Genomic DNA, 115,343 nt, shown 5'->3' on the forward strand with positions numbered 1-115,343 from the left:
GAATATTAAGCTTGCGTTCAGCTTGCGAAATTATTTAATCATCCATATATATTTATACAAAGTAATCGTAAGCGCTTGCGAAGCTCCCTGTTATTTATGTATGGATGGATAAGTAATTTCAGGAACAAAAAACAATTATTGACAACCGGAATGTCTGATTGTTTTTAAGTTGGTGTTTATTATTAGAATATTTGCCAACTTTTTTTATTCGAGAATTAAGCTTCTCAAAACATGTTTGTGATCACGTTAGTGATAAAATAACGAAACCTCCTAATATGAAAGGAAGATTTCCAGGCGGGGAATCATCTAATCATTTAGGAGGTTTTTGTTTATACCGCCTGATAAACAAGGAAGTAAATATTATGCCAAAATCATCTATCACTATTGGTGATGTATTCATTACTAACAATTGTGGGTTTTGTACTGTCATTGATTATACAAACAAAGATAGCGTAACTATCAAATTTGATAATACAGGTTTCATTACAAAGGTTAGAGCAAGAAATTTAAAATCAGGACAAGTAAAAGATCCCTATGCAATCTCGGTTTGTGAGGTTGGTTTTATAGGAGTGGGTGTACCAACTACGATTAATGGAAAACTTACAAGAATCTATAGTTTATGGGTACATATGCTTACACGTTGTTATAGTGAAAAGTATCACTTAGATTTCCCTAGCTATAAAGGTTGTAGTGTTGCCCCTCGTTGGTGTTGTTTTGCTAATTTTGCTAACGACATCAAAACACTTGAAGGGTATGAAGATTGGTTAGATCCGCATAATAAAATTTGCCTCGATAAAGATGCAAAAGATCCAGGTAATAAACTCTATAGTATTGATACGTGTCGTTTCATTACCTCTTATGAAAACATTGCTGATGCTTCCTATCGTCGCTCTCATTGATTCCTTTCTGCCTTTCCTTATCGGTGCTCTTAGTCTTTTGTGTTCGCTCCTGCCTTGCGTGAAGAAGCGATGACCGGGAAGGCTTTAGCTTTCGACGGTCGCAAATGCTTTAGCTTTGCGGCCTACTTTCCTACGCTCAACATCATTAAGCGGTATACAAGCGGGTTAACACATTTCAGGTGCTTCATTATGTGATTTAGCTATTCCAGGTGTGATAACTGCTGTGATAAATACTGTGATAATTCGAAAAATCTTGCACCCTGCCTACGGCCCCGGTTACACTAAACACCTACAAATTGTTTGTGTGTAAATGATTGTTTTCTAAGTAATTTGACTCGGGGTAGTGTTCGCTTGAACATTTGAGAAATACCCGTACCACCTGATCTGGATAATGCCAGCGTAGGGAAGTCAGATGCCTACCCGGTCATCGCTTCTTTCCGCACGGCAGGAGCGAAACCATGCAGCCTGACCTGCTCGACTCACACGTTTTACATCAATTCCGAACCCGTTCCCCGCTCACGCACTGTATGACCAACGATGTCGTGCAGACCTTCACCGCCAACGTTCTGCTCGCGCTCGGTGCTTCCCCGGCAATGGTGATCGAAGCCGAGGAAGCGGAACAGTTTGCCGCGCTTGCCGATGCCCTGCTCGTCAACGTTGGCACGCTCACCGCGCCGCGCGCCCAGTCGATGCGTCGGGCTATTGAGAGCGCGGTAGCCGCGGGCACACCCTGGGTTCTGGACCCCGTCGCGGTTGGCGCGCTGGCGTTCCGCACCCGTTTTTGCCAGCAAATATTATCCCTTAAACCTGCGGCCATTCGTGGCAACGCCTCCGAAATCCTCGCCCTTGCCGGAATGAGTGCGGGCGGGCGCGGGGTTGATTCCACCGATACGGCAGCGAGCGCGTTGACCGCTGCGCAGACGCTCGCCCGTCAGACCCATGCCGTTGTGGTCGTCACAGGAGAAGTGGATCACATCACCGATGGCCAGCGAACCCGTACGGTCGCGGGCGGCGACCTGCTGATGACCCGCGTGGTAGGAACTGGCTGTGCGCTCTCGGCGGTCGTCGCCGCCTGCTGCTCGCTGCCTGGCGACAGGCTTGATAACGCGACGGCTGCCTGCGGCTTTATGAAGCGCGCAGGGTCAGTTGCCCTGACTCAAAGCCGGGGGCCCGGCAGCTTTGTCTCCGCGTTTCTGGACGCGCTTTACGCGCTGGAGGAACAGGTATGACGCGCATTAATGCCCTGACTATTGCGGGAACCGATCCAAGCGGCGGAGCGGGGATCCAGGCAGACCTGAAAACCTTCTCTGCGCTCGGCGCATACGGGTGCTCGGTTATCACCGCGCTGGTTGCGCAAAACACGCGCGGCGTACAGTCGGTGTATCGCATTGACCCGGATTTTGTCGCCGCGCAGCTGGATTCGGTATTCAGCGACGTACGTATCGACACCACCAAGATCGGCATGCTGGCAGAGGCGGACATTGTTGAAGCGGTCGCTGAACGTCTCAAACACTACCAGATAAAAAACGTGGTGCTTGATACCGTGATGCTGGCCAAAAGCGGCGATCCGCTGCTCTCCGCCTCGGCTGTCGATACCCTGCGTAAAAAGCTGCTGCCGCAGGTTGCGCTGATCACGCCAAACCTGCCTGAAGCCGCCGCGCTGCTGGATGCGCCACACGCGCAAAACGAACGTGAGATGAAAGAGCAGGGGAATGCGCTGCTGGCGATGGGGTGTCGCGCGGTGCTGATGAAAGGCGGCCATCTTGATGATGCAGAAAGCCCGGACTGGCTTTTCACCCACGATGGCACGCAACGTTTCACCGCGCCACGTGTCCAGACCAAAAACACCCACGGCACGGGCTGTACGCTCTCGGCGGCGCTGGCGGCGCTGCGTCCTCGTCACGCCACATGGGCGGATACGGTGCAGGAGGCGAAGGTCTGGCTCTCGGGCGCGCTGGCAAAAGCCGATTCTCTGGAAGTGGGTCACGGTATTGGTCCGGTTCACCATTTTCATGCATGGTGGTAAGCCGTATACTGGCATGAAACTCATGCCAGAGAAAAACAGAGATGGAACAAGCGCATACCCGGTTAATTGCTCAACTCAAGGAACGAATTGCCGCACCGGACAACACGCCGCTGTATCTGAAATTTGCCGAAACGGTCAAGAACGCGGTGCGCAGCGGTGTGCTCGCGCACGGTAATATTTTGCCCGGCGAGCGCGATCTGAGCCAGCTGGCCGGAGTGTCGCGTATTACGGTGCGTAAAGCCATGCAGGCGCTGGAAGAGGCTGGCGTCGTTACCCGCGCGCGTGGATACGGGACGCAAATCAACAATATCTTTGAATATTCGCTGAAAGAGGCGCGCGGCTTTTCTCAGCAGGTGGTGCTGCGTGGCAAAACGCCCAACACCCTGTGGGTCAATAAACGCATCGTGAAGTGCCCGGAAGAGATCGCCCGCCATCTTTCCCTTGCGCCGGAAAGCGATGTGTTTTTGCTTAAGCGCATCCGTTACGTGGATGACGATGCGGTATCGATAGAGGAGTCCTGGGTACCGGTAGGATTAATTCCCAACCCGGACGACATTGGCGTCTCGCTTTATGATTACTTCCGCAGCCAGAATATCTTTCCGCAGCGCACCCGTTCCCGCGTCAGCGCCCGGATGCCGGACAGCGAGTTTCAGGCGCATATCAAGATGGACGATAAGATACCGGTGCTGGTGATCAAGCAAGTCGCGCTCGATCAACAGCAGCGGCCAATTGAGTACAGCATCAGCTACTGCCGCAGCGACCTATACGTCTTTGTGTGCGAGGAGTAGGGCCTCGCGCGTGGGGGCGCAGTCTCCACCGCGATGGCTGACTACCCAGGCGGCCACGGCATTGCCAAGCTGCACCGACTCTGGCAGTGACCATCCCGCAGCCAGCCCGGCAAGGGTACCTCCCGCATGGCTGTCACCGGCGCCGATGGTATCGACCACGGTAGCAGGAAACGCCGGAACGTGTCCGGAAGCGTCACCGTCGTACCAGACCGCCCCGTCTTTATCATGGCGTACGATTAGCGCAGCGCCAAACCGTTGCTGCCACTGAGTGCCGAGCTGTTCCACGTTCACGCCAAGCCATTCGGCGGCAAGTTCCGCCTCCTGCCGATTGAGCGAGACAACCGGTTTACGGACCATAATCCGCGCCATCAGCGGGTCGGGAATATCCGCGATGCGCGGACCGAAATCGATAAAGAGCGTCACATCCTGAAGACGTTCCACCCAGGCCGTCAGCAGCTCGCCGCTGGGCGACGCCAACTGGTAGCCGGACAAATAGATCAGGCTTTTCTCTGGCACGCTTAACCCGTCCAGCCAGCGTTGCTGCCACTGATTCTCCACACCGCTAAACGACATGAAGGTCCGTTCACCGTCAGGCTCCACCAGCGCCAGGCACCAGCCGTTATCGCCCGTTTCCGCTTCCACGGCGCTGTGCAGATCCTGCTTCGCCATGGCATTACGGATAATATCGGCCCACACGCCGTGGCCAACGGGAAGCGCGTTTTGCGCTGCAATGCCGAGCCGCTTGAGGGCGATGGCGATATTCAGCGCACAGCCGCCAATATTCACTCCCTGTTGCTTCAGCTCGATATCACACCCGCGCCAGGGCAGGGCGTAGGCGTCGGCAATCACGTCGATGACCGCCGCGCCGAGCACCGTTACGGGGCGCGTAGCGTGAAGGGTTTCGAGACGGCGGGCAAAAGCACTCATACGCCCTCCCTTTGCTCCCGGAAGTGCAGTAGTTTTTCGCAGTAGCGTCCGAAATCAAGCTGGTTTACGGCATCAAGTTCGCTTTTAAGCGCCGGATCAATGGCCTGTACACCGTGCAGCGCGCCACAGATGGCCGTTGCCATCGCGCCGATAGTGTCCGTATCACCGCCCAGGTTAGCGCATAACACCGCGCAGCGGTTCGGATCGGTGCCCGCAAGTTCGACCATCGCAATCGCCGCCGGAACGGACTCCAGGGTGCTCGTGCCCGCGCCAATAAGCTGATAGATCTGCTCGCTGGCGGACTCCGTACCGTTGGCTTCGCGCACGGTTTTCAGGGCCAGCTCAATACGAGCGGAAAGCGATGCGCTGAAGGTGGTGGTGTTCGCCTCCTGCGCCGCACGGGCAATACCCGGCAGGGCATCGGCGATGTTCTGCCAGCGCTCGCCGTCGATAGCGCGTGAAACCGCCCACGCGATCACCACCGCACCGGCGATGGCGAGATCCGATTTATGGGTCGGGCTGGAGGCTAACGCAACCTGTTCAACAAAATGTGCCAGACGCGTGGCCGGTAGCAGGCATCCCAGCGGGGAGGCGCGCATCGCCGCCCCGTTGGTGACGCCGTTATTTTCCAGCTCGCTCACCGGCTTGCCGTCACGGATGGCGTTCAGGGCAATTTTGGAGGTCGGGCCGAGCACATTCTTATTGAACGCGTCAAAATCCAGCGCCCAGTCCAGAATATGCTTACCGATAACGTCAGGATTAATTTCCCCGTCGCATTCGATAATCGCGTCGGCCAGGCACAGCGCCATCGACGTATCATCCGTAAATTCGGCCTGATTAAAGTAGCAGGCGGCATTATTCTCAGCCGGGCCGGGTAAGAAACGGTCGATCCAGCCGAAGTGCGCTTTCACCCGCTTGCGCGGCCACAGTTCAGACGGCATCCCCATCGCATCCCCTAACGCCTGCCCGTAAAGAGCACCGAGAATACGGTCTTGTTTCATTTAACTTCCCCTCGTGTCAGCGCGGTATCGCCATCAACCACCTCAATTGCGGTGATCTCTTTATCCGATTCGCGGAAAAACAGCATAAACAGCACGGCAATCACTACAATCATGATTGCACCAAACGTCCACATTCCGGCCCAGTTGAAGGTCAGCCCATTCACCGGCTCTTTATAGGCGAACATTTTTTCCATCATCACGCCGCCGAGACGGTAACCCAGCAGGCTACCAAAGCCCTGACAGCACAGCGTGATCAAGCCCTGCGCCGCGTTGCGCATATGCACGGGCGCTTTTTTATCCACGTAGATGTACGCGGTGACGTAATAGAAGTCATAGCTTACGCCGTGCAGCAGAATGCCGAGGAACAGCAGGGCGTAGGTGAAGTATTGTTCGGCACCGCCGTAAACAAAGAAGCCGTAGCGAATGGCGGCGGTGATCAGGCCCAGCAGCAAGACCTTCTTAATACCAAAGCGTTTGGTAAAGAACGGCAGAGCGAGCATGAAGAAGATTTCAGAGAACTGGCCGAGGGTCATCCAGCCGGTGGCGTTTTTCATCCCCACTTCGGTGAGATAGCCGTTGGCAAAGATGTAGTAGAAAGCCAGCGGCATGGCGAACAGGAATGAGCAGAAGAAGAACACCAGGAAGTTTTTATCGCGCAGCAGGATCAGCGCATCCAGCCCCAGCATCACTTTGATATCCAGCTTGCCGGTGCTCTTCGGCGGGGTATTCGGCAGGAAAAGTGCGAAGACGCCGAGCAGAAGGGAGCTGGCAGCGGTCATCAGCAGCGGGATATTGGTGTCAGAGATGTCGCTATAGCCCATCATCTGCGGCAGGAAGCCGCACGCCAGGCCGGATGCAATCCAGCCGATGGTGCCCATCACGCGGATGCGCGGGAAATCAGCCTCCACGTCATCGACGTTCGCAAAAGCGATGCTGTTCGTCAGCGCGATGGTCGGCATATAGGTCAGGGAGTAGGCCAGCAGCAGCGGGAAGAAGGTGCTGAACTGGGTTTGCTGTGCTGCGAAATACATCAGAATCGCGCCAGCGAACATCAGCACGGCCAGCACTTTCTGGGCGGCGAAGAAACGGTCCGTCAGCGAGCCGACCAGGATGGGAGAGAGGATCGCGGCAATAGCGGTACAGGCATAGGACCAGCCAATTTCCCCGGCGGTAAACCCGCTCTTGCTTAGCCACAGCCACAGCGGCACAAACCACGCGCCCCAGATAAACCATTCAACAAACATCATGAATGACAGTTGGACTTTCGTTTTCATTTTTTAATCCTGCATGTCAGAGGTACGCATGTAACATACCATGTGATAATACCTTTTAAATACCTTTAAGGCGATTGTTTGATCAGTGTAACAAAAATGTTGTACATGAAACGAGCCAGCAGATTGTGCTTAAAAAAGTTGCAAATGGTGGAAAATAGGTTAAGTCGGTACCAGGCTTAGTCTGCCTGCAAAAACGTGGGCTTGGATCACACGCTCCGACATCATGTCGGACATACGGGAGCATCACTATGACTGATATTGCGCAGCTGCTTGGCAAAGACGCCGACAGCCTTTTACAGCATCGTTGTATGACCATTCCAGCCGACCAGCTTTATCTGCCTGGCCATGATTACGTAGACCGCGTCATGGTCGACAACAACCGTCCTCCTGCCGTACTGCGAAACATGCAGACGCTTTATAATACCGGCCGCCTGGGCGGAACCGGGTACCTCTCTATTCTGCCCGTTGACCAGGGCGTTGAACACTCTGCGGGGGCATCGTTTGCCGCGAACCCGCTCTATTTTGATCCGAAAAATATCGTCGAGCTGGCGATTGAGGCGGGCTGTAACTGCGTGGCCTCCACCTACGGCGTGCTGGCCTCCGTGTCGCGTCGCTATGCCCACCGCATTCCGTTCCTCGTTAAGCTGAACCACAACGAAACCCTGAGCTACCCAACCGAATACGACCAGACGCTCTACGCCAGCGTCGAGCAGGCGTTCAATATGGGTGCTGTGGCGGTCGGGGCAACCATCTATTTCGGTTCTGAACAGTCGCGTCGTCAGATAGAAGAGATCTCCGCGGCGTTCGAGCGCGCCCACGAGCTGGGCATGGTAACCGTGCTGTGGGCCTATCTGCGTAACGGCTCGTTCAAAAAAGACGGTGTGGATTACCACGTGTCTGCGGATCTGACCGGTCAGGCAAACCACCTTGCGGCGACCATCGGCGCGGACATCGTGAAGCAGAAAATGGCCGAGAATAACGGCGGCTATAAAGCGGTGAACTTTGGCTATACCGACGACCGCGTCTACAGCAAGCTGACCAGCGACAACCCGATCGATCTGGTGCGCTACCAGCTTGCAAACTGCTATATGGGCCGCGCCGGGCTGATTAACTCCGGCGGTGCGGCAGGCGGTGAAACCGATCTGACCGACGCGGTGCGCACGGCGGTGATTAACAAACGCGCTGGCGGCATGGGGCTGATCCTCGGCCGTAAGGCGTTCAAAAAATCTATGGCCGACGGCGTGAAGCTGATCAACGCGGTTCAGGACGTCTATCTGGACAGTAAGGTCACGATCGCTTAAGTCTTTTCCCCTCACCCTAGCCCTCTCCCCAACGGGGAGAGGGGACTGTTCAGTGCATACGGGAAGAGGGCCGCCACCCGGCAACACATCAGCGCAAAAGCTGACAGTCCGGCGGCAATCGGCACTGCAACGCCCCGGGCAACACCTCAATGCGGAATCGCTCGCCGCTGAGCGGCTCTCCGTCGAGATTAAAGGTCATGCCGTGTGGGGCGATCACCTCAAACCACGCGGATGTGCCGTCGATGATATTGGGGCTCTCCTCTGGCTGCGTCAGTGTCGTAAACAGCGCAGGCAGCAGCCCGTCGCCGGTAAAAATACGCAGCTGTAATTGACCGTCGTTGATCAGCGCTTCCGGGCAAAGCTGCTGTCCGCCGCCTGCCTGACGCCCGTTGCCGATACCAATCACCAGCGCGTCGCCCTGCCAGTGGAAGTTTTCACCTTGGATCTCACAGCTGTCGGGCCTGAGCGTGTCCATGCGCATCAGACCATGGATGAGATACGAAACGCCGCCCAGCGCGGCCTTCAGTTTTTCCGGCGTTTCGCTGGTAATGCGGGTGCCGAACCCGCCGGTCGCCATATTGATAAAGCAGGTTCTTTCATTCACCTGCGCAATATCGACGGCGGTCGCTTTCCCGAGGATAGCCAGTTGCAGTGCTTTGCCTAAATCCTCAGGTATACCGGCGCTGGTGGCAAAATCGTTGGCGGTACCGAGCGGTAAAATCCCCATCGCCGGGCGAGCTGCGTCGTTGAGGTCAATGAGCGCACCGGCGATCTCGTTGATCGTTCCGTCGCCGCCGCCGGAAATGATGGTCTGAACACCTAACCTGATGCCCTCGTCGATGTAGCGCGCCGCATCGCCTTTTTCAAACGTTACTCGCACGTGTATGCATGCTCCGTCTTCACGCAATTCGGTAATCGCCTGGCGCAGCAGATCGTTGCCTGCACTCTTGCCGTTAAGAATTAATAAACTGTCTGGATAGGTTGCCATCCGGGTTGCTCCCTTTTTTAGCTATAGAAAGAGTGTATCCCAGAGAGGGAAAAAGCGGGTAAGAACAGGATGAAAGGCAAAAAATAAGCCCGCGTAAGGGCTTTGAAATCGACTAAAGAACCCCGTAGCGCTTACAATGCATACTACTGCCGCTCAATTGACTATTGTGGTCAACGTTTGAGGTGTGACATTGGCCTTGCCTCGATTTTGAGCTGCTTACGCCAGACCCGATTATGTAGCGTTAGCGCAATGGAGCGGTAAAAAATCGATGAATTCATCCACATAATGTTCAGAAAGAAACATCCCAGCCCCAGCAAAGAGGTTATTTGCGGTGTGTAGTTCTCAACAGGGCCGTATAAAAGCGAAATCCCCGTCCAGATGAAATAAATGATGCTCATTATGCCTGTCAGCGTAATGACGAAAATATGCAGTTTATATCCAGGTAAAGAACCTCGTGTAGTCAGAAACATCGTGCTCATCACTACCAGACAATACACAATCGCTGCAATGAATACTCCCATCATAACCTTAAATTCGGGTAAGCCGAGCCAGCGAAACAGCAACAACCAGAGGGATACTTGCAGCATGGCGTAGCAAAAAATAGCCAGTAACGTGCTCACTGCCAAAGGAATTCCTGTCATATGGACGCCCACAGGAACGCCGAACCGATCTTTTAACTGTTCTTTTAATGTTTCAAGCTGGTTGGGATCATCGGTCGCCATTTTACTTTTAACCAAAGCACTTAATGCAAGGCTATCTTTAATGTATTTCATCATGGACGGGTCAATAACTTCCTGTAAATGAAAAAGACTGAATTAAACCAAAAATGTATTTACCCGTTTGTGCAACATTCTGTGGATTTCTGATATTTCCTGAGATGGCACTTCCAACGAAGGCAGAAGAATTTGAAATGGTATTCAGCAACTCACGCTGTAAGAGCAACTGCAACGCTTCTGACGGATAACGTTTGGGATACACGCCTGCCTTCATTGCTGCTTTTACACCTGAATTCGAGATGCCGGGATTGCGGATACGAATAATCTCCTCTGTTAATCGCGTACGGTCGGCCCGGCTCATTTTTTGTAATAAGGAGAGCAAACTCTCAGACGATGAACGGTTAAGAAGGCGATATGTTAATGCAGCGCTTTTTAAACCCGCAGCAGCCCCGGCAAGAGAAATCGCATCCAGGGCTGTGTTGGTTGCTGTATACCACTCCTGGGAGTCCATCCACGCAACGTAGTCATCGTGATTCATAGCAATCAACGATAGTCGGCCAAGCCCATTTGCACATTGAATTCCAGTTGCTACACCACCGGCTAAAATCACAGCGGCTATAGCACCGGAAGACCCTGCAGTGAGAGGTATAGCCATACCGGCCCCTGCCGCAAGTACAACAGTAAGAATTGCGGCTCCGCAGGAAATTGCCGTTGAACCAATTTCAGTCGCCAGGGAAGGGGACTGAATCGTAGCCGTTGTTGCGTGAACGGGGTTAACTTGTGAGGCATTTACTTTGGTTATGACTACATGACTAACCGAGCTTTCGTTTGGTGTCGCAATCCTTCTTGATGGCCGTACTAGCCACTGACGTGTACCGTCTGAGTAGATAATCCCGGCCTGGCTAAAATTTCTGCTGCAGTCCAGTTGACCTGCAAGTGCTGTGAAATTTATATCGCCGCCAGAGGCAAGACCAAGACTGCGTGCGAGTTCGTAATCTGGAAGATCCTTTGAAAGTTGTCCTGTGAATGTCACTTCATCTCTCCGTCCGTGTGAAACGTTGATTGTTAATAAATCAAGAGTAAAGGTCCTGTTAACACTTAAAATTAGGAATGTTCCGAATAGTGTTCATCCCTCTCAAATCCATTAAAAATGTGATTAGGATCCTTTGTTCGTTCGACTTGCTTAGATGATACGCCTAATGCTGACACAAACCTTTCCGGGGTCAATGCAACGCCATATTTATCAGGGGGAAAAATTTCAGGAGTTAACAAAAAAATAAGCCCGCGTAAGGGAGATTACGCAGGCTAAGGAGGTGGTTCCTGGTACAGCTAGCATTTATGGGTTATGTTTTTCAGCGGGGGGATAATACCCGTATTGAACGAAGCGGTATGTGATCCGATTCTAAGAATTATCCCAGCGTGAAAAAATCCCGTTGATTGACTATTTGCCGTGCGGATTTCGGGTATTTTCACCTTCAAAATTGCGCATCAGCAGCGCAAACTCCAGCTCTACTTCTTCAGGAACCGGCAGCCAGACCACATGGCCATCGCCAGGTGCGACCTCAATCGCCTCACCTTTTTTGTTTTCCAGATGCTCCAGGCGGAAGTTCATGTTGCCCTGCGGTGTCATCAGCTCCAGGCTGTCGCCTTTAGTGAATTTGTTTTTTACGGCGACGGCGGCCAGCGGGCCTTTACGCTCGCCGGTGAAGTCGCCTACAAACTGCTGGCGTTCGGAAATCGAATAGCCATGCTCGTAGTTCTGGTAGTCGTCGTGGGTATGTCGACGCAGGAAACCTTCGGTATAGCCGCGATGCGCCAGACCTTCCAGCTTTTCCAGCAGGCTGGTGTCGAACGGTTTACCGGCGGCGGCATCGTCGATGGCTTTGCGATACACCTGCGCGGTACGAGCGCAGTAGTAGTAGGACTTGGTGCGGCCTTCGATTTTCAGGGAGTGTACGCCCATCTGGGTTAAACGCTCCACGTGCGCGATGGCGCGCAGATCCTTCGAGTTCATGATGTAGGTGCCGTGCTCGTCTTCGAAGGCGGTCATGTACTCACCCGGACGTTTGGCTTCTTCGATCATAAACACGCTGTCGGTAGGCGCGCCGATACCCAGCGTTGGCTCAACGTTGGTGACCGGGATCGGCTCGTGTTTATGCACGATGTTACCGATGTCATCCTCTTTGCCTTCCTGAACGTTATATTCCCAGCGGCAGGCGTTGGTGCAGGTGCCCTGGTTCGGGTCACGCTTGTTGATGTAGCCAGAGAGCAGGCAGCGGCCGGAGTAGGCCATGCACAGCGCGCCGTGGACGAAGATTTCGATTTCCATATCCGGCACCTGGGTGCGGATCTCTTCGATCTCTTCGAGAGACAGCTCGCGAGACAGAATGACGCGGGTCAGCCCCATCTGCTTCCAGAATTTCACCGTTGCCCAGTTGACGGCGTTAGCCTGCACCGAGAGGTGAATGTCCATATCAGGGAAGTTCTCCCGAACCAGCATGATTAAACCCGGGTCCGACATGATCAGCGCGTCCGGCCCCATCTCCACGACCGGCTTCAGGTCACGAATGAATGTTTTCAGCTTGGCGTTGTGCGGCGCGATGTTCACCACCACGTAGAATTTTTTGCCCAGGGCATGCGCTTCATTGATGCCGAGCTGAAGATTCTCGTGGTTGAATTCGTTGTTACGCACGCGCAGCGAATAGCGCGGCTGGCCCGCGTAGACGGCGTCGGCACCATAGGCGAAAGCGTAACGCATATTTTGCAGCGTTCCCGCCGGGGAAAGGAGTTCCGGTTTAAACATGTTTGTTCTCGTTCTGATGACAGGTCAGATCCGCGTGCACCAGGTGCAGCGGTAAGGGGAGATCCCCCACTTTAAGGGCGGGCATTGTAGCGCTGCGGGGCGGGGAGGTAAAGCCCGGACCCCTCACCCTAACCCTCTCCCCAGGGGGGAGAGGGGACTAAAACACCCTCTCCCCCCTGGGGAGAGGGCAGGGTGAGGGGAGAATGTTGTCAGGCAATCCTGCACGCATCCGCTTCCCAGCGATACCCCACGCCGTACACCGCGCGAATAAACGACTGGTCGGCGTCGAGCGCCTCCAGCTTGCGGCGCAGGTTTTTGATGTGGCTGTCGATGGTGCGGTCGGTCACTACGCGGTAATCATCATACAGATGGTTGAGCAGCTGCTCGCGGGAAAACACTTTGCCCGGCTCGTGGGAGAGCGTTTTCAACAGGCGAAACTCTGCGGGGGTGAGATCCAAAAGTTTGCTGCGCCAGCTTGCCTGGAAGCGGCTTTCGTCGACGATCAGCGGGCTTTGCGCATCGAGCACCTGCAATTCACGCTGCGGCTTGCAGCGGCGGAGGATGGTTTTCACGCGAGCGACCACCTCCCGCGGGCTGTAAGGCTTGCAGATGTAATCGTCGGCGCCGATTTCGAGCCCCAGCAGACGGTCGATCTCTTCGATTTTGGCCGTCACCATCACGATGGGCACATCGGAGAAACGACGAATTTCCCGGCACAGGGTCAGGCCGTCAGTACCCGGCAGCATCAGATCCAGCAGGATCAGATCCGGCGGCGTCTGGCGCACGTAGGGCAGCACCTGGTCGCCGTGGCTGATAAGCGTTGGCGCATAGCTCGCAGCGCGCAAATAGTCGATCAGCAGTTGCCCAAGTTTAGGCTCGTCTTCCACGATCAAAATACGCGGTGTGTTGTCGTCAATCGGTAACTCGGTCATGCTTCCCTCGATAAATCCCGTTCCAGAGGTAACTCTACTGTAATGCTAACCCCGCCAAAAGGCGAATGGGCGGCGCGGATGGTGCCACCATGCGCCTCCACAATGTTTACGCAAATCGCCAGCCCAAGGCCGGAGCCCCCGCTGGCGCGGTTACGCGAACCTTCGGTGCGATAGAAGCGCTCGAACAGTTTTTCCAGCTGCGCATCCTTCACGCCAGGGGCGGAGTCCGCAAAGGTCAGGGCAAAGCGCCCGTTTTCCTGCTTGCCGGAGATATGCAACCCGCCGCCGCCGTCGGTGTAGCGGAGGCTGTTCTCCAGCAGATTATTGAACAGCTGCATCAGGCGATCTCTGTCACCGAATACCACCGCGCTGTCAGGCAGCGAGAGGTTGATTTTCAGGTCACGGCTGGCGAAGCGTTCGCGGAACGCGCCGGTCACGACTTCAAGGATATTGATCACGTCGATTGGGGCTTTCTGGTAGGCCAGGGCGCCTTCATCGGACATGGAAAGCTGATGCAGATCGTCCACCAGTTTGGTCAGCGTACCGACTTCCGCCTGTAGCGAGGCCACGGATTCGGGGGTGAACTGCCGCAAGCCGTCCTGAATCGCCTCCAGCTCACCGCGCAGCACCGCCAGTGGGGTGCGCAGCTCGTGCGAAATGTCGGCCATAAAGTCGCGGCGCATCTGCTGGTTTTTCTCCAGCGTGCTGGCGAGCTGGTTGAAGTCCTGCGCCAGCTTGCCCAGTTCATCCTGACTGCGGGTGTCCACGCGGGTCGAGAAATCACCCGCCGCCAGCTTATGCGTGCCTTCCACCAGGCGTTTTACCGGCGCCAGCAGGCCACGCGCCAGCGGGAAGGTGGCGAGCGCCGCAAGCAGGGTAGAAAGCGCGACAATCAGCCAGCTGGTCTGGCGCTGCTGGCGATCAAAGTTGATGTCGGTGTTGCGCGTCAGCCGCTCGACCGGCGAGGCAATAACCCAGCCCACCGTGGCGCCGTTCGAGGTAATGGCGCGCTTTGTACCGTCCGGCGGTACCGGCGAGCGCGGGCCAACGAGCACGTGCATCTCCTGATCGATCACCCAGAACTGGGTGCGCCAGCCGTGCGGCGGCATGCCCGGCCCCGGGCGGTCGTCGTCATTATCGTGCTCCAGCGAGCGCAGAATTTGAAATATAAAACGATCGTTATTGCGCAGAAAACGCCAGTTACCGTGCAGGCTATACTGTTCCCCCAGCGCATCGCTTAAGCCCTGTAAACGCTGTTCGTTACCGTGCTTGATGTAGTCAATAAAGCCGCGCTCAAAGCTGACTCGCACCGCCCAGTGCATGGTAATCAGCAGGACGATACAGGTAGCGAAAATCGCCACAAAAAGCTTACCGGTGATCCCCGGACGCCAGAATTTCATGGTGCACTCCTTTTGCCGCGTCGGATCACGACGTTTTTGGTCGTGTCATTCGGTACTCTGGCAAAGATAAAAGCGGGCAGGGCGATAATTACCGCCATGCTGAGGTAAGTGTATAAAAAGACCTGATGCGCGACGGGGGTGTCGGCGCTGAGATGGTGCTGACCGTACATGCCGAGCAGCAATCCGGCGACCGTGACCCCCACGCTCATAGAGAGCTGCATGATCATCGACAGCAGGCTGTTACCACTGCTCGCCAGTTCGTCCGGCAGATCTTTCAGCGTCAGGGTGTTCATCGACGAGAAGCGCATAGAGTTGATGATCCCCTGGCAGAACAGCACCAGTGGCAGGATGTAGTACCAGCCCAGCAGCGCCACGGCCATAAACAGCAGACTAACCAGCGCCAGCCCGAGCGTGGCGGCCACCAGCACGCGGCGATAGCCAAAGCGGTTTACCACCTGCACCACAATACGCTTCATCCCCATGCTGCCGAGCACCATCGGGATCATCATCAGCCCGGCATGGAACGGCGAGAAGCCCATCCCAATCTGTAAAAATACCGGCGTCATAAACGGCAACATGCCGCTGCCGATGCGTCCGGCAAAGCTGCCGAACAGACCAAGACGGTAGGTGGGATTCTTGAACAGGTTCAGGCTAAACAGCGCGTTAGCGTTGCCTCTGGCATGCCACAGATACCAGAGAATGGCGGTGACACCCAGCGCTACCAGCAGGGCGAGCGACAGGGAGGAGATCCCCAGCCCTTTTTGCCCGTCGAGCGCCAGGGTGAGCGTCGCCATGCCAGCTGCCAGCAGGATGAAGCCAAAGAAATCAAAGCGCCGGGTCTGCATTTTATAGTTCGGCATCAGCGTCAGGGTGGCAATCGCGCCGATAATACCGACCGGCAGGTTGATCAGGAAGATCCAGTGCCAGGAGGCATACTCCACCAGAATACCGCCCAGCGCCGGGCCCAGCAGCGGGCCGACCTGACCGGGCAGGGTGACGAAGGTCATCGCCGCCATATACTGCGCGCGCGGAACAATTTTCATCACCGTTAACCGCCCGACGGGCACCATCATCGCGCCGCCGACGCCCTGTAGCACGCGCGCCATCACCAGCTGGTCGAGGGTATTGGCCTGGGCGCAAAACAGCGACCCGGTGGTAAACAGCACAATGGCGGTGAAAAAGATGTTCCGCACGCCGACTTTATCCGCCAGCCAGCCGCTGGCGGGCAGCATCACGGCGACCGTCAGCACGTAGGCGACAATCACCATATGCATGTGCAGCGGGCTCTCCCCCAGACTTTTCGCCATTGAGGGGAGGGCTGTGTTCACGATGGTCGTGTCCAGCGACTGCATAAAGAAGCCGAACGCGACGATCCACAATTGCCAGCGAACGTTACTGGGTAGGTCGGTCATTTACTCGGTCACCGTGGTTCTCTTTTTACGCGAAAAACGCAGCCGCAGGCGGTCAAAGAACAGATAGACTACCGGCGTGGTGTAGAGCGTCAGCAGCTGGCTCATCACCAGGCCGCCAACGATCGTGATCCCCAGCGGCTGGCGCAGTTCAGAGCCGTCACCGCCGGATATGACCAGCGGCAGTGCGCCGAACAGCGCGGCCAGCGTAGTCATCATGATCGGGCGAAAACGCAGCAGACAGGCCTGGAATATCGCCTCGTCCGGCGTCAGGTTGCCGTTGCGCTGGGCGTCCAGGGCAAAGTCGACCATCATTATCGCGTTTTTCTTCACAATACCTATTAATAGCATGATCCCAATGAGCGCGATGAGGCTGAATGGAGCACCGAACAGCTCCAGCGCCAGCAGCGCCCCCACGCCCGCAGAGGGAAGCGTGGAGAGAATGGTCAACGGGTGCACGTAGCTTTCGTACAGCACGCCCAGCACGATGTACACCGTGGCAATGGCCGCCAGGATCAAAATGACCTGCGAGTTCATGGTGTCCTGGAACACCTGCGCCGTACCGGCAAAGCTGCCGCGCACGGAGGAGGGCACCCCAAGCTGGGTCATGGCGCGGTTAATGGCATCGCTGGCCTCAGACAGCGACGAGCCGGTTGGCAGGTTAAACGACACGGTCGAGGCGGCGGAAAGCCCCTGGTGGTTCACCGACAGCGGCGCGTTCGACGGCTGCCAGCTGGCGAAGTACGACAGCGGGATCGCCTTGCCGTCATTATTGATCACAAACATCTTGTCCAGCGCGCTGATGTCCTGGGTGTAGCGCGGATCGACTTCCATTACCACCTTGTACTGGTTCATCGGCTGATAGATGGTGGAGACTTCACGCTGCCCGAAGGCGTTGTTAAGCAGGCTGTTGGCCGCCTCCACGTTAATGCCCAGGCGGGCCATAGTTTCACGATCGTAAGTGAGCGCCATCTCCGCGCCGTTGTTCTGGCTGTCGGAGTTCACGTCCGCCAGCTGCGGCAGCGCGGCCAGCGCTTTACGGATCTTCGGCTCCCACTCGCGCAGGGCGGCTAAGTCATCCGAGAGCAGGGTGTACTGATAGCTGGCGTTAGCCTGTCGTCCGCCGACGCGGATATCCTGAACGGCCATCAAAAACAGGTTCGCCCCCGGCTCTTTGGCGAGCTTCACCCGCAAGCGGTCAATGATCTGCTGCGCCGTTTCGTGACGTTCACCGCGCGGCTTAAGGGTAATAAACATCATCCCGCTGTTAACGCGCGAGCCGCCGGTAAAGCCGGTAACGTTGTCTACGGCCGGATCTTCCCGGATGATTTTCATAAAGTCCTGAAGCTTGCCGCGCATCGCCTGGAACGAAATGCTCTGGTCTGCCTGAATACCGCCCATCAGCACGCCGGTATCCTGCTCCGGGAAGAAGGTTTTCGGGATGGTGATATACATCCAGACGTTGAGCCCGATGGTGGCGATAAGCACCAGCCCGACAATACGCGTGTGGTTCAGCACCCATTTCAGCGATTTGCCGTAGCCGGACTGCATCGCCATCAGGACGTGGCCAAAGCCTTTCCTGCGCGGCTGTGAGTGTGGTTGGCTGCGCTTTAGCATCCAGCCGCACATCATCGGCGTTAGCGTCAGCGAAATCACCAGTGAGATACCAATGGCGACGGAGAGCGTGACGGCAAATTCGCGCAGCAGTCGCCCCGGCAGGCCGCCCATCAGCAGCAGCGGCAGGAACACCGCCACCAGCGACAGGCTCATGGACAGGACCGTGAAGCCCACTTCGCGCGTCCCCTGAAGCGCCGCCTGGAGCGGCTTCATGCCCGCTTCCAGATGACGCGAGATATTCTCCAGCACCACGATGGCATCATCCACCACAAACCCGGTGGCAATCGTCAGCGCCATCAGCGACAGGTTGTTAAGGCTAAACCCGCACAGGTACATGGCGGCAAAGGTGCCTATCAGCGATACCGGGACCGCTACCGCCGGGATCAGCGTGGCGCGCCCCGAGCGCAGGAACAGGAACACCACCAGAATTACCAGCGCGACGGAGATGATCAGCGTTTGCTCTACCTCTTCAAGCGAGGCGCGGATGGTGGGGGAACGGTCCTGCGCAATCTGTAGATCGATGGCCGCCGGAATGGTTTCCTGAAGCTCCGGCAGCCGCGCGCGGATGCTGTTCACCGTCTGAATGATGTTGGCTTCCGGCAGCTTGCGGATCATCAGCAAAATCGCCGGTTTGGCATTGGTCATCCCGGCGTTACGCACGTCCTGCACCGAATCGGTGACGCTGGCGACGTCGCTCAGGCGCACCGCCGCGCCGTTGTTGTAGTGAATAATCAACGGCTGATACTCGGCGGCGGTTTTCAGCTCGTCGTTGGTCTGGATCTGCCAGCGGTGGCTGCTGTCCTCAATCGCACCCTGCGGCTTACGCACGTTGGCGTTGCTGATAGCGGATCGTACGTCGTCCAGCGACACGCCCTGATTAAACAGCGCCTGCGGATTCAGCCCCACGCGCACGGCGGGCAAGGAGCTGCCGCCGACATCCACGTCACCCACGCCGTCAATCTGGGCGATGGTTTGCGCCAGCTGGGTGGAGGCAAAATCGTACAGCTCGCCCTGGGAGTAGGTCTCTGACGTAAGCGTCAGGATCATGATCGGCGCATCGGACGGGTTGGCCTTGCGGTAGGTTGGACGGCTCGGCATGCCGCTCGGCAGCAGGCTTTGGGCGGCGTTAATCGCGGCCTGCACGTCGCGCGCCGCACCGTTGATATCCCGGTCGAAGTTAAATTCCAGAATGATGCGCGTGCTGCCCAGCGAACTGCTGGAGGTCATCTCGTTAACCCCGGCAATTCGCCCAAGCGATCGCTCAAGCGGCGTCGCCACCGATGAGGCCATGGTTTCCGGCGAAGCACCCGGCAGCGAGGCGCTGACCATGATCACCGGGAAATCGACCTGCGGCAGCGGGGCCACCGGCAGCAGCCGGAAGCCGAGCACGCCGCACAGGGTGATAGCGACGGAGAGTAAAATCGTCGCCACAGGACGGTAAATGAAGAGGGCGAAAAACTTCACTTACGCCTCCTCTTCACGTTTCGGGAAGCGGCTTTTCGTCCACAGGGCCAGACGGTCAAACAGCAGGTAGATAACCGGCGTGGTAAACAGTGTCAGCACCTGGCTCACCAGCAGACCGCCGACCATGCCGATGCCCAGCGGACGGCGCAGTTCGGCCCCCACGCCGGTGCTCAGCATCAGCGGCAGCGCGCCCAGCAGGGCGGCGAGGGTGGTCATCAGGATCGGGCGAAAACGCAGCAGACAGGCCTGGTAAATGGCCTCGCGCGGCGCCATACCCTGCTCGCGCTCGGCGGCCAACGCAAAGTCGATCATCATGATGGCGTTTTTCTTCACGATGCCGATAAGCAGGATGATGCCAATTATCGCAATCACGTCCAGTTCGCTCCCCGCCAGCATCAGCGCCAGCAGCGCCCCCACGCCCGCCGTCGGCAGGGTGGAGAGGATGGTGATCGGGTGGATGAAACTCTCATACAGCACGCCAAGCACGATATACATCGCCACCACCGCCGCGACAATCAGCCAGACGGTGCTGCCCAGCGCGGCCTGGAACGCCAGCGTACTGCCCTGGAACTGGGTCTGAATATCGGACGGGAAGCTGAGTTCTTTCTCCGCGCCCAGAATGGCCTCCACCGCTTCGCCCAGCGAATACCCATCCGGCACGTTGAACGAAATGGTGGTGGACGGGAACTGATCGAGATGGTTAATCGACAGCGGGGTGTGGCGCTCTTCCACGCTGGCAATGGCGCTGAGCGGCACAATCCCGCCGTCTTTGCTGGTCAGGCGTATCGAGTCCAGCGCGGCAAGCCCGGGCGTGTTCTCGGTGTTATGTTCCAGCACCACGCGATACTGGTTGGCCTGGGTGTAAATGGTGGAGATCAGTCGCTGACCAAAGGCGTTATACAGGGCGTTATCCACGTCGGACATGGTAATGCCCAGACGGCTGGCAGTGTCGCGGTTGACGTTCACGTACGCCGCCAGCCCTTTATCCTGCCAGTCGCTGCTGACGTCAGAAACCTGCGGCAGTGCTTTCAGCTTATCCACCAGCTGCGGCACCCAGGTGCTGAGTGCATCAAGCGAGGTGGCCTGGAGCGTAAACTGGTACTGCGTGCGGCTCACCTGCGTATCAATGGTTAAATCCTGGATCGGTTGCAGATACAGCTCAATGCCCGGCACGCGCGCCACCGCGCTTTGCAGTCGCTCAATTACCGCGTTGACGCGATCGTCGCGGTCATCGAGCGGTTTAAGGTTAATTTGCAGGCGCGCGCTGTTGAGCGACGGGTTGGTGCCGTCCACGCCCACGTAGGCAGTCAGGCTTTCCACCGCCGGATCTTTCATGATGATCTCAGACACCTGCTGCTGGCGCTGCGCCATGTTGGCGAAGGAGACCGTCTGCGGCGCCTGAAGCGTGCCCTGAATAATGCCGTTGTCCTGAATCGGGAAGAAGCCTTTCGGAATGAAAATCCACAGCATCACGCTGAGCGCCAGGGTGCCGAGCGCCACGCCGAGCGTCGCCCAGGGATGGTTCAGGACTTTCGCCAGCACGCGGCCGTAGGCGGCGATAATGCGCTCGAACATCCGCTCGGAGGCGCGCGAGAAGCGGTTTTGCTTGCGCAAAGATTCGTGGCTCAGCATGCGGGCGCACATCATCGGCGTTAGCGTCAGCGACACCACGGCAGAGATCAGAATGGCGACCGCCAGCGTCACGGCAAACTCGCGGAACAGCCGCCCGACGATATCGCCCATAAACAGCAGCGGGATCAGCACCGCAATCAGCGAGAAGGTGAGCGAGATGATGGTAAAGCCAATTTCTCCTGCGCCCTTCAGCGCGGCGGCTAAGGGCTTTTCACCTTTTTCGATATAGCGCGAGATGTTCTCGATGACCACGATGGCATCGTCCACCACGAACCCGGTGGCGATGGTGAGCGCCATCAGCGTCAGGTTATTAATCGAAAAGTCGAGGAACACCATCACCGCAAACGTCCCGACCAGCGAGAGCGGCACGGCGACGGCGGGAATGATGGTTGCCGGAACGTTGCGCAGGAACAGGTAGATGATCATCACAACCAGCGCAATCGCCAGCATCAGCTCGAACTGGGTGTCTGACACCGAGGCGCGAATATTTGTGGTGCGGTCAGAAAGCACTTTCACGCTCACCGATTTTGGCAGGCTTTCCACCAGCTGCGGCAGCATGGTGCGAATGCTGTCGGCGGTATCAATAATGTTCGCGCCCGGCTGGCGCTGAACGTTCATGACAATCGCCTGCTGCTTATTGGCCCACGCCCCGAGCCAGCTGTTTTCCGCGCCTTGTTCGACGGTTGCCACGTCGCCGAGGCGGATCGGCGCGCCGTTTTGATAGGCCACAATCAGCTGACGGTACTCATCGGCGGACTGCATCTGGTCGTTGGCGGAGAGCGTAACCGCACGGGTTGGGCCGTCGAGCGAGCCCTTCGCTGAGTTAACGTTGGCGCTGCTGATGGCGGTGCGAATGGTTTCGCTGGTTAACCCCAGCGCGGCAATGGCCTGGGCATTGAGCTTAACGCGCACAGCGGGGCGTTGACCGCCCGCCAGCGTCACCAGTCCCACGCCGGTCACCTGCGAAATCTTCTGCGCCACGCGGGTTTCAACCATGTCTTCCACCTGCGTCATCGGCATGGCCGAGGAGGTGACGGCAAGGGTCATGATCGGCGGGTCTGCCGGGTTGACCTTGCTGTAAACCGGTGGATTCGGCAGGTCAGACGGCAGCAGGTTAGTGGCAGCGTTAATCGCGGCCTGCACCTCCTGCTCGGCGACGTCCAGCGACAGCGTGAGCTGGAACTGAAGCGTGACGACCGAGGCGCCGCCGGAGCTCTGGGAGGACATCTGCTTCAGGCCAGACATCTGGCCGAACTGGCGCTCCAGCGGGGCGGTGATGGCGGACGTCACCACATCCGGACTGGCGCCCGGATAGAGGGTGACAACCTGAATGGTCGGGTAGTCCACTTCCGGCAGCGCCGACACGGGCAGAAAACGGTAGCCAATGATCCCGGCCAGCAGGATCGCCACCATCAACAGGGTCGTCGCAACCGGACGTAAGATAAACAGGCGTGATGGCCCACCTGTAGAGCTCGGCGGCATCACCTGCATCAGGCTTTTGCTCCTGTATTCTGCGCTTCCACCACCTCGACCTGCGCCCCTTCGGTCAGACGGTCAATACCGTCGGTTACGACGCGGTCGCCAGCGGACAGCCCGGCACTGATCACCACCGTCTGACTGTCCTGGATCCCGGTTTTCACCAGATGTTTGCTGACCTTGTTTTCGCTGTTCAGCACCCAGACAAAGTTGCCTTCACTGCCCATTTGCAGGGCCGCCGTCGGGATCACCACGGCGTTTTCTTCTGTCGCGACCAGCATTCGCGCATTGACGAACTGATTCGGGAACAGGGCATCGTCCTGATTGTTGAAGCGTGCTTTAAGCTTGATGGTGCCGGTGGTGGTATCGATCTGGTTATCCAGGCTCAACAGCGAACCTTCGCTCAGCTTCTGCTTGTTGGTGCGATCCCAGGCTTCAACCACCAGCGCTTTTCCGGCCTTCTGCGCCTGTATCACCGTCGCAATGTCGCTTTCCGGCAGGGTAAAGACGAGATCGATAGGGTGCGTCTGGGTGATCACCACGATGCCCGTGGTGTCGCCGCTGGAGATTTGGTTGCCGATATCAACCTGTTTCAGGCCCACGCGGCCGTCAATCGGCGCGGTGATCCGGCTCCAGTCGAGCTGGAGCTGGGCGCTGGCGACCGCGGCTTCGTCGGCCTTGATGGTGCCCTGAGATTCACTGACCAGAGACTGCTGGGTATCCAGCTCCTGGCGCGACACGAGGTTGGTTTTTACCAGCTGCTGATAGCGGGCTAAATCGCGGCGGGCATTGGCGAGGGTGGCTTTGTCTTTCGCGAGCTGCCCCTGCGCCTGCGCCAGGGCCACCTTAAACTGGCTTGGGTCGATTTCCGCCAGCAGATCGCCGGCTTTCACCTGCTGGCCTTCCTGGAAGTGGATGGCCATCAGCTGACCATCCACGCGGCTACGTACCGTCACGGTGTTGGCGGCGGTGATGGTTCCCAGCCCGGAGAGATAACGAGGCACCGCTTTATTCACCGCCGTTGCCGCCTGCACCGGTGCCAGCGCCGCGCCGCGCATACCGTGGCGCCCGCCGCCCGTTGGACGTTGTGAGGGGCTATTGGCGCCAGCAGGTGCCGTGGAGTTCGCGGACTGGCTGTGCCAGTACCAGGCGGCGGCCAGGACCACCACAATCAGACCAACGGCGATTGCCCAGCGGGATTTGTTACTGCCTTTCATCGTTATACGTTCTCGTCCTGAAACACTTTCGGGGAATGATACTAGTTTAGTCAGGTAACACAGCGGAAAAATGGAGGAAATATGGAAGACTGTCAGGAATGGTCTGAGTGTGGTGCGTTGTTTCGCCGGGTGGCGGCTTCGCCTTACCCGGCCTACAAGATCCTCGAACCGTAGGCCGGGTAAGCGCAGCGCCACCCGGCACAACCCCATTAGCTAAACACCACCTGCGCCCAGCGGGCCAGTCCTGCCGTAACGGAGCCAAAGTCATCGCCGCCGGCAATCGGGATCCCCGGCAGCTGTTCCGCCAGCGCTTTCTTGATCAGCGGTGAACGGGCGCTACCGCCGGTCAGGTAAATCACGTCCGGTTTCTCTTTGCCATTCTCAAGCGCCAGCTGCACCTGCTCCAGAATACGCTGTAGCGGCTGAGCCAGCGCCATTTCCAGCCCTTCCTGGGTGATAGCCGTAGCCAGATCGTCCATGATAAACGGTAGCGTAACCGCATGCTCAGGACGATCGGAAAGGGCGATTTTGCTCTCTTCGGCGGTGCGCACCACCCGGTAGCTCAGACGCTGACGCCACACCTTATACAGCAGCGCGACCTTCTCTGCATCCTGCGCATCACGCACCAGATCGTTAAGGAAACGCCCATTCGCGGTGCTGTAAAAATCACTCTGGGCAGGGACGTCGTTGATGGCAATCGCATTCCACCATGGCAGGATCGGCAGGGCGATGCCTTTCTCGGTTTGACCGCCCATGCCGAGCAGCGGCATCAGGCTCTTGAATGCCAGGGCGATATCCAGATCGTTACCGCCCACGCGGCAGCCGCTGTGCCCCAGCAGGCTGTTTTCACGATCGCGACGATGATGCCACTGCGGACCCATCAGCAGTAATGAACAGTCCGTCGTACCACCGCCGATGTCCACCACCAGCACCCGTTTCTCTTCCGTCAGCGTGGCTTCAAAATCCAGTCCCGCCGCAACCGGCTCATACTGGAACACCACGTCACGGAAGCCAGCCCGGTGCGCTGCACGCTCAAGGATCCCCTGCGCCTGCTGGTTGGCTTCGTCGCCGCCCAGCCCCTGGAAGTTGATCGGACGGCCAATCACCGCCTGGGTGATGGCATCCGGCACCTGGGATTGCGCCTGATTGCGGATGTGCAGCATCATCGCGCAGACCAGATCTTCAAACATCGCCACCTGCTGTGGCTTCAGGCCGCTGGCGCCGAGGAAGGATTTCGGCGATTTAACGAAGTAGACCTCTTCCGGGTCTTCAATGTACTGCCCGAGGGAAGAGAGGCCGAACTGCACGCTGGAAGGGGTAACGTCGATATCTTCCTCGCGGTTAAAGCTGACCGCACGGCGCAGCAGCGCCTGGGTCTCCGCCGCCGTGGCCGGAACCTGATGATGGCGGAACAGCCACTCGCTCACCGCTTCACGCGTGGGCGCACAGAGCATTGACGGCAACAGCGTACTGCCGTTTTCCATTTTCAGGAGCTGTGGTTGTCCGTTTTGCATTATCGCAACCGAGCAGTTTGCGGTGCCGTAGTCGAATCCAATAAACACAATAAATCCCCATGCCGATGAGAAGGGGCGAGACTTTAGCGAAATGTCTGCCAGGCGACAACAGGAATATGAAAGCAAGGCGCAACGCGATCTTTCGGTTTATGCTGAGGTAAATACAAAAGGAGAGACGATGTACACCCTGAACTGGCAACCGCCCTACGACTGGCAGTGGATGTTTGGCTTTCTTGCCGCGCGTGCGGTCACAGGGGTTGAGACCGTTACGGAGGATTACTACGAACGCAGTTTTGGCTATGTGGGGCATCAGGGCATATTTCGGGTTGTGCCAGACAGCGCAACCCATACGCTGGCGGTGTCGCTCAGCCCTGGCCTGATCCCGGTGGCGGATATTTGCCTGGATCGCATTGCCCGCCTGTTCGATCTTGATTGCGACCCGCTAAGAATTGCGCAGACCCTGGGCGACCTCGGCGCGGCGCGGCCGGGGTTACGTTTGCCGGGCGCGATGGATGCCTATGAGCAGGGCGTGCGCGCCATTCTCGGGCAACTGGTGAGCGTGGCGATGGCGGCAAAACTGGCGTCAAGAGTGGTGGCGCTGTGCGGTGAACCCATTCAGGACGCGCCGGGCTACCTCTGTTTTCCTCCGCCAGAGGTACTGGCCGCGGTGGATCCGCTGGGGTTGAAAGCCCTTGGGATGCCGCTCAAGCGTGCGGAGTCGTTGATTCATCTGGCGCAGTCGGTGGTGGACGGTGAATTCCCGCTGTTCCCGCCTGCGAACGTCGAGGCCGGGATGAAGGCGCTACAGCAGCGCCCCGGCATCGGGCGCTGGACCGCAAATTATCTGGCCTTGCGCGGCTGGCAGGCGAAGGATGTTTTCCTGCCGGATGATTATCTCATTAAACAGCGCTTTGCCGGTATGACGCCCGCGCAGATCCGTCGCTATGCTGAGCGCTGGCAGCCGTGGCGCTCGTATGCGCTGTTACATATCTGGTACACCGACGGCTGGTCGCCGTCAGTTGATGGCGAAATAGCTGGTATTCAGCAGTAGATCGAGCGGCTGCGCTTCCCCGATGGTGTCGCCGTAAATAAAGTCAATGCCGATGCCCGACAGCGTATTCATCATGATCGACTGATGGCATGGCCCGGCAATGGTTTTTATGCCCAGACGCTGGGCGTGGCCCTGAATGATGGTCACCATCATCTCATCCATCAGATTGCCGTGGACGTTGGTCACCACGTCTGCATCCAGCAGCAGATAATCAGCGGTGTTGGCGCTGAGCTGGCTGAAGACGTTCATATCGCGTCCAACCCGGGTCAGCACCACGCGACAGCCAGCCTGACGAAGCTTTTGCAGACCCTGCTGCACGTTTTCATCCGTATTGCTCAGCACATCAACGGCGATCGCCAGATGCAGCAGCCGCGCCGGCAGCGGTCCTCTGGTGATCAGGTCGAGCAGCTCATCCACCAGCGTGACGCTGGCTAAACCCGCTTCTGAGAGCGGCAGCGCGACGCCCATCCCTTTGGCCGCCACCTGTGCGGCATAGGTACGGAAAAATTCGCTGAATATACGTCGGTCAAGGGCGTGCAGCAGCTCCGGCTCCGCCAGCCCGGCGCGGAAGGCATGCTCTTCCAGCACTTCCCCCTGGCTGGTCCACAACCGCAGGGAAATCAGCCAGAAGCTACTGCTCTCGGGAATGCGCGGTGAGGCGACGCTGCGGGCGATCATCAGCAGATGATTATCTTTGATCATGTGCCACTGCTCATCCAGCGACATCATGCTGCGCGTGCTGTGGATCCGCTCCTGCTGGGGTTCATAGATGGTGACCACACCGCGCCCGCTGTTTTTCGAGGCGTAACAGGCGATATCGGCCTGAGACATCACTTCCGCTGTCTGATAATTAGCGTCGTCAATCAACGTGATCCCCGCGCTGGCGCCGATGCGGTGCAGGCGTCCTTCCCAGGAAAAATGATAGTTGTTAATGGCGTCGATCAACCGGCCCGCAATATAGCGTGCGCTTTCGACGTTGCAGTCCGGCAGCAGCAGGCCAAACTCGTCGCCGCCCAGACGCGCCAGCACGTCGCTGGAGCGCAGCATGGTCAGCATCAGCGAAGAGAGTTCGCGCAGGAGCGCGTCGCCCGCCGCGTGGCCTGCGGTATCGTTCACCGCTTTAAAACGGTCAAGATCGATAAAGACCAGCGCGTGACGCTGATGGGTCTCCTGTACCGTCTGCAACAGGCGCTTAAGATGGTTTTCAAAACTGACGCGGTTCGCCAGGTGGGTAAGGGCGTCATGGGAAGCGCTGTAGCTCAGCTGGCGCAGCATTTTGCGCGACTCGGTGACATCCTGAATCACCAGCACCGAGCCGATAGCGTGCCCCTCCAGGGTGCTGAGCGGGGTAATGCTGTAATGAATGTCGAAACTGCCGCCATTCCGGCAGTTAAGCACCACATCCTGTTCGATATCGGTACGGGACATATCGCCGCTGTGGATGTTTTCCATTAACGGGCCGTTCTCGCCGAAGGTAATGTGCAGCACCTTCAGAACGGGCTGACCCAGCGCTTCGCTTTGCGACCAGCCGCTCATCTTCTCTGCGACCGGGTTCATAAAGGTGATGTTCATGTCGATATCGGTGCACAGCACCGCTTCGCCGATGGAGTCGAGGGTGATATGCAGGCGCTCTTTTTCCTGGAACAGCGCCTCGTTCAACTGCTTCACCTCGGTCATATCCATGTTGATCCCTAACAGCCGCTCCACTTCGCCCTGTTTGTTCAGCACCCGGTTCGCCAGCGAACGAATGTGGCGAATGCCATCCTTGACGCGAATGCGAAATTCCAGCTTGAAAGGCACCCTGGCCTGGAGTGACTCACGCAGTACCTGTTCGGCGTGCGCACGATCTTCAGGCACCATGGCCGCATGCCAGAGCTGCCAGGTAGGTTTAATGTGCGGGGGGATCTCGTACAGCTCAAACATCCGTTTATCCCAGCTGATCACGTCCGGCTCGAGATCCCACTCCCAGATCCCGATGCCGCCGGCTTCGTTCGCGAGGGTGATACGCTCCATCAGACGCTTATTCACCCACTCGGTCTGTTTCAGGTCGTTGATGTCTTCAATCTGGGCAATAAAGTAGAGCGGCGTACCGTCGGCATGGCGCACAACGGAAACGGCCAGCAGCGCCCACACCACCTCGCCGCTGCGGGTGTAGTAGCGTTTTTCGAGGCTGTAGCTGTTGATCTCCCCGTTAATCAGCTGTTGCAACTGCTCCAGGTCGGTATTTAAATCTTCCGGCCAGGTTAACTGCTGGAACGTGAGCGACTGAAGCTCAGACTGACTGTAACCGAGGAAATTGCACAGCGCCTTGTTGGCCTGAAGCCACTGGCCCTCAATGCCCACCAGCGCCATACCAATGGCGGAATATTCCATCGCATTACGAAAACGTTCTTCGCTTTCCGTAATATGTTTACGCTCGGCCCGGAAGGCATACATCACCATCGTCATAATGTTGGCGGGGAGCAGCATCATCAGGAAGGGAAGCCATGGCGCGTTGAAGGTCACCATCATGTTTGAAGGTGTCATGGAGGGCGGGTTTCGCGCCATCATCAAGGACACCATCATGATGGTGAATAAAAAAATCAGGAATGCTTCCATTCGCGGCAGGCGTACCGCGCTCCACATCAGCAAAACGATGATGCAGGTGAACGGCCACGGCAGCCAGGTGATTGCCGTCCAGCTAAGAACCAGCGTAACGACCAGGGTCACCAGCGTTTCCAGCAGCAGTCTCGGGTTGCGGTGGCGCAGCAGGTAATGCGGTTTAAACAGCAGACCTAACGGTACAAGCGCCAGCGCGCCAATGGCTTCTGAAAGTACCCAAAACAGAAAATTACGCAGCGGCTCCGCGCCTGGCACCAGAAAATGAACCAGAATGCCGCCCACCAGCGGCGGCACCAGGGCGCTGCCGAGGGCAAGGCGTATCCAGTCGTTGAGGTTTTGCAGCGGGTTATACCAGGGGAGCAGCTTACGCAGCAACACCGCACCAACACAGGCCTCAATAATATTGATTGCCGTGTAGGTTAAGTTGATTGATTCCCATGAAAAGAGCATCCACGAGGCAAAAATATTGCCAAAGGAGCAGGCGAGGGCGATGCCGGGCCACATTTTTCCCGCATGGCGGTAAAACGCCACCATCATAATGGAGGTCGGGAACCACAATGGCGCCAGCAGCGAACCGAAGCGAGTCAGCTCAAGGGAAAATAAGGTGAAGATGAACGTGACCAGACCCAGACAGACAAGCCGCAGTAAAGGATGTGGGGTAGTAACCAAAACCCGCTGGTATTGTTTATTCATTACCGCTCTATCCAGGGACGCCGTGTTGTCAGGAGCCAGCTCCGGACGCGTGAAATCATTAATTTGGTTTATGCTAGTACAAACATTTTACAATTCATATGCTGAGTGCTCAGATTTTGACTTCATAGACTTATAAAATAGTTACTCTGCGAAGAAGGGGGATGAAATGGTGAAAATCCGTGCGTAAAAATTTCGCTAAAGGCGTGAAACGGCGCTTTTCAGCCCGCCTCGCATAACCTGCGCATTCGACTGGTATCACGCCCCCGAAATCCCTATAATTGCCGCGTTTGACGCTCCGGCGTCGTCCTTCCTTACATCCAGGTTAATCAGGTCGCTAAATTTATGACTGATAAGTCTCATCAGTGCGTCATCATAGGCATCGCCGGCGCATCGGCTTCAGGTAAAAGTCTTATTGCCAGTACGCTTTATCGCGAACTGCGTGAACAAGTGGGTGATGAGCATATCGGTGTTATTCCCGAAGATAGCTATTACAAAGATCAATCCCATCTTTCGATGGAAGAGCGCGTAAAAACCAACTACGACCACCCCAGTGCGATGGATCACAGTCTGCTGTTCCAGCATCTGGAAGCGCTGAAGCGCGGCGAGGCGATTGAGCTGCCCGTCTACAGTTACGTGGAACATACCCGCACCCAGGAAACGATCCGCATTGAGCCCAAGAAGGTGATTATCCTTGAAGGGATTTTGCTGCTCACCGACGCCCGTCTGCGCGAATCAATGAACTTCTCGATTTTCGTCGATACCCCGCTGGATATCTGCCTGATGCGGCGTATTAAACGCGACGTTAACGAACGCGGTCGCTCCATGGACTCCGTGATGGCGCAGTATCAGAAAACCGTTCGCCCGATGTTCCTGCAATTTATTGAGCCTTCTAAACAATACGCCGATATTATTGTGCCTCGCGGCGGTAAAAACCGTATTGCCATTGATATCTTAAAAGCGAAAATCAGTCAGTTTTTTGAATAAGCCGTGTGAATTGTGTACCGTTCAGAGATAACCTGGTTTTGCCCTGACGCCGTAAGGATTCAGGGCGCGATGCACGAAAGGAGAAAGTGCCATGCGTCTTTGTGACCGCGATATAGAAGCCTGGCTGGATGAAGGCCGCCTGTCTATCACCCCGCGTCCGCCGGTTGAGCGTATTAACGGCGTGACCGTCGATGTACGTCTGGGGAATAAGTTCCGCACCTTCAGCGGCCACACGGCACCGTTTATCGACCTCAGCGGGCCGAAAGACGAAGTCAGTGCAGCGCTGGATCGCGTCATGAGTGACGAAATCGTCATCGAAGAAGGAGAGGCGTTTTATCTCCATCCTGGCGAACTGGCGCTGGCGGTGACCTTTGAATCGGTCACGCTGCCTGCGGATCTGGTCGGCTGGCTTGACGGACGCTCTTCTCTGGCGCGTCTGGGCCTGATGGTGCACGTCACCGCGCACCGTATCGATCCGGGCTGGTCTGGCCGTATCGTGCTGGAGTTCTTTAACGCCGGTAAACTGCCGCTGGCGCTTCGCCCGGGAATGATGATCGGTGCGTTGAGCTTCGAACCGCTGACCGGCCCGGCAGACCGTCCTTATAACCGCCGTCAGGACGCAAAATATCGCGACCAGCAGGGTGCGGTTGCCAGCCGTATCGATAAAGACTGATCTGTGAGTTCACTGAGGAAGCCATGAGAAGAGTTCTGACAACGCTGATGATTTTGCTGGTGGTGCTGGTGGCTGGCCTTTCAGCGTTGGTGCTGCTGGTTAACCCGAATGACTTCCGGGCCTACATGGTGCGGCAGGTTGAAGCGCGCAGCGGGTATGAACTCAAGCTGGACGGGCCGCTGCGCTGGCACGTCTGGCCGCAGCTCAGCATTCTCTCCGGACGTATGTCGCTCACCGCGCCGGGCGCCGCGCAGCCGCTTGTTACGGCGGATAACATGCGTCTTGATGTCGCGCTCATCCCGCTCTTATCCCATCAGCTCCAGGTTGAACAGGTGATGCTGAAAGGGGCGGTGATTCAGCTTACGCCACAAACCGAAGCCGTTCGTCAGGCGAATGCTCCGGTCGCACCGCGTGAAAATACTTTGCCTGACGTTCCGTCTGACACCGGCTGGTCTTTCGATATTGGTAATCTGAAAGTTGCTGACAGCGTGCTGGTTTTCCAGCATGAGGATGACGAACAGATCACCGTCCGCAATATCAACCTCAGAATGGAGCAGGACGCCAACCATCACGCGACCATGGAGTTCTCCGGGCGGATCAACCGTAACCAGCGCGATCTCAACCTGTCGATGAATGCGAACGTGAACGCCTCTGACTACCCGCACCAGCTGACGGCGGACGTTCAGCAGGTCAACTGGCAGCTGACCGGCGCGGATTTACCCGCGAAGGGGATCGCCGGCCAGGGCACGATGCAGGCGGTGTGGCACGAAGAGCGCAAACAGCTCGAACTGAACGCGCTCAACCTCCAGGCCAACGACAGTTCCCTGAAGGGGCAGGCGAGCGTCACGCTTGATGAGAAACCCAAGTGGGTGTTGGATCTGCAATTCGACAAGCTGAACCTTGAGAACCTGCTCGCGGCCCAAACGGTGAATGCGACCGATGAGGGTGTCGCGCAGGTAGGGCAAAGCCAGGTCACGCAGTCGCGTCCGGTGATCTCCTCCAATCTCGATCTGCCTGACTACAATGGTCTGCGCGGATTTACCGCCGACATTCTGCTGAAAGCGAACAGCGTGCGCTGGCGTGGGATTGATTTTACTGACGTCAACAGCCAGATGTTCAACCACAACGGCCTGCTGGTCATCTCTGAGCTCAGCGGAAAAATGGGGGCAGGAAATCTCTCCCTGCCGGGCACGCTGGACGTACGTAAAGACGTTGCCAGCGCCGCGTTCCAGCCGCGTCTGGAAAACGTTGAGATTGGCACCATCCTGAAAGCCTTTAATTACCCGATTTCCCTCACGGGGCAGCTGTCGCTGGCCGGGGATTTCTCCGGCACGAAGATTGATGCGGACGCCTTCCGTCGTAGCTGGAAGGGGCAGGCGCACGTTGAGCTAAAAGATTCGCGCATGGAAGGGCTGAACTTCCAGCAACTGGTGCAGCAGGCGGTAGAGCGCAGCAGCAGCGTGAAGGCGAATGAAAACTACGACAGCGCAACCCGTCTCGACAGCTTTACCAGCGAGCTTGCCCTCGACAACGGTCAGCTCTCGCTCGACGAGATGCAGGGAATCTCGTCCCTGCTGGCGCTGACCGGAAACGGCGCGCTGGATCTGGTGAAAGAGACGGTTGACACCCGCTTCAACGTCCGCGTGAAGGCTGGCTGGGAAGGGGAAGGCCAGCTTGTCGAGTTCTTGAAAGAGACGCCGATACCGCTGCGCGTGTACGGAAAATGGCAGGAACTGAATTACAGTTTGCAGGTCGATCAGATCCTGCGTAAGCACCTTCAGGATGAAGCGAAACGTCGGCTGAATGATTGGGCGGACCGCAATAAAGAGTCTCAGTCTGGTAAGGACGTGAAAAAGTTGCTCGATAAGCTCTGATGCCTGTTGTGCCGGGTGGCGGCTTCGCCTTACCCGGCCTACAAAAGCCAGACACCGTAGGCCGGGTAAGCGAAGCGCCACCCGGCTTTTTTACACCTCAAAATCCATCTCATCTTCACCGCGCAGCGGTATCAGCTGCACCTTCTGCACGCGATGGCTCTCTACCTGCAAGGTTTTGATCATGTAATTCCCCACCTGGACCTCTTCGCCCGGCTGCGGAATACGTTGCAGATATTCCATCAGCAAACCGGCGATGGTGTGGTATTCGCGCTTCTCGTCCAGCGGAAGCGGAACGAACTGCACCAGATCTTCGAGCGGCATATGGCCGTTGGCGGTCCAGCTGCCGTCTGCGTTTTTCTGAATATCGTGGCGTGCATCGATCTCATCCACCTCATTAGGCAGATTACCGGCGATGGTTTCCATCACGTCGCTGAGCGTCACCAGCCCTTCCACAGAACCAAACTCATCAACGACAAACGCGAAGTGGGTACGCGCGTTGCGGAACTGCTCCAGCGCGGAGAGCAGCGGCAGCGCTTCCGGGAAGACCAGCGGCTGGCGCACCAGCGCGCGCAGGTTGAGCGGCTCACCGTGAAGCTGCTGTTGCAGCAGGTCAATCACGTGTACCACGCCCAGCAGCTCTTCTTCCTCTTCTCCGCCGGTCACCACCACGCGGGTGTGCTGGTTTTTATCCAGCAGGGCACGGATCTGCTCTTCCGGTGCCGTCAGGTCAATATGCTCAATGTCGTGGCGGGAGGTCATGATACTGCTGACCGAGCGCTGGTTGAGGTTAAGCACGCGCTCTATCATCCGGCGTTCCTGCGGGTTGAAGATCTGCCCGTCGCTGTGGTCGGCTAGCATCGCAGCGGATTCAGCATCCAGCTCGGCATCCTCTTTTTTGCCGCTCAGCAGACGCATCACCGTATCTGCGGTGCGCTGTCGTAATGTCTGGTTCGCGGAAAGAAAACGGCGGCGGTTGAAAATGGCCAGCTGGTTAAGAAACTCAATAAGCACCGAGAAACCAATGGCTGCGTACAGATATCCTTTCGGGATATGGAAGCCAAAACCATCCGCCACCAGGCTAAAGCCAATCATCAGCAGGAAGCTCAGACAGAGAATGACGATAGTCGGGTGACTGTTCACGAAGCGCGTCAGGGCTTTACTGGCGAGCACCATCAGGGTGATGGCAATGATCACGGCGGCCATCATCACCGCCAGATGGTCAACCATCCCGACGGCAGTAATCACGGAGTCGAGAGAAAAGACGGCATCCAGCACCACTATCTGCGCGACCACCGGCCAGAATTTAGCGCCGCGCCGCTGGGTGGGGTTTTCACTGTCTTTTCCTTCCAGCCGCTCATTAAGCTCAACCGTGGCTTTGAACAGCAGGAACAATCCGCCGAAAAGCATGATCAGGTCGCGGGCGCTAAAGCTCAGACCCTGCACGCTGAATAAGGGTTTGGTGAGCGTGACCAGCCATGATATTGAGGCCAGTAATAGCAGACGCATCACCATGGCGAGCAGAAGACCCGTCACGCGGGCGCGGTCGCGTTGTGAAGGGGGTAATTTATCGGCAAGGATGGCGATAAACACCAGGTTATCAATGCCGAGCACTAATTCGATGACGACCAGCGTCACCAGCCCGGCCCAGATTGATGGATCGGCAATCCATTCCATAGTAAATGCAATACCTTCTGTTATATGACTAATGTCACACTTCGATCATGGATAAAGCAGACGGAAATTGCAATGCCGGGGTGAGATTTCTCTTAATGCTACACTCAGGTAAAACCCATATGCGGGGCGGTGTAAATAAGTTAAATGCGAAGATTTAATTACAAAAGACGATATTTAGGATATATCGCAATAAATGGTCTGGCGCTCTATTTTGTCAATATAAAGAAAATCCGAAAACCTCAAAACTTTGCTCTTAATATTAATCTTAAAAACGAATATTAGGACGGTTGTCTCCTTGCCTGCTATTAGGTTAGCTGCAACAATTCTTCCAGCATCAAATGTTAAATCTCCTTGTTGCTATTTTTGTTTCAGTCTTTGGTGAAGGTTATACATTATCAATCACCCGTTTAAGGTGGCGGATATATTTCTCAAAAGGCCTGATCCAAGAGGGTGTCTAACCATAACGCATTGTTTAGTCAGTGGATTGGTAACTGAAAGCCAAGGGCGGTAGCGTGCCTGAAAGCGTGTGAATCAGCCTCAATTATTCTGTCAATAGCCAATGGATGAATAAGCTTTTTTTAGGACTGATGCCAGTTATATTGCTAAATGATTAACTGCATTCTGATTGTCACCACGACCCGCGCTTATTTTAATTGCACAGGATAATTACTCTGCCAAAGTGATAAATAATCAATGATGAAATCCAAAATGAAATTGATGCCATTATTGGTGTCTGTGACCTTGATGAGTGGTTGCACGGTCTTTCCCGGCAGCAATATGTCAACAATGGGCAAGGATGTGATTAAACAGCAGGATGCTGATTTTGATCTCGACAAAATGGTGAATGTTTACCCATTAACCCCACGTCTGGTAGAACAATTACGCCCACGTCCGAATGTTGCTCAGCCAAATATGTCTCTGGACCAGGAAATTGCCTCTTACCAGTATCGCGTTGGTCCAGGTGACGTCATTAACGTGACCGTCTGGGATCACCCTGAACTGACCACGCCTGCGGGCCAGTACCGTAGCTCAAGCGACACCGGTAACTGGGTACAGTCCGATGGCACCATGTTCTATCCCTACATTGGCAAAGTGCACGTCGCGGGCAAAACGCTTGCTGAGATCCGTAGTGATATTACCGGCCGCCTGGCGCAGTACATTGCTGACCCGCAGGTGGACGTTAATATCGCCGCGTTCCGATCCCAGAAAGCCTATATCTCAGGCCAGGTCAACAAATCCGGCCAGCAGGCTATCACCAACGTCCCGCTCACCGTTCTTGATGCGATCAATGCCGCAGGCGGCTTAACCGACGGTGCTGACTGGCGCAACGTGGTGCTGACCCACAACGGCAAAGAGCAGCGCATTTCGCTTCAGGCGCTGATGCAAAACGGTGACCTGACCCAGAACCGTCTCCTCTATCCGGGCGATATTCTTTACGTGCCGCGCAACGACGATCTGAAAGTGTTCGTGATGGGTGAAGTGAAGAAACAGAGCACCCTTAAGATGGACTTCAGCGGTATGACCCTGACCGAAGCGCTGGGCAACGCGGAAGGTATCGATCTGACCGCCTCCAACGCCAGCGGCATCTTTGTGATCCGTCCGATCAAAGGCGAAAACGCGAAAGGCAAGATTGCCAACATCTACCAGCTGGACATGTCCGACGCGACGTCGCTGGTCATGGCAACGTCGTTCCGTCTCCAGCCATACGATGTGGTCTATGTCACCACCGCGCCGGTTGCCCGCTGGAACCGTCTGATCAACCAGTTGCTGCCTACCATCAGTGGCGTTCGCTACATGACGGATACGGCGAGCGACATTCATACCTGGTAAGCCGCGATGTTTAACAAAATTCTGGTGGTGTGTGTGGGGAACATTTGCCGTTCCCCCACGGCTGAAAGGCTGTTGAAAAATTACCAGCCTGCGTTAACGGTCGACTCCGCAGGGCTGGGCGCGCTGGTCGGAAAAGGTGCCGACGAACGTGCCGCAAGCGTCGCCCTTGAGCATAACCTCTCACTCGACGGGCACGTTGCCCGTCAGGTCTCTGGCCGAATGTGCCGGGAATATGACCTGATCCTCGCGATGGAAAAACGCCACATTCACGCGCTGTGCGATATTGCACCGGAGATGCGCGGCAAGGTGATGCTGTTTGGTCACTGGGATGGTGAGCGCGAAATTCCCGATCCGTATCGCAAGAGCCGCGAGGCCTTTGAGGCGGTATACACCTTACTAGACCAGTCTGCCCGCCAGTGGGCGCAGGCATTGAAAGCTCAGCAGGGATAACAATGACAGAAAAAACAAGACCTTCTGCCGCCCCGACGTCGGGCAGTGATGAAATCGATATCGGTCGCCTGGTCGGGACCGTTATTGAAGCGAAATGGTGGGTGCTGGGTATAACCGCCATCTTTGCCGTGGCGGCGATCGTTTATACGCTGTTCGCGACGCCTATTTACAGCGCCGACGCGCTGGTGCAGATCGAACAAAATACCGGAAACTCGCTGGTTCAGGATATCGGCTCTGCGCTGGCCAACAAGCCGCCGGCATCGGAGGCTGAAATTCAGCTGATCCAGTCGCGCCTGGTATTGGGCAAAACGGTTCACGATCTGGGGCTGGATATCGCGGTCACCAAAAACACCTTCCCGGTGTTTGGCGCAGGCTGGGATCGCCTGATGGGGCGCAGTAACGATACGGTAAAAGTGACCGACTTCGTGATTCCAAAAGGGGCTGGGGACCAAACCTTTACCCTGACCGTGCTGGGACCAAAACAGTATCAGCTGACCAGCGACGCAGGCTTCAGCGCGCGCGGCGAAGTGGGGCAGATGCTGACCAAAGATGGCGTGAGCATCAGGGTTGGTGCCATCCAGGCGCACGAGGGCGGTGAGTTTACGGTCACCAAATTCTCGACGCTCGGAATGATCAACAATCTGCAAAACAACCTGACCGTCACCGAAAACGGTAAGGATACCGGCGTCCTGAGCATGACCTTCACCGGTGAAGACAAGGATCAAATCCGCGACATCCTGAACAGCATCACCCGTAACTACCTTGAGCAGAACGTTGAGCGCAAGTCAGCGGAAGCCGCTAAAAGCCTCGCGTTCCTCAGTAAACAGCTGCCGGAGGTGCGCGCCCGTCTGGATGACGCCGAGAACAAGCTGAACGCATACCGTCAGGATAAAGACTCCGTCGACCTGCCGCTGGAGGCGAAATCGGTTCTCGACTCCATGGTCAATATTGATGCGCAGCTGAACGAGCTGACCTTTAAAGAGGCGGAAATTTCCAAGCTCTATACCAAACGTCACCCGGCGTACCGCACGCTGCTCGAGAAACGTCGTACCCTGGAAGAAGAGAAGGCGAAGCTGAATGACCGCGTGACCGCGATGCCGAAGACGCAGCAGGAAATCGTACGCCTGACGCGTGATGTGGAATCCGGCCAGCAGGTTTACATGCAACTGCTGAACAAGCAGCAGGAGCTGAAAATCACCGAAGCCAGCACCGTGGGCGACGTGCGTATCGTTGACCCGGCGATTACCCAGCCGGGCGTGCTGAAGCCGAAGAAAGCGCTGATTATCCTCGGCAGCATTATTCTCGGCCTGATGCTCTCTATCGTCGGCGTGCTGCTGCGCTCGCTGTTCAACCGCGGTATCGAAAGCCCGCAGGTGCTGGAAGAGAACGGGATCAGCGTGTACGCCAGCATCCCGCTTTCGGAGTGGCAGAAGTCCCGTGACAGCGTCAAAACTGTTAAGGGCGTCAAGCGTTACAAACAGAGCCAGCTGCTGGCCGTGGGTAACCCGACCGACCTGGCGATTGAAGCGGTGCGTAGCCTGCGTACCAGCCTCCACTTCGCCATGATGCAGGCCAAAAACAACGTCCTGATGATGACCGGTGTCAGCCCGTCAATTGGTAAGACCTTCGTCTGTGCCAACCTGGCGGCGGTGGTGAGCCAGACCAACAAGCGCGTGCTGCTGATCGACTGCGACATGCGTAAGGGCTACACCCATGAGCTGCTGGGTACCAACAACGTTAACGGCCTGTCGGAAATCCTGCTGGGTAAAGGGGAGATCAGCGAGAGCGCCAAGCCGACCTCGATTCCGAAATTTGACCTGATCCCGCGTGGCCAGGTACCGCCGAACCCGTCTGAACTGCTGATGAGCGAGCGCTTCACGCAGCTGATCGAGTGGGCAAGCAAAAACTATGACCTGGTGCTGATCGATACCCCACCAATTCTGGCGGTCACCGACGCCGCCGTGGTAGGGCGTCATGCGGGCACCACGCTGATGGTTGCACGCTATGCGGTGAACACCCTGAAGGAAGTGGAAACCAGCCTGAGCCGCTTTGAGCAGAACGGTATTGAGGTGAAAGGGGTCATTCTGAACTCCATCTTCCGCCGTGCGACGGGTTATCAGGATTACGGCTACTACGAGTACGAATACAAGTCTGACTCTAAATAACAAAACACACCCCACACCCCTCACCCTAACCCTCTCCCCTGAGGGGAGAGGGGACTGCCTGGTGCGGTCTTTCACCCTCTCCCTTTCGGGGAGAGGGCCGGGGTGAGGGGCAGGAGGAATACATGAGCACACAACGCCCTTTGATTTCTATCTATATGCCGACATGGAATCGTCAGCAGCTGGCGATCCGCGCGATTAAATCGGTCCTGCGTCAGGATTACGATAACTGGGAACTGATTATCGTGGATGACTGTTCCTCCTCTTACGAACAGCTACAAAAGTTTGTCGAAGACCTGAACGACCCGCGCGTGGTGTACACGCATAACGCCATCAACTCCGGGGCGTGCGCGGTGCGCAATCAGGCGATTATGCAGGCGAAAGGGCAGTATCTGACCGGTATCGACGATGATGACGAATGGACGCCAAACCGTCTGTCGATCTTCCTGTCGCACAAAGCGCAGCTGGTGACCCACGCGTTTCTGTATGCCAACGACTATGTCTGTCAGGGCGAGGTCTATTCGCAGCCGGCCAGCCTGCCGCTGTATCCGAAATCACCGTATTCCCGCCGCCTGTTCTACAAGCGCAACATTATCGGCAACCAGGTGTTTACCTGGGCCTGGCGCTTTAAGGAGTGTCTGTTCGATACCGAGCTGAAGGCCGCACAGGACTACGACATTTTCCTGCGGATGGTGGTGGAGTACGGCGAGCCGTGGAAGGTGGAAGAGGCCACGCAGATCCTGCACATCAACCACGGGGAGATGCAGATCACCTCGTCACCGAAAAAATTCTCGGGCTACTTCCATTTTTACCGCAAGCACAAGGACAAGTTTGACCGTGCCAGTCGGAAGTATCAGCTCTTTACCCTCTATCAGATCCGCAATAAGCGCATGAACTGGCGCACGCTGCTGACGCTGCTGTCGGTGCGTAACGGCAAGCGTCTGGCTGACGGGCTTCGGGGGAAATAATGTTTCTGGAAGATTGCCGCGCTAACAGCTGGAGCCTGCGCCCGTGCTGCATGGTTCTGGCCTACCGTATTGCGCACTTTTGCTCGGTGTGGCGCAAAAAAAATGTGCTGAACAATATCTGGGCCGCGCCGGTGCTGGTGCTGTACCGCATCATCACCGAATGCTTTTTTGGCTATGAAATTCAGGCCGCTGCCACCATTGGCCGCCGCTTTACCATTCATCACGGCTATGCGGTCGTCATCAACAAGTTCGTCGTCGCGGGTGATGATTTCACCATTCGCCACGGGGTGACAATCGGCAACCGTGGGCCAGACAGCCTGGCCTGCCCGGTGATTGGCAATAACGTCGAGTTGGGCGCCAACGTGGTGATGATCGGGGAGATTACCGTGGGCAATAACGTGACGGTTGGCGCAGGCAGCGTGGTGCTGGACAGCATTCCGGACAATGCGCTGGTGGTGGGCGAGAAAGCCCGCGTGAAGGTGATTAAATGAACATTCTGCAATTTAACGTACGCCTCGCAGAGGGCGGGGCGGCAGGCGTAGCGCTGGATCTGCATCAGCGCGCGCTGCAAAAAGGATTACAGTCGCGCTTTGTTTACGGTTACGGCAAGGGCGGCAAGAAAAGCGTCAGCCATGATAACTATCCGCAGGTGCTGAAGCAGACGCCACGTCTGACCTCCATCGCCAATATTGCGCTGTTCCGTCTGTTTAACCGCGACCTGTTCGGCAACCTGAATAACCTCTACCGCACCGTCACCCGCACCCGCGGGCCGGTTGTACTGCACTTCCACGTGCTGCACAGCTACTGGCTGAATCTGGAAGAGGTGGTAGCGTTTTGTGGCAAAGTGAAGGCGCACAAGCCGGACACCCGTTTCGTCTGGACGCTACACGACCACTGGAGCGTGACCGGACGCTGCGCCTTTACCGACGGCTGCGAAGGCTGGAAAGATAACTGCCAGAAATGCCCTACGCTCAGCAACTATCCGCCGGTGAAGGTCGATCGCGCGCATCAGCTGGTTGAGGGCAAGCGTCAGCTGTTCCGCGACATGCTCTCGCTCGGCTGCACCTTTATCTCTCCAAGCCAGCACGTGGCAGATGCTTTTAATAGCCTGTACGGAGCAGGGCGCTGCCAGATTATCAACAACGGTATTGATGTGGCGACGGAAGAGATCCTGGCCGAACTGACGCCCGTAGCCATTACCACGGGCAAGCCGAAAATCGCTGTCGTCGCCCATGACCTGCGCTACGACGGCAAAACCAACCAACAGCTGGTGCGCGACATGATGGCGCTCGGCGACAAAATTGAACTGCATACCTTCGGCAAATTCTCGCCGTTCGAAGGCGCTAACGTGGTGAATCACGGGTTTGAAACCGACAAGCGCAAACTGATGAGCGCGCTCAACGGTATGGACGCGCTGGTGTTCAGCTCCCGCGTGGACAACTACCCGCTGATCCTGTGCGAAGCGCTCTCCATTGGCGTGCCGGTCATTGCCACCCACAGCGACGCGGCGCGCGAAGTGCTGGAGAAATCGGGCGGTAAAACCTTCAGTGAGAACGAGGTGCTGCCGCTGGTGCAGCTGTCGAAGGCCGATATCGCGCAGGCTGTTTTTGGCACGGACCTGGAATCGTTCCGCAACCGCAGCCGCAAAGCGTACAGTGGACAACAGATGCTGGAGGAGTATGTCTCGTTCTATCAGAATCTGTAGTTATCTGCTGCTGCCGCTGATCTACCTGCTGGTCAACGTCAAGATTGCCCAGCTCGGTGAAAGCTTCCCAATCACCATCGTCACCTTCCTGCCGGTTCTGCTGTTGCTATACGTTGATAAGCTTAACCTCAAAAAGCTGATGATTGCGCTGGGGATCGGGTTTGGTCTGACGGCGTTTAACTACATCTTTGGTCAGTCGCTGGACGCCAGTAAATATGTCACCTCCACCATGCTGTTTGTTTATATCGTTATCATTATTGGCATGGTGTGGAGTATTCGTTTTAAAACTATCTCTCCGCACAATTATAGGAAAATCCTCAGGTTCTTTTATATTGTCGTCGGGCTGATTGTTATGCTTGCGGCATTGGAGATGGCGCAAATTATTCTCACAGGCGGCAGTAGCCTGATGGAAATAATTTCGAAATATCTTATATACAGTAACAGCTATGTACTGAACTTCATTAAGTTTGGTGGCAAGCGTACCACTGCGCTCTATTTTGAACCGGCGTTTTTTGCTCTGGCATTAATCTCAATTTGGCTCAGCATCAAACAGTTCGGTATCAAAACCCCCAAGACCGATGCTATGATTCTTGCAGGAATCGTTCTGTCAGGGTCGTTCTCAGGGGTAATGACGTTTATTCTGTTTTACCTGCTGGAGTGGGCGTTCCAGTACCTGAACAAAGAGGCGATTAAGAAAAAACTGCCGCTGGCGATCATTTCTCTGACGGTATTTTTAGTGGGCGTAATATTCGCCTTCCCGTACATTTCTGAACGTCTGGGTGATTTGGGAACGGAAGGTTCGTCGTCCTATTATCGCATCATTGGTCCACTGGTGATGGTGGGTTATTCCTTAACCCATATTGATGGCGTAGTAAGATTCGGCTCACTTTACGAATATGTTGCATCATTCGGAATCTTTAACGGTGCGGATGTCGGTAAAACCATAGACAATGGTCTGTATCTGTTAATTATCTATTTTTCCTGGTTCGCCGTACTGTTGACACTGTGGTATCTGTTTAAAGTTTTCAAAATGATGATTAACGCGTTTGGTGATAACCAGAACTTTCGTGTGCAACTTTATCTGTTCACACCTGTGTCGTTGTTTTTTACCGGGTCAATATTTAGCCCGGAATATGCATTCTTAATTGTATGTCCGTTTATTTTGCGCAAAGCGTTGAATATTACGAGCGTATGACGAAATGAGGTGATTTATGTTTCTTAGCGTCATTACTGTCGCCTTTCGTAACCACGAAGGGGTGGTAAAAACCTGGCGCTCGCTGCGCAACCTGGCGCGCGATCCGAGCCTCACCTTTGAGTGGATTGTGGTCGATGGCGGCTCGAACGACGGCACGGCGGAGTTCCTGGAAAAACTTAACGGTGAGTTCAACTTACGTTACATCAGCGAGAAAGATAAAGGCATTTACGATGCCATGAATAAAGGCATCAACATGGCGCAGGGGCGCTACGCCATCTTCCTCAATTCCGGCGACGTGTTCCATGAAGATGTGGCGCTGTTTGCACGCCAGCTGGCGCGCCAGAAAGAAGATGCCATGTTTATCGGTGATGCGCTGCTTGATTTCGGCGAGGGGAAAAAAGTGCTGCGCGGCGCGAAACCAGGCTGGTATATCTACCACAGCCTGCCGGCAAGCCATCAGGCTATTTTCTTCCCGATGAGTGGCCTGAAAAAGCAGCCTTACGATTTGCAATATAAAGTGTCATCAGATTATGCCCTGGCCGCCAGCCTGTACAAATCTGGCTACCCGTTCCGTCGAATTAAAGGACTGGTATCCGAATTTTCAATGGGCGGCGTGTCAACCTCGAATAATCTGGAATTGTGCCAGGATGCCAAAAACGTGCAGCGTAAAATATTACGCGTACCGGGGTTCTGGGCGGAATTATCTTATTTCTTACGTCTGAAAACGACGGGTAAAGCGAAAGCCTTATATAACAAAGCCTGAGATATAAGGAAACGTAATGCAGGAATTAAATGGATTCTCCGTGCCGAAAGGTTTTCGGGGCGGGAGTGGTATTAAAGTTCAACTGTGGTGGGCTGTACAGGCAACGTTATTTGCCTGGTCGCCGCAAATACTGTACCGCTGGCGCGCATTTTTACTGCGTCTGTTTGGCGCAAAAATAGGAAAAAACGTAGTCATTCGTCCTTCGGTGAAAATTACTTATCCCTGGAAATTAACGCTTGGGGATTACGCCTGGGTTGGGGATGACGCGGTGTTATATACCCTTGGCGAGATTACGATTGGCGCAAATTCGGTGGTTTCACAGAAGTGTTATTTGTGCACCGGCAGCCACGATTTTATGAGCCCGCATTTTGATATTACCGCTTCGCCTGTTGTGATCGGTGAAAAATGCTGGCTGGCAACAGACGTCTTTGTTGCACCAGGTGTTTCTGTTGGCGATGGCACGGTAGTCGGTGCCCGCAGCAGCGTTTTTAAATCGCTACCGGCAAATAAAATTTGCCGTGGCAACCCCGCAGTGGTGATACGCGAACGCGTTGAAACTGATTAAATTCATAAGTAGAGGAATATAAACATGTCTAAAGTCGCTCTCATCACCGGCGTTACCGGGCAGGATGGTTCTTACCTGGCAGAGTTACTGCTGGAAAAAGGGTATGAAGTACACGGTATTAAACGTCGTGCGTCTTCATTTAACACCGAACGTGTCGATCATATTTATCAGGATCCTCACGCGGCGAACCCGAAATTCCACCTGCACTACGGCGACCTGACCGATACCTCCAACCTGACCCGCATCCTGCAGGAAGTACAGCCGGATGAAGTCTACAACCTGGGCGCGATGAGCCACGTTGCGGTTTCCTTCGAATCCCCGGAATACACCGCTGACGTGGACGCCATGGGTACCCTGCGTCTGCTGGAAGCGATTCGCTTCCTGGGTCTTGAGAAGAAAACCCGTTTCTATCAGGCATCTACCTCTGAGCTGTACGGCCTGGTGCAGGAAATTCCACAGAAAGAGACCACGCCGTTCTACCCACGTTCTCCGTACGCGGTAGCGAAACTGTACGCTTACTGGATCACTGTGAACTACCGTGAATCCTACGGCATGTACGCCTGTAACGGCATTCTGTTCAACCACGAATCCCCACGTCGTGGCGAAACCTTCGTGACCCGTAAAATCACCCGCGCTATCGCCAACATCGCTCAGGGTCTGGAATCCTGCCTGCACCTCGGCAACATGGACTCCCTGCGTGACTGGGGCCATGCGAAAGACTACGTGAAAATGCAGTGGATGATGCTGCAGCAGGAACAGCCAGAAGACTTCGTGATCGCGACCGGCGTGCAGTACTCCGTACGTCAGTTCGTTGAGATGGCTGCGGCACAGCTGGGCATCAAGCTGCGCTTCGAAGGCACTGGCGTGGAAGAGAAGGGTATCGTTGTTTCCGTGACCGGCCACGACGCACCGGGCGTGAAGCCAGGCGACGTGATTGTTCAGGTGGATCCGCGTTACTTCCGTCCTGCTGAAGTGGAAACCCTGCTGGGCGACCCAACCAAAGCGCACGAGAAGCTGGGCTGGAAACCAGAAACCACCCTGCAAGAAATGGTATCCGAGATGGTGGCCAAAGATCTTGAAGCAGCGAAAAAACACTCCCTGCTCAAGTCCCATGGCTACGAGGTTGCCATCGCGCTGGAGTCCTGAGAATGACAAAACAACGTATTTTTGTCGCCGGTCATCGCGGAATGGTGGGTTCCGCGATTGTCCGCCAGCTTGAACAGCGCGGCGACGTTGAGGTGATTGTTCGCACCCGCGACGAGCTGAACTTGCTTGACAGCAAAGCGGTGCAAGACTTCTTCGCCAGCGAACGTATCGACCAGGTGTATCTGGCGGCGGCGAAGGTGGGCGGCATTGTCGCTAACAACACCTACCCGGCGGATTTCATCTACGAGAACATGATGATTGAGAGCAACATCATTCACGCGGCGCATCTGCACAACGTGAACAAGCTGCTGTTCCTCGGTTCATCCTGTATCTACCCAAAAATGGCGAAACAGCCGATCGCCGAGAGCGAACTGTTGCAGGGCACGCTGGAAGCCACCAACGAGCCGTACGCGATTGCCAAAATTGCCGGGATCAAGCTGTGTGAATCCTACAACCGTCAGTATAACCGCGACTATCGCTCGGTGATGCCGACCAACCTCTACGGACCGCACGACAACTTCCACCCGAGCAATTCGCACGTGATCCCGGCGCTGCTGCGTCGTTTCCACGAGGCGACTGCCGAAAACGCCCCGGACGTGGTGGTGTGGGGCAGCGGTACGCCAATGCGCGAGTTCCTGCACGTGGACGATATGGCGGCAGCCAGCATTCACGTCATGGAGCTGGATCGCGAGGTGTGGCAGGAAAACACCGAGCCGATGCTGTCGCACATTAACGTCGGGACCGGTGTGGACTGCACCATTCGCGAGCTGGCGCAGACCATCGCGCAGGTGGTGGGCTACAAAGGACGCGTGGTGTTTGATGCCACCAAACCGGACGGCACGCCGCGCAAGCTGCTGGACGTGACCCGTCTGCATCAGCTTGGCTGGTATCACGAGGTCTCACTGGAGCAGGGGCTGGCCAGCACCTACCAGTGGTTCCTGGAAAACCAGCACCGCTTCCGGGGGTAATGATGTTTTTAAGTCAGGAAGATTTTGCCACGGTGGTGCGTTCCACTCCGCTCATCTCAATTGATTTGATCGTGGAGAACGAACGCGGCGAGTTCTTGCTGGGGAAACGAACCAATCGTCCTGCACAGGGCTTCTGGTTCGTGCCCGGCGGGCGCGTGCAGAAGGATGAGACGCTAAGCGATGCGTTTGAGCGTCTCACTCTGGCGGAACTGGGCCTGCAACTGCCGATGGCAGCGGGCCAGTTTTACGGGGTCTGGCAGCACTTCTATGACGATAACTTTTCGGGCACCGGGTTCACCACGCACTATGTCGTGCTGGGGTTCCGCCTGAAGGTGAGTGAGGCAGACCTGCGTCTGCCTGATTCTCAGCATGACGATTACCGCTGGTTAACGCCAGAGGCGCTGCTGGCAAGCGACAACGTCCATGACAACAGTCGGGCGTACTTCCTTGCGGAACGTCAGGCCGAGGTGCCAGGCCTATGAAAATCCTCGTCTACGGAATTAACTACTCGCCGGAGCTTACCGGTATCGGGAAATACACCGGCGAGATGGTCGAGTGGATGGCGAGCCAGGGACATGACGTGCGGGTGATTACCGCCCCGCCGTATTACCCGGAGTGGAAGGTAGGCGAACGCTATTCCAGCTGGCGCTACCGCCGCGAAGAGGGGGCTGCGACCGTCTGGCGCTGCCCGCTCTACGTGCCGAAACAGCCCTCGACGCTGAAACGTTTAATTCATCTGGGCAGCTTTGCCCTGAGCAGTTTTTTCCCGCTGATGGCGCAACGTCGCTGGAAGCCGGATCGCATCATCGGCGTGGTGCCGACGCTGTTCTGCACGCCAGGCATGCGCCTGCTGGGCAGACTCTCCGGCGCGCGCACCCTGCTGCACATTCAGGATTATGAAGTGGACGCCATGCTCGGACTGGGGATGGCCGGGAAAGGCAAGGGCGGCAAGGTGGCGAAGCTCGCCAGCGCCTTTGAGCGCAGCGGCCTGCACAACGTGGATTACGTCTCGACCATCTCGCGCTCGATGATGAACAAGGCGCAGGAGAAGGGTGTCCCGGCGGAGAAGGTGATCTTCTTTCCGAACTGGTCCGAAGTGGCGCGTTTCCGCGATGTGACAGACCAGGATGCGCAGGCGTTACGCGCGCAGCTCGGTTTGCCTGAAGATCAAAAAATCATTCTTTACTCAGGCAACATCGGCGAAAAACAGGGGCTGGAGAGCGTGATTGACGCCGCGCTTCAGCTGAGCGAACACCCGTGGATGTTCGTGATAGTCGGGCAGGGCGGCGGTAAAGCGCGGCTGGAAAAAATGGCCAGCGAGCGCGGACTGACCAATATCCGCTTCTTCCCGCTTCAGTCTTATGACGCGCTGCCCGCGCTGCTGAAAATGGCGGATTGCCATCTGGTGGTGCAAAAACGCGGCGCGGCGGATGCGGTGCTGCCGTCCAAGCTGACCAACATTCTGGCAGTGGGCGGAAATGCGGTGATTACGGCAGAAGCCGCAACAGAATTAGGCCAGCTGTGCAACAGCTACCCGGGCATTGCCGTTTGCGTAGAGCCAGAATCGGTTCCTGCGCTGGTGACCGGAATTGAGCAGGCACTCGCCATGCCAAAAGAGAACACGGTGGCACGTGAATATGCCGAACGCACGCTCGAGAAAGAGAACGTGCTGAGCCAATTTATTGCAGATATACGGGGATAAATCATGAGTCAAACCACTTTGTATCCGGTCGTAATGGCGGGTGGATCCGGGAGCCGGTTGTGGCCACTGTCCCGCGTGCTTTATCCAAAACAATTTCTGTGCCTGAAGGGCGACCTCACCATGCTGCAAACGACGGTTAACCGTCTGCACGGCGTGGAGTGTGAAAGCCCGGTGGTGATCTGTAACGAGCAGCACCGCTTTATCGTTGCCGAGCAACTGCGCCAGCTGAATAAACTGACCGAAAATATCATTCTGGAGCCTGCCGGACGCAACACCGCGCCTGCTATTGCTCTTGCGGCGCTGGCTGCAAAACGCAGCAGCCCGGACTGCGACCCGCTGATGCTGGTGCTGGCGGCTGACCACGTTATTCAGCAGGAAGACGCCTTCCGCGACGCGGTTCGGGCGGCGATTCCTTACGCTGAGAACGGCAAGCTGGTGACCTTCGGCATCGTCCCGGATCTTCCGGAAACCGGCTATGGCTATATTCGCCGCGGCAGCGTTACGCCTGGTGAAGGCGACAGCGTGGCCTTTGACGTGGCGCAGTTTGTCGAAAAACCGAATCTGGAAACCGCCCAGGCCTACGTGGCCAGCGGTGAATACTACTGGAACAGCGGTATGTTTCTGTTCCGCGCCGGTCGCTACCTGGAAGAGCTGGAAAAATATCGCCCGGATATCTTAAATGCCTGCGAAAAAGCGATGGCGGTGGTGGATCCGGATCTTGATTTTATCCGCGTGGACGAAGAAGCCTTCCTCGCCTGTCCGGAAGAGTCCATTGACTATGCGGTGATGGAACGTACGGCAGATGCGGTAGTGGTGCCGATGGATGCGGGCTGGAGCGACGTTGGCTCCTGGTCGTCACTGTGGGAGATTAGCGCGCATACCCCGGAGGGTAACGTCCATCACGGTGATGTGATCAGCCACAAAACGGAAAACAGCTACGTCTACGCCGAATCTGGCCTTGTCACCACGGTAGGGGTGAAAGATCTGGTGGTCGTGCAGACCAAAGACGCGGTGCTGATTGCCGACCGTAATGCCGTGCAGGACGTTAAAAAAGTGGTGGAGAAGATCAAGGCTGATGGCCGCCACGAACACCATATTCACCGTGAAGTCTACCGTCCGTGGGGCAAATATGACTCCATTGACGCCGGCGAGCGTTACCAGGTGAAACGCATCACCGTGAAGCCGGGTGAAGGGCTGTCGGTGCAGATGCACCATCACCGCGCCGAACACTGGGTAGTGGTGGCGGGGACAGCCAAAGTGACCATCAACGGTGAAGTGAAGCTGCTCGGTGAAAACGAGTCCATTTATATTCCGCTGGGTGCCACGCACTGCCTGGAAAACCCGGGGAAAATTCCACTCGACTTAATTGAGGTGCGTTCCGGCTCTTATCTGGAAGAGGACGATATCGTGCGCTTCCAGGACCGCTACGGGCGGGTGTAGCGCCGTCTTAACGCCGGATGGCGCTTCGCTTATCCGGCCTACGAATGAATAAAAAACAATTAAGCCTGTTAACGGGCGGGCCAACTGTTGCCTGAAAAAGGGGTCATCATGGAAAAATTAACCTGTTTTAAAGCCTACGATATTCGCGGCAAGCTGGGCGAAGAGCTGAACGAAGACATTGCGTGGCGCATCGGCCGCGCGTACGGCGAATACCTGAAACCACAAACTATCGTGCTGGGTGGCGACGTGCGTCTCACCAGCGAATCCCTGAAGCTGGCGCTGGCGAAAGGGCTACAGGACGCGGGCGTCGACGTGCTGGACATTGGACTTTCCGGTACCGAAGAGATCTATTTTGCCACCTTCCACCTGGGCGTGGACGGCGGTATCGAAGTGACGGCCAGCCATAACCCGATGGACTACAACGGCATGAAGCTGGTGCGCAAGGGCGCGCGTCCTATCAGCGGCGACACCGGTCTGCGCGACGTGCAGCGTCTGGCCGAGGCCAACGACTTCCCGCCGGTGAACGAAGCGAAGCGCGGCAGCTATAAGCAGATCAACCTGCAAAAAGAGTACATCGACCACCTGCTGGGCTACATCAACGTGGCGAACCTCAAACCGCTGAAGCTGGTGATTAACTCCGGCAACGGCGCGGCAGGCCCGGTTGTCGATGCACTTGAAGCCCGCTTTGAGGCGCTGAACGTGCCGGTGACCTTCGTCAAAGTGCACAACACGCCTGACGGCAACTTCCCGAACGGTATTCCTAACCCGCTGCTGCCGGAGTGCCGCGACGACACCCGCAACGCGGTGATTGAGCACGGCGCCGATATGGGTATCGCCTTTGACGGCGATTTCGACCGCTGCTTCCTGTTCGACGAGAAAGGGCAGTTTATCGAAGGCTACTACATCGTTGGCCTGCTGGCGGAAGCGTTCCTTGAGAAAAATCCGGGGGCGAAGATCATTCATGATCCGCGTCTTTCCTGGAACACCGTTGACGTGGTGAAGGCCGCGGGCGGCGAGCCGGTGATGTCTAAAACCGGCCACGCGTTTATCAAAGAGCGTATGCGCGAGGAAGACGCCATCTACGGCGGCGAGATGAGCGCCCACCACTATTTCCGTGATTTTGCCTACTGCGACAGCGGGATGATCCCGTGGCTGCTGGTAACCGAGCTGCTGTGCCTGAAAGGGCAGAGCCTGGGCGAACTGGTACGCGACCGCATGGCGGCGTTCCCGGCGAGCGGCGAGATCAACAGCAAACTGGCACAGCCAGCCGAGGCCATCGCCCGCGTCGAACAGCACTTTGCCATTCATGCGCTGGAGATTGACCGTACCGACGGTATCAGCATGGCGTTCCCGCAGTGGCGCTTCAACCTGCGTTCTTCCAACACCGAGCCGGTGGTGCGCCTGAACGTTGAGTCCCGCGCCGATACCGCGCTGATGGAAGCCCGAACGAAGGACATTCTGGCGCTGTTGAATCAGTAAAAAGAAAACCTTACCCCTCACCCTAACCCTCTCCCCAAAGGGGAGAGGGAACTTGAACACCCTCTCCCCTTTGGGGAGAGGGCCGGGGTGAGGGGCGAGGGGAAAGGTTTAGAACTAAAGGAACAACGATGACAAATCTAAAAAAGCGCGAGCGAGCGAGAACGAATGCATCGTTAATCTCTATGGTGCAGCGCTTTTCTGATATCACCATCATGGTCGGCGGACTGTGGGCGGTGTGTTGGGTCAGCGGGCAGTCGTTCTTATACATGCACTTGCTGATGGCGTTGATTGCGCTGGTGGTGTTTCAGATGATCGGCGGCATGACCGATTTCTATCGTTCATGGCGTGGCGTCAAAATGACCACCGAACTGATGCTGCTGCTCCAGAACTGGACCTTAAGCCTGATTTTCAGCGCAGGCCTGGTGGCGTTCAGCCATGATTTTGATAATCGGCTTGTGACCTATCTCTGCTGGTATCTGTTAACCAGCGTTGGCATGGTGGTCTGCCGCTCGCTGATCCGCTTTGGCGCGGGCTGGCTGCGCAACCGTGGGGATAACCGTCGCTTTGTTGCCGTGGCGGGCGACCTGCCGGTGGGACAGGTGTTGCTCGACAGCTTCCGCAAAGAGCCGTGGTTAGGTTTTGAAGTGGTGGGGGTTTATCACGACGCGAAGCCCGGCGGCGTACCATCTGACTGGGCGGGCAGCTACGAACAGCTGATAGAAGACGCGAAAGCCGGCAAAATTCACAACGTCTACATCGCCATGCAGATGAAAGATGAATCCCGCATCAAGACACTGATGCGCGAGCTGGCCGATACCACCTGCTCGGTGATCCTCATCCCTGACGTGTTTACCTTCAATATTCTCCACTCCCGTATTGAAGAGGTGAACGGGGTACCGGTTGTTCCGTTGTACGACACGCCGCTGTCGGGGATTAACCGCGTGCTGAAGCGCGTGGAGGATATCGTACTTTCGTCCCTGATCCTGCTGCTCATCTCCCCGGTGCTGTGCTGCATTGCGCTGGCGGTGAAGCTCAGCTCTCCGGGGCCGATCATCTTCCGTCAGACCCGCTACGGCATGGACGGTAAGCCGATCATGGTATGGAAATTCCGCTCCATGAAGGTGATGGAGAACGACAAGGTGGTGACCCAGGCGACGCAGAACGATCCGCGCGTCACCCGCGTGGGTAACTTCCTGCGCCGTACCTCGCTCGATGAGCTGCCGCAGTTCATCAACGTGTTCACCGGCGGGATGTCCATCGTCGGGCCTCGTCCTCACGCCGTGGCCCATAACGAGCAGTACCGTACCCTGATTGAAGGCTACATGCTGCGCCATAAGGTGAAGCCAGGCATCACCGGCTGGGCGCAGATCAACGGGTGGCGCGGCGAGACCGACACGCTGGAAAAAATGGAAAAACGCATCGAGTTCGATCTGGAGTACATCCGCGAGTGGAGCCTCTGGTTCGATATCAAGATTGTTTTTCTGACCATTTTCAAAGGCTTCGTGAACAAAGCGGCGTACTAAGATGAGCTTACGAGAAAAAACCATCAGCGGCGCAAAATGGTCAGCCATGGCCACCATCGTCATCATTGGCCTCGGCCTGGTGCAGATGACGGTGCTGGCGCGCATTATTGATAACCACCAGTTTGGTCTGCTGACCGTCTCGCTGGTGATTATCGCCCTGGCCGATACGCTGTCGGACTTTGGTATCGCCAACTCCATTATCCAGCGCAAAGAGATCAGCCATCTGGAGCTGACCACCCTCTACTGGCTGAACGTTGGGCTGGGTATCTTCGTCTTTGTGCTGGTGTTCCTGCTGAGCGATGTGATTGCCGGCGTGCTGCATAACCCGGACCTGGCGCCGCTGATGCGCACCCTGTCGTTTGCTTTCGTGGTGATCCCGCACGGGCAGCAGTTCCGCGCGCTGATGCAGAAAGAGCTGGAGTTCAACAAGATCGGCATGATTGAAACCAGCGCCGTGCTGGCGGGCTTTACCTTCACCGTTGTCAGCGCCCATTTCTGGCCGCTGGCGATGACCGCCATTCTCGGCTACCTCGTTAACTCTGCCGTGCGCACGCTGCTGTTTGGCTTCTTTGGCCGCAAGATTTATCGCCCGGGACTGCATTTTTCGCTGGCGTCTGTTTCATCCAACCTGCGCTTCGGCGCGTGGCTGACGGCAGACAGCATTATCAACTATGTGAATACTAACCTCTCTACGCTGGTGCTGGCGCGCATTCTGGGCGCGAGCGTCGCGGGCGGCTACAACCTGGCGTATAACGTCGCGGTTGTCCCACCGATGAAGCTCAACCCCATCATTACCCGCGTGCTGTTCCCGGCGTTCGCCAAAATTCAGGACGATACCGAGAAGCTGCGTGTGAACTTTTACAAGCTGCTCTCCGTGGTGGGGATCATCAACTTCCCGGTACTGCTGGGGCTGATGGTGGTCGCCAGCAATTTCGTACCGCTGGTGTTTGGCGAGAAGTGGAACAGCATCATCCCGATCCTGCAACTGCTGTGCGTTGTGGGGCTGCTGCGCTCGGTGGGGAACCCGATTGGTTCTCTGCTGATGGCGAAGGCGCGCGTGGATATCAGCTTCAAGTTCAACGTGTTTAAAACCTTCCTGTTTATTCCGGCAATTATTGTGGGCGGGCACATGGCGGGTGCCATTGGCGTGACGCTCGGCTTCCTGCTGGTGCAGATCGTCAATACCGTGCTGAGTTACTTCGTGATGATCAAACCGGTGCTGGGCTCCAGCTACCGTCAGTACATTCTCAGCCTGTGGCTGCCGTTTTATCTCTCCTTACCGACTCTGGCGGTGAGCTACGGCCTGGGCGTGGTGCTCAACGGGCATCTGCCGCTGGCGGCGCTGCTTGCGGTGCAGGTCGCGGCAGGCGCGCTGGCATTCGGCGTGATGATTGTACTGTCACGCAATGCGCTGGTGGTTGAGATAAAGCGCCAGTTTTGCCGTAACGAAAAAATGAAAACGCTGCTTCGCGCAGGCTAATTTTACGAGGCCATTATGAAATTACTTATTCTTGGCAACCATACCTGCGGCAACCGTGGCGACAGCGCCATCCTGCGCGGTTTATTGGATGCAATTAACACCCTTAAGCCTGAGACAGAAGTGGATGTGATGAGCCGTTATCCGGTCAGCTCATCCTGGTTACTGAACCGCCCGGTGATGGGCGACCCGCTCTACAGCCAGATGAAACAGCACAACAACGCTGCGGGCGTGATGGGGCGCGTGAAGAAAGTACTGCGTCGCCGCTACCAGCATCAGGTGCTGCTTTCTCGCGTAACCGACACCGGCAAGCTGCGCAACATCGCCATCGCGCAGGGCTTTACCGATTTCGTGCGTCTGTTGTCCGGCTATGACGCCATTATTCAGGTCGGCGGCTCGTTCTTTGTCGATCTCTACGGCGTGCCGCAGTTTGAGCATGCGCTCTGCACCTTTATGGCGAAAAAGCCGCTGTTTATGATCGGCCACAGCGTCGGGCCGTTCCAGGATCCGCAGTTTAACCAGCTGGCAAACTATGTCTTCGGCCACTGCGACGCGCTGATCCTGCGCGAATCGGTCAGCCTCGACATGATGAAGCGCAGCGAGATCGACACGTCAAAAGTGGAGCACGGCGTGGATACCGCCTGGCTGGTGGATCATCAGGTCGACAGCTTCCAGCCGAGCTACGCGGTCCGGCACTGGCTGGACGTGGCGGCGAAACAGAAAACCGTCGCGATTACCCTGCGCGAACTCGCCCCGTTCGATAAACGTCTCGGCACCACCCAGGCGGCGTACGAGAAAGCCTTTGCCGACGTGGTAAACCGCGTGCTCGACAGCGGCTACCAGGTGCTGGCGCTCTCCACCTGCACCGGTATCGACAGCTATAACAAGGATGACCGCATGGTGGCGCTGAACCTGCGCAACCTGGTGAACGATCCGTCCCGCTACCACGTGGTGATGGACGAGCTGAACGATCTGGAGATGGGCAAGCTGCTCTCCGCCTGCGACCTGACCGTGGGCACGCGTCTGCACTCGGCTATTATCTCGATGAACTTCGGCACGCCAGCCATCGCTATCAACTACGAACACAAGTCCGCGGGCATTATGCAGCAGCTCGGTATGCCGGAAATGGCCGTCGATATACGTCATCTGCTGGACGGTTCGCTGGGTGCGATGGTGGGCGACACGCTCGGCCAGCTGCCTGCGATCAACGAACGTCTGGCGGTGGCGGTGAAAGCCGAACGCGAAAAAGGTATTGGCATGGTGAAATCCGTCCTCGACCGCGTCCGGGAGGGGAAATGAAGGTTGGTTTCTTCTTACTGAAATTTCCGCTGTCGTCTGAAACTTTTGTGCTGAACCAAATCACCGCGTTTATCGATATGGGGTATGACGTGGAGATTATCGCCCTGCAAAAGGGCGATACGCAAAACACCCATGCGGCGTATACCCAGTATGGGCTGGAGGCGAAAACCCGCTGGTTGCAGGACGAACCCGCCGGACGGATGAACAAACTGCGCCATCGCGCCGGACAGACGCTGCGCGGCCTGCATCGCGCCTCGACGTGGCGGGCGCTGAATATGTCGCGCTATGGGGCGGAGGCCCGCAACCTGATCTTATCCGCCATTTGCGGGCAAACGGCCCAGCCGTACCGGGCCGATGTCTTTATCGCTCACTTTGGCCCGGCTGGCGTCACGGCGGCAAAACTGCGTGAGCTGGGGGTGATTGACGGCAAAATCGCCACGATTTTCCACGGTATCGATATCTCCAGCCGTGAAGTGCTGAACCACTACACGCCGGAATATCAGCAGCTGTTTCGCCGTGGCGACATGATGCTGCCGATAAGCGACCTGTGGGCCGGGCGCCTGAAAACCATGGGGTGCCCGAGCGAGAAAATCACCGTTTCACGCATGGGCGTGGACATGGAACGCTTCACCCAGAGACCGGTCAAGGTGCCGGGCAAGCCGCTGCAAATTATCTCTGTTGCCCGCCTGACCGAAAAGAAAGGGCTGCATGTAGCCATCGAAGCCTGTCGCCAGCTGAAGGCGCGTGGTGTGGACTTCCACTATCGCATCCTGGGTATCGGGCCGTGGGAGCGTCGCCTGCGCACGCTGATTGAACAGTATCAGCTGGAAGACGTGGTGGAGATGCCGGGCTTCAAGCCGAGCCACGAAGTGAAAGCCATGCTCGACGAGGCGGATGTGTTCCTGCTGCCTTCCGTAACCGGCGCTGACGGCGATATGGAAGGCATTCCCGTGGCGCTGATGGAGGCGATGGCGGTCGGCATTCCGGTGGTCTCGACGTTACACAGCGGCATCCCGGAGCTGATCACCTCTGAGCATTCCGGCTGGCTGGTCCCTGAAAACAATGCGCTGGCGCTGGCGGACCGTCTGGCCGCGTTCAGTGATATCGATCAGCAGACGCTGATCCCTGTGCTGCAAAATGCGCGGCAAAAAGTTGAAGCAGAATTCAATCAGCAGGTGATTAATCGCCAGTTAGCGAGCCTGCTGCAAACGCTGTAACGCTGAGGTTGTATGCTGAAAAAGATTACCCGACGCCGATTTGTCTCTTCTTTATCCGTCCTGGCTGCTATGCCGCTGCTGTCGCCCCGCGCTGCGCGGGCGGCAACCGGGAAGACGGTTTCTGTCGATCGCTACAACAATAACGACTGGATCGCCGCCTTCAGGCAGGCATTTGCCGAGGGCGATACCGTTGTTGTTCCCGCCGGGTTAACCTGTGAAAACATCAATACCGGCATTTTCATTCCTGATGGCAAAACCCTGCTGATCCGCGGTGCGCTGAAGGGCAACGGGCGCGGGCGGTTTGTACTTCAGGAGGGCTGCAAGGTCATTGGGGAAGGAGAAGGGCGTACGCATAACATCACGCTGGACGTGCGTGGCTCCGACTGTGTCATTAAAGGGCTGGCGATGAGCGGCTTCGGCCCCGTCACCCAGATCTACATCGGCGGTAAAAAGCGGCGAGTGATGCGCAACCTGCTCATCGATAACATCACCGTGACGCAGGCCAACTACGCGATCCTGCGTCAGGGGTTCCACAATCAGGTGGACGGTGCGCGCATTACCAACAGTAAATTCAGCCACTTGCAGGGTGACGCGATTGAGTGGAACGTGGCGATTAACGACCGCAACATCCTGATCTCTGACCACGTGATCGATAACATCAACTGCACCAACGGCAAGATCAATTGGGGCATAGGCATTGGGCTGGCCGGCAGTACGTACGACAATGATTATCCGGAACAGCAGACCGTTAAAAACTTCGTGGTGGCGAATATCACCGGCAGCAACTGTCGGCAGCTGGTGCATGTTGAAAACGGTAAACACTTTGTGATCCGTAATATCAAGGCCAGCAATATTACTCCTGACTTCAGTAAAAAGGCCGGAATTGATAACGCGACGGTAGCTATTTATGGCTGTGATAATTTCGTTATTGATAATGTCGATATGGTCAACAGCGCCGGAATGCTAATTGGCTATGGCGTGATCAAGGGCGATTATCTGTCGATACCGCAGAACTTCAAACTTAACGATATACGCCTGGATAACCAACAGCTTGCCTATAAGCTGCGCGGGATACAGATTTCCTCCGGCAATGCCACGTCGTTTGTTGCCATCACCAATGTCAACATGCAGCGAGCAACGCTTGAGCTGCATAACAAACCTCAGCACCTTTTCTTACGTAATATCAACGTGATGCAGGAGTCAACGACGGGACCGGCTCTGAAGATGAACTTCGATTTGCGCAAAGACGTGCGCGGGAAGTTTATGGCTAAAAACGAGACGTTGCTGTCGCTTGCGAACATAAAAGCGGTTAATGAAAAGGGGCAGAGCTCGGTGGATATTGATCGCGTTGATCAACACGTGGTGAATACGGAACGGTTGAATTTTGCGCTGCCGCACAGGTAATCATCCAGACTATTTTGCGACAATTCCTGGAACGAAATCGCGATCTATTCAGATTACAACTACTGTAATTTGTGGTGGGGTGACCTAGGATTACTTCATATTTACGGCAAAACATGCTGGCGAAAACAGGTTTAAAAGCTATAATTCGTCAACCATTTTAAGGTGGAAGATATAATGATTAATTTGAAAGCAGTCATACCGGTAGCGGGTCTGGGCATGCATATGTTGCCAGCCACGAAGGCAATTCCTAAAGAGATGCTGCCGATCGTTGACAAGCCGATGATTCAGTACATCGTCGACGAGATTGTTGCTGCAGGGATCAAAGAAATCGTTCTGGTGACGCACTCTTCGAAGAATGCGGTAGAGAACCACTTCGACACCTCTTATGAACTCGAAGCGTTGCTTGAGCAGCGCGTTAAGCGTCAGCTTCTGGCGGAAGTTCAGTCTATCTGCCCTCCTGGCGTGACCATCATGAACGTGCGTCAGGCGCAGCCGCTGGGTCTGGGCCACTCGATCCTGTGTGCGCGTCCGGTCGTAGGCGATAACCCGTTTATCGTGGTACTGCCCGATATCATCATTGATACCGCTTCTGCCGATCCGCTGCGTTACAACCTGGCGGCAATGGTGGCACGCTTTAACGAAACGGGTCGCAGCCAGGTGCTGGCGAAACGTATGAAGGGTGATCTCTCTGAGTACTCTGTTATTCAGACTAAAGAGCCGCTGGAGTCGGAAGGGCAGGTGAGCCGTATTGTTGAGTTTATTGAAAAACCCGATCAGCCGCAGACCCTGGACTCCGACCTGATGGCAGTCGGCCGTTATGTGCTGAATGCCGATATCTGGGCTGAGCTGGAAAAAACCGAGCCGGGCGCCTGGGACCGTATCCAGCTGACCGATGCGATTGCCGAGCTGGGGAAAAAGCAATCCGTTGATGCCATGCTGATGACCGGTGACAGCTATGACTGCGGTAAGAAAATGGGGTATATGCAGGCGTTTGTGAACTATGGCCTGCGTAACCTGAAGGAAGGGGCGAAGTTCAGAAGCCGGATTGAGAAGTTGCTGGCTAACGACTGATAGTCCTTCCGCAGTCTGAAAGACTTTATGCGCGGCAGCCATCATTTTGTTATGTTGTTACATAAACAAAATGATGGCTGCCGCTTTTTGTTATTAATTCCTGTGATAACAGAGAGTTACCTGCTTCAAATCTGGACTGATTTGTAACGATTTGTGCTTGTTTCCGAGTCCATTTAGGACGACAATTAACGCCAGTTTTTTGTCTGTAATCAGACCTCAAAATCCTTTATTCAACATTCGCTCAGTGCACTGGTAGCTGTTAAGCCAGGGGCGGTAGCGTGCCTTTTTTACACACAATCTAGTATTGAGCAAAGCAGGAGAAGCAGGATGTTACTTCCAGTGGTGATCGCAGGAGGAACAGGGAGTCGACTATGGCCGATGTCTCGCGAGTTGCAGCCTAAGCAATTCCTTTCATTCCATCAGGGCGGATCGATGCTGCAAAATACGATTTCACGCCTCGACGGTCTGGATGTGACCGATCCGATTGTTATCTGCAATGAAGATCACCGTTTTCTGGTGGCCGAGCAGTTGAGACAAATGCATAAGCTCGCCGGGAATATCATTCTTGAACCTGTTGGGCGCAATACGGCACCGGCTATTACTCTGGCTGCCCTCCATGCACTGGAAACTGGTGAAGATCCTGTCATGCTCATTCTGGCTGCCGATCACTTGATTGCCGACACAGCCACATTCCATTCCGTCATTACCAACGCCATTCCTTTTGCAGAACAAGGCAAATTGGTTACCTTCGGTATCGTGCCTACGCAGCCAGAAACTGGCTACGGCTACATTCAGCGTGGTGAAGAACAACATGCCGATCAGTCTACCGCCTGGAAAATCAAGCGCTTTGTTGAAAAACCGGATCAGGCGACCGCTATCTCTTACCTCGAAAGTAAAGAGTATCTCTGGAACAGCGGTATGTTTATGTTCCGGGCCTCTTCCTATCTGAACGAAGTTGCGAAATTTTGTCCGTCGATCCTTGATGCATGCAAAAATGCCATGCAGCAGCCCGTCAGCGATCTCGATTTTATCAAACTCGATAAAGAGACATTCACCTGTTGTCCGTCTGATTCCATCGACTATGCGGTGATGGAACATACAGACCTGGGCATTGTGACGGCGATGGATGCAGGGTGGAACGACGTGGGCTCGTGGTCAGCGCTATGGGAAACCTCGTCGCATGATGCTAATGGCAACGCGCTGATTGGCGATGTTTTCACCCATCAGACCCGCGATTGTTATATCCGCAGCGAAGGGAAATTAACCGCAGCGTTAGGGTTGGACGACCTTATTATTGTTAATACCAAAGATGCGCTGCTGGTTTCCCATAAGGATAATGTCCAGGATGTGAAAGTTGTTGTTGAGCATCTAAAAGCCCATTCACGTGCTGAATGTCGCGAACATACCACGCGTTATATGCCCTGGGGCCATGTCGAAACGCTTGTTCGGGATACGCGTTACCGGGTTAACCGTGTAACCATTATTCCTGGTGGTGAGCTCTCGCTTCAGCTGCATCATCATCGTATTGAGCACTGGGTTGTGCTGACCGGAACGGCGCTAATTGGTGTCGAAGGGAACGAAATTTATCTCACTGAAAATGAATCAACGACAATCCCTGTGGGAAAAAAACATAAGCTCTCGAATCCAGGAAAAATAAATCTGGAAATTCTGGAAATTCAGTTTGGTAGTTATTTGGGTGAAGATGACGTACTAAGGATTTCATAATGGAAAATAACAATAAAAAATTAAGTTGTTTTAAGGCCTATGATATTCGGGGGAAATTAGGTGAAGAGCTTAATGAGGATATTGCCTGGCGTATTGGTCGCGCTTATGCGCAATGTCTGGAACCAAAACAGGTTGTTGTCGGCGGCGACGTTCGTCTGACAAGTGAGTCTCTGAAGCTGGCTCTCGCGGAAGGCTTGATGGCGGGCGGCTGTGATGTGCTTGATATTGGACTTTCTGGCACAGAAGAGATTTACTTCGCCACCTTCCATCTGGGCGTTGATGGCGGTATAGAAGTAACGGCCAGCCATAATCCGATTGACTATAACGGGATGAAGCTGGTTCGCAGCGGTGCCCGGCCGATCAGCGGTGACACGGGTTTGAAAGAGATCCAGCTCCTCGCGGAAATAAATGATTTCGCCCCATCTCAGCGTATGGGAAGCTATAAAAAGATTAACGTTCTTAATGAGTATGTTGATCATTTACTGGGCTATATCAATCTCGACAATTTCCGCATTAAACCGATTAAGTTAGTCATCAACTCCGGTAATGGTACCGCGGGGCACGTTATTGATGAAATTGAAAAGCGTTTCAAAACGGCCGGCATTCCTGTCGATTTTATAAAAGTTCATAACGATCCGGATGGTACTTTCCCGCACGGTATTCCAAATCCACTTCTGCCAGAAGCACGCCAGGATACCGCCAGTGCGGTTGTTACAGCTGAAGCGGATATGGGTATCGCGTTTGACGGAGATTTTGATCGCTGCTTCCTGTTTGACGAGAAAGCCAATTTTATCGAAGGTTACTATATCGTTGGACTCTTAGCAGAAGCCTTCCTGAATAAAGAGCGTGGCGCGAAAATCATCCACGACCCGCGACTGACCTGGAATACGGTTGATATTGTCGAGCGCGCGGGCGGGATCCCTGTGATGTCTAAAACCGGTCATGCTTTTATTAAAGAGCGTATGCGCAAAGAGAATGCGGTATACGGCGGTGAAATGAGCGCTCACCATTATTTCCGTGAGTTTGCTTATTGTGACAGCGGCATGATTCCATGGTTGCTGGTTGCTGAACTGGTAATAACATCCGGACGCTCTCTTGGCTCGCTGGTGGAATCACGTATCGCACGCTTCCCTGTATCTGGTGAAATTAATCGCAAAGTGGTCCATGCATCTGCGTTAATTGATGAGATTGAAAACCGCTACTCCTCCCTGGCTGTGGATATTGACTACACGGATGGACTGAGCATGTCTTTCCCGGGCTGGCGCTTTAACATTCGCACCTCCAATACCGAACCGCTGCTGCGTCTAAATGTGGAAGCAGATGCCGATCTGGGTTTAATGGAAGCGAAACGAGATGAGCTGTTAGGGCTGATAAAAAGCTAATTTCTAAGTTGCCTAATCGCGTGGGAAAATATTAATGTTAGAAGTCTTATTAGCGGCAATCGTAGGTTTAATTTTCTTTTTTGTTTTCCTCGCTCTGCACCTACGCATCAGGTTGTTAATGGTGCTGGTATGTAGCATTCCGCAGCTCTATCTGGTGCAATTAGGTGGAGCCGATGTTCCAATGGCATTTCTGCTTCCGGCATTGCTCCTGCCTGAATTTATTATTAATGCAAACCGGTTCTTAGCAAAAGCAACGAATATTATGCTTCTTGGCCTGATACTCATCAGCACCCTGAGCCTTGCGTGGTCGGTTGAGAAATCGATGGGTATTCGTGATATTGCCTATTTGTGTGAATTTATCGTCATCTCAAACGCCGTCTACGTTTTAGCGGTGAAAGATCGAGTTGCATTGTATAAAACTATCAACGTTATGTTGTTTTTTGTTTGCTTGCAGGCGATTACGGTCATCACCTTTAGATTTAATGAGTCACTCGAATTGGCGGTAGTGTTGTCCCCTATAAGTAAATATACGATGGGAATGAATACGCTTCAGAGCTTATTAGATGGAGCCAGGAATAACTTCTACGATCCGGTTAAAGCGGGTGGGGTTTTGTTCGTTAATGCCAATGCTGCTGCCTGTTATGCAGGAATCTCATCCTTTATGGCTTGGGGCATTTACAAGGCGTTGAAATCAAAAATCACGCTTATGATGGCTATTCTGCTCTGGGCAACCGTATTTTTTACCGGCTCCAAAGCGGGCGTCCTTTTCGCGATACTTATCCCGGCATTTATTTTCTATCTGAAACTTCAGCGTTCGACACGCGTCATTTTGAGTTCAGTAGGCGCCTCGTTTGCCATAGTATTAATCGTTATAAGCGTTGTTTTCAGCATTACCGAACAAAGCGTTTTTTTAAAAGAATCCACGGATACGGCTGAAACACGTTACGAGATATGGAACTATGCATTTGACGCATTTTTAAATAATCCACTGATGGGGCAGGGCTACGGTGGTTGGGAAGCCGATTACAGTAAGCACACTGATTATTTCCTTCCGCCACACAACACGCTTATTTATCTTTGGTCTAAGTCAGGAATTATTGCTTCAATGCTGGGGCTAGGTTTTATCCTTTGCAGCATTGGGGTTGCTTTGAGAGCAATACGAAGTACAAATAATGAACAAAAAAACATCGGCTTTTCCTTCCTGATGGTGCTTTCCTGGCTTTTTGCTCACGGATTTGGCGAAAACTTTGGCTTAATAGGTGAGCAACACCAGATGATCGTGTTAGCCGTAATGCTTGGGCTTTGCCTGGCAGCAAATTTACCAATTAATCGGCATAATAGGGTACAGGAATGAAGACGGTCGGTATTTTCAGAAACCAGCTTTTTAAGGGTTCGGAAGTTTTTATTCAGCAGCAGGCTGAAGCATTACAGTGTTTTGATAAATGCTATATCGGCAGACGCCTCATCGGGACGAAACCAGAAGGCTCAGTCGCATGTGTATTGAATGAACATGGAAATGTTTACGGTAAACTCGCAGAAATAGTGAATGCGATCACCACGTCGCAGCTGCCTTATCAGTCTGTTTTAAAATCACAGCCCTTAGACCTCATTCATGCACACTTTGCGATCGATGGACTTTATGCTCTAAAGCTGGCGCAGAAGAAAGGTATTCCTTTGGTGACAACACTTCATGGATTTGATGTGACGGTCAGTAATAAGGATTTACTGGCGTCACGGTCACCCGCCTGGATTAATTATCTTCTTCATCAACATAAAGTAAAAAGTCAGGGTGATAAGTTTATTTGTGTTTCAGATTTCATTGCCCGCCAGGCTCTGCAACACGGTTTCCCGGAAAGCAAAATCATTCAGCACTATATTGGTATTGATGTGAATAAATATCAGCCGCGTGCAAAAGAGGACGATCAAGGCATTATCCTTCATGTTGCAAGGCTGGTAGAGAAAAAAGGGACAGCCGTTTTAATCAATGCAGTCAAGCAGGTAAAGTTATTAAATCCTGATGTTAAGCTTGTGATTATAGGAGAAGGGCCGTTATTGGATGGGCTGAAGGCTCAGGTCACATCCCTTGGTCTGGATCAAACCGTTACTTTTACAGGCGCGTTGCCCCACGTCGATGTTATGGCATGGATGCGTAAAGCTAGCATGTTGGTTTTACCGAGCATTACAGCGAAAACCGGTGATGCTGAAGGGTTGGGTATGGTTCTTCTTGAAGCGGCAGTGACCGGTGTTCCCGTTATCGGTACTCAGCATGGTGGGATACCAGAGGCGATTATCGATGAGCAAACTGGATTTTTAGTTAAAGAGCGAGATGATAAACAATTAGCGGAAAGAATCTCCTTTCTAATGAAGGATGAACATAAGCGGTTTGAAATGGGTAAAAATGCCCGTATTTTCATTAGCGAAAAATTTAATTTGTCCAAACAAACCATAAAATTAGAAAAAATATATCAGGAACTGATTCATGGCTGAGGAAGTAATCATATTTGCTCGTTCTCTTCCATTCCATCATCTTGGCGGAATGGAAGTTGTAGCATGGGATTTAGCGGTTCAGCTACAGGTTAAAGGTTTTAAGGTTACTGTAGTTACCACGGATTTTGATGAAAATATTCCTGTTTTAGAAAATAACCCACAAATAATAAAGCTAAAAAATATCCCTAAGGCTGCATATTCGGCCGGTTGGTGGACTGAGACTGAAAAAATCATTGAAACATGGGGAACTAAAGATAATGTCAGTGCGGTAATTAGCATTAGTGCAGGTGCATTCAGTACACTTAAACACAAAAAATCTTTCCCAAATGCAAAGTTTATTATGCAGGCCCATGGCACATCAATTGGAGAATTAGTTTCTAAGATAAAAACACGAAAAATTAAAAAGATTTTATCCAGTGTTAAAAACATATTTGGTTTTTATTTAGATGCCAAACATTACTCTTACTTCGACTGGGTTGTTGCTGTTGGAGACGCTGTAAAAAAAGATCTAACGTCCTTTCCAACAACGCTTATTTGCAGTTACGATAAAATAGTTAAAATCGAAAATGGAATTGATGAGTATTTGTTCTCTGATGATATATCCCAGCGAAATACTGTGCGCGAGCAGTTAGGCATAAGCTCTGAAGCAAAAGTATTCATGTCAGCATCACGCCTACATGAGCAAAAGGGGGTTGATAAAAATATCGATCTTTTTGCTGAAATAAAAAAAGTTAACGTAGATGCGAAACTTCTGATTTGTGGTAATGGACCTTATGAAAAACAGTTGCGAAAGAAAGTTGATGAACTTAAGTTAAATCATGATGTGATTTTCTTGGGGGCTAAGACGCGAACTGAATTGGCAAGAATAATGCAAGGTGCCGATATTTTTCTATTCCTTACCAAAAGAGTTGAAGGATTGCCATTGAATGTACTGGAGGCCATGAGCTCAGGATTACCTCTTATAATATCGGAACATCTTACATTCAATTCGGGTGATAAGATATTCAAGTGCAATCCGAGTCATATTCCTTTTAAAGATGTGCAGACTTATATTAATACTCTCAGCAGCAAGGAAAGAAGATCGTTTATCCCCGACAAAAATACATTAAGTCACTCTGTAAGCGAATATACCTCATTATTCTTAAGAAATTCTAAATGAAAAAAGCTATTAGCCAGCTGCTTGGCGGCAACATGCTTTCGAAGGTTCTTGGATTGGTCAGGGAAGTTTTGATGGCAAAATTTTTTGGTACAGGAGATATCAACGGGGCTTACCGTATTGCGCAAACGGGAACCCTAGTGCCAATAAACTTCATGACCAGTGACAGCCTTAATTCAGCATTCATCCCATTATATAAGAAATATCTCACCGAGAATGAATTTCGTGCTTCGACCTTCAAGCTCTGTATGTTTATTTTTTTTGCACTGATATCTGTACTTATATTTATTGTGCTGTTTTTTTTATCAGACTATTGGGTCGGTATCATGGCTCCCGGAATTGGCGGGAATGCGCGTGAGATGTCGACTGAGTTACTTAAGATAATGGCAATTTGTTGTCCTTTCTATCTTTTTTCAGCGCTGATAAATTATTTATCCATGGCACATGGAGATTATAAACCCATATCTATGCGGGCCTCCATTCAGAATGTCGGCATGCTGTTGGGAGTGGTTGCTGCATATTATTATAATAATTATCTATTACTTGCATGGGGTTTTACAGGTAGCTATATAATTTTTAGTATCTGGGCGCTTATCCGTGCAAGAAAGGGCACTATTCTAGCCCTCCCTGGTCGTTTTGATGCGGCCGAAGTCAAATTGGTAATGAAGAGTTTTTGGATAACGCTTCGGCCCTTGCTTATACTACCTCTAATATTGCAAGGTAATATTACTCTGGAAAGGGCACTAGCATCATTAATCAGTATTGATGTAGTGTCCGGACTCGATTATGCCCGGTTTATTACTGACACTGTTGTTTTTATTTTGTCTGTGCCAATAGCATTTGCTGGATTATCTGAATGGTCATCGCAGAAGCCAGAAGTTGTTCGAGATAAGATAAGGTTTATTTATAATTGGCTGGCACTGCTTGTTATAAACATGTCTTTTTTCATTTTTTTCTATGCAAAAGACATCGTTATTCTACTGTTTATGCGTGGTGCATTTGATCAGCACTCCGTAACGGTAACAACTGATATTATTCAAGGAATGTGCATAGGCCTTTGGGCTCAGGTGATAGGTTATATATTCATTAAGGCATTGAGCGCACATCTCAATAATAAGAAAGTATTGGTTGTGATGATGGTTGCATTGCTGAGTAATGCGGTTGTCAACCTGGCGACGTATAAAATGTGGGGTGCATTTGGGTTAGGGCTAGGGAATTCGATATACAGTTTAATGATGTTTATCCTTAGCGCGTGTTACTTAAGAATTGCAAAAGATCTTTTTCCTGTGTTAATTAAAATTTCTTTGGGGTTAATTCTTTATACATCTATTATCTTGACTCTTGGGCATTACATTATTCAACCTGATAATGTTATTTTCCGACTCTTGATTAATGGCGCAATATTTGTGATGTTTAGTCTGTTATGGGCAATGTTATTCCCATTGTACCGAAATGGTATTAAAGGGATTTTCCAAAAAAAGGGACTGAGATAGCGTATTTTTATGAACAAAAATAAAGATATAAAAGACATCGTCGTCTTATCCACGGCAGACTGGGACAACCCATTCTGGACAAATAAACAGCATGTTGCCTTAGAGCTGGCAAACCGTGGACACCGTGTTCTTTACATAGAGTCTCTGGGACTGCGCCGACCTAGTGTAAATAAGAAAGACCTTTCGCGTATCTTCCGCCGGGTTCTTAAAGCGATTAAAGCACCTCGAAAAGTGCGCGACAATGTCTGGGTATGGTCACCAATTTCCATCCCATTTAATAACTACGCTATTGTGCGTAAGCTTAATAAACTGATTTTGAGCAGCGCGCTCAAATTCTGGTGCTGGCGTTTAAAATTCAAAGACGAAACGCTATGGACCTATAACCCGTTGACCACGCGTTTTCTGGAGCCGGGTGATTTCGGTTATGTTGTTTATCATTGTGTCGACGAAATTAAAGCTCAGCCTGGAATGCCGGTAGAGATCCTTCAGGATGCAGAGGAAGAGCTTGTACGTCGCGCAGACATTACCTTTGTCACTTCTCTGACGCTTCTGAAGTCAAGAAAGCATTGGAGCGATGAGGTCTATTACTTCTCTAACGTAGCTGACTATAATCACTTTTCAAAAGCGTTGGATGATCAAATGCCCGTTCCTGCCGACCTGAACGCGATCCCGGAGCCAAGAATTGGCTTTATTGGCGCTATAAGCGGCTATAAGGTGAATTTCTCTCTCCTGGAAGCGATTGCAGAAGCTCATCCTGAGTGGTCGCTAGTGATGATTGGCGATGTTGGCGAGGGAGATCCGAACACTGATGCGACTCAACTTACCCGTCACAAAAATATTCATTTAATTGGGCCAAGGGCGTACCAGCAGTTGCCTGGTTACCTGAAGGGCTTTGCCGCAACTTTGCTGCCTAATAATTTGAATGAATATACTGCTTCAATGTTCCCTATGAAGTTCTTTGAGTATCTGGCGGCAGGGAAGGCAGTGGTGAGTGTCGATTTAGCGTCCTTGTGTGACTTTAAAGACTATTTTCGCGTTGCCCACACCCCCGTTGAGTTTATTTCAGCTCTGGAAGATATTACCTCTGGCGATCGGATTTCTGTGGAGAAATGTCAGGAGCTTGCCCGAGAATATACTTACCAGTCACGCACTGAAAAAATGTTTAAGCTAATTGATGAGAAGCGCAATGAAAGTAGCAATCGTTCATGAGTGGTTCAGTTCCTATGCGGGTTCTGAAAAAGTGGTTGAGCAAATTTTACGTTGTTATCCCGATGCGGATATTTTCGCTGTATGTGATTTCTTAAAGCCAAAAGAAAAACATTTTCTTAATAATAAAAAAGTCACTACAACATTTATTCAGCGTTTGCCATTTGCAGCAAAAAAATTCCAGTCTTATCTGCCGTTGATGCCGTTGGCTATCGAACAGCTTGATATGTCTGCTTATGACGTAGTTATTTCAAGCAGTCATGCTGTTTCCAAAGGGGTGATCACTGGCCCTGACCAAATTCATGTGTCGTATGTCCATTCTCCTATCCGTTACGCGTGGGATTTCCAGCACCAGTATCTGCGGGAATCCGGCCTGAACAAAGGTTTGAAAGGGTGGCTTGCTAAGTATCTCCTGCATAAGATTCGTATTTGGGATTACCGTACCGCTGCGGGCGTTAGTCATTTTATTGGTAACTCACGGTTTATTGCGCGCCGCATTAACAAGGTTTATGGCAGACAAGCAGACGTCATCTATCCGCCGGTGAATACGGATAAGTTCGAATTCAGTGACAAAAAAGAGGATTTCTATCTGGCTGCTTGTCGCATGGTGCCTTATAAGCGTGTTGATCTTATTGTTAGTGCGTTTGCCAAAATGCCTGATAAAAAGTTAGTGGTTATCGGTGATGGTTCTGAGATGGATAAGATCAAACAGCTGGCGATGGATAATATCACGCTACTTGGCTATCAGGATGACGCTGCAATGGTCGACTATATGAAGCGTGCTAAAGCTTACGTATTTGCTGCAGAAGAGGATTTTGGTATCTCGCCTGTAGAAGCACAAGCAAGCGGTACGCCGGTCATTACTTTCGGTAAAGGCGGGTGCCTCGAAACGGTTAAACCCCTTGGTAGCGATAAACCGACTGGGCTGTTCTTCTTTGAACAAACCGCAGACGCCATATGCGAAGCAGTGAATACCTTTGAAAAATACGCCGATGAAATTAAGCCAGAAGACTGTCGCGAACATGCTTTAACATTTTCAGAGCAGCGTTTCCGTGACGAGATTAGTCAGTATGTCGATAGTGCCTGGGCTCAATACTCTGAGTCGCTGATCAATACTCAGGCTGCGCGAGTACAGAACAGTTATACTCATCCGGAAAAATAATGACCACGGCATAAATCAGCCGATTTATGTCAGGATTTAAACAATGAAAATCAGCGTATTTAAAGATCAAAAGAAAGAATTTATTTGCCGTGGGGCCTTAATTGCATCGGATTTATTTTGGCTTAATGTTTCTTTGGGGCTTTCCTTTTTAACCGTTATGTTTTTTATTGGCGACCTGAATACCTTTATGCCAATTCTACAAATTGATGTGAGGGTGTTGTCACACTTTATTCTGACAGTAATGTGTGTTTTTTGGTTTGGCGTCCGCTTACGTCATTATGCACAAAAGAAACCCTTCTGGTCTGAACTTAAAGAAACACTGCGTACTATTGTCATCTTTTCGATCTTCGATCTTGCATTAGTGGCATTTTCTAAATGGCACTTTTCTCGCTATATTTGGGCCTACTGTTGGCTATATGCCATCATTATGGTTCCGTTATCGCGTGAATTTACAAAAATCATTCTTAACAAATTTGGCTACTGGAAAAAGCGCACCGTTATTTTAGGTACCGGACGAAATGCGCGTGAAGCCTATTATGCTTTACAAAGCCATGAGGTGTCTGGTTTCAAAATTGATGCGTTTTGTGATTTTGATGCGACAGCCGATATTATGGAAGAGTGTCCGATCGTTAAAGATGAAGAGACATTGCTTACTCATTATAATTCGTTTTCAACTCAGTTCGTAGTCGCGTGCGATTTTGACGAAAAGGATAAATTTGAAAACTGGTTACGATTCCTTGCGAAACATAAGTGCCGTAACGTTATAATTATTCCTTCTCTGAGAGGATTTCCTTTATACGGCACTAGTATGTCATTTATATTTAGCCACGAAGTATTACTTCTTCAGGTTCACAATAATCTGTCTAAACTGACCTCGCGCTTTATTAAGCGTACCTTCGATATCGTCTGCACCTTAGGCATTCTTCTTGTTTCATCGCCACTGCTGGTTTACCTGTGGTATAAAGTTTCCCGTGATGGTGGGCCGGCTATCTATGCTCATACGAGAATTGGGCGCCGTGGTGAGAAATTTGACTGTTATAAGTTTCGCTCTATGAATATCAATTCAAAAGAGATCCTTGCAGAATTACTTGAGAAAGATCCTGAAGCTCGTGCTGAATGGGAAAAAGATTTTAAGTTGAAAAACGATCCGCGTATTACTGCCATTGGTCACTTCATTCGTAAAACGAGTCTTGATGAGTTACCTCAGTTATTTAACGTACTTAAAGGTGAGATGAGCCTGGTCGGCCCGCGTCCGGTCATCCACGAAGAGCTGGAACGCTATGCCGATGACGTTGAATATTATCTGATGGTAAAGCCAGGCATGACTGGCCTGTGGCAGGTGAGTGGACGTAACGATGTTGACTACACCACGCGTGTTTATTTTGACTCCTGGTATGTCAAAAACTGGTCTTTGTGGAATGATATCGTCATTCTCTTCAAAACCGTCAATGTGGTTCTGTTGAGAAAAGGCGCTTACTGAATTAAGCACATTGGATCTGGCCTCTAATACGGAGTTTTAATGAAAGCCTTTGTTTTTGTTAATGATAACGGCGCTGCTTTTAGCCGTTATAAAAAAAATGAGATCCCTGCGCAGTTCGTGTACGGCGTATCCAAATTAGAAAAGATGGGCTTTGAGGTAATGGTCGGTCGGGGGAATTTACTTAATGATCTTATTTCATATTGGAAGTTCAAACCAGATTTGTTCTTTATGCCTTTTATTAAAAGAAAAACGATGCTTTTTTATATTCTGGCACGTATTTTTTTATTTAAAACAAAGTTTGCGGGTTGGATGCATCTCGATGTTTTCGCCCCTCCAGTGTCTCGATTAAAGAAAGTAATACATTCATTGCTTCTGCCATTTTTAAAGTGTTATGTAAGAAAAATTGATGCGATTTTCTTTCTTTCGGAAAAGTCACGCGATGAAATCAAGGCCTCAAGGGGACTTCATTCTCATCAATGTCACTTTATACCATGGGGAGGGGATGCAACTTTCTATGCACCTTTTATTAATGGATTACATAACGAGAATATAATTTCGACAGGGCGTGAAAATAGGGATCTGCCGTCTGTAATGTCATCGGTAAAAAATAGCGACGTTACAATTGATATCTATACCAGCGATTTAAATTTGCCTGATAGCTATGCAAATGTAAATGGCGACATTAGGATAAATAAAGGTCGCTGGGCATATACAGACTTGCTTGAGAAAGTAAGTGCATCAAAGAGTATGATTATCCCTATTAAAACAGATAAGATCAATTATTGTGTCGGATTGTCTTCATTGATTGAGGCTATCGCTTTAGGCGTGCCAGTTATTGCTACATACAACCCTTACTGGTATGTCGATATTGAGAAAGAGAAGTGCGGTATTTATATTAAAGATAATTCTTTAATTGAATGGACGCGCGCTCTAGAAAAGTTAAATAGGGATCCCGAATTGGTTGCTCAAATGTCTAAAAATGCATTGAAAACATTCGTAGAAAAATGTGACTTTGTCCGTACGGAAGAGATGCTTGCAATGCATATAGATAATATACTCAAAAAAAAGTGATCCTTTAAAAGCTTATAAAGAATTGTATGAGTCAGTTGAGTATAGAGCTCCTCTGAATAACTAACAGAAAGTGAAAACTATGAAAATTCTTGTCACTGGTGGTGCTGGTTTTATTGGTTCAGCCGTGGTTCGGCATATTATAAATAATACTCAGGATTCAGTATGCGTGGTTGATTGTTTAACCTATGCAGGTAATGTTGAGTCTCTGGCACCAGTTGAAAAAAATTCACGATACTCATTCTCTCTAACTGATATTACTAATGCGAAAGCTGTTGCGGATATTTTCAATTCCTTCCAGCCTGATATCGTGATGCATTTGGCTGCTGAAAGTCATGTTGACCGTTCTATCGACGGACCCGCGGCCTTCATCCAGACTAACGTAATAGGTACATTCATTCTTCTTGAAGCATCGCGTCAGTATTACGCATCACTTGATGATGATAGGAAGAAGGTTTACCGCTTCCATCACATCTCTACTGATGAAGTTTTTGGCGATCTTCACGATGCTGACGGATTATTCACTGAAGAAACACCTTATGCGCCAAGTAGCCCTTACTCGGCCTCTAAGGCGGGTAGCGATCATTTAGTTCGCGCCTGGAATCGTACCTATGGTTTACCAACGGTGATTACCAACTGTTCTAACAACTATGGCCCCTACCATTTTCCAGAGAAGTTAATTCCGCTCATTATTCTTAATGCTTTGTCGGGAAAACCGCTCCCGGTCTATGGGAACGGCGAGCAGATCCGCGATTGGCTGTATGTTGATGATCACGCCCGCGCACTGTACAAAGTGGCTACAGAGGGCAAGATCGGTGATACATATTGCATTGGTGGTCATAATGAACGTAAAAATATTGATGTTGTAAAAACTATTTGCGCAATGCTTGATAAAATCATCGATAAAAAACCAAACGGTATTGTCAATTTTGCAGAGCTTATAACTTTTGTTGCCGATCGTCCTGGACATGATCTTCGTTATGCCATTGATGCAACTAAAATGAAAAATGATCTCGGCTGGGAGCCTCTAGAAACCTTTGAAAGCGGGATCGAAAAAACTATTCAATGGTATCTTAATAATGAAGGTTGGTGGCAGCGTGTTCTTGATGGCTCTTACGCTGGTGAACGTCTTGGCCTGAACAAATAATCGAGGTATAGCGTTATGAAAGGAATTGTTTTAGCTGGCGGTTCAGGTACACGCCTGTACCCGATTACACAAGGTGTGTCTAAGCAACTGCTCCCTATATATGACAAGCCTATGATTTTTTACCCAGTATCGGTACTCATGCTTGCCGGTATTCGGGATATCCTCATTATCACCACACCTGAAGATATGCCTGCTTTCCAGCGCTTAATGAAAGATGGCTCGCAGTTTGGTGTTAATTTCACCTACGCCGTGCAGCCCTCACCAGATGGCCTGGCACAGGCATTTACTATCGGTGAAAAGTTTATTGGCGACGAGCCTTGCGCATTAGTGTTGGGTGATAATATTTTCTTTGGTCAAAGTTTCGGTATGAAGTTGAATGCGGCGGCAAAGAAAACGTCAGGGGCAACTGTTTTTGGTTACCAGGTTCAGGATCCGGAGCGCTTTGGTGTTGTCGAGTTCGATGAACATTTCAAAGCATTATCTATTGAGGAAAAACCCCTCAAGCCTAAATCAAACTGGGCAGTCACTGGACTCTATTTCTATGACAATAATGTTGTCGACATGGTTAAGGAAATAAAGCCCTCTGCTCGCGGTGAGCTTGAAATCACAACTCTAAATCAGATGTATCTTGACCGGGGTGAGCTTGAGGTGGAGTTATTAGGTCGTGGATTTGCCTGGCTCGATACAGGTACTCATGATAGCTTGATTGAAGCTTCTCAGTTCATTCATACCATTGAAAAACGGCAGGGTATGAAAGTGGCATGCCTTGAAGAAATTGCATTCCGTAATAAATGGCTCAGTTCGGACGAAATAGCTGTTCAGGCCGATCTGCTTCAGAAAACATCTTATGGTCAATATTTGAAAATGTTGATTGGACAATAAACCGGCATGCCAATGAAAATTTTACTTGTAGGAAAAAACGGGCAGGTTGGATGGGAATTACAACGTTCTCTTTCCACTCTTGGAGAAGTCATCGCAGTAGATTATTTCGACAAGCATTTATGTGGTGACTTGACTGACCTTCCTGGCATCGCACAAACCGTACGATTGGTGAAACCTGACGTTATCGTTAACGCGGCAGCGCATACCGCTGTGGACAGAGCCGAACAAGAACGTAACCTGTCTGAGTTGCTCAATCAGAAAGGGGTTGCGGTTCTCGCTGAGGAGTCAGCGAAATTAGGTGCGCTCCTAATTCATTACTCTACAGATTATGTGTTTGATGGTGAGGGCGATCATTATCGGCTGGAAGATGAGGCGCCAGCACCGTTAAATGTCTACGGTGAGACTAAATTAGCAGGCGAGTTGGAAATTACGCGCCTTAATCCCCGACATCTCATATTCCGCACCAGCTGGGTTTATGCCACTCGTGGTAATAATTTTGCGAAAACCATGCTGCGTTTAGCTCGTGAGAAAGAGAGGTTGTCCGTTATCAACGACCAGCATGGCGCTCCGACAAGTGCTGAATTATTGGCTGATTGTACTGCACTGGCAATTCGAGAAGAGCAGAATAATAAATCTGTTGTTGGTAAATACCATTTAGTCGCAAGCGGGGAAACGACCTGGTTTGATTATGCAAATTTTGTTTTCGAAACGGCTAAAGCTCAGGGTGAGCCTCTTCTTATCCAGGAAGTTAACGGCATTTCTACCAGTGAGTATCCTACACCTGCTACTCGTCCGTTGAATTCGCGCCTCTCAAATCAGAAATTCCAGCGTGTGTTTAATGTGACACTTCCAGACTGGAAACAAGGTGTTGAACGTGTGGTAATAGAAGTTTTGGGGAAATAAAGAGTTAATAATGAAAGTCATTGATACTGAAATTCCTGATGTAAAAATTATCGAGCCGGTCACTTTTGGTGATGAACGGGGTTTCTTTATGGAAACCTGGCAACAAAAGAAATTTTGTGAATTGGTATGCGAACGTAACTTCGTGCAGGATAACCACTCAAAATCTGCAAGGAATATTTTGAGAGGTTTACATTACCAGACTCAAAATCCACAAGGAAAATTGGTACGTGTTGTCAGCGGAGAAGTCTTTGATGTTGCTGTTGATATGCGAAAATCATCAGCCACGTTTGGGCGCTGGACAGGTATTATGCTTTCCGCTGAAAACAAACGTCAACTTTGGATCCCTGAGGGATTTGCTCACGGTTTTTACGTCTTGTCTGAAAGCGCTGAGTTTGTCTATAAGTGCACTGATTATTATAACCCTTTGTCTGAACATTCCCTATTGTGGAATGATGATTCTGTTGGGATTAAGTGGCCACTTATTGATGGTGAGTTACCCCTGCTGTCATCCAAGGATAGTTTAGGCAAGACGTTCGCCGATTCCGTCTATTTTGACTAAACGATACACTGTTTGCCTATCTCGCGGCCGTTAGCGCACCAAAGGCTATCCATAAGTAACAGGCTTGAGTTAACATCGTATATACATTCAAACTGCATCGCACCGCAGTGATTATCCCCAAGACAGGAGTATGTAATGTCAAAGCAACAGATCGGCGTTGTCGGTATGGCAGTGATGGGGCGCAACCTGGCGCTCAACATCGAAAGCCGTGGTTATACCGTCTCCGTTTTCAACCGCTCCCGTGATAAGACTGAAGAAGTCATCGCTGAGAATCCAGGCAAGAAGCTGGTTCCTTTCTATACGGTTAAAGAGTTCGTTGAGTCTCTGGAAACGCCTCGTCGTATCCTGTTAATGGTGAAAGCGGGCGCGGGTACCGACGCTGCTATCGATTCACTGAAACCGTATCTGGATAAAGGCGACATCATCATTGATGGCGGCAACACCTTCTTCCACGACACCATTCGTCGTAACCGTGAACTGTCTGCGGAAGGCTTTAACTTCATCGGTACCGGCGTTTCCGGTGGTGAAGAAGGTGCACTGAAAGGTCCTTCTATCATGCCTGGCGGCCAGAAAGAAGCGTACGAACTGGTCGCGCCTATCCTGACCAAAATTGCAGCCGTTGCAGAAGACGGCGAGCCGTGCGTGACCTATATCGGTCCTGACGGTGCTGGCCACTATGTGAAAATGGTTCACAACGGCATCGAATACGGCGATATGCAGTTGATTGCCGAAGCATACTCCCTGCTGAAAGGTGGCCTGAACCTCTCTAACGAAGAACTCGCCGAGACTTTCACCGAGTGGAATAAAGGCGAGCTGAACAGCTACCTGATCGACATCACCAAAGATATCTTCACTAAAAAAGATGAAGAGGGTAAATATCTGGTTGATGTGATTCTGGATGAAGCAGCGAACAAGGGGACCGGTAAATGGACCAGCCAGAGCTCTCTGGATCTGGGTGAGCCATTATCCCTGATCACCGAATCCGTATTTGCACGTTATATATCTTCTCTGAAAGAGCAGCGTGTTGCAGCGTCTAAAGTGCTGTCTGGTCCTCAGGCCAAACCAGCCGGTGATAAAGCGGAGTTCGTTGAGAAAGTCCGCCGTGCTCTCTACCTGGGTAAAATCGTTTCTTATGCGCAGGGCTTCTCCCAGCTTCGCGCGGCATCTGACGAGAACAACTGGGACCTGAACTACGGTGAGATTGCGAAGATCTTCCGTGCTGGCTGTATCATTCGCGCACAGTTCCTGCAAAAAATCACCGATGCCTATGCAGAAAATGCAGGTATCGCAAACCTTCTGCTGGCGCCTTACTTCAAACAAATTGCAGACGAATATCAGCAGGCGCTGCGTGATGTTGTTGCGTACGCGGTGCAGAATGGTATCCCGGTTCCGACCTTCTCCGCTGCGGTGGCATATTACGACAGCTATCGTGCTGCCGTTCTGCCAGCGAACCTGATTCAGGCACAGCGTGACTACTTCGGTGCGCATACCTATAAGCGTACGGATAAAGAAGGTGTGTTCCACACCGAATGGCTGGATTAATCTGATTTAACTCAGTCTGATAGCATGGCCCGGTGAGTCTCACCGGGCTTTTTTTATCGCTTTCAGGCCCATGTTGGCTTACTTTCCCCAGCCCACTCCTTTTATTGCCGCATAAATCACTACGTTTATCCCTTTCTGAAGCAAGGCATTCGTCTTGACAGTCCCTCAACTTAAGAGGTAAAAACCTCAACAGTTGTTTATTGCGGTGGTGTGCTTACGCCTCCAGAAACTCAAACTTGAAGAAGTTAAACGAATGAAAATAACTATCTCCGGAACAGGCTATGTTGGTCTCTCAAACGGTATCCTGATTGCACAAAACCATGAAGTGGTTGCATTGGATATCGTGCAGGCAAAAGTGGACATGCTTAACCAGAAGAAGTCCCCGATCGTCGATAAAGAGATTGAAGAGTACCTGGCGACCAAACCGCTGAACTTCCGCGCAACCACGGACAAAGAAGACGCTTACCGCGATGCGGATTTTGTCATCATTGCCACGCCGACCGACTACGATCCCAAAACTAACTACTTCAATACCTCTACCGTTGAAGCGGTGATCAAAGACGTTACGTCAATCAACCCTAATGCGGTGATGATCATCAAGTCGACGATTCCAGTAGGCTTCACCAAATCTATCAAAGAAGAGTTGGGTATTGATAATGTCTTCTTCTCGCCGGAGTTTCTACGCGAGGGCAGGGCGTTATACGATAACCTGCACCCATCCCGTATCGTGATTGGCGAGCGTTCCGAGCGTGCAGAGCGTTTTGCTGCCTTGCTCCAGGAAGGCGCCATTAAAAAAGACGTGCCGGTGCTGTTCACCGATTCCACCGAGGCAGAAGCGATTAAGCTTTTCGCTAACACCTATCTGGCCATGCGCGTGGCTTACTTCAACGAGCTGGACAGCTATGCCGAGAGTTTAGGTCTGAATACCCGTCAGATCATCGAGGGCGTATGTCTCGACCCGCGTATCGGTAACCATTACAACAACCCGTCATTCGGTTACGGCGGCTACTGTCTGCCAAAAGATACCAAGCAGCTGCTGGCAAACTATCAGGCGGTGCCGAACAACCTGATTTCCGCCATTGTGGATGCCAACCGCACGCGTAAAGACTTCATCTCAGATTCTATTCTCGCGCGTCAGCCGAAAGTGGTGGGCGTGTATCGCCTGATCATGAAGAGCGGTTCCGATAACTTCCGCGCTTCTTCCATTCAGGGGATCATGAAGCGTATTAAGGCGAAGGGCGTACAGGTCATTATTTATGAACCGGCCATGCAGGAAGACGAGTTCTTCCATTCACGTGTGATCCGCGATCTGGATGCATTTAAGAAAGAAGCGGACGTAATTATCTCCAACCGTATGGCGGAAGAGCTGGCGGACGTGAAAGATAAAGTCTATACCCGCGATTTGTTCGGCAGTGACTAATCAAAATCGTGATATAAAAAAACCCGGCAATCTGCCGGGTTTTTTGTTTTTAAACGTTATAGAAGTTGCGGTACCAGTCGATGAAGTTTTTCACGCCTTCTTTGACTGAGGTTTGTGGTTTAAACCCAATAACGTCATACAGCGCTTTGGTGTCCGCACTGGTCTCCAGCACGTCCCCCGGCTGGATCGGCATCATATTTTTCACCGCTTCTTTGCCCAGCGCCTCTTCAAGCGCAGTGATGTAATCCATCAGTTCGACAGGTGAACTGTTGCCGATGTTATACACGCGATACGGGGCAGAGCTGGTTGCTGGCGAACCGGTTTCGACTGTCCAGTCTGCGTCGGCCTGAGGAATGACGTCCTGTAGGCGAATAATCGCCTCCGCAATATCATCAATATAGGTGAAGTCGCGCTTCATCTTGCCGTAGTTGTAGACGTCGATGCTGTTGCCTTCAATCATGGCTTTGGTGAATTTGAACAGCGCCATGTCCGGGCGGCCCCAGGGGCCATAGACGGTAAAGAAGCGCAGGCCAGTGGTCGGCAGATTGTACAGATGCGAATAGGTATGCGACATCAGCTCATTGGCTTTTTTGGTTGCCGCATACAGGGAAACCGGATGGTCTACGGAGTCGCCAGTAGAAAACGGCATCTTACGGTTGAGGCCGTATACTGAGCTGGATGAAGCATACAGAAGATGATGAACCTTGTTGTGGCGACAGCCTTCCAGCACGTTCAGGTGACCTACCAGGTTCGCATCTGCGTAGGCATGCGGGTTTTCCAGCGAGTAACGTACGCCCGCCTGTGCGGCAAGATGGATCACGCGGTCAAATTTCTCCTCAGCGAAGAGAGCGGCCATGCCCTCGCGGTCCGCTAAGTCCAGCTTGTGGAAGGTGAAATTGTCGGATTTGAGCAGATTGAGACGGGCGAGCTTAAGGTTTGGGTCATAGTAATCATTCAGATTATCAATCCCAACAACTTCATGCCCTGCATCAAGCAGGCGCTTGCTGACATGAGAACCGATAAAGCCCGCCGCGCCCGTTACCAGAAATTTCATAGCTTCCCTCATTCACAGTGTTCTTGTTGATGCCCCACGACATCAGAATCCGACTATGATAGCGCGTCGTACTTCACTTACATAACCCATCTTTCCGATATAACTCATCGGATTCTTATAGAAAATTCCGCAGCAACGGATACACTATGGAAACAAGATTATGTTTGCCCTTTTTCATCTGTTAGGGATTGTATGACGCACAATAACGATAACCTGGTCACACGCAACAATGACCCGGAGCAAATTGATTTACTTGATTTAGTGCTACAGCTGTGGCGTGGTAAGTGGGTAATAGGGGCTTTTATTGCTGCTTTTATCGTTCTTGCTGCCGTTTACATCACTGTAGCCAAAGAGAAATGGACGTCATCTGCGATCATAGCCCAGCCTGATGCGGCACAAATCGCCACCTATTCCAATGCATTGAATATCCTCTATGGCGGGGCAGCACCTTCAACCTTAGATATCCAAAATCGTGCTATTGGTCGTTTTAATTCTTCTTTTTCAGCATTAGCGCAAGCGCTGGACAACCAGGAATTTCCCGAGAAATTGAGCATTGAACCTACTGTAAAGGGACAGAGTGTACCTTTAACTGTCAGTTATCAGAGCGATTCGGCTGAAGCAGCACAAAAGCAGTTGGCTCAGTACATCCAGCAGGTCGACGAACAGACAGCAAAAGAACTTACGCTTGACCTGAGAGACAACCTCAAGCAACAGATCACAACCCTGAACGACTCCCTCCAGAATCAGGAGAAAGTCGCGCAGGAGCAAAAAGATCTGCGTATCAAGCAGATTTCTGAGGCGCTTAAGAACGCGGAAGCAGCGAAAATTATCACACCGCAGCTCCAGCAAACACAGGATGTCACTCAGGAAACCATGTTCCTGCTTGGTACTGTAGCGCTCAAATCAATGGTTGATAACGAAGCCTCCCGTCCGTTGGTCTTCCCAGGGGCTTATTATCAGACCAAAAAGAATTTACTGGATATTCAAAATCTCAACGTTAATCCAGACACTTTACACGTCTATCGTTACGTGATGAAACCAGATCTGCCAATTAAGCGTGACAGCCCGAAAAAGGCCATCACCCTCATCCTTGCCGTTCTCCTCGGCGGGATCATCGGTTCTGCTGTCGTCCTCGGCCGTAACGCGCTGAGAAACTACAAACCAAGAGCCTGATTTACATACAAAAAAAGACCGGGTTTCCCCGGTCTTTTTTTATTTATGCCGTTTCCGCAGATTCTCAATCACCGTCGTTAAATCCAGCTCCTGATCCTGAAGCAGCACCAGCAAGTGATACATCAAATCCGACGCTTCGTTCGTCAGCTCCTCCCGATCATGCACGGTGGCCGCCAGCGCCGTTTCAACGCCTTCCTCACCCACTTTCTGCGCAATCCGTTTGGTGCCGCTGGCGTACAGCTTCGCCGTGTACGAGCTCTCGGGATCCGCTGATTTACGCTCTGCCAGCAGCTGTTCCAGCTGATAGAGGAACAGCCACTGATGGCTCGCCTCGCCGAAGCAGCTGCTGGTGCCTTTGTGGCAGGTCGGCCCAATCGGGTTGACCAGCACCAGCAGGGTGTCGTTGTCGCAGTCTGGCGTAATGCTGACCACGTTCAGGAAGTGACCCGAGGTTTCCCCTTTCGTCCACAGGCGCTGTTTGGTGCGCGAGAAAAACGTCACCTTGCCGCTGTCGAGCGTTTTTGCCAGTGCCTCCTGGTTCATGTATCCCAGCATCAGCACTTCGCCTGAAACGGCATGCTGTACAACCACCGGCAGTAATCCGTCAGTTTTTTCCCAGTCCAGCTGCGCCTGTTGTTGCTCTGTTAACATACCCTGATCTCCACGCCCTGGTCGGCCAGGTACGTTTTTAACTCACCAATATTGATAATCTGTTTGTGGAACACGGAAGCGGCCAGCGCGCCGTCAACGTTCGCATCGCGGAAGGCTTCAAGGAAGTGTTCCATGGTGCCCGCGCCGCCGGAGGCAATCAGCGGAACCTGGCAGACCGCGCGCACTTTTTTCAGCTGCTCCAGGTCGTAACCGTTACGAACGCCGTCCTGGTTCATCATGTTCAGAACGATTTCACCCGCACCGCGTTTTTGCACTTCCTGCACCCAGTCCAGCGTCTCCCATTGGGTGACGCGCGTGCGGCTTTCATCGCCGGTGTACTGGTTAACGTGATATTTTCCCGTTGCGGCATCAAACCAGGTGTCGATCCCCACGACAATGCACTGCACGCCAAAGCGATCCGCCAGACGCGTAATCAGCTCCGGGTCGGCCAGGGCAGGGGAGTTAATGGAAATTTTGTCCGCACCGAAAGAGAGAATCTTCGCCGCATCGTCAGCAGATTTGATCCCGCCCGCCACACAGAAGGGAATATCAATCACCTCTGCCACGCGCGCCACCCAGCTTTTGTCCACCACGCGGCCATCGCTGGAGGCGGTGATATCGTAAAATACCAGTTCGTCTGCGCCTTCTTCGGCATAGCGTTTTGCCAGCGGAACGATGTCGCCAATGATCTCGTGGTTGCGGAACTGCACGCCTTTTACAACCTGACCATCACGCACGTCCAGGCAGGGAATTATCCGTTTTGCCAGCATTGAATCGCCTCCTTCACCGTAAATTTGCCTTCCAGCAGCGCGCGACCCACGATCACGCCGCGTACACCGGTTCCGCGCAGAGCAGCGATATCCGCCAGGTCGCCGATACCGCCAGAGGACTGGAACGCCACCTGCGGATAACGCGCGCAAACCTCTTCATACAGCGAGACGTTAGAGCCTGCGAGCGTGCCATCGCGTGAAATATCCGTGCACAGCACATGCTTTAGCCCTACGGGGAGATACATCTCAACCAGCTCTTCCAGCGTCACGCCGGAGTTTTCCTGCCAGCCGCTGACCGCGACCTGCTTGTTACCCTGTTCGTCAATGCGCACATCCAGCGCCAGCACCAGCGCATCCGCGCCGAAGCGGCGGAACCAGCCCTTGACCGTCTCAGGATCTTTCACAGCGGTCGAACCGACTACCACGCGCGCCACGCCCGCGTCCAGTAAGGCGGTAACATCGGCTTCCGTACGCACGCCGCCGCCCACCTGCACCGGGACGTCCACGCCAGTCACCAGTGTTTTAAGCAGCGGGATCTGGCGCTTCGCCGGATCTTTCGCGCCGGTCAGATCGACCAGGTGCAACACCTCAGCGCCTTCAGCGGCGTAAGCCTGTAACCGCGGCAGCGGGTCGTTGCCATAGTCGCGCTGCTGCCCGTAATCACCCTGATGGAGACGAACAACCGTGCCGTCAATTAAATCTAAAGCGGGAATTATCATCACATCTCCAGGAAATTTTTCAGCAGCTGCGCACCGGCGGCGCCGGAGCGTTCCGGGTGAAACTGCACGCCGTAAAAGTTATCTTTCTGCACTGCGGCGGTGAACGCCTCGCCGTAATTGCACTGGGCGATGGTGTAGGTATTCACGGGCATGGCGTAGCTGTGGACGAAGTAGAAGTACGCGCCGTCTTCGATTCCCTGGAACAGCCTGTTGCCCGCCTTCGGATAAACGCGGTTCCAGCCCATGTGCGGCAGCGGCAGGCCGTGGTCGGTCATTTTCGGCACGTCTTCTTCTATAATGCCCAGCAGATCGACGCCGTTGCTCTCTTCGCTGCGGCGGCCAAGCAGCTGCATGCCGAGGCAAATGCCCAGCACCGGTTGAGTACAGGCTTTGATGAGATCCACCAGCTCGCGCTCGTGGATCTGATCCATCGCCGCCTGGGCGGTGCCTACGCCCGGCAGAAAGAGTTTATCCGCGCGCAGCACCACGTCCGGGTCGCGGCTCACCACCGGCTCGTAGCCGTGGCGCATAATCGCCGACTGTACGGAGTTCAGGTTGGCGCATCCGGTGTCCAGAATCACCACGTTCATTACAGCACTCCTTTCGACGAGGGAAGGGCGTCACCTTCCACGCGGATCGCCTGGCGCAGGGTACGGCCCAAGGCTTTGAACAGGCTCTCAACGCGGTGGTGATCGTTTTTGCCTTTGGTTTTCAGGTGCAGCGTCAGGCCCATGGTGTAAGAAAGCGAGCGGAAGAAGTGCTCCACCATCTCGGTGCTGAGATCGCCCACGCGCTGGTAGGTGAAGTCGGCTTTATATTCCAGGTGCGGACGCCCGGAGATATCCATCGCGCAGCGCGCCAGGCACTCGTCCATCGGCAGAACAAAGCCGAAGCGGTTGATGCCGCGTTTGTCGCCGAGCGCCAGCTTCAGGGCTTCGCCCAACGCCAGGCCGGTATCTTCCACGGTGTGGTGATCGTCGATATACAGGTCGCCCTTAACGGCGATCTCCATGCGGAAGCCGCCGTGAGTGGCGATTTGATCCAGCATGTGGTCGAAGAAACCGACGCCGGTGTGGATCTTGCTGCCGCCTTCACGATCGAGCCAGACCTTCACGTCGATCTGCGTCTCTTTGGTGTTGCGTTCTACGTGAGAATAGCGGTCGCGTCTGGTGAGCTGCTCGCTAATCATCGCCCAGTTTAGCGTGTCGCGGTTATAGCGCAGGCCTGCAATGCCCATATTTTCGGCCAGCGTGATGTCCGTGACGCGATCGCCAATCACATAGCTGTTCGCTTTATCCAGCGTCTCGTCCGCCAGATAACGTTCAACAAGCTTCACTTTTGGCTTGCGGCAGTCGCATTCGTCGGCAGGCATGTGCGGGCAGATCAGCACCTCGTCGAAGGCGATGCCCTGCGAGGTCAGCACCTGCATCATCAGGTTGTGCGGGCCGTCAAAGTCCGCCTGCGGGAAGCTGTCTGTGCCCAGACCGTCCTGGTTGGTGATCATCACCAGCTTATAGCCTGCTTTCTGAAGCTTCAGCAGCACCGGGATCACGTCGGGTTCAAAGGCCAGCTTGTCGAAACGATCGACCTGAAAATCGCTGGGTGGCTCCGAGATGATGGTGCCGTCACGATCGATAAAGAGATACTTCTGACTCATACTTTCTCCGCTTTCAGGGCGTCAATCACGCGCTGGCTCTCCGCGCGGGTGCCGACGGTAATACGCAGGCAGCCGCTCAGGGTAGGTTGTTTATTCTGGTCTCGTAAGATAATGCCCTGATCCCACAACGATTTAAATATCGCGCTTGAGGCGGTGAAGCGCACCAGGATGTAGTTGGTCTCCGAGTCGAACACCTGCTCCACGCACGGAATCGTTTTCAGGGCATCGACTAGATACTGACGCTCCTCCAGGATCTGCGCCACACGCTCGCGCATCGCGCTGATGCCCTGCGGGGCCAGCGCCTGTGCCGCAATATCGGCAACCGGCGTTGAGAGCGGATACGGGGCGATCACTTTTATCAGCAGGTCGATAACCGCTTTATTTGCCAGCGTAAAACCGCAGCGAAGACCGGCGAGAGCGAACGCTTTGGACAGAGTGCGCAGCACAACGAGATGCGGATACTCTTCAATCCAGCCTGCCAGCGTCGCCTGCGGGCAGAACTCAATGTAGGCTTCGTCGGCCACAACCAGCGCTTTGCCGCGCGTCATTTCCAGCAGGGAACGGATATCCTGCGGATTGATAATCTGCCCGGTCGGGTTGTTCGGGCTACAGACAAACACCACCTTCACGCCGTCGAGGTTATCGGCGATGCCCTGCAAATCCAGCTGCCAGTTGTCCAGCGCCTGCACGTTGCGGCAGGCCACGCCAAAGGTTTCGGCGCTGACGCTGTACATCCCGTAGGTGGGCTGGCAGTACATCACCGCGTCTTTACCCGGCTCGCAGAAGGCGCGGATCAGTAGCTCAATCCCTTCATCCGCCCCACGGCTGACCAGCACCTGCTCAGGCTTCACGCCTGCGTACTGCGCATAGTTCTCGATCACCGCTTTCGGCTGACACTCCGGGTAGCGGTTCAGCGTCTGCTGCGAGAGCTCAAAGGCCACCGCCGTGGGGTATTCGTTGGCATTCAGCCAGACGTCGCCGTTCCCGCCGAGACGACGCGCAGACTGATAGGGCGTCAGGCGACGGACATTTTCGCGGGCTAATTCTTCGATGTTCATGCTTGCTCCTTCAGGGCGGCAACGCGCAGCGTCACGGCATTTTTGTGGGCAGTCAGGCGCTCGGCGGCGGCCAGGGTTTCGATGGTCGACGCCAGCGAGGCAAATCCCTCGCGAGAGAGTTCCTGCACGGTCATGCGCTTCTGGAAATCCGCCAGCCCCAGGCTGGAGCAGGTTGAGGTATAGCCATACGTGGGCAGCACGTGGTTGGTGCCGGAGGCGTAATCCCCGGCGGATTCCGGTGACCAGTCCCCGAGGAACACCGAGCCTGCGCTGGTTATGCTGTCGACCAGATCGCGCGCGTTGCGGGACTGAATGATCAGGTGCTCCGGCCCGTACTGATTGGAGATGGCGATGCACTGGTCGATATCGCGAGCCACAATCAGTCGGCTGGCCGATAGCGCCTGACGCGCCGTTTCCGCACGCGGCAGGTCGGCCAGCTGACGCTCAACGGCATCGCCCACGCGTTTTGCCATATCGGCATCTGGCGTCAGTAAAATCACTTGCGAGTCAGGGCCGTGCTCGGCCTGCGAGAGCAGGTCAGAGGCCACGAAATCCGGTGTAGCGCCGCTGTCGGCAATCACCAGCACTTCAGACGGACCGGCAGGCATATCAATCGCCGCGCCGTCCAGACGCTGACTGACCTGGCGCTTCGCTTCGGTAACGTATGCGTTGCCCGGACCAAAGATTTTGTCGACTTTGGGAACAGACTCCGTCCCGAACGCCAGGGCGGAAATCGCCTGCGCGCCGCCCACTTTATAGATCGCCTGCACGCCGCACAGCTTCGCCGCATACAGGATCTCATCGGCGATCGGTGGTGGAGAGCAGAGCACCACCTTCTGACAACCGGCAATACGTGCCGGAGTGGCCAGCATCAGGACGGTCGAAAACAGCGGGGCAGAGCCGCCAGGAATATAGAGGCCAACGGACGCCACCGGGCGCGTCACCTGCTGGCAGCGCACGCCGGGCAGGGTTTCCACATCCACCGCCTGCAATTTCTGCGCGGTGTGGAAGGTATCAATATTTTTCACCGCGACGGCCATCGCCTGTTTGATCTCATCCCCAAGGCGGCTTTCCGCCCCGGCGATCTCCTGTGCGGTGACCTGTAACGCGTCGACCTCAGTTTTATCAAACTTCGCGCTGTACTCGCGCAGCGCGTCGTCTCCGCGGGCTTTGACGTTATCGAGGATCTCCGCCACGGTGCGGGTGATGCTCTCTGAGGCTGAAATTGCCGGGCGCATCAGCAGCTCACGCTGTTGTGCGTCGCTACAGGTATTCCAGTCGATGATTGTGTTAAAGCTCATGGTCGTTACTCCATCATCTTCTCAATTGGCAGCACCAGAATAGAACTCGCGCCCAGCGCCTTCAGTTTTTCCATCGTTTCCCAGAACAGGGTTTCGCTGCTGACCATGTGCATCGCCACGCGCTGCTGGTCGCCCGCCAGCGGCAGAATGGTTGGACGCTCAGCACCTGGCAGCAGGGCAATCACTTCGTCCAGGCGCTCGGTCGGCGCATGCATCATGATGTATTTGGATTCACGCGCCTGAATCACGCCCTGAATGCGGGTCAGCAGTTTGTCGATGAGCTGCTGTTTAGCCTCCGCCATCTCGCCGTCGCGCTGGATAAGGCACGCTTTTGAGCGGTAGATCACCTCCACTTCGCGCAGGCCGTTGGCTTCCAGCGTGGCGCCGGTGGAGACGAGGTCACAGATGGCATCGGCCAGGCCCGCGCGTGGCGCCACTTCAACAGAGCCATTCAGCAGACAAGATTTAAACTGCACGCCTTTTTGATCGAGGTAACGCTTCAGCAGGTGAGGGTAAGAGGTGGCGATACGTTTGCCGTTCAGCGCGGCCGGGCCATCCCAGGCTTCATCAACCGGCGTGGCCAGCGACAGGCGGCAGCCGCCGAAGTCCAGACGACGCAGGGTAAAGTAGCGTGGATCTTCGCCCTGCGCGCGGCGGGTTAATAACTCTTCTTCCAGTACGTTTTCGCCGATGATGCCGAGGTCAACGACGCCATCCATGACCAGGCCCGGAATATCGTCATCACGTACGCGCAGAATGTCGATCGGCATATTTTCAGCCAGGGCGATCAGGCGCTGGGTGTGCAGGTTGATTTTAATCCCGCAGCGGGCCAGCAGTTCGCGTGAATCATCGCTTAAACGGCCTGATTTTTGAATAGCTATGCGTAAACGTGAGTTATCTAACATTCTGTGTTCCTCGTTAACCTGTTTTAACCTGTCTGAATGCGGTCCAAAAAAAAGCCCCCGGAAGAAGATCTTCCGGGGGCTTTTTCATGCGTTCATGCACCACTGGAAGATCCAAACGTCTTCCAGCACACATCGCCTGAAAGACTAGTCAGGATGATGGTGATGATGGTGGTTTTTAAAAGGAACGCGTGTCATATAAATTCTCGTTGAATGCTTATGCATTTGATGTCTTTTAACCTAAACCAGTTGTACGCCATAAAGCAAGGGCTTTTTTTGATCATTAATTCATTTCATATTGATGGTATGAATTGTGCGTTCCATAAGGCTGGCGTAGCCTTATAACAGGCGTCGTTAAGCGGAGAATGTCATGAAAAAGGTCGCGATTGTCGGATTAGGGTGGTTAGGAATGCCACTGGCGATGTCATTAGCCGCGAAAGGCTGGCAGGTGACAGGGAGTAAGACCACGCGGGACGGGGTTGAGGCGGCGCGCATGTGCGGCATTGATGGTGTCGAGCTGCGTCTCGAACCCGAGCTTATCTGCGATACCGACGAGCTGGATGAACTGATGAATGTGGACGCACTGGTCATTACCTTACCGGCGCGGCGCAGCGGGCCGGGCGAGACGTTTTACCTGCAGGCGGTGCAGGAGATTGTCGACAGCGCCCTGGCGCACCATATTCCGCGTATCATTTTCACCAGCTCGACCTCCGTCTATGGCGATATCGACGGTACGGCGAAAGAAAACACCGAGCGCCGTCCGGTAACCGCCAGCGGACGGGTACTGAAAGAGCTGGAAGACTGGCTGCACAATCTGCCTGGCACGCAGGTGGATATTTTACGCCTCGCCGGGCTGGTGGGGCCGGGGCGTCATCCGGGACGCTTCTTTGCCGGTAAATCCGCGCCGGATGGTCAGCACGGCGTTAACCTTGTACACCTTGAAGATGTTATCGGTGCGATAGAGCTGCTTTTACAGGCTCCGAAAGGGGGGCACATCTATAATATATGTGCGCCTTCGCATCCGCCACGCAGCACCTTTTATCCGCTGATGGCGCGCCAGCTGGGTCTGGCGCCGCCGGTGTTCAGTGAGGCGCAGGGGGAGCGCAAAGGCAAAATTATTGATGGCAATCGTATTTGCCATGAACTGGGATTTGAGTATCAGTATCCCGATCCGCTGGTTATGCCCATGGAATAATTGCGCCGGCGGAGGCCATCGCACACCGCAAGGGGGCGAAGATGAAACCGCTGCTGGATGTTCTTGTTATTCTGGATGCGCTGGAAAAAGAGGGGAGCTTTGCCGCCGCCTCGGCGAAGCTCTATAAAACCCCTTCGGCTCTGAGCTACACCGTGCAAAAGCTCGAGAGCGATCTTAATATTCAAATTCTTGACCGCACTGGCCATCGCGCGCGTTTCACCCGTACTGGGCAGATGCTGCTGGAAAAAGGGCGTGACGTGCTGCATACGGTTCGCGAGCTGGAAAAACAGGCCGTCAAACTTCATCAGGGCTGGGAAAATGAGCTGGTGATTGGGGTTGATGATACTTTCCCTTTTTCGCTGCTTACCCCGCTTATTGAGGCGTTCTATCAGCGCCATAGCGTCACGCGGCTGGTTTTTATCAACGGCGTGCTGGGCGGCTCGTGGGACGCCTTAACGCAGGGCAGGGCGGATATCATCGTTGGAGCGCTGCATGAGCCTCCTCAACTGAGTGAATTTGGTTTCGCCCGGCTGGGCGTTCTGGAGCAGATCTTTGCCGTTGCGCCTCACCACCCGCTGGCGAATGAACCGGAGCCTGTTTCAAGACGCGTCATTAAAAACCATCGCGCCATTGTGGTGGGAGACAGCTCCCGCCCCGAGTGCGGCATTTCATCGCAGCTTCTGGATGAGCAGGAGGCCATCACCGTTTTTGATTTTAAAACCAAGCTGGAACTGCAAATAAGCGGCCTGGGGTGCGGCTACCTTCCCCGTTATTTAGCACAGCGCTTTATTGAAAGCGGCGCGCTGGTGGAAAAACAGGTTTTAGCGCAAAGCAGTAACGAATCGGTATGGGTGGGCTGGAATGAACAGACCGCCGGGCTTGCCAGCGCCTGGTGGCGAGACGAAATTTTAGCAAATAGTGCTATCGCCACAGTTTACACTCAGGCAGATGATGGGAAATCAACCAGTTAGTAAAATTAATTTATGGGCAGGTTTCTCAATGTATTGCCTTTTGTATCTGGAATAGGGCAAAATGCCGCCGCTGCAAACAAATGAATAATCGACGATATAAAAGGCGTCGGTTATTTTTTTTTGCATGTACGAAACGAAACTAAAAACCAAGAGGCCGGGCTTCGTACCGGATAGATATTTACTAAAATCCGACAGTTGTTGTCGCTGAGGAAGAAAGAAATGGGGCAATTTTTCGCTTACGTGGCGGTTATCACCGTAAAGGAGAATAACTATGTCGCATAACGCAACTCCAAACACCTCTCGCGTGGAATTACGTAAAACGCTTACGTTGATTCCGGTTGTTATGATGGGCCTTGCCTATATGCAACCGATGACGCTGTTCGATACATTCGGTATCGTATCAGGCCTTACTGACGGTCACGTTGCAACGGCGTACGCCTTTGCACTGGTCGCCATTCTCTTTACAGCGCTGAGCTACGGTAAACTGGTTCGCCGTTTCCCGTCCGCTGGCTCTGCGTACACCTATGCTCAGAAATCCATTAGCCCGGCTGTTGGCTTTATGGTGGGCTGGTCATCACTGCTGGACTACCTGTTCATGCCGATGATCAACATTCTGCTGGCAAAAATTTACTTCGAAGCGCTGGTACCTTCCGTACCATCGTGGATCTTCGTTGTGGCGCTGGTGGCCTTTATGACCATCTCTAACCTGCGCAGCATCAAGACCGTGGCTAACTTCAACACCCTGATCGTGATCCTTCAGATGGGGATTGTTGCGGTTATCGTTGGGCTGATCATCTACGGCGTTTCCCACGGTGAAGGCGCAGGTACGCTGACCAGCACCCGTCCGTTCTGGTCTGAAGGTGCGCACGTTGTGCCGATGATCACCGGGGCGACTATCCTGTGCTTCTCGTTCCTGGGCTTCGACGGTATCTCTTCTCTGTCTGAAGAGACCAAAGATGCCGAGCGTGTGATCCCGAAAGCGATTTTCCTGACCGCGCTGATTGGCGGCCTGATCTTCATCGGTGCGTCTTATTTCTTACAGCTGTACTTCCCGGATATCTCTCGCTTTAAAGATCCGGATGCATCGCAGCCTGAAATCATGCTGTACGTGGCGGGTAAAACCTTCCAGTGGGGCGTGCTGATCTTCTCCAGCGTCACCGTACTGGCATCCGGTATGGCAGCGCACGCGGGCGTTTCTCGTCTGATGTACGTGATGGGCCGTGACGGTGTGTTCCCAACTCGCTTCTTTGGTTACGTGCATCCGAAATGGCGTACCCCGGCGTGGAACGTGCTGCTGGTGGGCGCGATTGCCCTGCTGGCAATCAAGTTCGACCTGGTAACGGCCACTGCGCTGATTAACTTTGGTGCGCTGGTGGCGTTCACCTTCGTTAACCTCTCCGTGATTTCGCAGTTCTGGATCCGTGAGAAGCGCAACAAGACGCTGAAGGACCACATCAACTATCTGGTGCTGCCAGTGTGTGGTGCCCTGACGGTGGGCGCCCTGTGGATCAACCTGGAAGAGAGCTCAATGGTTCTGGGTCTGATCTGGGGTGCAATCGGTCTGATTTACCTGGCTTGCGTAACGAAGAGCTTCCGCAACCCGGTTCCTCAGTACGAAGACGTCGCGTAAGACTGTGTCGGGTGGCGGCTTCGCCTTACCCGACCTACGGACTTCTACACCGTAGGCCCGCGTAAGCGAAGCGCCACCGGGCAAAAAAAAAGCCGGAGACATCGCCTCCGGCTTTTTTGTACCCGCTACTCAGACAATTTCTTGCGCGTACTGGAACAGCGCTTTCAGCAGCGCCTGTTTCTCAGCATCCCCTTCATACTGGCCGTAAAGCATCTCCAGCTCCTGGGCATAGCTATTAAGAAACTCCGGTGTAAACACGTTGCGCCGATGCTGTAACCAGCGCTCCTGCTCTGCTTCATCCAGCGAGCCGGGATAGTTGCGCGCACGGTAGTTAAACATCAGCTTCTCAATACGCTTATCTGCGAAGGTGATATCCAGCGCGGGCAGGTTACGCGGGTCGGTTTGCAGCACGATGTTCATCGCCGCGCGATCGGCATCGCTGAAGAAGCCGTTATAAAGCTGCGCATCCACATTATCAGACGGCATGAACGGCTCTGCTTCGGCAAAAATGGCGACGACTTTCTCGCGCACCTGCGGGTTGTCGCGCAGCACTTTCAGGTTATCGAGGCAGTGCTGACGGTTAATCCCCAGCCGGTCGGCGTCTTCCGGGCGCAGCGTGTTGGCCTGCGCAAGCACCGGGCATTTATTGATGTGCACCAGTTTTACCGGTACGGCTGGCAGGTCACCCAGCGCCTCTTTCGGCGTATAAAGCCGTTCACGTAAGGTGTCGCTGTCGAGCTCAAGCAGCGGCGAGATATCCCCGGCAAGATCCACCATGATGACGGCGTTACGGTTGTCTGGATGCCAGGCAAGCGGCGCCACCCAGCTTGTGTTCCCGCGCCACGCACCGAACATCCCTGAAATATGCACCAGCGGTTTCATCTGCGGCACGTCAATCAGCGTCATCAGCTTTTGCTTGCTGCGATGGCTCAGCAGATACTCAAACAGGCGAGGCTGCGCGGTTTTTACGAGCTTCGCCATAGCGATGGTCGCGTAGACGTCTGCCATCGCGTCGTGGGCGTTGCTGTGCTCAATGCCGTTGGCCCGCGTCAGATGCTCGAGCCTGAAGCTCGGCAAGCCGTCGTCGTTCTCCGGCCAGTTAATTCCCTCCGGGCGCAGCGCATAGCAGGCGCGCATAATATCCAGCAAATCCCAGCGCGAATTGCGGTTTTGCCAGCTCCAGGCATACGGATCGTAGAAGTTGCGGTAGAAGATATTGCGCGTCACTTCATCGTCAAAACGGATGTTGTTGTAACCCACCACGCAGGTATTGGGCACCGTGAACAGGTCGTGGATGCGACGGGCAAATTCTGCTTCGCTAACGCCTTTATCCCGCGCTTCCTGAGGGGTGATGCCCGTCACCATCACCGCGCCCGGCTGCGGCAGATAGTCATCGGCGGGTTTACAGTAAAACACCTCGGGTTCGCCGATGACGTTAAATTCGTCATCGGTTCGGATAGCCGCAAACTGCGCCGGTCGGTCCAGCGCCGGATGGGTGCCAAAGGTTTCGTAATCGTGGAACAAAAAAGTCGGGCGCGCGGCAGAGTCAGACACCAGTAATCTCATCCTGTTAAAAATTGACGTCTCTATGGTAAACGATTGGGGTGAGCAGTCCGAATAAAAAGCACCTTCAGGCAAGAAATTTGCGAGATTTGTTCCGAAAAAATCTGCGTGCTGTCACATTTTTTTGCAATTAAGGCAGGTAACGACATCAGAACTCCCGTAAAAAGGTCATCGATTTTTACTGACCTGAGGATATACCGTTGAAACGCCGTCTGTTTATTGCTGTTTCTTTACTCGCTTCGAGTATTTCATCCGCGCTGGCTGCCGAGCCGCTGGATTTTTCACCTCAGCCGCCTGCCATCCAGGCAGGATCCTGGGTATTGATGGATTACACCACGGGTCAAATCTTAACGGCGGGCAACGAACATCAGCAGCGTAATCCGGCGAGCCTGACCAAACTGATGACGGGGTACGTTGTCGATCGTGCTATTGATAGCCACCGCATCAGCCCCGATGACATTGTGACGGTCGGACGTGACGCCTGGGCAAAAGGCAATCCGGTCTTTGACGGTTCGTCGCTGATGTTTCTGAAGGAGGGCGATCGGGTTTCCGTGCGCGATCTCAGCCGCGGCCTGATTGTTGATTCCGGCAATGACGCCTGCGTGGCGCTGGCGGATCACGTGGCGGGCGGTCAGCCGCAGTTCGTCAGGATGATGAATGACTACGTTGAAAAGCTGAACCTGCGCGATACCCACTTCGAAACCGTACACGGGCTGGATGCACCGGGTCAGCACAGCTCCGCTTACGATCTCGCCGTGCTGTCCCGGGCCATCATTCACGGCGAGCCTGAGTTCTATCACATGTACAGCGAAAAGAGCCTGACCTGGAACGGCATCACCCAGCAGAACCGCAACGGCCTGCTGTGGGATAAGACCATGAACGTGGATGGCCTGAAAACGGGTCACACCTCGGGCGCGGGCTTTAACCTGATTGCCTCCGCGGTGGACGGTCAGCGTCGACTGATTGCGGTGGTGATGGGGGCAGACAGCCCGAAAGGACGTGAAGATCAGGCGCGCAAGCTGCTGCACTGGGGACAGCAAAATTTTGATACGGTGCAGATCCTGCATAACGGTAAAAAAGTGGGAACCGAGCGCATCTGGTACGGCGATAAAGAGCAGATCGCGCTGGGCACGGATCAGGACTTCTGGCTGGCATTACCCAAATCGGAAGTGCCGAACATCAAGGCGAAATACGTGATGGATAAAAAAGAGCTGGAAGCGCCGATCGCCGCGCATCAGCGGGTAGGGGAGATCCAGCTGTACGATCGTGACAAGGTGGTAGCGCACTGGCCATTGGTTACGCTGGAGCGCGTTGAAAAGGGCGGCCTTTTCTCCCGCCTCGGCGATTATCTGCATCATAAACTCTAACCTTTTCGGGCAGACTGGCAGTGTTGCGAGTCTGCTCACATAATAAACACTCCTGGTTTGCCGATAATCTCGATCCTGCTTTATAGTGTATATATATACAGTAGTAAACGGAGGCAGCATGGACTACAGCATCAGGCAGCAACAGAAACGTACGATCGCAGGCTTTCATCTCGTGGGGCCGTGGGAAAAGACGGTCAAGCAGGGATTTGAACAGCTGGTCATGTGGGTAGATGGACGACATATTCAGCCGCAGGAGTGGGTGGCCGTTTATTATGACAATCCGGATGACGTGCCGGCAGAAAAGCTTCGCTGCGTTACAGCCGTAACGGTAGCGGACGATTTCACTATCCCTGATAACAGCGAAGGGGTAATTATGACCGAAATCGCTACCGGGGAGTATGCTATTGCCGCCGCGCGCGTCGAAAATCATGATTTCGCCACCCCGTGGTATCAGTTCTTCAACTCCCTGCTGGAAGACAGCAAATTCCAGATTGCGCCAAAACCCTGCTTCGAACGCTATCTGAACGATGGCAATGCTGACGGCTACTGGGATATTGAGATGTTTGTACCGGTAGAGCACAAAGTGGGATAATCCTGCGAAACGCAGGGTTTTTCAGCCGGGCGCGATCCACCCGGCTGAAAACACAGTACAATTGTGGTTTGCCGTAGAGCTGGAGACGGGTGTGCGCCCCGACAAGTCATTAACCCCTTTTGAAATTCGGTTATACAAACATTATCGCGTGGTGCACGGTTGCCGCATTGCGCTGGCGTTTGTGCTGACCTTCGTACTGGTTCGTTTGCTGGATATCCCGGAAGGAACGTGGCCGCTGATCACGCTGGTGGTGGTGATGGGGCCGATCTCATTCTGGGGGAACGTGGTCCCTCGCGCTTTCGAACGCATAGGCGGTACCGTTTTAGGCTCGGCGCTTGGGCTTATCGCCCTGAAGCTGGAGCTAATTTCATTTCCGTTCATGTTGCTGTGGTGCGCGGTGGCGATGTTTCTTTGCGGATGGCTGGCCCTCGGCAAGAAACCGTATCAGGCGCTGCTGATTGGCATTACGCTCGCCGTTGTGGTCGGCGCACCGGCGGGCGATATGACCACCGCATTGTGGCGAAGCGGGGACGTGATCCTCGGCTCGTTGCTCGCCATGCTGTTTACCGGCATCTGGCCGCAGCGCGCCTTCCTGCACTGGCGCATTCAGATGGCAAACTACGTCACGGCATTTAACCGGGTTTACCAGGCCGGGTTTTCGCCGAATCTGATTGAGCGTCCGCGGCTGGAAAAGCACCTGCAAAAAATCCTTAATGATGTGGTCAAAATGCGCGGGTTAATTACCCCGGCAAGCAAAGAGACGCATATCCAGAAAGCCATTTTTGAAGCCATTCAAACGGTCAGCCGTAATCTGGTCTGTATGCTTGAACTGCAAATCAATGCCCACTGGGCCTCACGCCCCAGCCATCTTCTGATGCTCAACGCGCATACGCTGAAAGAGACGCAGCAGATGACGCAACAGACCCTGCTGACCATCGCTCATGCACTTTACGAAGGTAACCCACAGCCGATACGGGCGAACAGCGAGCGGCTGAATGACATCGTCATCGAGCTCAAACAGCTGATGAATGAGCGTCAGGGCGACAATGTGTCGGAAACGCCCATCCACGGCTATGTCTGGCTGAGTATGGAGCTGGCGCGACAGCTGGAGTTGTTATCGCAGCTGATTTGCCGGGCACTGCGCAAATAAAAAGCGTATGTGATGCCTGCTGCTTCGATTCAGCAACAATTAGGGTTATGATGGTTTTAAACGATATACTCATTGTCATTCGCAGCCGCTGTCTGTTAAAACGGTTGCTTTAACGAATCCGAATCTCACATTATCAGGGGTGTAAAAATGGAAACTACCAAGCCTTCGTTCCAGGATGTTCTGGAGTTCGTCCGCCTGTTCCGCCGCAAAAACAAGCTACAGCGCGAAATCCAGGACGTAGAGAAGAAGATCCGTGACAACCAGAAACGTGTCCTGCTGCTGGACAACCTGAGCGACTACATCAAGCCAGGTATGAGCGTTGAAGCCATTCAGGGCATCATCGCCAGCATGAAGAGCGATTATGAAGATCGCGTTGATGACTACATCATCAAAAACGCTGAGCTGTCCAAAGAGCGTCGCGACATCTCCAAAAAGCTGAAAGTGATGGGCGAAATCAAAAACGTCGACGCTAAAGGCGAGTAATCGCACACTCTGTTGCCCGGTGGCGCTGCGCTTACCGGGCCTACAGGACCGTAGGTCGGGTAAGCGCAGCGCCACCCGACAATTTTACTGAACGCAGAAAAGCAAAAAGCCTGCTCTAAAAGCAGGCTTTTTAAATTTGGCTCCTCTGACTGGACTCGAACCAGTGACATACGGATTAACAGTCCGCCGTTCTACCGACTGAACTACAGAGGAATCGTTGTGGAGGCTTATCTTAGCGGCGAAAAAACTTTTGTCAAACCTGATCTCAGGCAAAAGTGATTGTTTGATGATTCTGTCGTCATTTTGTTGTAAATCCAAACATAATTTTATGGAAAATACTTTGCAGGATACGCATTTCTGCCCCATCATTTGAAATGGAGTTTCAACTTTCTCGTTAAGGCCCATTTTGAACGTCACCGCACCCCTGCGCCAGGCGATTATGCGCACGCCCTGGTATGCAAAACGTAAGAGTTATCGAGTTCTGTTCTGGCGTGAAATCACCCCCCTTGCTGTGCCTATTTTCCTGGAGAATACCTGCGTCCTGTTGATGGGGGTGTTAAGCACCTTCCTGGTGAGCTGGCTCGGTAAAGAAGCCATGGCCGGGGTAGGGTTGGCGGACAGTTTCAACATGGTTGTGATGTCCTTCTTTGCCGCTATCGATCTCGGTACAACGGTAGTGGTGGCGTTTAGTCTTGGGAAACTTGATCCAAAACGCGCCCGGGAGGCGGCCAGACAGTCGCTGATGATCATGACCCTCTTTTCGATCATCCTGGCGGCGGTTATCCATTATTACGGCAAAGAAATTATCGACATCGTCGCGGGTGAAGCGACAAGTGAAGTGAAGGATCTGGCGCTCACCTATCTGGAAATGACGGTGCTGAGCTATCCGGCGGCTGCCATCGCGCTGATTGGTAGCGGTGCGCTTCGTGGCGCAGGGAATACCAAAATTCCGCTGCTAATAAACGGCGGCATGAACATCCTGAACATCATTATCAGCAGCGTTTTGATTTACGGCGTCTTTTCCTGGGAGGGGCTGGGCTTTGTCGGCGCGGGATTAGGGCTGACCATTTCCCGCTATATTGGTGCGGCGGCGATAATCGGCGTGCTGATGGCGGGAATTACGCCATCGCTGCGCCTGACGCTTAAAAGCTATTTCCGTCCGCTTAACTTCGCCATTATCTGGGAAGTGATGGGGATCGGTATTCCGGCCAGCATCGAATCCGTGTTGTTTAACGGTGGGAAACTGCTGACGCAGATGTTTGTTGCCGGGATGGGAACAGACGTCATCGCCGGCAACTTTATTGCCTTCTCCATCGCCTCGCTCATTAACCTGCCCGGAAACGCACTGGGATCGGCGTCGACGATCATCACCGGCAGACGCCTCGGAAAGGGGCAGATAGGGCAGGCGGAACGGCAGCTTCGGCATGTCTTCTGGCTTTCAACCATTGGACTGACGGCGATTGCGTGGGGAACTGCGCCTTTAGCCGGGCTGATGGCCTCGTTCTATACGCATGAAAATGACGTGAAAGAGGTCGTGAAGGTGCTGATTTGGCTCAACGCGGCGTTTATGCCAATTTGGGCCGCGTCCTGGGTACTTCCTGCCGGGCTGAAAGGGGCGCGCGATGCCCGGTTTGCGATGTGGGTCTCCATGCTCGGCATGTGGGGCTGCCGCGTCGTGGCGGGCTACACGCTGGGGGTAATGTTAGGTATGGGCGTTGTCGGCGTCTGGCTGGGGATGTTCCTTGACTGGGCCGTGCGCGGGGCGCTGTTCTACTGGCGCATGGTGAGCGGACGCTGGCTGTGGAAATATCCGCGAAAAAAACCGGAGCAGGAGGTTTCGGAAACGGCAAGTGCCTGACAAATGTGCGAAGTGGAGAATAAATCGGCAAACGATTGAAAATCTGCATTCACCCTTTGACATCCTCAGGGCGCATCGATAATATGCGCCCCGTTCACACGATTCCTCTGTAGTTCAGTCGGTAGAACGGCGGACTGTTAATCCGTATGTCACTGGTTCGAGTCCAGTCAGAGGAGCCAAATTAAAAAAGCCTGCTTTTAAGCAGGCTTTTTGCTTTTCTGCGTTCAGTAAAATTGTCGGGTGGCGCTCCGCTTACCCGACCTACAAAAACATCGAATCGTAGGCCGGGTAAGGCGAAGCCACCACCCGGCAAAAGCCGCACTACCGGTTCACACGTATTGGCGCCGTTGCCTCCACCAGCCACGGCCGCGCATCGCTGTCCACCCGGGGTGAAAGCGCCTCTCGTACCTGCTGGTGGTACTCATCCAGCCACTGTTTTTCTGACTCGCTCAACAGATGCAGCTCCACCTGGCTTAAATCGATTGGGATCAGCGTCAGCGAGGCAAACTTACAAAATCCCGGACGGCTTTCGACAATCTCCACCTGGTTTTCAATGCGAATACCGTGGCTATCGCCCAGGTAGTAACCCGGCTCAATGGTCATAATATTGCCCGCCACCAGCGGCCACGGGTTGACCTTTTGCGCAAAACGGTGCGGGTTCTCGTGGATCAGAAGCTGATGCCCTACGCCATGCCCGGTGCCGTGGTCGTAATCCAGTCCCAACTCCCACAGCGGACGGCGCGCAAAGGCATCCAGCTGGTGCCCCTGAGTGCCGGACGGGAACTGAAGGGTAATCAGCGACAGGAAGCCTTTAAGCACTGCGGTGTAGTGCAAACGCTGCTGTGGATCGACCTTTCCCCAGGCCAGGGTACGCGTCGCGTCCGTGGTGCCGTTGCGGTACTGCCCCCCGGAATCATTCAGGTAAAAGTGGTCGTGGCCGATGGGCTTGTTGCTGGCCTCGCTTGAGTGGTAATGGCACATCGCCGCGTTACTCGCGGAAGCGGAAATGGTGGCGAAACTCGGCTCGACAAAGCCAGGCTGTTGCAGGCGGAACGCAAGCTGTTTCGCCTGCACGTCAAGCTCGGTCAGCGGCATTCCCGACGCGGCCCGCTGAGGAACTTCCCGGCTCAGCCAGGCCAGGAAATTCACCCATGCCGCACCGTCCTGGTGATGACATTCACGATAGCCCGCCAGCTCCACCGGGTTTTTCGAAGCTTTCATCAGGGTGATCGGGTCGGTCTGCCAGATAATTTCCCCCTGAGGTTCAACCGCAAAGCGTAACGCCACCGGTGCGGAATCGGGATCGATCATGACCCGCTTACCCTGCGCAAGCTGCCTACAGCGCGGGATAAAGGCTTCCTGAGGCGCAATCGTGAAGGCGTTCCGCACGGCATCCGGCAGCGCATTCAGCTTGCTGTCATCCACAAACCATTCCACCGCACCCTCGCGGCTCAGCAGGGCAAACGACAGAGGCACCGGGCAAAAGGGGATATCTGAGCCCCGCACGTTCAGCAGCCAGGCGATATTGTCCGGCAGGGTAACGGCCAGATAATCCGCGCGGTGCTCTGCCAGCACGGCGGCGGCGCGCTGGCGTTTGGCGGCGCTGCTTTCGCCGCTGATGTCTACAGGCATCTCGCGGATAAGCCCTGCGGGGGCGGCAGGGCGGTCAACCCAGAGGGTATCGAACGGAGAGCGCGCGAGCGGTACCAGTTCGCACGGCGTGGCCGAGAGCCGCGTAAACTCTGCATTGGTCATCAGCAGCGTATCAAAGCCGATGCGCGTGCCGGCCGCAACGTTTTTCGCCAGCCACTCGGCCAGCGGCTCGTTGTGCAGATGGTGGATCTCCACCTCGTGGAGATTGACCTGTACGCGGGCCTGAACCTGATAGCGTCCGTCAACAAACAGCAGCGCTCTGTCTTTCAGTACCAGCGCCAGCCCCGCCGAGCCGTCAAAGCCCGTCAGCCAGGCCAGCTTTGCATCATACGGTGCGCAAGATTCGCTCTGCCAGGCATCGGCGCGCGGCACAATCATCCCGTCGAGCTGATTGTCCTGTAGCCACTGGCGCAGGGCCGTAAGCGGTGATGTGGTGTGCATATTGTGTCCTTAGTATCACCTAAACGGTGGCTCATTGAAGGTGCGCAGCTTACGGGAATGCAGTTTGTCGCCCTCTGCACGCAGTAAATCGATGGCGCGAATACCAATCTGAAGGTGCTCTGAGATCGCCCCTTCGTAGAAACGGTTCGCCTGACCCGGCAGTTTGATCTCGCCGTGCAGCGGTTTATCGGACACGCACAGCAGCGTGCCGTACGGGACGCGGAAGCGGTAGCCCTGCGCGGCAATGGTGGCACTTTCCATATCGATCACGACCGCACGGCTGAGATTGAAACGCAGGGCGGAGGCGGAATAGCGAAGCTCCCAGTTACGATCGTCGGTGGTGACGACCGTACCGGTACGCAGGCGCTGCTTCACCTCTTCACCCGGCATGCCGCTCACCTCTTTGGTGGCGTCGTACAGGGCGCGCTGTACTTCAGCGATACTCGGGATAGGAATGTCCGGCGGCAGAACCGCGTCAAGGACATGGTCGTCACGCAGATAAGCGTGGGCGAGGACATAATCACCAATCAGCTGGCTTTCACGCAGGCCGCCGCAGTGGCCGATCATCAGCCAGACGTCCGGGCGCAGAACCGCCAGATGGTCGCAGATGGTTTTCGCATTCGACGGGCCAACGCCGATGTTAATCAACGTAATGCCCTGACCGTCGGCGGTAACCAGGTGCCAGGCGGGCATCTGGTGCTTTTTCCACGCCAGGTCGGAGATGGCCTCTTCCGGTGCTTCGGTTTCGGCGGTGATCCAGATCCCGCCCGCGCAGGAGAGAGCGATGTAAGGGCTGTCCGGGTCAAGGATCTGGCTACAGCCCCAGCGGACAAATTCGTCTACATAGCGGGTGTAGTTGGTAAACAGTACGAACGGCTGGAAATGTTCGGCTGGGGTGCCGGTGTAGTGGCGCAGGCGTGCCAGCGAAAAATCGACACGGCGGGCATCAAAGTGCGACAGCGGTGAAAACTCTGCCGGGTGATAGATCCCGTCCGCCGTCTCATCGCCAATCTGCGACAGCTCAGTGGTCGGGAAATGGCGGGTCAGCCCCGCGCTCATGGAGCGATCCAGCGTCAGCGCTGAGCCGTCTATCACGTACGGGTAAGGGATCTCGTGCAGGGACGGTTCAACGCTGATATGCGCGCCGTAATCCTGATACAGCAGGGTAAGCTGCTCTTCCAGGTAGGGGCGGAACAGCGCAGGACGCGTGATGGTCGTGCTGTAACAGCCGGAGTGGGTGAAACGCGCATAGGCGCGGGTTTTCGGATTGCTGCTGGCGCTGCCGTCCCAGGTGACAGAGAGCGATGGATAAACAAAAAGGCCCTGGGTTCTGGCCTTTTCATCGGGAAGTTTCCCTGTTTCGATATAGTCACTGATGGCGCTGCGCAGTGCATTGACGGACTGTTCATACAGCGCGTCGAGTTTTTCCAGCGCCTGAGCCGGGGTCAGGCTGGAGCCCTTATTATTCATGTCTGTCTCCTTGTTCCACAGGTGTGCGGCTATACCCGATAGTATGTCACACGCCTGTGAAACAAAAGTGAGGAGATCAGCTGTGCGCGGTTTCCTTCATCAACAGGGCGGTGGCAGCAGAAAGCAGGCAACCTGCCAGCAGATAAATCGCCACGCTATGCCAGTTCCCGCCGGAGAACGTCACCAGCGCGGCGGCGATAAACGGCGTAAACCCGCCGCCGACCACGCTCGCCACCTGATATCCCACGCCCGCGCCGCTGTAGCGGTAGCTTGCGCCAAACAGCTCGGTAAACATCGGCTGCTGCACGCAGACCACCATATCGTGAGCGATGTTCGCGAGCATGATCGCGAAGAAGACAATCCAGAAGACCGACTGGGCCTCCAGCGCCATAAAGAACGGCCAGGCGCTGAGTGTGCCGATAAGCGCCCCGGTGATATACACCCGTCGACGGCCAAAGCGATCCGCCAGCCAGGCGAAGCAGGGGATGGTCAGGCAGCTGATCCCGCCCACCACCAGGCCAATGTTCAGGAACAATTCCCGCGGCAGGCCGAGGTTTTGCGTGGAGTAGTTGAGGGCGAAGGCGGTGACGATATACATCGTCAGCAGTTCGCACAGGCGCAGGGCGATAATTTTCAGAAAAGCGCCAGGGTGCTGCACCAGCGCTTCCATCACCGGCAGCCGTTTTTTCGCGACCGGTTTTTCGCGTTGCTGCTGCTCAAACTCAGCCGACTCTTCCATGCCGTTACGGATCCACAGGGCCACCACGACCAGCACAATGCTGAAGATAAACGGAATACGCCAGCCCCAGCTCAGGAACTGCTCGTCTGTCGTGAGCTGGCTTATGAGCGACACCAGGCCCGTGGAGAGCAGCAGACCCACGCCATAACCTACCTGCACGCCGCTGCTGTAGAACGCTTTCTTGTTCTTCGGCGCGCTTTCCACGGACAGCAGTGCCGCGCCGCCCCATTCGCCGCCGACGGCAAAGCCCTGAATGGCGCGAAGCGTCACCAGCAACACCGGGGCCCACCAGCCAATCGATGCAAAGGAGGGCAAAATACCGATCAGCGCGGTGGCAATGCCCATCATCCAGACGGTGAGCATCAGCATGCGCTTACGGCCAAGGCGGTCACCGAAGTGGCCGAAAATTATCCCGCCCAGCGGACGAAACAGAAAACCGACGCCGAAGGTGGCAAACGCAGCAAGCGTGCCCATGGCGGGGCTGATCTGAGGAAAGAATTCACGGTTAAAGACCAGCGCAGCAGTAATACCGTAGAGCAGAAAGTCATACCAGTCGACGACGGCGCCTGCGAAGCTACCTAAAGCGGCGCGGCGGGCGCGGTTAAGCGAAGGTGTCTCCTCGTTGCGGCGAGCGGAGATGAGGGTGGAGTCCATAGTTGTCCTGTCTGTACTGATTTTTAATTATTGGTATAAGAAAAGGTCACTCACGTTGCAGCCGTCATATTGACGGAACGTATGAGACTACCGCGACAGACGGCCTGAGAAAACGTTTTTATCTTTCCTGAAAGCGCAGAATCAATAAATTTCATCTTATCGGGTCCCAATATAAATCAGCCTGTTTGGCTCCGGTTAGGGCTGAATGGTTTACAGTAATAATGATCGCTGTGTGACGTAAGCTGAGGGAATAACGATGCAACGCCTCTTTCCTGCACTCTGGGTAGTCCTGTTTTTGGTGGCTTCGCCGCTGCATGCGGAGCCAAAAGTCTACGGCGAACAGCGCATCCACCGCTGGTGGGATGCGGTAACAGACGATATTTCCCAGACCTGGGAGCAGCCGGATCGTTACGATCTCTACCTGCCGTTTCTGAGCTGGCATGCCCGCTTTATGTATGACAAAGAGAAAACGGATAACTACAACGAAATGCCGTGGGGCGGCGGACTGGGCGTTTCTCGCTACAACGACGAGGGCAACTGGAGCGCACTCTTTGCCATGATGTTTAAAGATTCACATAACGAGTGGCAGCCCGCGATGGGCTACGGCTGGGAAAAGGGCTGGTATCTGGATAACGCAAAAGATTTCCGTCTGGGGCTGGGGGCCGCCGCGGGGATCACCGCGCGCGACGACTTTGCTAACTATGTCCCGCTGCCGTTTATCTTCCCGCTTTTCTCTGCCGGATATAAGCGCGTCACCGTCCAGTTCACCTATATTCCCGGAACCTACAACAACGGCAACGTGCTGTTTGCCTGGCTGCGCCTGGGCTTTTAAAGGGTGATCACTTTTTTGGCCACTGCGTTGGACAGAATCAGCAGCGAAAACAGGACCGACGTAACAAAGGTGAGCACAATCAGAGCAAGTTTGGTGCTCAGGGACGTTACCGGAATGAGCGCCGTCAGCAGGTGAAACACCGAGTAGTGCATGATATAGACCCCGGTCATCGTTTTGCTAATGGCGGCCAGCACGGACTCTTTAAACTCCGCATTGCGGCGAAAACGTACGCCGTTGGCCGCAATCACCAGGGCAATAATCAGGATGTAGATTTGCGATCCGGTGAGGATAAAGGCGTTTCTGTCCGCTTTAAATAGCGCAAAAAAGAAATGCCGTTCGTAAAACCACGTGAAGAGATAGATAAACGGTATGGCAATCACCGCTGCCCTGACCACATTTTTGCGGCCGATCCACGCCGCAATCTGCGGATCGCAAAAGAGCTGCCCCGTCAGATAAAACAGCAGCCACGTCCACAGGCGATACTGCGGCGACAATGAAAGCACGTGGACATCAGGATAGAGGGCTGACAGCAAATCGTACCCGTATGAGAAAAGCAGCAGGGTGACAATCACCCCGCAAAACAGCGTTCGCCGCTGGCTGAGCCACTCCACCGCCGGATGAAAAGTGTAAATCACGACAAACGCGAACACGAACCAGGGCTGGATCAGATATCCGCGCTGATAGGGCTCCCACAGGTAGTAAATGGTTACCCAGAACAGAAAGACGATCACCAGGCTTTTGATCTTATCCAGCTGCCAGCGCGTGCCGTGTCGGGATTGCCCATCCAGATACCCTGCAACCACAAAAAACAACGGCGTGGCGATGGTCGAAATGAAGGTTAAAAAACCGAGGATCCAGTGATAGTCATAATCGTAATGGTCCCAGGTGTTGTAGATGGTGAAGAAGGTGACCGCCGTCATACAGCCCAGCGTCTTGATGATGTTCAGCCCTGTCGCATTCATTGTTGTTCAGCTTCGTCCTTACGATAAAAACACGCGTAAATTACGGGGAGTACCAGCAGCGTCAGGATTGTAGCAAACCCAAGCCCAAACATAATCACAACGGCCATGCTCTGGAAGAACACATCCAGCAGCAGGGGGGCGAGGCCAAGCACGGTCGTAAAGGCGGTGAGCAGGATGGGACGCAGGCGCGACGTGGCGGCGTAAACGATCGCACTGTGCTGATCCTGCTGCGCTTTCTGCTGCTCTATCTCTTCCACCAGCACAATGCCGTTGCGGATCAGCATCCCGCTCAGGCTCAGCAGGCCAATCAGTGCCATAAAGCCAAAGGGGATCCCGGTAAGTAAAAAACCGGGCGTAACGCCGATCAGCGCCAGCGGCACGGTCAGCCAGATAGCGACGGCGTTTTTCACCGAACTGAACATCAGCACCGTGATCACAAACATCACCAGATACCCGAGCGGCAGCGTGGTAAATAGCCCCTGCTGCGCTTCGCTGGAGTTCTCCGCGTCCCCGCCCCATTCAATGCTGTAGCCGTGGGGCAGAGGCAGGGCATCTATTTGCGGCTTCACGCGGGCGAGAATATCGCCGGACGTTTGCTGGCTTAGCGGGTCAGGGTCGGTCTGCACGGTCAGCACGCGCGAGCGGTCGCGACGCAGGATCAGCGGATCTTCCCACTCCAGCGCGAAGCCGCTGACGACGTTGCTCAGCGGAATATACTGCTGCCGGGTCTGGCTCCAGACCAGGACGTTATTCAGGTGATTGGCGTCCAGCCGCTCACTTTCCGGCGGGCGCACCACCACGGGTAACAGGTCGCTTCCTTCTCTGTACAGTCCCGCCCGGCTGCCGGAGAAATTCATCTCCAGGGCGTTATCGACGTCCTGCTTATCCACGCCAAGCTCACGTCCCAGCGCGGTGACGTACTGCGGGCGGATCACTTTGCTGCGGTTTTGCCAGTCGTTCCTGACGCTGTCCGTCGCCGGATCGCGCGTAAGAATACTGTCTACCTGGCTGGCGATCAGACGCAGCCTGTCCGGATCGGGGCCCTTAATACGTCTTTCAATGGCGCTGTCACCGGAGGGGCCAAACATCACCCGTTTCGTGCTGGCATTAACCTGCGGGTAGTTCCGTGCGATGTACTCATCAACGTGGCGGGTCAGGGCGGGGATGTTACGCTGGTCGTCCATTCTCACCATGATTTGTGCATAGTTGCTGTACTGCCGCTGTCCGCTGTAGGTCAAAATAAATCGCATACTTCCCTGACCAATCGTCGAGACCGTAGTTTCCACGCCAGGCTGACCGTTAATGGTTTTCTCGATATCACCGGTCATCTTCTCGGTCCAGTTAATGTCGGTCCCGTAAGGAAGCCAGAGGTCGACAAAGAAAATTGGCGTACTGGATGAGGGGAAGAAGTTCTGCCGCACCGAGCCAAAGCCCCAGATGGCGGCAGCCAGCAGTGCGGCCATCACCATCAGCGTTGGCGCTTTACGCCGTAACAGCGCGTTGAGCACCGCCTGATAGATCCGATAGATGCGTTTGTCGTAGGGATCCGTTTTGTCGGCGTCTGGCGGTGCAGCGTCATGTTTAAACAGCCACCATTTAATCAGCACCGGCGTAATGGTGAGGGCTGAGAACCAGCTCAGCATCAGTGAAATCAACAGCACCTGAAACAGCGACTTACAGTATTCGCCAGTGGAATCCTGCGACAGCCCGACGGGCGCAAAAGCCAGGATGGCGATGACCGTCGCACCCAGCAGCGGCAGCGCAGAGCGGCGAATTATAGCGTTAATGGCGTTAAGCAGGGGCGAGCCCTGCTGCCGGGCTATCAGTACCCCTTCGACAACCACGATGGCGTTATCGACCAGCATACTGAGGGCGATGATCAGCGCCCCCAGTGAAATACGCTGTAGTTCTATGCCCCAGAGATACATGATCAGCAGCGTGCCCAGCACGTTGAGCGCGAGGGAAAAGGCGATAATGAGCCCGCTGCGTAAGCCCATAAAGATCAGCAACACACCGACGACAATCGCCAGCGCCATCAGGAAATTAATGATAAATCCGTTGACGGAATGCCCGACCTCCGCCGCCTGATCGTAAAACAGGTCGATATGGATACCTGCCGGTTTCTCGGCTGACATCTGCTCAAGCTTCGCCTCCAGGGCATGTCCCACGTCGATCACGTTAACGCCGGGGATAAAGGAGACGCCCATGGTGACGGCTTTTCTGCCGTTGGCATGGTAGATGCTGGCAGGGGACGCATCCAGCCCACGTGACAGGGTGGCAATATCCCGTAAGCGGGTAGCCGCCCCAACGCCGGGCGGGGTCACTATGAGATCGGCTAGCTCGTCAATACTTTCGAATTCTCCGGTAGGATGCAGACGAATTGACTCAGTACCGGAGGGGATCTCTCCCGCGCTGGAAACCACGTTCAGCCTGCTGAGCTGGGCAGAAAGCTGGTTAAGCGTAATCCCGCGCGCGGCCATTTTGCTCAGAGAAATGTCCACGTTAATCTGCTGGGTGAGGGCTCCGCCGATGGCCACTTTGCCCACGCCCGGCACGAGGACCAACTCCCGGCGCAGCTGCTCGGCATACCGCACCAATTCCGGATTGCTGAATTCATCGCCGGAAATGGCAAAGAAAAAGCCGAACACATCGCCAAAATCGTCATTCACAAACGGGGTCACTACCCCCGGTGGAAACTGTCGGGCGGCATCTCCCACCCGGCGACGCAGTTCATCCCAGATTTGCGGCAGCGCATTTGAGTGGTAGCGCGAGGCTATATTGACCGTGATCTGCGACAGGCCGCTGGAGGAGATGGAGCTGACGTTATCCAGGTAAGGTAACTGCTGAAGCGCGTTTTCCAGCGGCAGGGTGACCTCTTCCTCAACCTGCTGCGCCGACGCGCCCGGATAATGAGTGATTACCACCGCCGTTTTGATGGTAAACGCCGGATCTTCCAGTCTGCCGATGTTCAACAGGGCAATAATGCCACCTACGCCCAGCAGCAGAATAGTCAGCCAGACGCGAACCGGGTTGCTGATAAACTGACGAGAGATATCCATTACAGTCCCCGTTCACGCGTCCAGATACGTACCGGCTGGTTGGGATGTAACTCCCCAACGCCTGCGGCCACCACGCGTTCACCGGCCTTAAGCCCACCGACGATGACGACCCCCTCAGCGCTGACTTGCCCGACGCTGACCTTACGATCTTCCAGGTGCAACGTATCGCCTTCGCCCGTCACCACCCAGACGTGTGGCTCATTGCGCGGGCGGTTATCCGGGTTAAAGACCGCTTCAACCGGCACCACCAGCGCCTCATTGCCCACGCCCGCCGGTAGGTTGGTTAAATTGATGGTGACCGTTCCGCTTACGCCGCCCACGACGGGAAAATCATCCGGGCGGGGCATGGTTAAAATCACCTGCCAGGTCAATGTGTTGCTGTCGCTACTGCCTGAGTGCTCTTTGTACACAGCGGTAAACTCGCGACCGGGCAGGGCGTTGATCCTCACTACCGGTTTGTACTGCGCATTGCGGATATCGAAGGTGTTAAACAGGTTCTCTGGAAGGCTGAACACCACGTCCAGCAGGTCGGTACGGGTCAGGGTGACGACGGGCTGGCCGGCTGAGACGACCTGATGATTTCGCACATGTACGCTGGCCGCTGTCCCGCTAAAGGGGGCGACGAGCGTCATCTGGCTTAATTCCTCGCGAGCAATCTGTAGCGCGGCGTTTGCAGAATCGCGGTTTGCGCGCTGGACATCCATCTCGGCCTTCGACACGGCCTGGCGTCCTGCCAGGGTCTGGAAGCGGTCGAATTGCCGCTGAGCCAGGGTCGCCGCCGTTTGCCTGTCGTTCAGACGCTGCCGGGCTTCGCGATCGTTAAGACTGGCGAGCCGTTGCCCCTGTTTGACAAAGGCACCCTGGCGAATGTCCAGAGTCTCAATCTGCCCGGCACGTTTGAACGCGAGATCGGTGGCGTCGCCGGATTCGATACGCGCGGGAAATACGCGCTGCTGCGCGTTGCCGGCCTTCACCACCTCTGCGACTTTTACCATTTTCGGCAGGGGCGCGGCGCGGTCTGGTTTGGGGTCGCACGCCGTCAGCAGCAATAAAACAGCAGGCAGAAGAGAGAGATAGCGCTTCACAGTATTCCCCTGATAATAATTGTTTTATTTATTTCGTCATCAATGCTGGGGTGGCACTATTCCGCCAGGGCCGAGACGACCACATAGGTAAATAAACCGATTGCTGTGCTGGCGATAATGGCAAGCGCAATAAACAAACCAAGGCGAATCAGGCTTAAACCGTACATGCATTCCTCCATGAGGTTGAAGGTGGCGCGGGATAATGAGAATGAACGTGTTGCATGTCTGACTATGAGCATAGTCGGTGAATAAATAAATGTTAAATAACCATTATTAGTGGCGTGACATACTCAGGCGAAACAAGCGATACGATAGCGTATCCCCTTTGAATAACATCCTGATATTCCTGTGCTACGTTTAATAGCATCCATTCCTTTTTTCCGTAAAAGGCATTCACGCCTGTACCCATGGGTTTGATGCGATCTCTCCTGATTCACTCACTGTTGTGTTGGTTATAAAAAGGATGCTTGATATGTATAAAACGATTCTGGTGCCGGTGGATGTATACGAAACAGCGTTGTCTGATAAAGCGCTACAGCATGCCCAATTCCTGGCGCAAAGCGCATCGGGTAATGTCCATCTGCTGTACGTTATGCCAAAGTTCTCGGCGGAACTGACCCGCGGTTTTATTGCAGACGCGAGAAAGATGGATGAATATATGATTAATAATGCTAAAGAAAAACTGGCCGCGCTGGTAAAAAAAATCAGCCTGCCGGAAGCAAATGTCCATCTACATGTTCGCAGCGGGAATATACGTGATGAGGTAATCAAACTGGCGGATGAACTTAACGTCGGCGCGATTATTGTGGGGTCGCGCAATCCCAATATTCAAACCCATTTATTAGGGTCAGAGGCGGCGAGTATCGTTCGTTATGCACATGTTCCTGTTTTCGTTATTCGTTAATGACATGAAAGCAAGGTGATTTCTGAAAAGAACCCGAGGAAGGAACGATGATAACAGAAAAGCCTCACCATCCGTATTATCAACAGACCGTTGATGAAACCCTGACAAATATCCAATCCAGCCTGGACGGACTTACCAGTGCAGAAGCCACCGCCAGACTGGAAAAATACGGTGAAAATGCCTTACCGCAAAAACCGGGTAAACCTGGCTGGCTGCGCTTTCTGGCCCATTTCAACGATGTCCTTATTTACGTCCTTCTGGCGGCGGCGCTGCTGAAGCTGATAATGGGACACTGGGTGGATATGTTTGTCATTCTTGGGGTGGCCATCATCAACGCCCTGATTGGACATATTCAGGAGAGCAATGCGGAGAAATCGCTGCAAAGCATTCGTAATATGCTCTCCAGCGAGGCTGTGGTCATCCGGCAGGGCAACCATGAAACTATCCCGACGACAGCGCTGGTGCCGGGAGATATCGTGGTGATACGCGCCGGGGATCGCATTCCTGCCGACCTTCGCGTAATAGAGGCGCACAACCTGCGGGTGGAAGAAGCTATTCTTACCGGCGAATCCACGGTAGTGGAGAAAAGCAGCGATGCGCTCCACGGGGAGTTGCCGTTAGGCGACCGTTACAACCTGCTTTATTCTGGCACCACCGTCAGCTCCGGCGGGGGAAAAGGGCTGGTGGTGGCGACCGGGGGGGAGACCGAACTCGGCCATATCAACCAGATGATGTCGGACATTGAAAAACACCGTACCCCGCTGATGGTGCAAATGGACAAGCTCGGCAAGACCATTTTTATCACCATTCTGGTGATGATGCTGGCGCTGTTCGTTTTCAGTCTTATCTTCCGTGATATGCCCGTATCAGAGCTGGTGCTGTCGCTGATTAGCCTTGCGGTGGCGGCGGTGCCGGAAGGTTTACCGGCCATTATCTCTATCATCCTCTCGCTGGGCGTGCAGGCGATGGCGCGTCGCAAGGCGATTATTCGCAAGCTGCCTACCGTGGAAACGCTGGGGGCGATGACGGTGATCTGCTCGGATAAAACCGGCACCCTGACCATGAATGAGATGACGGTAAAAGCGGTGATTACCGCGGACACCACCTACCGCGTGGAGGGAGACAGCTACGAACCGGTGGGCAATATTCACCCTGTTGACGATCCAACACCGGTAACCGTGACCCAGGGGTCTGTGCTGGAGCGCTATCTGCGCACCGTCGATCTCTGTAATGACAGCCAGCTGATCAAAGATGAGCAGGGGCTGTGGAAAATCACCGGCGGGCCTACCGAAGGCGCGCTGAAGGTGCTGGCGGCAAAAATCCCGCTTCCGCCAATTGACGGCGAATTGCGCAGTAAAATCCCATTCGATTCGCAATATAAATACATGTCCACCCTTTATCGCCTGGGCGACGAAGAGGTGATGTTAATCACCGGTGCGCCGGACGTCCTTTTCCGTCTTTGCCAGCACCAGCAGACTCAAAACGGGCTGGAGCCATTCAACCTGCACTATTGGGAAGAGAAGATTGAAGAGTATGCGCGCGAAGGATTGCGCATGGTGGCTGCGGCCTGGAAACCGGCCGCCAGCGGGCAGCGCGAGCTGACGCATGCGGATCTGCAAGAGGGGGTCATACTGCTCGGCATTGCGGGCATGATGGATCCCCCGCGCCCGGAAGCCATTTCGGCCATTGCCGACTGCTTGCAGGCGGGCATTCGCGTGAAAATGATTACCGGGGATCATCCACAAACGGCGATGAGCATTGGTCAGATGCTGGGTATTGGCAACGCGGCGAGCGCCATTACCGGGCGCGAACTGGAGGCGATGGACGACCACCAGCTGAGCGAGGCGGCGCAAAAATACGATATCTTTGCCCGAACCAGCCCGGAAGATAAATTCCGTCTGGTGCAGGCGCTGCAAAGTAAGCAGGAAGTGGTCGGGATGACCGGGGACGGCGTGAACGATGCGCCTGCGCTGAAGCGGGCGGATGTCGGCATCGCGATGGGGATCAAAGGTACTGAAGTCACCAAAGAAGCCGCCGATATGGTGTTAACGGATGATAATTTTGCCACCATTGCCCGGGCGGTCCATGAAGGGCGTCGGGTCTACGACAACCTGAAAAAGACCATTCTGTTCGTTATCCCGAGCAACATCGCCCAGGCCCTGCTGATCATTATTGCCCTGCTGGCGGGGAACCTTATCCCGTTAACACCGGTACTGATCCTGTGGATGAACATGGCAACCTCGGCAACGCTGTCGTTTGGTCTGGCGTTTGAAGCGGGTGAGAAGGACATCATGAACCGGCCGCCGCGTAAGTCTAACCTGCACGTGATGGACGGTTACGCCATCTGGCGCGTGGTGTTTGTCGGCCTGATGATTGCCATCAGCGCCTTTGTGCTGGAGGCCTGGCTGCAACCGCGCGGTTACTCGGCGGAGTTCATCCGCACCGTGTTGCTGCAAACGCTGGTCACTGCCCAGTGGTTTTACATGCTCAACTGCCGCGTCACCGACGGCTTCTCCCTGAGTAAAGGTCTGCTGGCTAACAAGGGCATATGGATCGTGAGCGGCGTACTTCTGGCCCTTCAGCTTCTGATCGTCTATGCGCCATTTATGCAGATGTTGTTCGGTACCGAAGCGCTGCCGTTCCGCTACTGGATCATTACCTTCCTGATCGGGTTCGCAATGTTCATGATTGTGGAAGCGGAAAAAGTCCTTACCCGGAGATGGCGCACGACGAAAGGTTAACTGAATGAGTAGGCTAAGCCTGCCCACCGGCAGGCTTTCTCTTTGACCGAGTACAGAACACTATGATTCGATTTGCCGCGTTCGTTTTTACGCTTTGTATACTGGTTCCCGCTGCATCTGCTGTAACCTACCCACTCCCTCCCGAGGGGAGCCGCCTGGTGGGAGCGCCGATAACTGTCACCGTACCTGAAGGCAATACCCTGCCGCTCGAAGCGTTTGCAGCGCAGCACGGGCAAGGGTTAAGCAATATGCTGGAAGCTAACCCGGGGGTAGATCCGTTTTTACCACGTGCCGGTACAGCGCTGGTGGTGCCGCAGCAGCTTATTCTGCCGCCAACCGTGCGTGAAGGGATTGTGGTGAACGTCGCGGAAATGCGTCTTTACTATTATCCACCCGGCAGCAACACGGTTGAGGTGCTGCCTATTGGCATTGGTCAGGCCGGGCGCGAAACGCCGCGTAACTGGGTAACCGCCGTTGAGCGCAAACAGGAAGGCCCAACCTGGTCACCCACGCCAAATACGCGACGTGCTTACGCGAAGGAGGGGAAAACGTTGCCCGCGTTCGTGCCCGCCGGGCCGGATAACCCGATGGGGCTGTATGCCCTTTATATCGGCAGGCTGTACGCGATCCACGGTACCAACTCAAATTTCGGCATTGGCCTGCGCGTCAGCCAGGGCTGCATTCGCCTGCGTAATAACGATATCAAATACCTGTTCGATAACGTTTCGGTGGGGACGCGGGTACAGCTTATCGATCAGCCCGTAAAAGTGACCACCGAGCCGGATGGTAGCCGCTGGGTAGAGGTTCACGAGCCGCTTTCACGCAATCGCGCGGAATTTGAATCAACCCGAAAAGTGCCGCTGCCCATTTCGGCCGCGCAAAGGACGCAGCTGATAAGTGAAGGGGCGGGCGCTGAGCTGGAACGGCGGTCGGGGATGCCGGTGAGGCTTGCAATGCCCGGTGGCGTTGCGCTTTCCGGGCCTACAGGACCGTAGGTCGGATAAGCGGAGCGTCACCCGACAAACGTACCAAACGCAGAAAAGCAAAAAGCCTGCTTTAAAAGCAGGCTTTTCAAATTTGGCTCCTCTGACTGGACTCGAACCAGTGACATACGGATTAACAGTCCGCCGTTCTACCGACTGAACTACAGAGGAATCGTGTGAACGGGGCGCATATTATCGACCTGCGTACGCCTTGTCAAAGGATGGATCGCCGACTTTAGACTGTTTGCTGACAAAAACAGCAAACTGACGTTTTTGCCAACGGAATGCACCATTATTGTGCAGATATACCCCGAATGGGGCAGATCGGAATCCGTTGTCACTGTCTGAAAACAGGCACCAGCGATTGGCTTTCCTTATTTTCAGCCGCTTAGCAAACATATTTATTCGCTGCCAAAACCTGGCATCCATATTGCAAAACCTGTTTAACAACACAGCCGTTACCGGCACGCTATTTTCGAACAGGGGGCAACATGAACTTAAGACGACTGAAATACTTCGTAAAAATCGTCGATATCGGCAGCCTGACCCAGGCGGCTGAAGTGCTGCATATCGCGCAGCCTGCGCTGAGCCAGCAGGTCGCGACTCTGGAAGGCGAAATGGACCAGCAACTGTTGATCCGCACCAAGCGCGGCGTAACGCCTACCGAAGCGGGAAAAATTTTATATACCCATGCCCGTACGATCCTGCGTCAGTGCGAACAGGCGCAGCTGGCCGTGCACAACGTGGGTCAGACCCTCAGCGGGAATGTCTCCATCGGCCTGGCGCCGGGAACGGCCGCATCGTCGGTAACCATGC

At 54.1% G+C, this 115,343-nt stretch carries 94 protein-coding genes, 3 tRNA genes, 1 riboswitch and 1 other annotated feature (1 of these 99 running past the window's edge); of the genes, 62 read left to right on the plus strand and 35 right to left on the minus strand.

The window, feature by feature from the left end; genetic code table 11:
• Positions 1-158: 158 nt before the first annotated feature.
• The 4 genes from C3451_RS09570 to C3451_RS09585 all read left to right on the plus strand — a co-directional run bounded on the left by C3451_RS09570 (position 159) and on the right by C3451_RS09585 (position 3,713).
• The gene (locus tag C3451_RS09570; RefSeq protein WP_124304299.1) at positions 159-899 is read left to right on the plus strand and encodes a hypothetical protein; all 741 of its coding nucleotides are present in this window, start codon (positions 159-161) and stop codon (positions 897-899) included.
• 326 nt (positions 900-1,225) lie between these two features.
• Positions 1,226-1,322, plus strand: a riboswitch (TPP riboswitch).
• Positions 1,323-1,357: 35 nt separating this feature from the next.
• The gene (gene thiM / locus C3451_RS09575; protein WP_045622994.1) at positions 1,358-2,128 is read left to right on the plus strand and encodes a hydroxyethylthiazole kinase; all 771 of its coding nucleotides are present in this window, start codon (positions 1,358-1,360) and stop codon (positions 2,126-2,128) included.
• Positions 2,125-2,925, plus strand: a complete 801-nt coding sequence (gene thiD / locus C3451_RS09580) for a bifunctional hydroxymethylpyrimidine kinase/phosphomethylpyrimidine kinase (RefSeq protein WP_023300565.1) — start codon at positions 2,125-2,127, stop codon at positions 2,923-2,925. The genes thiM and thiD overlap by 4 nt, the downstream gene beginning before the upstream one ends.
• A gap of 41 nt (positions 2,926-2,966) precedes the next feature.
• Positions 2,967-3,713, plus strand: a complete 747-nt coding sequence (locus tag C3451_RS09585; protein ID WP_022648658.1) for a GntR family transcriptional regulator — start codon at positions 2,967-2,969, stop codon at positions 3,711-3,713.
• Here the strand turns inward: C3451_RS09585 and C3451_RS09590 are convergent.
• The 3 genes from C3451_RS09590 to C3451_RS09600 are packed head-to-tail and all read right to left on the minus strand — an operon-like array spanning position 3,687 to position 6,915.
• Positions 3,687-4,640, minus strand: a complete 954-nt coding sequence (locus C3451_RS09590) for a PfkB family carbohydrate kinase (protein ID WP_045622993.1) — start codon at positions 4,638-4,640, stop codon at positions 3,687-3,689. The two genes, C3451_RS09585 and C3451_RS09590, sit on opposite strands and share 27 nt — an antisense overlap.
• Complete coding sequence (locus C3451_RS09595) at positions 4,637-5,641, minus strand: ADP-ribosylglycohydrolase family protein (protein ID WP_023300562.1); 1,005 nt, start codon at positions 5,639-5,641, stop codon at positions 4,637-4,639. The genes C3451_RS09590 and C3451_RS09595 overlap by 4 nt, the downstream gene beginning before the upstream one ends.
• A complete protein-coding gene (locus C3451_RS09600) occupies positions 5,638-6,915 on the minus strand; it encodes a nucleoside permease (protein WP_022648655.1) in 1,278 nt (425 codons plus the stop codon). Before C3451_RS09600 ends, C3451_RS09595 begins: the two co-directional genes overlap by 4 nt.
• 248 nt (positions 6,916-7,163) lie before the next feature.
• Between C3451_RS09600 and fbaB the strand changes: the two genes are divergently transcribed.
• On the plus strand, positions 7,164-8,216 hold the full coding sequence (gene fbaB / locus C3451_RS09605; RefSeq protein WP_022648654.1) for a class I fructose-bisphosphate aldolase: 1,053 nt from the start codon (positions 7,164-7,166) through the stop codon (positions 8,214-8,216).
• Positions 8,217-8,304: 88 nt separating this feature from the next.
• Here fbaB and yegS read toward each other — a convergent pair whose 3' ends face one another.
• From yegS to yegD, 11 genes are all read right to left on the minus strand, one after another.
• A complete protein-coding gene (gene yegS / locus C3451_RS09610; RefSeq protein ID WP_045622991.1) occupies positions 8,305-9,204 on the minus strand; it encodes a lipid kinase YegS in 900 nt (299 codons plus the stop codon).
• Between the two features lie 170 nt (positions 9,205-9,374).
• The gene (locus tag C3451_RS09615) at positions 9,375-9,980 is read right to left on the minus strand and encodes a hypothetical protein (RefSeq protein WP_052952381.1); all 606 of its coding nucleotides are present in this window, start codon (positions 9,978-9,980) and stop codon (positions 9,375-9,377) included.
• Between the two features lie 7 nt (positions 9,981-9,987).
• The gene (locus C3451_RS24320; protein ID WP_023300559.1) at positions 9,988-10,953 is read right to left on the minus strand and encodes a hypothetical protein; all 966 of its coding nucleotides are present in this window, start codon (positions 10,951-10,953) and stop codon (positions 9,988-9,990) included.
• A 408-nt stretch (positions 10,954-11,361) separates the two neighbouring features.
• Positions 11,362-12,723 (minus strand): tRNA 5-hydroxyuridine modification protein YegQ, encoded by a 1,362-nt coding sequence (gene yegQ / locus C3451_RS09625; protein ID WP_045623560.1) that lies wholly within the window; start codon positions 12,721-12,723, stop codon positions 11,362-11,364.
• 209 nt (positions 12,724-12,932) lie between these two features.
• Positions 12,933-13,655, minus strand: a complete 723-nt coding sequence (baeR, locus tag C3451_RS09630; protein WP_015572364.1) for a two-component system response regulator BaeR — start codon at positions 13,653-13,655, stop codon at positions 12,933-12,935.
• On the minus strand, positions 13,652-15,055 hold the full coding sequence (gene baeS / locus C3451_RS09635) for a two-component system sensor histidine kinase BaeS (RefSeq protein ID WP_023306582.1): 1,404 nt from the start codon (positions 15,053-15,055) through the stop codon (positions 13,652-13,654). The genes baeR and baeS overlap by 4 nt, the downstream gene beginning before the upstream one ends.
• Positions 15,052-16,467 (minus strand): MFS transporter, encoded by a 1,416-nt coding sequence (locus C3451_RS09640; RefSeq protein WP_045621313.1) that lies wholly within the window; start codon positions 16,465-16,467, stop codon positions 15,052-15,054. The genes baeS and C3451_RS09640 overlap by 4 nt, the downstream gene beginning before the upstream one ends.
• Positions 16,468-19,545, minus strand: coding sequence for a multidrug efflux RND transporter permease subunit MdtC (gene mdtC, locus C3451_RS09645; RefSeq protein ID WP_045621311.1), 3,078 nt, complete (start codon positions 19,543-19,545; stop codon positions 16,468-16,470). It lies immediately after the preceding gene.
• On the minus strand, positions 19,546-22,668 hold the full coding sequence (locus C3451_RS09650; RefSeq protein ID WP_023300557.1) for an MdtB/MuxB family multidrug efflux RND transporter permease subunit: 3,123 nt from the start codon (positions 22,666-22,668) through the stop codon (positions 19,546-19,548).
• The gene (locus tag C3451_RS09655) at positions 22,668-23,870 is read right to left on the minus strand and encodes an MdtA/MuxA family multidrug efflux RND transporter periplasmic adaptor subunit (RefSeq protein ID WP_032623941.1); all 1,203 of its coding nucleotides are present in this window, start codon (positions 23,868-23,870) and stop codon (positions 22,668-22,670) included. Before C3451_RS09655 ends, C3451_RS09650 begins: the two co-directional genes overlap by 1 nt.
• Positions 23,871-24,079: 209 nt before the next feature.
• Positions 24,080-25,432 (minus strand): molecular chaperone, encoded by a 1,353-nt coding sequence (gene yegD, locus C3451_RS09660; RefSeq protein WP_063139128.1) that lies wholly within the window; start codon positions 25,430-25,432, stop codon positions 24,080-24,082.
• 130 nt (positions 25,433-25,562) lie between these two features.
• On the opposite strand from yegD, the gene alkA reads away from it, so the two are divergent.
• Positions 25,563-26,435: a DNA-3-methyladenine glycosylase 2 gene (gene alkA / locus C3451_RS09665; protein ID WP_038416380.1), complete on the plus strand. Its 873-nt coding sequence runs from the start codon at positions 25,563-25,565 to the stop codon at positions 26,433-26,435.
• Here alkA and C3451_RS09670 read toward each other — a convergent pair.
• The gene (locus tag C3451_RS09670; RefSeq protein ID WP_045621309.1) at positions 26,400-29,729 is read right to left on the minus strand and encodes a diguanylate cyclase; all 3,330 of its coding nucleotides are present in this window, start codon (positions 29,727-29,729) and stop codon (positions 26,400-26,402) included. The genes alkA and C3451_RS09670 overlap by 36 nt on opposite strands.
• A 342-nt stretch (positions 29,730-30,071) precedes the next feature.
• On the opposite strand from C3451_RS09670, the gene udk reads away from it, so the two are divergent.
• From udk to asmA, 3 genes are all read left to right on the plus strand, one after another.
• On the plus strand, positions 30,072-30,713 hold the full coding sequence (gene udk / locus C3451_RS09675) for a uridine kinase (RefSeq protein ID WP_000130320.1): 642 nt from the start codon (positions 30,072-30,074) through the stop codon (positions 30,711-30,713).
• A gap of 91 nt (positions 30,714-30,804) precedes the next feature.
• Positions 30,805-31,386, plus strand: coding sequence for a dCTP deaminase (gene dcd, locus C3451_RS09680; protein WP_006811250.1), 582 nt, complete (start codon positions 30,805-30,807; stop codon positions 31,384-31,386).
• A 23-nt stretch (positions 31,387-31,409) separates the two neighbouring features.
• Complete coding sequence (asmA, locus tag C3451_RS09685) at positions 31,410-33,260, plus strand: outer membrane assembly protein AsmA (protein ID WP_045621307.1); 1,851 nt, start codon at positions 31,410-31,412, stop codon at positions 33,258-33,260.
• Between the two features lie 90 nt (positions 33,261-33,350).
• Here the strand turns inward: asmA and C3451_RS09690 are convergent, their stop codons facing one another.
• Entirely contained in the window at positions 33,351-34,934 is a 1,584-nt protein-coding gene (locus tag C3451_RS09690; protein WP_023306574.1) for a TerC family protein, read from the minus strand.
• 693 nt (positions 34,935-35,627) lie between these two features.
• Here C3451_RS09690 and C3451_RS09695 point away from each other — a divergent pair.
• From C3451_RS09695 to ugd, 37 genes are all read left to right on the plus strand, one after another.
• Complete coding sequence (locus C3451_RS09695; RefSeq protein ID WP_022648641.1) at positions 35,628-36,764, plus strand: polysaccharide export protein; 1,137 nt, start codon at positions 35,628-35,630, stop codon at positions 36,762-36,764.
• Positions 36,765-36,770: 6 nt separating this feature from the next.
• Entirely contained in the window at positions 36,771-37,214 is a 444-nt protein-coding gene (wzb, locus tag C3451_RS09700) for a low molecular weight protein-tyrosine-phosphatase Wzb (RefSeq protein WP_003862078.1), read from the plus strand.
• 2 nt (positions 37,215-37,216) lie between these two features.
• Positions 37,217-39,379 (plus strand): tyrosine-protein kinase Wzc, encoded by a 2,163-nt coding sequence (wzc, locus tag C3451_RS09705; RefSeq protein ID WP_022648640.1) that lies wholly within the window; start codon positions 37,217-37,219, stop codon positions 39,377-39,379.
• Between the two features lie 122 nt (positions 39,380-39,501).
• Positions 39,502-40,344 carry a colanic acid biosynthesis glycosyltransferase WcaA gene (gene wcaA / locus C3451_RS09710; protein ID WP_006811246.1) on the plus strand — a complete coding sequence of 281 codons (843 nt, stop codon included), beginning with the start codon at positions 39,502-39,504 and terminating at the stop codon, positions 40,342-40,344.
• Positions 40,344-40,835: a colanic acid biosynthesis acetyltransferase WcaB gene (wcaB, locus tag C3451_RS09715; RefSeq protein WP_023300548.1), complete on the plus strand. Its 492-nt coding sequence runs from the start codon at positions 40,344-40,346 to the stop codon at positions 40,833-40,835. The genes wcaA and wcaB overlap by 1 nt, the downstream gene beginning before the upstream one ends.
• Positions 40,832-42,049, plus strand: coding sequence for a colanic acid biosynthesis glycosyltransferase WcaC (gene wcaC / locus C3451_RS09720; RefSeq protein ID WP_023300547.1), 1,218 nt, complete (start codon positions 40,832-40,834; stop codon positions 42,047-42,049). Before wcaB ends, wcaC begins: the two co-directional genes overlap by 4 nt.
• On the plus strand, positions 42,024-43,244 hold the full coding sequence (wcaD, locus tag C3451_RS09725) for a colanic acid polymerase WcaD (RefSeq protein ID WP_022648637.1): 1,221 nt from the start codon (positions 42,024-42,026) through the stop codon (positions 43,242-43,244). Before wcaC ends, wcaD begins: the two co-directional genes overlap by 26 nt.
• Before the next feature lie 16 nt (positions 43,245-43,260).
• Positions 43,261-44,007 carry a colanic acid biosynthesis glycosyltransferase WcaE gene (wcaE, locus tag C3451_RS09730; RefSeq protein WP_023300546.1) on the plus strand — a complete coding sequence of 249 codons (747 nt, stop codon included), beginning with the start codon at positions 43,261-43,263 and terminating at the stop codon, positions 44,005-44,007.
• A 16-nt stretch (positions 44,008-44,023) separates the two neighbouring features.
• Entirely contained in the window at positions 44,024-44,572 is a 549-nt protein-coding gene (gene wcaF, locus C3451_RS09735) for a colanic acid biosynthesis acetyltransferase WcaF (protein WP_003863512.1), read from the plus strand.
• Positions 44,573-44,596: 24 nt separating this feature from the next.
• Positions 44,597-45,718 carry a GDP-mannose 4,6-dehydratase gene (gmd, locus tag C3451_RS09740; RefSeq protein ID WP_003863514.1) on the plus strand — a complete coding sequence of 374 codons (1,122 nt, stop codon included), beginning with the start codon at positions 44,597-44,599 and terminating at the stop codon, positions 45,716-45,718.
• Positions 45,719-45,720: 2 nt separating this feature from the next.
• Positions 45,721-46,686: a GDP-L-fucose synthase gene (locus C3451_RS09745; protein WP_015572377.1), complete on the plus strand. Its 966-nt coding sequence runs from the start codon at positions 45,721-45,723 to the stop codon at positions 46,684-46,686.
• Positions 46,687-46,688: 2 nt separating this feature from the next.
• Positions 46,689-47,168, plus strand: a complete 480-nt coding sequence (locus tag C3451_RS09750; protein WP_072201098.1) for a GDP-mannose mannosyl hydrolase — start codon at positions 46,689-46,691, stop codon at positions 47,166-47,168.
• The gene (gene wcaI, locus C3451_RS09755; RefSeq protein ID WP_045621303.1) at positions 47,165-48,388 is read left to right on the plus strand and encodes a colanic acid biosynthesis fucosyltransferase WcaI; all 1,224 of its coding nucleotides are present in this window, start codon (positions 47,165-47,167) and stop codon (positions 48,386-48,388) included. The genes C3451_RS09750 and wcaI overlap by 4 nt, the downstream gene beginning before the upstream one ends.
• A 3-nt stretch (positions 48,389-48,391) precedes the next feature.
• Positions 48,392-49,828: a mannose-1-phosphate guanyltransferase gene (gene cpsB, locus C3451_RS09760; protein ID WP_023300545.1), complete on the plus strand. Its 1,437-nt coding sequence runs from the start codon at positions 48,392-48,394 to the stop codon at positions 49,826-49,828.
• A 108-nt stretch (positions 49,829-49,936) separates the two neighbouring features.
• Positions 49,937-51,307 carry a colanic acid biosynthesis phosphomannomutase CpsG gene (gene cpsG, locus C3451_RS09765; protein WP_045621302.1) on the plus strand — a complete coding sequence of 457 codons (1,371 nt, stop codon included), beginning with the start codon at positions 49,937-49,939 and terminating at the stop codon, positions 51,305-51,307.
• 128 nt (positions 51,308-51,435) lie between these two features.
• Positions 51,436-52,830 carry an undecaprenyl-phosphate glucose phosphotransferase gene (wcaJ, locus tag C3451_RS09770; RefSeq protein ID WP_124304300.1) on the plus strand — a complete coding sequence of 465 codons (1,395 nt, stop codon included), beginning with the start codon at positions 51,436-51,438 and terminating at the stop codon, positions 52,828-52,830.
• Position 52,831: 1 nt separating this feature from the next.
• Positions 52,832-54,310: a colanic acid undecaprenyl disphosphate flippase WzxC gene (gene wzxC / locus C3451_RS09775; RefSeq protein ID WP_022648629.1), complete on the plus strand. Its 1,479-nt coding sequence runs from the start codon at positions 52,832-52,834 to the stop codon at positions 54,308-54,310.
• A gap of 15 nt (positions 54,311-54,325) precedes the next feature.
• The gene (wcaK, locus tag C3451_RS09780; RefSeq protein WP_045622855.1) at positions 54,326-55,606 is read left to right on the plus strand and encodes a colanic acid biosynthesis pyruvyl transferase WcaK; all 1,281 of its coding nucleotides are present in this window, start codon (positions 54,326-54,328) and stop codon (positions 55,604-55,606) included.
• Positions 55,603-56,823 carry a colanic acid biosynthesis glycosyltransferase WcaL gene (gene wcaL / locus C3451_RS09785; protein ID WP_032623954.1) on the plus strand — a complete coding sequence of 407 codons (1,221 nt, stop codon included), beginning with the start codon at positions 55,603-55,605 and terminating at the stop codon, positions 56,821-56,823. The genes wcaK and wcaL overlap by 4 nt, the downstream gene beginning before the upstream one ends.
• 12 nt (positions 56,824-56,835) lie before the next feature.
• Positions 56,836-58,227, plus strand: coding sequence for a colanic acid biosynthesis protein WcaM (wcaM, locus tag C3451_RS09790; RefSeq protein ID WP_045622857.1), 1,392 nt, complete (start codon positions 56,836-56,838; stop codon positions 58,225-58,227).
• A 174-nt stretch (positions 58,228-58,401) separates the two neighbouring features.
• Positions 58,402-59,298, plus strand: a complete 897-nt coding sequence (gene galF / locus C3451_RS09795; RefSeq protein WP_038416367.1) for a GalU regulator GalF — start codon at positions 58,402-58,404, stop codon at positions 59,296-59,298.
• A gap of 327 nt (positions 59,299-59,625) precedes the next feature.
• Positions 59,626-61,023, plus strand: coding sequence for a mannose-1-phosphate guanylyltransferase/mannose-6-phosphate isomerase (locus C3451_RS09800; RefSeq protein WP_032103498.1), 1,398 nt, complete (start codon positions 59,626-59,628; stop codon positions 61,021-61,023).
• Complete coding sequence (locus tag C3451_RS09805; RefSeq protein WP_045622859.1) at positions 61,023-62,405, plus strand: phosphomannomutase/phosphoglucomutase; 1,383 nt, start codon at positions 61,023-61,025, stop codon at positions 62,403-62,405. The genes C3451_RS09800 and C3451_RS09805 overlap by 1 nt, the downstream gene beginning before the upstream one ends.
• A gap of 34 nt (positions 62,406-62,439) precedes the next feature.
• Positions 62,440-63,759, plus strand: a complete 1,320-nt coding sequence (locus C3451_RS09810; protein WP_045622860.1) for an O-antigen ligase family protein — start codon at positions 62,440-62,442, stop codon at positions 63,757-63,759.
• Positions 63,756-64,892, plus strand: a complete 1,137-nt coding sequence (locus C3451_RS09815; RefSeq protein ID WP_045622862.1) for a glycosyltransferase — start codon at positions 63,756-63,758, stop codon at positions 64,890-64,892. Before C3451_RS09810 ends, C3451_RS09815 begins: the two co-directional genes overlap by 4 nt.
• The gene (locus tag C3451_RS09820; RefSeq protein WP_045622864.1) at positions 64,885-66,051 is read left to right on the plus strand and encodes a glycosyltransferase family 4 protein; all 1,167 of its coding nucleotides are present in this window, start codon (positions 64,885-64,887) and stop codon (positions 66,049-66,051) included. The genes C3451_RS09815 and C3451_RS09820 overlap by 8 nt, the downstream gene beginning before the upstream one ends.
• On the plus strand, positions 66,048-67,541 hold the full coding sequence (locus tag C3451_RS09825; protein WP_032609650.1) for a lipid II flippase MurJ: 1,494 nt from the start codon (positions 66,048-66,050) through the stop codon (positions 67,539-67,541). The genes C3451_RS09820 and C3451_RS09825 overlap by 4 nt, the downstream gene beginning before the upstream one ends.
• 9 nt (positions 67,542-67,550) lie before the next feature.
• Positions 67,551-68,750, plus strand: a complete 1,200-nt coding sequence (locus tag C3451_RS09830) for a glycosyltransferase (protein WP_045622866.1) — start codon at positions 67,551-67,553, stop codon at positions 68,748-68,750.
• Positions 68,728-69,909 carry a glycosyltransferase family 4 protein gene (locus C3451_RS09835; RefSeq protein WP_181236636.1) on the plus strand — a complete coding sequence of 394 codons (1,182 nt, stop codon included), beginning with the start codon at positions 68,728-68,730 and terminating at the stop codon, positions 69,907-69,909. Before C3451_RS09830 ends, C3451_RS09835 begins: the two co-directional genes overlap by 23 nt.
• A 43-nt stretch (positions 69,910-69,952) precedes the next feature.
• Positions 69,953-71,389: an undecaprenyl-phosphate galactose phosphotransferase WbaP gene (gene wbaP / locus C3451_RS09840; RefSeq protein ID WP_038416362.1), complete on the plus strand. Its 1,437-nt coding sequence runs from the start codon at positions 69,953-69,955 to the stop codon at positions 71,387-71,389.
• Between the two features lie 39 nt (positions 71,390-71,428).
• The gene (locus C3451_RS09845; RefSeq protein ID WP_063139131.1) at positions 71,429-72,460 is read left to right on the plus strand and encodes a glycosyltransferase; all 1,032 of its coding nucleotides are present in this window, start codon (positions 71,429-71,431) and stop codon (positions 72,458-72,460) included.
• 79 nt (positions 72,461-72,539) lie between these two features.
• Positions 72,540-73,604: a dTDP-glucose 4,6-dehydratase gene (gene rfbB, locus C3451_RS09850; RefSeq protein WP_063139132.1), complete on the plus strand. Its 1,065-nt coding sequence runs from the start codon at positions 72,540-72,542 to the stop codon at positions 73,602-73,604.
• Between the two features lie 15 nt (positions 73,605-73,619).
• Positions 73,620-74,486, plus strand: a complete 867-nt coding sequence (gene rfbA / locus C3451_RS09855; RefSeq protein ID WP_032609646.1) for a glucose-1-phosphate thymidylyltransferase RfbA — start codon at positions 73,620-73,622, stop codon at positions 74,484-74,486.
• Between the two features lie 12 nt (positions 74,487-74,498).
• Positions 74,499-75,389, plus strand: coding sequence for a dTDP-4-dehydrorhamnose reductase (rfbD, locus tag C3451_RS09860; protein ID WP_032609645.1), 891 nt, complete (start codon positions 74,499-74,501; stop codon positions 75,387-75,389).
• A gap of 10 nt (positions 75,390-75,399) precedes the next feature.
• Positions 75,400-75,948, plus strand: a complete 549-nt coding sequence (gene rfbC / locus C3451_RS09865; RefSeq protein WP_023295000.1) for a dTDP-4-dehydrorhamnose 3,5-epimerase — start codon at positions 75,400-75,402, stop codon at positions 75,946-75,948.
• Positions 75,949-76,083: 135 nt separating this feature from the next.
• Positions 76,084-77,490, plus strand: a complete 1,407-nt coding sequence (gene gndA, locus C3451_RS09870) for an NADP-dependent phosphogluconate dehydrogenase (protein WP_006811221.1) — start codon at positions 76,084-76,086, stop codon at positions 77,488-77,490.
• 253 nt (positions 77,491-77,743) lie between these two features.
• Positions 77,744-78,910, plus strand: coding sequence for a UDP-glucose 6-dehydrogenase (gene ugd, locus C3451_RS09875; RefSeq protein ID WP_038416357.1), 1,167 nt, complete (start codon positions 77,744-77,746; stop codon positions 78,908-78,910).
• 49 nt (positions 78,911-78,959) lie between these two features.
• On the opposite strand, the gene C3451_RS09880 is transcribed toward ugd, so the two are convergent.
• Positions 78,960-79,964 carry an NAD-dependent epimerase gene (locus tag C3451_RS09880; RefSeq protein WP_045623432.1) on the minus strand — a complete coding sequence of 335 codons (1,005 nt, stop codon included), beginning with the start codon at positions 79,962-79,964 and terminating at the stop codon, positions 78,960-78,962.
• A 192-nt stretch (positions 79,965-80,156) separates the two neighbouring features.
• On the opposite strand from C3451_RS09880, the gene wzzB reads away from it, so the two are divergent.
• Positions 80,157-81,137, plus strand: a complete 981-nt coding sequence (gene wzzB, locus C3451_RS09885) for an LPS O-antigen chain length determinant protein WzzB (RefSeq protein ID WP_045623430.1) — start codon at positions 80,157-80,159, stop codon at positions 81,135-81,137.
• 39 nt (positions 81,138-81,176) lie between these two features.
• Here wzzB and hisIE read toward each other — a convergent pair whose 3' ends face one another.
• From hisIE to hisL, 9 genes are all read right to left on the minus strand, one after another.
• Positions 81,177-81,788, minus strand: a complete 612-nt coding sequence (hisIE, locus tag C3451_RS09890; RefSeq protein WP_023306558.1) for a bifunctional phosphoribosyl-AMP cyclohydrolase/phosphoribosyl-ATP diphosphatase HisIE — start codon at positions 81,786-81,788, stop codon at positions 81,177-81,179.
• Positions 81,782-82,558, minus strand: a complete 777-nt coding sequence (gene hisF / locus C3451_RS09895) for an imidazole glycerol phosphate synthase subunit HisF (RefSeq protein ID WP_017383296.1) — start codon at positions 82,556-82,558, stop codon at positions 81,782-81,784. The genes hisIE and hisF overlap by 7 nt, the downstream gene beginning before the upstream one ends.
• Positions 82,540-83,277: a 1-(5-phosphoribosyl)-5-[(5-phosphoribosylamino)methylideneamino]imidazole-4-carboxamide isomerase gene (hisA, locus tag C3451_RS09900; protein ID WP_045623428.1), complete on the minus strand. Its 738-nt coding sequence runs from the start codon at positions 83,275-83,277 to the stop codon at positions 82,540-82,542. Before hisA ends, hisF begins: the two co-directional genes overlap by 19 nt.
• Positions 83,277-83,867, minus strand: a complete 591-nt coding sequence (gene hisH, locus C3451_RS09905; RefSeq protein ID WP_003859485.1) for an imidazole glycerol phosphate synthase subunit HisH — start codon at positions 83,865-83,867, stop codon at positions 83,277-83,279. Before hisH ends, hisA begins: the two co-directional genes overlap by 1 nt.
• The gene (hisB, locus tag C3451_RS09910; RefSeq protein ID WP_045623426.1) at positions 83,867-84,934 is read right to left on the minus strand and encodes a bifunctional histidinol-phosphatase/imidazoleglycerol-phosphate dehydratase HisB; all 1,068 of its coding nucleotides are present in this window, start codon (positions 84,932-84,934) and stop codon (positions 83,867-83,869) included. Before hisB ends, hisH begins: the two co-directional genes overlap by 1 nt.
• Positions 84,931-85,992, minus strand: a complete 1,062-nt coding sequence (gene hisC / locus C3451_RS09915; RefSeq protein ID WP_045623424.1) for a histidinol-phosphate transaminase — start codon at positions 85,990-85,992, stop codon at positions 84,931-84,933. Before hisC ends, hisB begins: the two co-directional genes overlap by 4 nt.
• Complete coding sequence (gene hisD, locus C3451_RS09920) at positions 85,989-87,293, minus strand: histidinol dehydrogenase (RefSeq protein ID WP_045623423.1); 1,305 nt, start codon at positions 87,291-87,293, stop codon at positions 85,989-85,991. Before hisD ends, hisC begins: the two co-directional genes overlap by 4 nt.
• A gap of 5 nt (positions 87,294-87,298) precedes the next feature.
• A complete protein-coding gene (gene hisG, locus C3451_RS09925; RefSeq protein WP_032623983.1) occupies positions 87,299-88,198 on the minus strand; it encodes an ATP phosphoribosyltransferase in 900 nt (299 codons plus the stop codon).
• Between the two features lie 45 nt (positions 88,199-88,243).
• Positions 88,244-88,367 (minus strand) — a sequence feature (His leader region).
• On the minus strand, positions 88,343-88,393 hold the full coding sequence (hisL, locus tag C3451_RS09930; RefSeq protein ID WP_099516347.1) for a his operon leader peptide: 51 nt from the start codon (positions 88,391-88,393) through the stop codon (positions 88,343-88,345). It overlaps the preceding feature by 25 nt.
• 172 nt (positions 88,394-88,565) lie before the next feature.
• Here hisL and C3451_RS09935 point away from each other — a divergent pair, with 172 nt between their 5' ends.
• The 4 genes from C3451_RS09935 (at position 88,566) to C3451_RS09950 (ending at position 91,991) form a co-directional block, all read left to right on the plus strand.
• Positions 88,566-89,390, plus strand: coding sequence for an SDR family oxidoreductase (locus C3451_RS09935; RefSeq protein WP_006811206.1), 825 nt, complete (start codon positions 88,566-88,568; stop codon positions 89,388-89,390).
• Positions 89,391-89,431: 41 nt separating this feature from the next.
• On the plus strand, positions 89,432-90,361 hold the full coding sequence (locus tag C3451_RS09940; protein WP_022648603.1) for a LysR substrate-binding domain-containing protein: 930 nt from the start codon (positions 89,432-89,434) through the stop codon (positions 90,359-90,361).
• A gap of 219 nt (positions 90,362-90,580) precedes the next feature.
• Positions 90,581-90,643, plus strand: a complete 63-nt coding sequence (gene yoeI, locus C3451_RS09945; protein ID WP_099458931.1) for a membrane protein YoeI — start codon at positions 90,581-90,583, stop codon at positions 90,641-90,643.
• Positions 90,633-91,991: an APC family permease gene (locus tag C3451_RS09950; protein WP_022648602.1), complete on the plus strand. Its 1,359-nt coding sequence runs from the start codon at positions 90,633-90,635 to the stop codon at positions 91,989-91,991. Before yoeI ends, C3451_RS09950 begins: the two co-directional genes overlap by 11 nt.
• Positions 91,992-92,120: 129 nt before the next feature.
• Here the strand turns inward: C3451_RS09950 and sbcB are convergent, their stop codons facing one another.
• Positions 92,121-93,548, minus strand: a complete 1,428-nt coding sequence (sbcB, locus tag C3451_RS09955; RefSeq protein WP_169805759.1) for an exodeoxyribonuclease I — start codon at positions 93,546-93,548, stop codon at positions 92,121-92,123.
• A 200-nt stretch (positions 93,549-93,748) separates the two neighbouring features.
• On the opposite strand from sbcB, the gene dacD reads away from it, so the two are divergent.
• From dacD to C3451_RS09975, 4 genes are all read left to right on the plus strand, one after another.
• A complete protein-coding gene (gene dacD / locus C3451_RS09960; protein ID WP_139154154.1) occupies positions 93,749-94,921 on the plus strand; it encodes a serine-type D-Ala-D-Ala carboxypeptidase DacD in 1,173 nt (390 codons plus the stop codon).
• 118 nt (positions 94,922-95,039) lie between these two features.
• Complete coding sequence (gene sbmC / locus C3451_RS09965; RefSeq protein WP_023300521.1) at positions 95,040-95,513, plus strand: DNA gyrase inhibitor SbmC; 474 nt, start codon at positions 95,040-95,042, stop codon at positions 95,511-95,513.
• A 91-nt stretch (positions 95,514-95,604) separates the two neighbouring features.
• Positions 95,605-96,663 carry an FUSC family protein gene (locus tag C3451_RS09970; RefSeq protein ID WP_022648598.1) on the plus strand — a complete coding sequence of 353 codons (1,059 nt, stop codon included), beginning with the start codon at positions 95,605-95,607 and terminating at the stop codon, positions 96,661-96,663.
• A 147-nt stretch (positions 96,664-96,810) separates the two neighbouring features.
• A complete protein-coding gene (locus C3451_RS09975) occupies positions 96,811-97,146 on the plus strand; it encodes a DUF496 family protein (protein WP_000450410.1) in 336 nt (111 codons plus the stop codon).
• Between the two features lie 137 nt (positions 97,147-97,283).
• Here the strand turns inward: C3451_RS09975 and C3451_RS09980 are convergent.
• A tRNA-Asn gene (locus C3451_RS09980) sits at positions 97,284-97,359 on the minus strand.
• A 226-nt stretch (positions 97,360-97,585) separates the two neighbouring features.
• Here C3451_RS09980 and emmdR point away from each other — a divergent pair.
• Together emmdR and C3451_RS09990 are read left to right on the plus strand one after the other, a co-directional pair.
• Positions 97,586-99,004, plus strand: coding sequence for a multidrug efflux MATE transporter EmmdR (gene emmdR / locus C3451_RS09985; protein WP_045623434.1), 1,419 nt, complete (start codon positions 97,586-97,588; stop codon positions 99,002-99,004).
• Between the two features lie 103 nt (positions 99,005-99,107).
• A tRNA-Asn gene (locus C3451_RS09990) sits at positions 99,108-99,183 on the plus strand.
• A gap of 142 nt (positions 99,184-99,325) precedes the next feature.
• Here C3451_RS09990 and C3451_RS09995 read toward each other — a convergent pair.
• The 3 genes from C3451_RS09995 to shiA form a co-directional block, all read right to left on the minus strand.
• Positions 99,326-101,098, minus strand: a complete 1,773-nt coding sequence (locus C3451_RS09995) for an aminopeptidase P family protein (RefSeq protein WP_045623417.1) — start codon at positions 101,096-101,098, stop codon at positions 99,326-99,328.
• Positions 101,099-101,113: 15 nt separating this feature from the next.
• The gene (locus C3451_RS10000) at positions 101,114-102,568 is read right to left on the minus strand and encodes an AMP nucleosidase (protein ID WP_124304301.1); all 1,455 of its coding nucleotides are present in this window, start codon (positions 102,566-102,568) and stop codon (positions 101,114-101,116) included.
• A 76-nt stretch (positions 102,569-102,644) separates the two neighbouring features.
• A complete protein-coding gene (gene shiA / locus C3451_RS10005; protein WP_022648594.1) occupies positions 102,645-103,961 on the minus strand; it encodes a shikimate transporter in 1,317 nt (438 codons plus the stop codon).
• Between the two features lie 256 nt (positions 103,962-104,217).
• On the opposite strand from shiA, the gene pagP reads away from it, so the two are divergent.
• On the plus strand, positions 104,218-104,793 hold the full coding sequence (pagP, locus tag C3451_RS10010) for a lipid IV(A) palmitoyltransferase PagP (RefSeq protein ID WP_023300518.1): 576 nt from the start codon (positions 104,218-104,220) through the stop codon (positions 104,791-104,793).
• Here pagP and C3451_RS10015 read toward each other — a convergent pair.
• Genes C3451_RS10015 through C3451_RS10025 form a run of 3 tightly spaced genes read right to left on the minus strand, consistent with a single transcriptional unit; the run spans position 104,790 to position 109,899 of the window.
• The gene (locus tag C3451_RS10015; protein ID WP_160863192.1) at positions 104,790-105,713 is read right to left on the minus strand and encodes an acyltransferase family protein; all 924 of its coding nucleotides are present in this window, start codon (positions 105,711-105,713) and stop codon (positions 104,790-104,792) included. The two genes, pagP and C3451_RS10015, sit on opposite strands and share 4 nt — an antisense overlap.
• Positions 105,714-105,751: 38 nt before the next feature.
• Complete coding sequence (locus tag C3451_RS10020; RefSeq protein ID WP_124304302.1) at positions 105,752-108,814, minus strand: efflux RND transporter permease subunit; 3,063 nt, start codon at positions 108,812-108,814, stop codon at positions 105,752-105,754.
• On the minus strand, positions 108,814-109,899 hold the full coding sequence (locus C3451_RS10025; protein ID WP_045308609.1) for an efflux RND transporter periplasmic adaptor subunit: 1,086 nt from the start codon (positions 109,897-109,899) through the stop codon (positions 108,814-108,816). The genes C3451_RS10020 and C3451_RS10025 overlap by 1 nt, the downstream gene beginning before the upstream one ends.
• Positions 109,900-110,371: 472 nt before the next feature.
• Between C3451_RS10025 and C3451_RS10030 the strand changes: the two genes are divergently transcribed.
• The 3 genes from C3451_RS10030 (at position 110,372) to ldtA (ending at position 114,539) form a co-directional block, all read left to right on the plus strand.
• A complete protein-coding gene (locus C3451_RS10030) occupies positions 110,372-110,803 on the plus strand; it encodes a universal stress protein (protein ID WP_023300514.1) in 432 nt (143 codons plus the stop codon).
• Positions 110,804-110,850: 47 nt separating this feature from the next.
• A complete protein-coding gene (locus tag C3451_RS10035) occupies positions 110,851-113,544 on the plus strand; it encodes a cation-transporting P-type ATPase (protein ID WP_063139133.1) in 2,694 nt (897 codons plus the stop codon).
• A gap of 62 nt (positions 113,545-113,606) precedes the next feature.
• Entirely contained in the window at positions 113,607-114,539 is a 933-nt protein-coding gene (gene ldtA, locus C3451_RS10040) for a L,D-transpeptidase (protein WP_032671311.1), read from the plus strand.
• Positions 114,540-114,622: 83 nt separating this feature from the next.
• On the opposite strand, the gene C3451_RS10045 is transcribed toward ldtA, so the two are convergent.
• Positions 114,623-114,698, minus strand: a tRNA-Asn gene (locus tag C3451_RS10045).
• A 320-nt stretch (positions 114,699-115,018) separates the two neighbouring features.
• On the opposite strand from C3451_RS10045, the gene nac reads away from it, so the two are divergent.
• Positions 115,019-115,343, plus strand: the 5' end (the start) of a protein-coding gene (nac, locus tag C3451_RS10050) for a nitrogen assimilation transcriptional regulator NAC (protein ID WP_022648585.1). The gene runs 593 nt beyond the window's last position; the window shows 325 of its 918 coding nt (coding positions 1-325); it begins with the start codon at positions 115,019-115,021; its stop codon lies off the right edge, out of view.

The sequence above is a fragment of the Enterobacter sp. 301B genome (genome assembly GCF_003850715.1).
Classification (GTDB): domain Bacteria; phylum Pseudomonadota; class Gammaproteobacteria; order Enterobacterales; family Enterobacteriaceae; genus Enterobacter; species Enterobacter intestinihominis.

Excerpts from the sequence above, each read along its gene's own strand:
- C3451_RS09995 (WP_045623417.1), bottom strand. The coding sequence starts at position 101,098 with ATGCACACCACATCACCGCTTACGGCCCTGCGCCAGTGGCTACAGGAC.
- emmdR (WP_045623434.1), top strand. The coding sequence starts at position 97,586 with ATGCGCACGCCCTGGTATGCAAAACGTAAGAGTTATCGAGTTCTGTTC.
- ugd (WP_038416357.1), top strand. The coding sequence starts at position 77,744 with ATGAAAATAACTATCTCCGGAACAGGCTATGTTGGTCTCTCAAACGGT.
- wcaL (WP_032623954.1), top strand. The coding sequence starts at position 55,603 with ATGAAGGTTGGTTTCTTCTTACTGAAATTTCCGCTGTCGTCTGAAACT.
- baeR (WP_015572364.1), bottom strand. The coding sequence starts at position 13,655 with ATGACCGAGTTACCGATTGACGACAACACACCGCGTATTTTGATCGTG.
- wcaB (WP_023300548.1), top strand. The coding sequence starts at position 40,344 with ATGTTTCTGGAAGATTGCCGCGCTAACAGCTGGAGCCTGCGCCCGTGC.
- wbaP (WP_038416362.1), top strand. The coding sequence starts at position 69,953 with ATGAAAATCAGCGTATTTAAAGATCAAAAGAAAGAATTTATTTGCCGT.
- C3451_RS10000 (WP_124304301.1), bottom strand. The coding sequence starts at position 102,568 with ATGAATAATAAGGGCTCCAGCCTGACCCCGGCTCAGGCGCTGGAAAAA.
- C3451_RS10015 (WP_160863192.1), bottom strand. The coding sequence starts at position 105,713 with ATGACGGCGGTCACCTTCTTCACCATCTACAACACCTGGGACCATTAC.
- C3451_RS09640 (WP_045621313.1), bottom strand. The coding sequence starts at position 16,467 with ATGACCGACCTACCCAGTAACGTTCGCTGGCAATTGTGGATCGTCGCG.
- galF (WP_038416367.1), top strand. The coding sequence starts at position 58,402 with ATGATTAATTTGAAAGCAGTCATACCGGTAGCGGGTCTGGGCATGCAT.
- wcaC (WP_023300547.1), top strand. The coding sequence starts at position 40,832 with ATGAACATTCTGCAATTTAACGTACGCCTCGCAGAGGGCGGGGCGGCA.
- thiD (WP_023300565.1), top strand. The coding sequence starts at position 2,125 with ATGACGCGCATTAATGCCCTGACTATTGCGGGAACCGATCCAAGCGGC.
- pagP (WP_023300518.1), top strand. The coding sequence starts at position 104,218 with ATGCAACGCCTCTTTCCTGCACTCTGGGTAGTCCTGTTTTTGGTGGCT.
- rfbA (WP_032609646.1), top strand. The coding sequence starts at position 73,620 with ATGAAAGGAATTGTTTTAGCTGGCGGTTCAGGTACACGCCTGTACCCG.
- C3451_RS09825 (WP_032609650.1), top strand. The coding sequence starts at position 66,048 with ATGAAAAAAGCTATTAGCCAGCTGCTTGGCGGCAACATGCTTTCGAAG.
- wcaI (WP_045621303.1), top strand. The coding sequence starts at position 47,165 with ATGAAAATCCTCGTCTACGGAATTAACTACTCGCCGGAGCTTACCGGT.
- C3451_RS09650 (WP_023300557.1), bottom strand. The coding sequence starts at position 22,668 with ATGCAGGTGATGCCGCCGAGCTCTACAGGTGGGCCATCACGCCTGTTT.
- C3451_RS09935 (WP_006811206.1), top strand. The coding sequence starts at position 88,566 with ATGAAAAAGGTCGCGATTGTCGGATTAGGGTGGTTAGGAATGCCACTG.
- wcaA (WP_006811246.1), top strand. The coding sequence starts at position 39,502 with ATGAGCACACAACGCCCTTTGATTTCTATCTATATGCCGACATGGAAT.
- wcaE (WP_023300546.1), top strand. The coding sequence starts at position 43,261 with ATGTTTCTTAGCGTCATTACTGTCGCCTTTCGTAACCACGAAGGGGTG.
- C3451_RS09820 (WP_045622864.1), top strand. The coding sequence starts at position 64,885 with ATGGCTGAGGAAGTAATCATATTTGCTCGTTCTCTTCCATTCCATCAT.
- C3451_RS09830 (WP_045622866.1), top strand. The coding sequence starts at position 67,551 with ATGAACAAAAATAAAGATATAAAAGACATCGTCGTCTTATCCACGGCA.
- C3451_RS09750 (WP_072201098.1), top strand. The coding sequence starts at position 46,689 with ATGTTTTTAAGTCAGGAAGATTTTGCCACGGTGGTGCGTTCCACTCCG.
- wzb (WP_003862078.1), top strand. The coding sequence starts at position 36,771 with ATGTTTAACAAAATTCTGGTGGTGTGTGTGGGGAACATTTGCCGTTCC.
- alkA (WP_038416380.1), top strand. The coding sequence starts at position 25,563 with ATGTACACCCTGAACTGGCAACCGCCCTACGACTGGCAGTGGATGTTT.
- C3451_RS09880 (WP_045623432.1), bottom strand. The coding sequence starts at position 79,964 with ATGAAATTTCTGGTAACGGGCGCGGCGGGCTTTATCGGTTCTCATGTC.
- yegQ (WP_045623560.1), bottom strand. The coding sequence starts at position 12,723 with ATGTTTAAACCGGAACTCCTTTCCCCGGCGGGAACGCTGCAAAATATG.
- baeS (WP_023306582.1), bottom strand. The coding sequence starts at position 15,055 with ATGAAATTCTGGCGTCCGGGGATCACCGGTAAGCTTTTTGTGGCGATT.
- C3451_RS09595 (WP_023300562.1), bottom strand. The coding sequence starts at position 5,641 with ATGAAACAAGACCGTATTCTCGGTGCTCTTTACGGGCAGGCGTTAGGG.
- C3451_RS09940 (WP_022648603.1), top strand. The coding sequence starts at position 89,432 with ATGAAACCGCTGCTGGATGTTCTTGTTATTCTGGATGCGCTGGAAAAA.
- hisF (WP_017383296.1), bottom strand. The coding sequence starts at position 82,558 with ATGCTGGCAAAACGGATAATTCCCTGCCTGGACGTGCGTGATGGTCAG.
- C3451_RS09690 (WP_023306574.1), bottom strand. The coding sequence starts at position 34,934 with ATGGAATGGATTGCCGATCCATCAATCTGGGCCGGGCTGGTGACGCTG.
- hisG (WP_032623983.1), bottom strand. The coding sequence starts at position 88,198 with ATGTTAGATAACTCACGTTTACGCATAGCTATTCAAAAATCAGGCCGT.
- cpsG (WP_045621302.1), top strand. The coding sequence starts at position 49,937 with ATGGAAAAATTAACCTGTTTTAAAGCCTACGATATTCGCGGCAAGCTG.
- yegS (WP_045622991.1), bottom strand. The coding sequence starts at position 9,204 with ATGGCAACCTATCCAGACAGTTTATTAATTCTTAACGGCAAGAGTGCA.
- wcaJ (WP_124304300.1), top strand. The coding sequence starts at position 51,436 with ATGACAAATCTAAAAAAGCGCGAGCGAGCGAGAACGAATGCATCGTTA.
- hisB (WP_045623426.1), bottom strand. The coding sequence starts at position 84,934 with ATGAGTCAGAAGTATCTCTTTATCGATCGTGACGGCACCATCATCTCG.
- C3451_RS09800 (WP_032103498.1), top strand. The coding sequence starts at position 59,626 with ATGTTACTTCCAGTGGTGATCGCAGGAGGAACAGGGAGTCGACTATGG.
- shiA (WP_022648594.1), bottom strand. The coding sequence starts at position 103,961 with ATGGACTCCACCCTCATCTCCGCTCGCCGCAACGAGGAGACACCTTCG.
- hisH (WP_003859485.1), bottom strand. The coding sequence starts at position 83,867 with ATGAACGTGGTGATTCTGGACACCGGATGCGCCAACCTGAACTCCGTA.
- wzc (WP_022648640.1), top strand. The coding sequence starts at position 37,217 with ATGACAGAAAAAACAAGACCTTCTGCCGCCCCGACGTCGGGCAGTGAT.
- wzzB (WP_045623430.1), top strand. The coding sequence starts at position 80,157 with ATGACGCACAATAACGATAACCTGGTCACACGCAACAATGACCCGGAG.
- cpsB (WP_023300545.1), top strand. The coding sequence starts at position 48,392 with ATGAGTCAAACCACTTTGTATCCGGTCGTAATGGCGGGTGGATCCGGG.
- hisD (WP_045623423.1), bottom strand. The coding sequence starts at position 87,293 with ATGAGCTTTAACACAATCATCGACTGGAATACCTGTAGCGACGCACAA.
- C3451_RS09695 (WP_022648641.1), top strand. The coding sequence starts at position 35,628 with ATGATGAAATCCAAAATGAAATTGATGCCATTATTGGTGTCTGTGACC.
- ldtA (WP_032671311.1), top strand. The coding sequence starts at position 113,607 with ATGATTCGATTTGCCGCGTTCGTTTTTACGCTTTGTATACTGGTTCCC.
- C3451_RS09655 (WP_032623941.1), bottom strand. The coding sequence starts at position 23,870 with ATGAAAGGCAGTAACAAATCCCGCTGGGCAATCGCCGTTGGTCTGATT.
- wcaD (WP_022648637.1), top strand. The coding sequence starts at position 42,024 with ATGTCTCGTTCTATCAGAATCTGTAGTTATCTGCTGCTGCCGCTGATC.
- C3451_RS09585 (WP_022648658.1), top strand. The coding sequence starts at position 2,967 with ATGGAACAAGCGCATACCCGGTTAATTGCTCAACTCAAGGAACGAATT.
- C3451_RS09950 (WP_022648602.1), top strand. The coding sequence starts at position 90,633 with ATGTCGCATAACGCAACTCCAAACACCTCTCGCGTGGAATTACGTAAA.
- hisIE (WP_023306558.1), bottom strand. The coding sequence starts at position 81,788 with ATGTTAACAGAGCAACAACAGGCGCAGCTGGACTGGGAAAAAACTGAC.
- C3451_RS10035 (WP_063139133.1), top strand. The coding sequence starts at position 110,851 with ATGATAACAGAAAAGCCTCACCATCCGTATTATCAACAGACCGTTGAT.
- rfbC (WP_023295000.1), top strand. The coding sequence starts at position 75,400 with ATGAAAGTCATTGATACTGAAATTCCTGATGTAAAAATTATCGAGCCG.
- asmA (WP_045621307.1), top strand. The coding sequence starts at position 31,410 with ATGAGAAGAGTTCTGACAACGCTGATGATTTTGCTGGTGGTGCTGGTG.
- C3451_RS09810 (WP_045622860.1), top strand. The coding sequence starts at position 62,440 with ATGTTAGAAGTCTTATTAGCGGCAATCGTAGGTTTAATTTTCTTTTTT.
- C3451_RS09845 (WP_063139131.1), top strand. The coding sequence starts at position 71,429 with ATGAAAGCCTTTGTTTTTGTTAATGATAACGGCGCTGCTTTTAGCCGT.
- wcaM (WP_045622857.1), top strand. The coding sequence starts at position 56,836 with ATGCTGAAAAAGATTACCCGACGCCGATTTGTCTCTTCTTTATCCGTC.
- wcaK (WP_045622855.1), top strand. The coding sequence starts at position 54,326 with ATGAAATTACTTATTCTTGGCAACCATACCTGCGGCAACCGTGGCGAC.
- dcd (WP_006811250.1), top strand. The coding sequence starts at position 30,805 with ATGCGTCTTTGTGACCGCGATATAGAAGCCTGGCTGGATGAAGGCCGC.
- wcaF (WP_003863512.1), top strand. The coding sequence starts at position 44,024 with ATGCAGGAATTAAATGGATTCTCCGTGCCGAAAGGTTTTCGGGGCGGG.
- C3451_RS09745 (WP_015572377.1), top strand. The coding sequence starts at position 45,721 with ATGACAAAACAACGTATTTTTGTCGCCGGTCATCGCGGAATGGTGGGT.
- sbmC (WP_023300521.1), top strand. The coding sequence starts at position 95,040 with ATGGACTACAGCATCAGGCAGCAACAGAAACGTACGATCGCAGGCTTT.
- fbaB (WP_022648654.1), top strand. The coding sequence starts at position 7,164 with ATGACTGATATTGCGCAGCTGCTTGGCAAAGACGCCGACAGCCTTTTA.
- C3451_RS09615 (WP_052952381.1), bottom strand. The coding sequence starts at position 9,980 with ATGATGAAATACATTAAAGATAGCCTTGCATTAAGTGCTTTGGTTAAA.
- hisC (WP_045623424.1), bottom strand. The coding sequence starts at position 85,992 with ATGAACATCGAAGAATTAGCCCGCGAAAATGTCCGTCGCCTGACGCCC.
- C3451_RS09670 (WP_045621309.1), bottom strand. The coding sequence starts at position 29,729 with ATGAATAAACAATACCAGCGGGTTTTGGTTACTACCCCACATCCTTTA.
- rfbD (WP_032609645.1), top strand. The coding sequence starts at position 74,499 with ATGAAAATTTTACTTGTAGGAAAAAACGGGCAGGTTGGATGGGAATTA.
- thiM (WP_045622994.1), top strand. The coding sequence starts at position 1,358 with ATGCAGCCTGACCTGCTCGACTCACACGTTTTACATCAATTCCGAACC.
- udk (WP_000130320.1), top strand. The coding sequence starts at position 30,072 with ATGACTGATAAGTCTCATCAGTGCGTCATCATAGGCATCGCCGGCGCA.
- C3451_RS10030 (WP_023300514.1), top strand. The coding sequence starts at position 110,372 with ATGTATAAAACGATTCTGGTGCCGGTGGATGTATACGAAACAGCGTTG.
- C3451_RS10020 (WP_124304302.1), bottom strand. The coding sequence starts at position 108,814 with ATGGATATCTCTCGTCAGTTTATCAGCAACCCGGTTCGCGTCTGGCTG.
- C3451_RS09590 (WP_045622993.1), bottom strand. The coding sequence starts at position 4,640 with ATGAGTGCTTTTGCCCGCCGTCTCGAAACCCTTCACGCTACGCGCCCC.
- hisA (WP_045623428.1), bottom strand. The coding sequence starts at position 83,277 with ATGATAATTCCCGCTTTAGATTTAATTGACGGCACGGTTGTTCGTCTC.
- C3451_RS09975 (WP_000450410.1), top strand. The coding sequence starts at position 96,811 with ATGGAAACTACCAAGCCTTCGTTCCAGGATGTTCTGGAGTTCGTCCGC.
- gmd (WP_003863514.1), top strand. The coding sequence starts at position 44,597 with ATGTCTAAAGTCGCTCTCATCACCGGCGTTACCGGGCAGGATGGTTCT.
- C3451_RS09815 (WP_045622862.1), top strand. The coding sequence starts at position 63,756 with ATGAAGACGGTCGGTATTTTCAGAAACCAGCTTTTTAAGGGTTCGGAA.
- C3451_RS09600 (WP_022648655.1), bottom strand. The coding sequence starts at position 6,915 with ATGAAAACGAAAGTCCAACTGTCATTCATGATGTTTGTTGAATGGTTT.
- C3451_RS09835 (WP_181236636.1), top strand. The coding sequence starts at position 68,728 with ATGAAAGTAGCAATCGTTCATGAGTGGTTCAGTTCCTATGCGGGTTCT.
- rfbB (WP_063139132.1), top strand. The coding sequence starts at position 72,540 with ATGAAAATTCTTGTCACTGGTGGTGCTGGTTTTATTGGTTCAGCCGTG.
- gndA (WP_006811221.1), top strand. The coding sequence starts at position 76,084 with ATGTCAAAGCAACAGATCGGCGTTGTCGGTATGGCAGTGATGGGGCGC.
- C3451_RS09805 (WP_045622859.1), top strand. The coding sequence starts at position 61,023 with ATGGAAAATAACAATAAAAAATTAAGTTGTTTTAAGGCCTATGATATT.
- wzxC (WP_022648629.1), top strand. The coding sequence starts at position 52,832 with ATGAGCTTACGAGAAAAAACCATCAGCGGCGCAAAATGGTCAGCCATG.